The 109,671-nt window shown below is 71.5% G+C and carries 111 protein-coding genes and 1 pseudogene (2 of these 112 only partly in view); 61 read left to right on the top strand and 51 right to left on the bottom strand.

Annotation, left to right across the window (positions count from 1 at the left end; translation table 11 throughout):
- On the top strand, positions 1-335 hold the 3' portion of the coding sequence (locus AC07DO_RS32415) for a hypothetical protein (RefSeq protein WP_479064721.1). 226 nt of this gene lie to the left of the window's left edge; only the last 335 of its 561 coding nucleotides appear in the window; its start codon lies beyond the left edge, outside the window; it ends in the stop codon at positions 333-335.
- Between the two features lie 11 nt (positions 336-346).
- On the opposite strand, the gene AC07DO_RS32410 is transcribed toward AC07DO_RS32415, so the two are convergent.
- Positions 347-682: a DUF952 domain-containing protein gene (locus AC07DO_RS32410; RefSeq protein ID WP_479064719.1), complete on the bottom strand. Its 336-nt coding sequence runs from the start codon at positions 680-682 to the stop codon at positions 347-349.
- Between the two features lie 33 nt (positions 683-715).
- Positions 716-1,579, bottom strand: coding sequence for an ABC transporter substrate-binding protein (locus tag AC07DO_RS32405; protein ID WP_479064717.1), 864 nt, complete (start codon positions 1,577-1,579; stop codon positions 716-718).
- Positions 1,580-1,810: 231 nt separating this feature from the next.
- Here AC07DO_RS32405 and AC07DO_RS32400 point away from each other — a divergent pair, with 231 nt between their 5' ends.
- Together AC07DO_RS32400 and AC07DO_RS32395 are read left to right on the top strand one after the other, a co-directional pair.
- The gene (locus AC07DO_RS32400; RefSeq protein ID WP_479064715.1) at positions 1,811-2,473 is read left to right on the top strand and encodes an NADPH-dependent FMN reductase; all 663 of its coding nucleotides are present in this window, start codon (positions 1,811-1,813) and stop codon (positions 2,471-2,473) included.
- Positions 2,474-2,516: 43 nt separating this feature from the next.
- Entirely contained in the window at positions 2,517-3,431 is a 915-nt protein-coding gene (locus AC07DO_RS32395; protein ID WP_479064908.1) for an NADP-dependent oxidoreductase, read from the top strand.
- 83 nt (positions 3,432-3,514) lie between these two features.
- Here AC07DO_RS32395 and AC07DO_RS32390 read toward each other — a convergent pair whose 3' ends face one another.
- The 4 genes from AC07DO_RS32390 to AC07DO_RS32375 form a co-directional block, all read right to left on the bottom strand.
- The gene (locus AC07DO_RS32390; protein ID WP_479064713.1) at positions 3,515-3,661 is read right to left on the bottom strand and encodes a hypothetical protein; all 147 of its coding nucleotides are present in this window, start codon (positions 3,659-3,661) and stop codon (positions 3,515-3,517) included.
- Positions 3,662-3,747: 86 nt separating this feature from the next.
- A complete protein-coding gene (locus tag AC07DO_RS32385; protein WP_479064711.1) occupies positions 3,748-4,098 on the bottom strand; it encodes a hypothetical protein in 351 nt (116 codons plus the stop codon).
- Positions 4,099-4,146: 48 nt separating this feature from the next.
- A complete protein-coding gene (locus AC07DO_RS32380) occupies positions 4,147-4,959 on the bottom strand; it encodes a maleylpyruvate isomerase family mycothiol-dependent enzyme (protein WP_479064709.1) in 813 nt (270 codons plus the stop codon).
- Between the two features lie 122 nt (positions 4,960-5,081).
- Positions 5,082-7,055, bottom strand: a complete 1,974-nt coding sequence (locus tag AC07DO_RS32375; protein ID WP_479064906.1) for an ABC transporter ATP-binding protein — start codon at positions 7,053-7,055, stop codon at positions 5,082-5,084.
- A gap of 351 nt (positions 7,056-7,406) precedes the next feature.
- Here AC07DO_RS32375 and AC07DO_RS32370 point away from each other — a divergent pair, with 351 nt between their 5' ends.
- Positions 7,407-10,181 carry an AAA family ATPase gene (locus AC07DO_RS32370; protein WP_479064707.1) on the top strand — a complete coding sequence of 925 codons (2,775 nt, stop codon included), beginning with the start codon at positions 7,407-7,409 and terminating at the stop codon, positions 10,179-10,181.
- Positions 10,182-10,472: 291 nt separating this feature from the next.
- Here the strand turns inward: AC07DO_RS32370 and AC07DO_RS32365 are convergent, their stop codons facing one another.
- Positions 10,473-11,831 carry an ROK family protein gene (locus tag AC07DO_RS32365; protein ID WP_479064705.1) on the bottom strand — a complete coding sequence of 453 codons (1,359 nt, stop codon included), beginning with the start codon at positions 11,829-11,831 and terminating at the stop codon, positions 10,473-10,475.
- 183 nt (positions 11,832-12,014) lie between these two features.
- On the opposite strand from AC07DO_RS32365, the gene AC07DO_RS32360 reads away from it, so the two are divergent.
- The 4 genes from AC07DO_RS32360 to AC07DO_RS32345 are packed head-to-tail and all read left to right on the top strand — an operon-like array spanning position 12,015 to position 16,608.
- Entirely contained in the window at positions 12,015-13,337 is a 1,323-nt protein-coding gene (locus AC07DO_RS32360; RefSeq protein ID WP_479064703.1) for an ABC transporter substrate-binding protein, read from the top strand.
- A 10-nt stretch (positions 13,338-13,347) separates the two neighbouring features.
- On the top strand, positions 13,348-14,343 hold the full coding sequence (locus tag AC07DO_RS32355; RefSeq protein WP_479064702.1) for a carbohydrate ABC transporter permease: 996 nt from the start codon (positions 13,348-13,350) through the stop codon (positions 14,341-14,343).
- Between the two features lie 10 nt (positions 14,344-14,353).
- Positions 14,354-15,193, top strand: coding sequence for a carbohydrate ABC transporter permease (locus tag AC07DO_RS32350; RefSeq protein ID WP_479064904.1), 840 nt, complete (start codon positions 14,354-14,356; stop codon positions 15,191-15,193).
- A gap of 29 nt (positions 15,194-15,222) precedes the next feature.
- Complete coding sequence (locus AC07DO_RS32345; protein ID WP_479064700.1) at positions 15,223-16,608, top strand: GH1 family beta-glucosidase; 1,386 nt, start codon at positions 15,223-15,225, stop codon at positions 16,606-16,608.
- A gap of 30 nt (positions 16,609-16,638) precedes the next feature.
- On the opposite strand, the gene murJ is transcribed toward AC07DO_RS32345, so the two are convergent.
- Complete coding sequence (gene murJ / locus AC07DO_RS32340) at positions 16,639-18,240, bottom strand: murein biosynthesis integral membrane protein MurJ (RefSeq protein WP_479064698.1); 1,602 nt, start codon at positions 18,238-18,240, stop codon at positions 16,639-16,641.
- 248 nt (positions 18,241-18,488) lie between these two features.
- Here murJ and AC07DO_RS32335 point away from each other — a divergent pair, with 248 nt between their 5' ends.
- Positions 18,489-19,064, top strand: coding sequence for a hypothetical protein (locus AC07DO_RS32335; protein WP_479064696.1), 576 nt, complete (start codon positions 18,489-18,491; stop codon positions 19,062-19,064).
- On the top strand, positions 19,064-19,531 hold the full coding sequence (locus AC07DO_RS32330) for a hypothetical protein (RefSeq protein ID WP_479064694.1): 468 nt from the start codon (positions 19,064-19,066) through the stop codon (positions 19,529-19,531). The genes AC07DO_RS32335 and AC07DO_RS32330 overlap by 1 nt, the downstream gene beginning before the upstream one ends.
- Positions 19,532-19,566: 35 nt before the next feature.
- Here AC07DO_RS32330 and AC07DO_RS32325 read toward each other — a convergent pair.
- A pseudogene (locus tag AC07DO_RS32325) lies at positions 19,567-20,301 on the bottom strand (MFS transporter); the annotation flags it as partial.
- A 42-nt stretch (positions 20,302-20,343) separates the two neighbouring features.
- Here AC07DO_RS32325 and AC07DO_RS32320 point away from each other — a divergent pair.
- Positions 20,344-20,553 carry an HAD-IA family hydrolase gene (locus tag AC07DO_RS32320; protein WP_479064692.1) on the top strand — a complete coding sequence of 70 codons (210 nt, stop codon included), beginning with the start codon at positions 20,344-20,346 and terminating at the stop codon, positions 20,551-20,553.
- Here the strand turns inward: AC07DO_RS32320 and AC07DO_RS32315 are convergent.
- The gene (locus AC07DO_RS32315) at positions 20,543-21,151 is read right to left on the bottom strand and encodes a TetR/AcrR family transcriptional regulator (protein ID WP_479064690.1); all 609 of its coding nucleotides are present in this window, start codon (positions 21,149-21,151) and stop codon (positions 20,543-20,545) included. The genes AC07DO_RS32320 and AC07DO_RS32315 overlap by 11 nt on opposite strands.
- Before the next feature lie 108 nt (positions 21,152-21,259).
- Here AC07DO_RS32315 and AC07DO_RS32310 point away from each other — a divergent pair, with 108 nt between their 5' ends.
- The 3 genes from AC07DO_RS32310 to AC07DO_RS32300 are packed head-to-tail and all read left to right on the top strand — an operon-like array spanning position 21,260 to position 24,166.
- The gene (locus AC07DO_RS32310; RefSeq protein WP_479064688.1) at positions 21,260-22,759 is read left to right on the top strand and encodes a cytochrome P450; all 1,500 of its coding nucleotides are present in this window, start codon (positions 21,260-21,262) and stop codon (positions 22,757-22,759) included.
- Positions 22,760-22,814: 55 nt separating this feature from the next.
- A complete protein-coding gene (locus AC07DO_RS32305; RefSeq protein WP_479064686.1) occupies positions 22,815-23,153 on the top strand; it encodes a hypothetical protein in 339 nt (112 codons plus the stop codon).
- Positions 23,150-24,166 carry a glutathione S-transferase family protein gene (locus AC07DO_RS32300; RefSeq protein ID WP_479064684.1) on the top strand — a complete coding sequence of 339 codons (1,017 nt, stop codon included), beginning with the start codon at positions 23,150-23,152 and terminating at the stop codon, positions 24,164-24,166. Before AC07DO_RS32305 ends, AC07DO_RS32300 begins: the two co-directional genes overlap by 4 nt.
- Before the next feature lie 10 nt (positions 24,167-24,176).
- On the opposite strand, the gene AC07DO_RS32295 is transcribed toward AC07DO_RS32300, so the two are convergent.
- Genes AC07DO_RS32295 through AC07DO_RS32285 form a run of 3 tightly spaced genes read right to left on the bottom strand, consistent with a single transcriptional unit; the run spans position 24,177 to position 26,617 of the window.
- Positions 24,177-24,428 (bottom strand): hypothetical protein, encoded by a 252-nt coding sequence (locus AC07DO_RS32295; protein WP_479064682.1) that lies wholly within the window; start codon positions 24,426-24,428, stop codon positions 24,177-24,179.
- A gap of 39 nt (positions 24,429-24,467) precedes the next feature.
- On the bottom strand, positions 24,468-25,718 hold the full coding sequence (locus AC07DO_RS32290; RefSeq protein ID WP_479064680.1) for a glycosyltransferase: 1,251 nt from the start codon (positions 25,716-25,718) through the stop codon (positions 24,468-24,470).
- Positions 25,715-26,617, bottom strand: coding sequence for a MerR family transcriptional regulator (locus tag AC07DO_RS32285; protein ID WP_479064678.1), 903 nt, complete (start codon positions 26,615-26,617; stop codon positions 25,715-25,717). Before AC07DO_RS32285 ends, AC07DO_RS32290 begins: the two co-directional genes overlap by 4 nt.
- 191 nt (positions 26,618-26,808) lie before the next feature.
- Between AC07DO_RS32285 and rpmF the strand changes: the two genes are divergently transcribed.
- On the top strand, positions 26,809-26,979 hold the full coding sequence (rpmF, locus tag AC07DO_RS32280; RefSeq protein WP_479064676.1) for a 50S ribosomal protein L32: 171 nt from the start codon (positions 26,809-26,811) through the stop codon (positions 26,977-26,979).
- Between the two features lie 24 nt (positions 26,980-27,003).
- Here rpmF and AC07DO_RS32275 read toward each other — a convergent pair whose 3' ends face one another.
- Together AC07DO_RS32275 and AC07DO_RS32270 are read right to left on the bottom strand one after the other, a co-directional pair.
- The gene (locus tag AC07DO_RS32275; protein WP_479064674.1) at positions 27,004-27,237 is read right to left on the bottom strand and encodes a hypothetical protein; all 234 of its coding nucleotides are present in this window, start codon (positions 27,235-27,237) and stop codon (positions 27,004-27,006) included.
- 18 nt (positions 27,238-27,255) lie between these two features.
- Positions 27,256-27,936, bottom strand: coding sequence for a TNT domain-containing protein (locus AC07DO_RS32270; protein WP_479064902.1), 681 nt, complete (start codon positions 27,934-27,936; stop codon positions 27,256-27,258).
- A gap of 269 nt (positions 27,937-28,205) precedes the next feature.
- On the opposite strand from AC07DO_RS32270, the gene AC07DO_RS32265 reads away from it, so the two are divergent.
- On the top strand, positions 28,206-29,441 hold the full coding sequence (locus tag AC07DO_RS32265) for a lactonase family protein (protein WP_479064672.1): 1,236 nt from the start codon (positions 28,206-28,208) through the stop codon (positions 29,439-29,441).
- A gap of 21 nt (positions 29,442-29,462) precedes the next feature.
- Here the strand turns inward: AC07DO_RS32265 and AC07DO_RS32260 are convergent, their stop codons facing one another.
- Entirely contained in the window at positions 29,463-30,236 is a 774-nt protein-coding gene (locus AC07DO_RS32260) for an SDR family NAD(P)-dependent oxidoreductase (protein ID WP_479064670.1), read from the bottom strand.
- Between the two features lie 309 nt (positions 30,237-30,545).
- On the opposite strand from AC07DO_RS32260, the gene AC07DO_RS32255 reads away from it, so the two are divergent.
- Complete coding sequence (locus AC07DO_RS32255; protein ID WP_479064668.1) at positions 30,546-31,127, top strand: snapalysin family zinc-dependent metalloprotease; 582 nt, start codon at positions 30,546-30,548, stop codon at positions 31,125-31,127.
- Positions 31,128-31,212: 85 nt separating this feature from the next.
- Entirely contained in the window at positions 31,213-32,583 is a 1,371-nt protein-coding gene (locus AC07DO_RS32250; RefSeq protein WP_479064666.1) for a HEAT repeat domain-containing protein, read from the top strand.
- On the opposite strand, the gene AC07DO_RS32245 is transcribed toward AC07DO_RS32250, so the two are convergent.
- Positions 32,573-33,172 (bottom strand): isochorismatase family protein, encoded by a 600-nt coding sequence (locus AC07DO_RS32245; RefSeq protein WP_479064900.1) that lies wholly within the window; start codon positions 33,170-33,172, stop codon positions 32,573-32,575. The two genes, AC07DO_RS32250 and AC07DO_RS32245, sit on opposite strands and share 11 nt — an antisense overlap.
- 69 nt (positions 33,173-33,241) lie before the next feature.
- Between AC07DO_RS32245 and AC07DO_RS32240 the strand changes: the two genes are divergently transcribed.
- On the top strand, positions 33,242-33,529 hold the full coding sequence (locus AC07DO_RS32240; protein ID WP_479064664.1) for a DUF1232 domain-containing protein: 288 nt from the start codon (positions 33,242-33,244) through the stop codon (positions 33,527-33,529).
- Here AC07DO_RS32240 and AC07DO_RS32235 read toward each other — a convergent pair.
- From AC07DO_RS32235 to AC07DO_RS32225, 3 genes are all read right to left on the bottom strand, one after another.
- Complete coding sequence (locus AC07DO_RS32235; RefSeq protein WP_479064662.1) at positions 33,494-34,207, bottom strand: DUF2470 domain-containing protein; 714 nt, start codon at positions 34,205-34,207, stop codon at positions 33,494-33,496. The two genes, AC07DO_RS32240 and AC07DO_RS32235, sit on opposite strands and share 36 nt — an antisense overlap.
- Before the next feature lie 144 nt (positions 34,208-34,351).
- Positions 34,352-35,008 (bottom strand): MBL fold metallo-hydrolase, encoded by a 657-nt coding sequence (locus tag AC07DO_RS32230; RefSeq protein ID WP_479064660.1) that lies wholly within the window; start codon positions 35,006-35,008, stop codon positions 34,352-34,354.
- Complete coding sequence (locus AC07DO_RS32225) at positions 35,008-36,093, bottom strand: S-(hydroxymethyl)mycothiol dehydrogenase (protein ID WP_479064659.1); 1,086 nt, start codon at positions 36,091-36,093, stop codon at positions 35,008-35,010. The genes AC07DO_RS32230 and AC07DO_RS32225 overlap by 1 nt, the downstream gene beginning before the upstream one ends.
- 121 nt (positions 36,094-36,214) lie before the next feature.
- On the opposite strand from AC07DO_RS32225, the gene AC07DO_RS32220 reads away from it, so the two are divergent.
- Positions 36,215-37,063 (top strand): ABC transporter permease, encoded by an 849-nt coding sequence (locus AC07DO_RS32220; protein ID WP_479064657.1) that lies wholly within the window; start codon positions 36,215-36,217, stop codon positions 37,061-37,063.
- A 123-nt stretch (positions 37,064-37,186) separates the two neighbouring features.
- On the opposite strand, the gene AC07DO_RS32215 is transcribed toward AC07DO_RS32220, so the two are convergent.
- On the bottom strand, positions 37,187-37,390 hold the full coding sequence (locus AC07DO_RS32215) for a hypothetical protein (protein WP_479064655.1): 204 nt from the start codon (positions 37,388-37,390) through the stop codon (positions 37,187-37,189).
- A gap of 97 nt (positions 37,391-37,487) precedes the next feature.
- On the opposite strand from AC07DO_RS32215, the gene AC07DO_RS32210 reads away from it, so the two are divergent.
- The 3 genes from AC07DO_RS32210 (at position 37,488) to AC07DO_RS32200 (ending at position 40,521) form a co-directional block, all read left to right on the top strand.
- Positions 37,488-37,979, top strand: coding sequence for a glutathione peroxidase (locus AC07DO_RS32210; RefSeq protein ID WP_479064653.1), 492 nt, complete (start codon positions 37,488-37,490; stop codon positions 37,977-37,979).
- Positions 37,980-38,253: 274 nt separating this feature from the next.
- The gene (locus AC07DO_RS32205; protein ID WP_479064652.1) at positions 38,254-39,453 is read left to right on the top strand and encodes a D-alanyl-D-alanine carboxypeptidase family protein; all 1,200 of its coding nucleotides are present in this window, start codon (positions 38,254-38,256) and stop codon (positions 39,451-39,453) included.
- 54 nt (positions 39,454-39,507) lie between these two features.
- Positions 39,508-40,521: a Gfo/Idh/MocA family protein gene (locus AC07DO_RS32200; RefSeq protein ID WP_479064650.1), complete on the top strand. Its 1,014-nt coding sequence runs from the start codon at positions 39,508-39,510 to the stop codon at positions 40,519-40,521.
- Between the two features lie 64 nt (positions 40,522-40,585).
- Here AC07DO_RS32200 and ssgD read toward each other — a convergent pair whose 3' ends face one another.
- Positions 40,586-40,999, bottom strand: a complete 414-nt coding sequence (ssgD, locus tag AC07DO_RS32195) for a spore wall synthesis regulator SsgD (protein WP_479064648.1) — start codon at positions 40,997-40,999, stop codon at positions 40,586-40,588.
- 216 nt (positions 41,000-41,215) lie between these two features.
- Between ssgD and AC07DO_RS32190 the strand changes: the two genes are divergently transcribed.
- The 4 genes from AC07DO_RS32190 to AC07DO_RS32175 all read left to right on the top strand — a co-directional run bounded on the left by AC07DO_RS32190 (position 41,216) and on the right by AC07DO_RS32175 (position 46,352).
- Complete coding sequence (locus tag AC07DO_RS32190) at positions 41,216-42,838, top strand: sigma factor (RefSeq protein ID WP_479064645.1); 1,623 nt, start codon at positions 41,216-41,218, stop codon at positions 42,836-42,838.
- Positions 42,839-42,934: 96 nt separating this feature from the next.
- Entirely contained in the window at positions 42,935-44,488 is a 1,554-nt protein-coding gene (locus AC07DO_RS32185; protein ID WP_479064643.1) for an ATP-dependent DNA ligase, read from the top strand.
- Between the two features lie 120 nt (positions 44,489-44,608).
- On the top strand, positions 44,609-45,094 hold the full coding sequence (locus AC07DO_RS32180) for a cation:proton antiporter regulatory subunit (RefSeq protein WP_150175229.1): 486 nt from the start codon (positions 44,609-44,611) through the stop codon (positions 45,092-45,094).
- A 4-nt stretch (positions 45,095-45,098) separates the two neighbouring features.
- Positions 45,099-46,352: a cation:proton antiporter gene (locus AC07DO_RS32175; RefSeq protein ID WP_479064641.1), complete on the top strand. Its 1,254-nt coding sequence runs from the start codon at positions 45,099-45,101 to the stop codon at positions 46,350-46,352.
- Positions 46,353-46,461: 109 nt separating this feature from the next.
- On the opposite strand, the gene AC07DO_RS32170 is transcribed toward AC07DO_RS32175, so the two are convergent.
- Positions 46,462-47,307, bottom strand: a complete 846-nt coding sequence (locus AC07DO_RS32170) for an alpha/beta fold hydrolase (RefSeq protein WP_479064639.1) — start codon at positions 47,305-47,307, stop codon at positions 46,462-46,464.
- Positions 47,308-47,540: 233 nt separating this feature from the next.
- Here AC07DO_RS32170 and AC07DO_RS32165 point away from each other — a divergent pair, with 233 nt between their 5' ends.
- The 5 genes from AC07DO_RS32165 (at position 47,541) to AC07DO_RS32145 (ending at position 52,598) form a co-directional block, all read left to right on the top strand.
- The gene (locus AC07DO_RS32165; RefSeq protein ID WP_479064637.1) at positions 47,541-48,275 is read left to right on the top strand and encodes a hypothetical protein; all 735 of its coding nucleotides are present in this window, start codon (positions 47,541-47,543) and stop codon (positions 48,273-48,275) included.
- Between the two features lie 116 nt (positions 48,276-48,391).
- Entirely contained in the window at positions 48,392-48,985 is a 594-nt protein-coding gene (locus AC07DO_RS32160; RefSeq protein WP_479064636.1) for a sigma-70 family RNA polymerase sigma factor, read from the top strand.
- Between the two features lie 120 nt (positions 48,986-49,105).
- Positions 49,106-50,638, top strand: a complete 1,533-nt coding sequence (locus tag AC07DO_RS32155; protein WP_479064634.1) for an MFS transporter — start codon at positions 49,106-49,108, stop codon at positions 50,636-50,638.
- Between the two features lie 12 nt (positions 50,639-50,650).
- Complete coding sequence (locus AC07DO_RS32150; RefSeq protein ID WP_479064632.1) at positions 50,651-52,159, top strand: MFS transporter; 1,509 nt, start codon at positions 50,651-50,653, stop codon at positions 52,157-52,159.
- A gap of 187 nt (positions 52,160-52,346) precedes the next feature.
- On the top strand, positions 52,347-52,598 hold the full coding sequence (locus AC07DO_RS32145) for a hypothetical protein (RefSeq protein WP_479064630.1): 252 nt from the start codon (positions 52,347-52,349) through the stop codon (positions 52,596-52,598).
- Between the two features lie 69 nt (positions 52,599-52,667).
- On the opposite strand, the gene AC07DO_RS32140 is transcribed toward AC07DO_RS32145, so the two are convergent.
- Positions 52,668-53,141 carry a GNAT family N-acetyltransferase gene (locus AC07DO_RS32140; protein ID WP_479064628.1) on the bottom strand — a complete coding sequence of 158 codons (474 nt, stop codon included), beginning with the start codon at positions 53,139-53,141 and terminating at the stop codon, positions 52,668-52,670.
- A 283-nt stretch (positions 53,142-53,424) separates the two neighbouring features.
- Here AC07DO_RS32140 and hemC point away from each other — a divergent pair, with 283 nt between their 5' ends.
- Positions 53,425-54,360 (top strand): hydroxymethylbilane synthase, encoded by a 936-nt coding sequence (gene hemC / locus AC07DO_RS32135; protein ID WP_479064626.1) that lies wholly within the window; start codon positions 53,425-53,427, stop codon positions 54,358-54,360.
- A 41-nt stretch (positions 54,361-54,401) separates the two neighbouring features.
- Here hemC and AC07DO_RS32130 read toward each other — a convergent pair whose 3' ends face one another.
- On the bottom strand, positions 54,402-54,977 hold the full coding sequence (locus tag AC07DO_RS32130; protein ID WP_479064624.1) for a CGNR zinc finger domain-containing protein: 576 nt from the start codon (positions 54,975-54,977) through the stop codon (positions 54,402-54,404).
- A gap of 103 nt (positions 54,978-55,080) precedes the next feature.
- Between AC07DO_RS32130 and AC07DO_RS32125 the strand changes: the two genes are divergently transcribed.
- The gene (locus AC07DO_RS32125; protein WP_479064622.1) at positions 55,081-56,292 is read left to right on the top strand and encodes an epoxide hydrolase family protein; all 1,212 of its coding nucleotides are present in this window, start codon (positions 55,081-55,083) and stop codon (positions 56,290-56,292) included.
- Positions 56,293-56,326: 34 nt separating this feature from the next.
- On the opposite strand, the gene ku is transcribed toward AC07DO_RS32125, so the two are convergent.
- From ku to AC07DO_RS32110, 3 genes are all read right to left on the bottom strand, one after another.
- The gene (gene ku, locus AC07DO_RS32120) at positions 56,327-57,349 is read right to left on the bottom strand and encodes a non-homologous end joining protein Ku (protein WP_479064620.1); all 1,023 of its coding nucleotides are present in this window, start codon (positions 57,347-57,349) and stop codon (positions 56,327-56,329) included.
- 138 nt (positions 57,350-57,487) lie between these two features.
- On the bottom strand, positions 57,488-58,462 hold the full coding sequence (locus AC07DO_RS32115) for a hypothetical protein (RefSeq protein WP_479064618.1): 975 nt from the start codon (positions 58,460-58,462) through the stop codon (positions 57,488-57,490).
- 64 nt (positions 58,463-58,526) lie between these two features.
- On the bottom strand, positions 58,527-58,685 hold the full coding sequence (locus AC07DO_RS32110) for a hypothetical protein (protein ID WP_479064616.1): 159 nt from the start codon (positions 58,683-58,685) through the stop codon (positions 58,527-58,529).
- A gap of 675 nt (positions 58,686-59,360) precedes the next feature.
- On the opposite strand from AC07DO_RS32110, the gene AC07DO_RS32105 reads away from it, so the two are divergent.
- Positions 59,361-59,936, top strand: coding sequence for a hypothetical protein (locus AC07DO_RS32105; RefSeq protein ID WP_479064614.1), 576 nt, complete (start codon positions 59,361-59,363; stop codon positions 59,934-59,936).
- Between the two features lie 44 nt (positions 59,937-59,980).
- Here the strand turns inward: AC07DO_RS32105 and ligD are convergent, their stop codons facing one another.
- The 6 genes from ligD to AC07DO_RS32075 all read right to left on the bottom strand — a co-directional run bounded on the left by ligD (position 59,981) and on the right by AC07DO_RS32075 (position 64,961).
- The gene (ligD, locus tag AC07DO_RS32100; RefSeq protein WP_479064612.1) at positions 59,981-60,934 is read right to left on the bottom strand and encodes a non-homologous end-joining DNA ligase; all 954 of its coding nucleotides are present in this window, start codon (positions 60,932-60,934) and stop codon (positions 59,981-59,983) included.
- Entirely contained in the window at positions 60,931-61,980 is a 1,050-nt protein-coding gene (locus AC07DO_RS32095) for a serine hydrolase domain-containing protein (RefSeq protein ID WP_479064610.1), read from the bottom strand. The genes ligD and AC07DO_RS32095 overlap by 4 nt, the downstream gene beginning before the upstream one ends.
- Before the next feature lie 92 nt (positions 61,981-62,072).
- On the bottom strand, positions 62,073-62,999 hold the full coding sequence (locus AC07DO_RS32090) for a DUF6895 family protein (protein WP_479064608.1): 927 nt from the start codon (positions 62,997-62,999) through the stop codon (positions 62,073-62,075).
- Entirely contained in the window at positions 62,996-63,778 is a 783-nt protein-coding gene (locus AC07DO_RS32085; RefSeq protein WP_479064606.1) for a hypothetical protein, read from the bottom strand. The genes AC07DO_RS32090 and AC07DO_RS32085 overlap by 4 nt, the downstream gene beginning before the upstream one ends.
- Positions 63,775-63,957 (bottom strand): hypothetical protein, encoded by a 183-nt coding sequence (locus AC07DO_RS32080; protein WP_150175212.1) that lies wholly within the window; start codon positions 63,955-63,957, stop codon positions 63,775-63,777. The genes AC07DO_RS32085 and AC07DO_RS32080 overlap by 4 nt, the downstream gene beginning before the upstream one ends.
- Positions 63,958-64,088: 131 nt before the next feature.
- The gene (locus AC07DO_RS32075; RefSeq protein ID WP_479064604.1) at positions 64,089-64,961 is read right to left on the bottom strand and encodes a LysR family transcriptional regulator; all 873 of its coding nucleotides are present in this window, start codon (positions 64,959-64,961) and stop codon (positions 64,089-64,091) included.
- 167 nt (positions 64,962-65,128) lie between these two features.
- Between AC07DO_RS32075 and AC07DO_RS32070 the strand changes: the two genes are divergently transcribed.
- The gene (locus AC07DO_RS32070) at positions 65,129-65,518 is read left to right on the top strand and encodes a VOC family protein (RefSeq protein WP_479064603.1); all 390 of its coding nucleotides are present in this window, start codon (positions 65,129-65,131) and stop codon (positions 65,516-65,518) included.
- A gap of 12 nt (positions 65,519-65,530) precedes the next feature.
- On the opposite strand, the gene AC07DO_RS32065 is transcribed toward AC07DO_RS32070, so the two are convergent.
- From AC07DO_RS32065 to AC07DO_RS32055, 3 genes are all read right to left on the bottom strand, one after another.
- Complete coding sequence (locus AC07DO_RS32065) at positions 65,531-66,583, bottom strand: PI-PLC domain-containing protein (protein ID WP_479064601.1); 1,053 nt, start codon at positions 66,581-66,583, stop codon at positions 65,531-65,533.
- Between the two features lie 230 nt (positions 66,584-66,813).
- Positions 66,814-67,797, bottom strand: a complete 984-nt coding sequence (locus AC07DO_RS32060) for an SDR family NAD(P)-dependent oxidoreductase (RefSeq protein ID WP_479064599.1) — start codon at positions 67,795-67,797, stop codon at positions 66,814-66,816.
- Positions 67,798-67,801: 4 nt separating this feature from the next.
- Positions 67,802-68,401: a flavodoxin family protein gene (locus tag AC07DO_RS32055; protein WP_479064898.1), complete on the bottom strand. Its 600-nt coding sequence runs from the start codon at positions 68,399-68,401 to the stop codon at positions 67,802-67,804.
- 382 nt (positions 68,402-68,783) lie between these two features.
- On the opposite strand from AC07DO_RS32055, the gene AC07DO_RS32050 reads away from it, so the two are divergent.
- Positions 68,784-69,587 carry a VOC family protein gene (locus AC07DO_RS32050; protein ID WP_479064597.1) on the top strand — a complete coding sequence of 268 codons (804 nt, stop codon included), beginning with the start codon at positions 68,784-68,786 and terminating at the stop codon, positions 69,585-69,587.
- Here the strand turns inward: AC07DO_RS32050 and AC07DO_RS32045 are convergent.
- Positions 69,529-70,446, bottom strand: a complete 918-nt coding sequence (locus tag AC07DO_RS32045; protein WP_479064595.1) for a helix-turn-helix domain-containing protein — start codon at positions 70,444-70,446, stop codon at positions 69,529-69,531. The genes AC07DO_RS32050 and AC07DO_RS32045 overlap by 59 nt on opposite strands.
- Before the next feature lie 50 nt (positions 70,447-70,496).
- On the opposite strand from AC07DO_RS32045, the gene AC07DO_RS32040 reads away from it, so the two are divergent.
- On the top strand, positions 70,497-70,988 hold the full coding sequence (locus tag AC07DO_RS32040) for a DUF2000 family protein (RefSeq protein WP_479064594.1): 492 nt from the start codon (positions 70,497-70,499) through the stop codon (positions 70,986-70,988).
- A gap of 19 nt (positions 70,989-71,007) precedes the next feature.
- On the opposite strand, the gene AC07DO_RS32035 is transcribed toward AC07DO_RS32040, so the two are convergent.
- Positions 71,008-72,348, bottom strand: coding sequence for an APC family permease (locus AC07DO_RS32035; protein ID WP_479064592.1), 1,341 nt, complete (start codon positions 72,346-72,348; stop codon positions 71,008-71,010).
- A gap of 207 nt (positions 72,349-72,555) precedes the next feature.
- On the opposite strand from AC07DO_RS32035, the gene AC07DO_RS32030 reads away from it, so the two are divergent.
- Complete coding sequence (locus tag AC07DO_RS32030) at positions 72,556-72,990, top strand: ATP-binding protein (RefSeq protein ID WP_479064590.1); 435 nt, start codon at positions 72,556-72,558, stop codon at positions 72,988-72,990.
- 28 nt (positions 72,991-73,018) lie between these two features.
- On the opposite strand, the gene AC07DO_RS32025 is transcribed toward AC07DO_RS32030, so the two are convergent.
- Both AC07DO_RS32025 and AC07DO_RS32020 read right to left on the bottom strand, forming a co-directional pair.
- The gene (locus tag AC07DO_RS32025) at positions 73,019-74,221 is read right to left on the bottom strand and encodes a PP2C family protein-serine/threonine phosphatase (protein WP_479064588.1); all 1,203 of its coding nucleotides are present in this window, start codon (positions 74,219-74,221) and stop codon (positions 73,019-73,021) included.
- A complete protein-coding gene (locus AC07DO_RS32020) occupies positions 74,218-75,825 on the bottom strand; it encodes a sensor histidine kinase (RefSeq protein WP_479064586.1) in 1,608 nt (535 codons plus the stop codon). The genes AC07DO_RS32025 and AC07DO_RS32020 overlap by 4 nt, the downstream gene beginning before the upstream one ends.
- 108 nt (positions 75,826-75,933) lie before the next feature.
- Here AC07DO_RS32020 and AC07DO_RS32015 point away from each other — a divergent pair, with 108 nt between their 5' ends.
- The gene (locus tag AC07DO_RS32015) at positions 75,934-76,704 is read left to right on the top strand and encodes a response regulator (RefSeq protein WP_479064584.1); all 771 of its coding nucleotides are present in this window, start codon (positions 75,934-75,936) and stop codon (positions 76,702-76,704) included.
- A 4-nt stretch (positions 76,705-76,708) separates the two neighbouring features.
- Here the strand turns inward: AC07DO_RS32015 and AC07DO_RS32010 are convergent, their stop codons facing one another.
- Positions 76,709-77,356, bottom strand: a complete 648-nt coding sequence (locus AC07DO_RS32010) for a TetR/AcrR family transcriptional regulator (RefSeq protein WP_479064582.1) — start codon at positions 77,354-77,356, stop codon at positions 76,709-76,711.
- A 133-nt stretch (positions 77,357-77,489) separates the two neighbouring features.
- On the opposite strand from AC07DO_RS32010, the gene AC07DO_RS32005 reads away from it, so the two are divergent.
- From AC07DO_RS32005 to AC07DO_RS31995, 3 genes are all read left to right on the top strand, one after another.
- Entirely contained in the window at positions 77,490-78,119 is a 630-nt protein-coding gene (locus AC07DO_RS32005) for an MSMEG_1061 family FMN-dependent PPOX-type flavoprotein (protein WP_479064578.1), read from the top strand.
- Between the two features lie 53 nt (positions 78,120-78,172).
- A complete protein-coding gene (locus AC07DO_RS32000; RefSeq protein WP_479064576.1) occupies positions 78,173-79,081 on the top strand; it encodes a PDR/VanB family oxidoreductase in 909 nt (302 codons plus the stop codon).
- Positions 79,082-79,157: 76 nt separating this feature from the next.
- A complete protein-coding gene (locus tag AC07DO_RS31995) occupies positions 79,158-79,697 on the top strand; it encodes a hypothetical protein (protein WP_479064574.1) in 540 nt (179 codons plus the stop codon).
- Between the two features lie 147 nt (positions 79,698-79,844).
- Here AC07DO_RS31995 and AC07DO_RS31990 read toward each other — a convergent pair whose 3' ends face one another.
- A complete protein-coding gene (locus AC07DO_RS31990) occupies positions 79,845-81,476 on the bottom strand; it encodes an amidohydrolase (RefSeq protein ID WP_479064572.1) in 1,632 nt (543 codons plus the stop codon).
- Positions 81,477-81,521: 45 nt separating this feature from the next.
- Positions 81,522-82,349, bottom strand: a complete 828-nt coding sequence (locus tag AC07DO_RS31985) for a mycofactocin-coupled SDR family oxidoreductase (RefSeq protein WP_479064570.1) — start codon at positions 82,347-82,349, stop codon at positions 81,522-81,524.
- 221 nt (positions 82,350-82,570) lie between these two features.
- Between AC07DO_RS31985 and dapB the strand changes: the two genes are divergently transcribed.
- From dapB to AC07DO_RS31950, 7 genes are read left to right on the top strand one after another with little or no spacing between them, the layout of a single operon-like run.
- Positions 82,571-83,320, top strand: a complete 750-nt coding sequence (gene dapB / locus AC07DO_RS31980; RefSeq protein ID WP_479064569.1) for a 4-hydroxy-tetrahydrodipicolinate reductase — start codon at positions 82,571-82,573, stop codon at positions 83,318-83,320.
- 31 nt (positions 83,321-83,351) lie between these two features.
- A complete protein-coding gene (locus AC07DO_RS31975) occupies positions 83,352-84,533 on the top strand; it encodes an isopropylmalate synthase (RefSeq protein ID WP_479064567.1) in 1,182 nt (393 codons plus the stop codon).
- Entirely contained in the window at positions 84,527-84,712 is a 186-nt protein-coding gene (locus AC07DO_RS31970) for a lysine biosynthesis protein LysW (RefSeq protein WP_479064565.1), read from the top strand. Before AC07DO_RS31975 ends, AC07DO_RS31970 begins: the two co-directional genes overlap by 7 nt.
- Before the next feature lies 1 nt (position 84,713).
- Positions 84,714-85,562 carry an ATP-grasp domain-containing protein gene (locus AC07DO_RS31965; protein ID WP_479064563.1) on the top strand — a complete coding sequence of 283 codons (849 nt, stop codon included), beginning with the start codon at positions 84,714-84,716 and terminating at the stop codon, positions 85,560-85,562.
- Positions 85,559-86,614, top strand: a complete 1,056-nt coding sequence (gene argC, locus AC07DO_RS31960; protein WP_479064561.1) for an N-acetyl-gamma-glutamyl-phosphate reductase — start codon at positions 85,559-85,561, stop codon at positions 86,612-86,614. The genes AC07DO_RS31965 and argC overlap by 4 nt, the downstream gene beginning before the upstream one ends.
- On the top strand, positions 86,611-87,414 hold the full coding sequence (locus AC07DO_RS31955; protein ID WP_479064559.1) for an amino acid kinase family protein: 804 nt from the start codon (positions 86,611-86,613) through the stop codon (positions 87,412-87,414). The genes argC and AC07DO_RS31955 overlap by 4 nt, the downstream gene beginning before the upstream one ends.
- A gap of 13 nt (positions 87,415-87,427) precedes the next feature.
- Positions 87,428-87,991: a glutamine amidotransferase-related protein gene (locus AC07DO_RS31950; RefSeq protein ID WP_479064557.1), complete on the top strand. Its 564-nt coding sequence runs from the start codon at positions 87,428-87,430 to the stop codon at positions 87,989-87,991.
- On the opposite strand, the gene AC07DO_RS31945 is transcribed toward AC07DO_RS31950, so the two are convergent.
- Positions 87,972-88,961 (bottom strand): NAD-dependent epimerase/dehydratase family protein, encoded by a 990-nt coding sequence (locus AC07DO_RS31945; RefSeq protein WP_479064555.1) that lies wholly within the window; start codon positions 88,959-88,961, stop codon positions 87,972-87,974. The genes AC07DO_RS31950 and AC07DO_RS31945 overlap by 20 nt on opposite strands.
- A gap of 130 nt (positions 88,962-89,091) precedes the next feature.
- Between AC07DO_RS31945 and AC07DO_RS31940 the strand changes: the two genes are divergently transcribed.
- From AC07DO_RS31940 to AC07DO_RS31900, 9 genes are all read left to right on the top strand, one after another.
- Positions 89,092-89,823 carry a TetR/AcrR family transcriptional regulator gene (locus tag AC07DO_RS31940; protein WP_479064553.1) on the top strand — a complete coding sequence of 244 codons (732 nt, stop codon included), beginning with the start codon at positions 89,092-89,094 and terminating at the stop codon, positions 89,821-89,823.
- Positions 89,824-89,976: 153 nt separating this feature from the next.
- Positions 89,977-91,530, top strand: coding sequence for a hypothetical protein (locus tag AC07DO_RS31935; protein ID WP_479064552.1), 1,554 nt, complete (start codon positions 89,977-89,979; stop codon positions 91,528-91,530).
- A 249-nt stretch (positions 91,531-91,779) separates the two neighbouring features.
- Positions 91,780-92,979: a cytochrome P450 family protein gene (locus AC07DO_RS31930; protein ID WP_479064896.1), complete on the top strand. Its 1,200-nt coding sequence runs from the start codon at positions 91,780-91,782 to the stop codon at positions 92,977-92,979.
- A 230-nt stretch (positions 92,980-93,209) separates the two neighbouring features.
- A complete protein-coding gene (locus tag AC07DO_RS31925; protein ID WP_479064550.1) occupies positions 93,210-94,163 on the top strand; it encodes a phosphatidylglycerol lysyltransferase domain-containing protein in 954 nt (317 codons plus the stop codon).
- 115 nt (positions 94,164-94,278) lie between these two features.
- Complete coding sequence (locus tag AC07DO_RS31920; protein WP_479064548.1) at positions 94,279-95,082, top strand: polysaccharide deacetylase family protein; 804 nt, start codon at positions 94,279-94,281, stop codon at positions 95,080-95,082.
- Between the two features lie 316 nt (positions 95,083-95,398).
- Complete coding sequence (locus tag AC07DO_RS31915) at positions 95,399-96,253, top strand: universal stress protein (RefSeq protein WP_479064546.1); 855 nt, start codon at positions 95,399-95,401, stop codon at positions 96,251-96,253.
- 152 nt (positions 96,254-96,405) lie between these two features.
- Positions 96,406-96,897: a Gmad2 immunoglobulin-like domain-containing protein gene (locus tag AC07DO_RS31910; protein ID WP_479064544.1), complete on the top strand. Its 492-nt coding sequence runs from the start codon at positions 96,406-96,408 to the stop codon at positions 96,895-96,897.
- Between the two features lie 126 nt (positions 96,898-97,023).
- Positions 97,024-97,488: a Crp/Fnr family transcriptional regulator gene (locus AC07DO_RS31905; protein WP_479064543.1), complete on the top strand. Its 465-nt coding sequence runs from the start codon at positions 97,024-97,026 to the stop codon at positions 97,486-97,488.
- A gap of 153 nt (positions 97,489-97,641) precedes the next feature.
- Positions 97,642-98,343, top strand: coding sequence for a response regulator (locus tag AC07DO_RS31900; RefSeq protein WP_479064541.1), 702 nt, complete (start codon positions 97,642-97,644; stop codon positions 98,341-98,343).
- On the opposite strand, the gene AC07DO_RS31895 is transcribed toward AC07DO_RS31900, so the two are convergent.
- The 3 genes from AC07DO_RS31895 to AC07DO_RS31885 all read right to left on the bottom strand — a co-directional run bounded on the left by AC07DO_RS31895 (position 98,344) and on the right by AC07DO_RS31885 (position 101,409).
- The gene (locus tag AC07DO_RS31895) at positions 98,344-100,074 is read right to left on the bottom strand and encodes a sensor histidine kinase (RefSeq protein WP_479064539.1); all 1,731 of its coding nucleotides are present in this window, start codon (positions 100,072-100,074) and stop codon (positions 98,344-98,346) included. It lies immediately after the preceding gene.
- 94 nt (positions 100,075-100,168) lie between these two features.
- On the bottom strand, positions 100,169-101,026 hold the full coding sequence (locus AC07DO_RS31890) for a hypothetical protein (RefSeq protein WP_479064537.1): 858 nt from the start codon (positions 101,024-101,026) through the stop codon (positions 100,169-100,171).
- On the bottom strand, positions 101,023-101,409 hold the full coding sequence (locus AC07DO_RS31885; protein WP_479064535.1) for a hypothetical protein: 387 nt from the start codon (positions 101,407-101,409) through the stop codon (positions 101,023-101,025). Before AC07DO_RS31885 ends, AC07DO_RS31890 begins: the two co-directional genes overlap by 4 nt.
- 589 nt (positions 101,410-101,998) lie before the next feature.
- Here AC07DO_RS31885 and AC07DO_RS31880 point away from each other — a divergent pair.
- Complete coding sequence (locus AC07DO_RS31880; RefSeq protein WP_479064533.1) at positions 101,999-103,435, top strand: PP2C family protein-serine/threonine phosphatase; 1,437 nt, start codon at positions 101,999-102,001, stop codon at positions 103,433-103,435.
- Between the two features lie 37 nt (positions 103,436-103,472).
- On the opposite strand, the gene AC07DO_RS31875 is transcribed toward AC07DO_RS31880, so the two are convergent.
- On the bottom strand, positions 103,473-104,960 hold the full coding sequence (locus AC07DO_RS31875) for a DNA-binding protein NsdB (protein ID WP_479064531.1): 1,488 nt from the start codon (positions 104,958-104,960) through the stop codon (positions 103,473-103,475).
- 235 nt (positions 104,961-105,195) lie between these two features.
- On the opposite strand from AC07DO_RS31875, the gene AC07DO_RS31870 reads away from it, so the two are divergent.
- The gene (locus AC07DO_RS31870; RefSeq protein ID WP_479064529.1) at positions 105,196-106,383 is read left to right on the top strand and encodes an aminoglycoside phosphotransferase family protein; all 1,188 of its coding nucleotides are present in this window, start codon (positions 105,196-105,198) and stop codon (positions 106,381-106,383) included.
- Positions 106,384-106,444: 61 nt separating this feature from the next.
- On the opposite strand, the gene AC07DO_RS31865 is transcribed toward AC07DO_RS31870, so the two are convergent.
- Positions 106,445-109,585, bottom strand: a complete 3,141-nt coding sequence (locus AC07DO_RS31865; protein WP_479064527.1) for a ThuA domain-containing protein — start codon at positions 109,583-109,585, stop codon at positions 106,445-106,447.
- 67 nt (positions 109,586-109,652) lie between these two features.
- On the bottom strand, positions 109,653-109,671 hold the final stretch of the coding sequence (locus AC07DO_RS31860) for a sugar phosphate isomerase/epimerase family protein (protein WP_479064525.1). It continues 878 nt past the right edge of the window; 19 of the gene's 897 nt are visible here — the last part of the coding sequence; its start codon lies off the right edge, out of view; its stop codon occupies positions 109,653-109,655.

Raw genomic sequence — 109,671 nt, 5'->3', positions numbered from 1 at the left:
CGGCCGATGCCTCGGACGTGCACTACTACACGAGGGGCGGCACCGCCGAAGTCACCTTCGTGAGCGGTCAGATACCGGACTATCTGCACCGTGTCGGCATCCTCCCCCGGGGCGGGGCGCTGTTCGACGAGAAGTACGGCGAGAAGGGAGTCGCCGCCGACGAGATCGAGCTCCCCGAGGGCCTGTGCGGGTCACCGCTGCGCGGCCCGGTCTGGGAATTCCACCCCACCGGACCCGCGGACAACGGTGTCAATGTCACCGTCGAGACTTCTCCCATCGCCCGGGATATCCTGCGCGTCCCGGCACGCACCGTGGTTACCTTCGACCTCCCCTGAAGGGTCGGCCGTCACGCCGGAGCCGCACCCCACGGGGACACCTCGACCACCGCGTCGACGGGCAACGGCCCGTAGATGTGCGGGAATTCCTCCGCGCCGGGCCGCGGCGCCTCGAACCGCACCAGTGCGGTGAGACGTTCGCTGTCGATGCCGAGGACCACCAGCTCGTCGGGCCCGTCGTACTTCCCGTAGAGGAACTCGGCGACCTTCGGCAGCTGTTCGGGCAGCGAGCAGTGGATGAATCCCACGTCGCCCAGCGTCTTGCCGCGGGTCGACATCTCGTACGTCCCGGCTTCCCTCGCGGCGTCCCACAGGGCGCGCTCGGTGATGTGCAGCAGTCGTGTCATGGATCAACGGTACGCGGACCACGTTCACCCCGGTCAGGGCCGTACGGCCGCCAGCGCGTCGGCGACGGCGGTGTGGAAGCGGGTGTGCTCCCTGGCACTGGGGGGCATTTCGGGGTTCCAGGAGAGGGTGGGGATGTGCGGACCCAGTGCGTCCCCGAGGGCTGCCGCGTTGCCTCGTACGTCGGTGAGGACGAGGTCGGGTTCCAGTGCGGCCGCCTCGGCCCACGTCGTCGTGGACCAGTTCGCGCCCTGCCCCGGCGCGGGGTCCACGAGGCCGACGCCGAACCCGGCGAGGGCGGCGAGGTCGGGCCAGGCGTAGGGCCTCGCCAGGTGGACGGAGTCGGGTCCCGCCGGGGAGAGGGCGAGCACGCGTGAACGTACGGGGCCCGCGGCGGAGGCGGCCAACCGGCGCTCGGCGGCGGCGAGTTCGGCGGCCGCCTCCGGGTCAGGGGCGGCGCCCAGGCTGCGTGCGAGGTCGGTGAGGCGGTCCCTGATCCCGGTGAGGCTGCGGCCTCCGCCGACATCGAGCACGACGAGCGGGATCTGCTCCTCCAGGTGCTTGGCGGCCTCCGGGTCGATGCCGTAGACCTGGCCGCCGCCGTAGGTGAGCGCCACGACCAGGTCGGGCCTCGCGGCGAGGAGGGCGTCGAGGTCGAGTGCGGGGCCCGCGCCGAAGTAGGGGAGGCCGGCGAGGGGAAGGCTGCCCGTCTTGGCCGGGTCGGGCAGGGCCGGGTCGTCGTGCGCGGAGCCGAAGACGCCGACGGGCCGTATGCCGTGGTCGTGCAGGGCCGCGCCGGTCGGCACGTAGGCGACGAGCCGGGACGGGCGGTGTGCGGTCCTCACCAGGTGGTCCCTGTCGTCGGTGAACTCCCAGTCGTTGGCCGTGTGTTGTGCCATGATCTCCGACTCCTCCTGCCGTCCCGTGCCGTGGCCTGTCCCGCCGTGGCCGTCCCGCTGCTACCTGCCCGGGCGCACCCCGGCGTACACGGGTCGGCCCCCGCCCTCCGCCGGTGGGCCTAGGCCTCGCGCAGGTACCGATCCCGGTCGTGCGACAGATGCGGGGGTGGGGTGCGGGTTCGTAGCTTCGTCGGTGTCAGGCGCGAGCCAGCAACGAGCCGGGAGGCAACCATGAACACGCACGCCACGCAACGGACGGTCAGGGATGGTCTTGTCGGGGGCGGTCTCGCCGAAGGCGGTCCTGACGAAGGCGCTCTCGTCGAGGGCGGGGAGGCCCTCAAGCTGGCCGTCATCGTCGCGAGCACGCGGGAGGGCCGCTTCGCACCGACCGTCACCGCCTGGTTCCTGCGCCAGACCGCGCCCCGCCACGATCTGGACGTCGACGTGATCGATCTGGCCGAGGCGCGCCTGCCGGACGGGCTGTCCGGCAGGCCCGGCCCGCAGGTCGATGACGTCGCCGCCCGCATCGACGCGGCGGACGCGTTCGTCATCGTCACACCCGAGTACAACCACAGTTTCCCGGCGCCGCTGAAGACCGCGATCGACTGGCATTACGCGGAGTGGCGCGCCAAGCCGGTGGGCTTCGTCAGCTACGGCGGCCTGTCGGGCGGCCTGCGCGCCGTCGAACATCTGCGGCAGGTCTTCGCGGAGCTCCACGCGGTGACGGTGCGCGACACCGTGAGCTTCCACGGCGCGCGGAGCTGCTTCGACGGGTCCGGCGAGCCGATCGACCCGGCCGGCCCGGAGACCGCGGCCAAGACGATGCTCGACCAGCTCATGTGGTGGGGCCGCACCTTGCGCGACGGCAAGACGGTGCACCCGTACGCCGCCTGATGCCACGCCACGACGCATGCACGACAAGGGAGTTGCAGTGAAGATGTTGGCCGCCGCACTGACCGCCTACGGCCCGCCGGAGGTCCTGCGGCCGATGGAGCTCGACGCCCCGGAACCGGGCCCCGGTGAGGTCCGGGTGCGGGTCAGAGCCGCCGGGGTCCAGCCGTTCGACCTCGGGGTGCGGGAGGGCTGGGTGCCGCCGGGCACCGAACCGGGGTTCCCGGTCGTCCCCGGCAACGAGTTCGCGGGCGTCGTGGACCTGGTCGGCGGGGGTGTCGGCGACTTCGTACCGGGTGACGAGGTGTTCGGGTACTCCTTGCTCGGCGGATACGCCCAGTACGCGTCGGTGCCCGCCGAACAGCTGGTCCACAAACCGCCGACCATGCCGTGGCCGGTCGCAGGCGGCTTCTCCGGCAACGGCCAGGGCGCCCACCTCGCCCTTTCCCAGTTGCGCGTGCGCTCCGGGGACACCGTCCTGATCGGTGCGGCGGCCGGCGCGCTCGGCACGTTCGCCGTGCAGTTGGCGCGGGCCTGGGGCGCGACGACCGTGATCGGCACGGCCGGCGAGGTCAACCACGACCATCTGCGATCGCTCGGGGCGATCCCCGTGACGTACGGCGCGGGACTCGTCGACCGCATCCTCGCCGTCGCGCCGGACGGCGTGGACGCGGCGCTCGACGCGGCCGGGCCTGAGGGGCTGCGGGCCGCCGTGGCCGTGGCCAAGGACCGCGAGCGGGTCGTCACGATGGTCGCCATGGAAGAGGCGGCGCGCCTCGGGCTGCCCGACTGGGGCGGCAGCAGGTCCGCGGCCCGGCTGGCCGAACTCACCGCGCTGTACGAGAAGGGCGCGGTGGACGTGCACCTGCGTGCGACGTTCCCCCTGGAGCGGGCTGCGGAGGCGCACCGCCTCGTGGCCACGCGGCACGGCCGGGGCAAGGTGGTCCTCACAGTCGACTGATCGACTGACCGTCACCGCGCCGACGCGACACGGCACGTCCCGAAGCACCGTCTCATCGTCTCGAACGCAGCCGCGGCGCACGATCATTGGGCATGAGCGCACCGGTCGTGGTCGGCGAGGGCCGGCGTCACGGGCAGGTCGCTCCACCGCGGGAACTGGCCGGCGATCAGGCGTCGGACCAGGGCGGCGTCGATGCCGGCGCGCCCGTCGGGCGCAGGGGTGGAAGCCATCCGGGGATCATCACGCCGAGGCGGGCGCGCGGCAACGGAATTCCCACCGATGCGCTCCCCCTTCCCCCTCCCCCGGGCCTTCGCGCTCAGAGCCAGCGCTCCGCCGCCTCCACGCTGTCCCCGACGCCGCTGTTGAACGCGATGGCCGCCTGCGGCGCATGGCGCCGGACGAGGTTCACGATCCGCTCGAAGAGCGGGAGCAGTTGCTCCGTCTTGCGGATGCCCCCGCCGACGACCACCACGTCCCAGGGACGCTCGGACAGCGACGCCACGAGCGTGCCCTCCGCCGCCGCGCCGAACGACACCAGGGCGACGTCCGCATCGATGCCGCGCTCGCGGAACCGCGCCGACTCCGCGTCCAGCGCGGCGACGACGGCCTCGGCATCGGTGCCGGGCAGAGCTTCGGGGTCGTAACCCACCACGAGTACGGAGGACATGGCGGCCACCCTATCCGCGGTGATCATGGACCTGCTCGCTGCCCTGGGTCACCTTCGCAGCCAGTGCCCCGCGCCCCGCACCCAGTCGGCGAACAGGGCCTCGTCGCCGAGGACTTCGATGCCGTCGGCGGGCGTCGGGGCGCGGCGTTGGTAGAGGAGGAGCAGGAGGTCGGTGAGCGGGCCGCGCACGGCTGTCGTCGACTTCTTGTGGTCGTGGGAGATGGTGATCGGTGCGCCGGTGAGGTCGATCAGCCACTCCCCCGTCCCCTCGGGGGCGTCCGTTGCGTGGAAGTGCAGGGTGCGGTCGGGGCTCAGCAGCGACCGCAGCTCGGCCTCCGATGCGTAGGCCTGGGGCAGCGTGCTGAACTCCAGCCACTCTTCGAGGCCGTCGAGGGCGACGTCCGCGTCGAGGGTGTACGTTCCGCCGACCGCGGCGGTCGCGTCGAAGCGGTGGACGACCGTCTCGTACGTCATGCGGCGCGCCCAGAAGAGGGGCGTGCCGCCCGGCGCGACGGTCCACACCCGCACTTCGGGCCCCGCCTCGCGCAGCGTGTCCGCGAACCGCACGGCGCCTTCGGTGAGCCAGGCGGACAGCGCCGGGACGTCGTCGTCCGCTTCGGGTGTGACGAGGTTGACCTGCTCGTCCGGCACGGGTCCGGTGGCCCGGGTCCGGACGACCGTCTCGGCCCAGCGGTGCGCGCCGCCCACGTGGCGCAGCAGGTGGGCGAGGGTCCAGCCGGGGCATCCGGGCACGGGCGCGGTGGCGTCGGCCCCCGCGATGGTCGAGGTCAACTGGGCGGTCTGGTCGATGATTCGGTCGGCGTAGCGGTCGTGGACCGCGTGAAGGCTCGGACGCGTCATGGCGTCACGGTAGACCACGGCCCGCAGTGTGCTCGGCACGAACCAGGGGCTCGTGAGGACGGGTGCGGGGGCGAGGGCAGGGGACGGGGGTTTCGACTCCGGGGGAGGCTTCGCTCTGTCGGTCATGCGGACCGCGTCGAGGTCGGTGAGCTTTCCGGCATCGCCGGCCCCTCTGGCTCGGCTGGACCTTCTGGCATGGCTGGGCTTGAGGGCGTGGCCGAGCTCGCTGACGTTGCCGCGCTCGCCGACGTCGTCGCACCGCCCGGCGGCGCCGGACTCGCTGACGTCGCCGGAGCCTCCGGCGTCGCCGGGCCTGCCGTCGTTGCCAGGAACTGGGTCGCCGCCAGTTCCCCGTACAGCGGGTCCGCGGCCACGAGTTCCGTGTGCGTACCCACCGCGCGTACCTTCCCCGCGTCCATCACCACGATCCGGTCGGCCAGCGTCACGGTCGACAGGCGGTGGGCCACCACCAGGACCGTGACCTCGCGGGACACCTCGGCCACCACGTCCCTCAGCGCGAGTTCGTTGACCGCGTCCAGCTGCGAGGTCGCCTCGTCGAGGAGCAGGAGGCGTGGTTTGCGCAGCAGTGCCCTCGCGATCGCCACCCGCTGTCGCTCGCCGCCCGACAACTTGGAGCCCCGGTGGCCGACGACCGTGTCCAGGCCTTCGGGCAGCCGCTCGACGACCGCGTCGAGCCGTGCACGCACCAGGACCTCCCGGATCTCGGAGTCCGTGGCGTGCGGTGCCGCGAAGAGGAGGTTCTCGCGCAGGGTGCCCGCGAGTACGGGCGCGTCCTGCTCCACGTACCCGATCGTGGCCCGCAGTTCGGCGAGCGGCCACTCCCGTACGTCCTTGCCGTCGACCAGGACCCGGCCGCCCGTCACCTCGTAGAACCGCTCGATGAGGCCGAACACGGTCGTCTTGCCCGCGCCCGACGGCCCGACGAACGCCGTCATGCCCGGCCCCGGCACGTCGAAGGTCACGCCGTGGTGGACGTACGGGAGGTCTTCGCGGTATCGGAAGGTCACGTCGTCGAAGGCGACGGACGCGGCGGCGTCGGGTGGCGTCGGTGCGGTCCCCTGAACCCCGTCCACCGTCTCGCTCTCCGTCCGCTCCGTCTCCAGGCGTTCCGCCTGTACGATCCGCGCGATCGCCGCTGACCCCACCTGGTACTGCGACGCCGCCTCGACCAGGCGCGACACCGGATCGATCAGATAGAAGAGGAAGAGCAGGAACGCCACCAGCGTCGAGACGGAGATCGCACCCGACGCGACCCGCGCGCCACCGATCCCGAGCACCGCCAGGAACGACACCTGCACCGCGAGGCCGACCGAACTCCACGCCACCGACTGCCACTTCGCCGACCGCACGCCGTGCCGCCACGCCTCCTGCGCGGCCGCCTCCACCGCGGCCGACTCGCGCTGCTCGGCACCGGAGGCCTTCAGCGTACGGAAGGCGCCGAACGCCCGCTCCAGTGCCGTGGAGATCGTCCCCACCGCCTCCTGCGCACGCTGCGTCGCCCGCGCGATCTTCGGCATGACGAGCGAGACCGCGCCGCCGATGAGCACGATCACGCCGAGCGTGACGCCGAGCAGCACCGGGTCCATGAGCCCCATCATCACGATCGTCGCGACGAAGGTGAGTCCTCCGGAGGCCGCGGACACCACGGACTGGGTCGTCACGGCCCGCAGCAACGTGGTGTCCGAGGTGACCCGTGACATCAGATCACCGGGCTGGGTCCGCTCCACCTCCCCGAGACGCAGTCGCAGCAGCCGCCCTATGAGGGTGCGTCGGGCCGCGAGCACCACGGACTCGGCAGTGCGCTCCAGTACGTATGCTCCGACGGACTCGATCGCGGTGCCGAGCACCACCAGCGCGGTGAGGAGGATCAGGATCCCGGCGATGGAGTCGTCGCCGCCGAGCCGGTCCACGAGTGTCTTGGCCGCAAGGGGCTGGGCGAGCCCGGTCGCCGAGCCGATCAGCGTCAGGAAGGCGCCCAGCGCCACGGCTCCCCGGTGCGGGCGGAAGTGGCGGTACAGGGCCCGCCAGGTCTCCTTCGCGGGCAGTCGTTCCGGCTTCTCGGGGGTGGCGGCCACCGTCTCGGTGCCCGTGGGTGGCGTTGGCGTGGGTCTGGAGGTGGGAGCTGCGTCGGTCACGTCGGACAGGACGCAGCGAGGACTGATCCACCTGACTGACGTGCAGGTGTCACCGAACAGGGATGCGACGAGTCGCCGTCCCGCATGATTCGGGCCGCACGTCACTACCCGGGGCGCTGGAGGGGAGTTAGTCGGTCAGCCGCATGCGGTGCAGAGACGATTCTGCACAGGGACTCGCGGTGTGAGAGACGCGAGCGGGAGTAGGGGTCTGGCGTGCGATGGCAAGGGTGGGCGGGAGAACGAGAGCAGGGGTGGGTGCGGGGGCGCGGCGGTCGTGGGGAGGGCGCCGGAGTGCTGGTCGGGCGGGCCGAGGAGCTGAGCGCGCTCCGCAGGATGCTCGCCCGGGGCAGGCTCGTGACCGTCGTGGGCGGCGCGGGGATCGGCAAGAGCCTGCTCGCCGAGCACGCGGCCGCCGCGGTCGGGAGTTCGATGCCGGACGGTGTGGTGCGGGTGCGGTGGTGGGACGGCATTCCGGCGCGACGACGGTCGGTCGCGGAGAGGGTGGTGGACGCGATGGACGGCGGGAGGGAGGGGCCGGCGGAGGGCGTGGGCGTGTGCGGGCCGGGGTCCGGATCGGACGGGGTCGCGGTGCTCACGGATCGGCTGCGGTCGCGGCGGATGCTCGTGGTGCTGGACGACTTCGATCCGGTACGGGGTGAGTGCGTGCGTGTCGTACGGGCGCTCCTCGACGGAGCCCCTGACGTGCGGCTCCTGGCTGCGGGGCGTCACCCGCTGGGCCTGGGCGAGGAGGCGGTGCTGCGGCTCGGGCCGTTGGGGGGCGCGGTGCGGGGAGCTGTGCCCGCGTCCACGGAGCTCGCTGGGCACGTCGACGGCACGGGGCGCGACGGTCGCGTTGAGCGCGATGGGCACGCCGGGTATCCCGGGCGCACCGAGCACGCCGGGCACGCCGGGGGCCCCGGGCACAGCGAAGACGCCGAATACGCCGGGACCACCGAGCACCCCGGACACGCCGAGCACCACGGGCACACCGGACACGCCAGGAACACCGAGCACCACGGACACACCGAACGCCCCGAACACGCCGAGCACCACGAGCACACCGGACACGCCAGGAACACCGAGCACCACGGACACACCGAACGCCCCGAACACGCCGAGCACCACGAGCAGGCCGAACACGCCGGGACCATCGAGCACCACGGGCGCCCCGAACACCCCGGGAACACCGGACACAACGAGCACCCTGAACACAACGAGCACCCTGGAGACGTCGGGCACCCTAGCCACACTGAGCACACCGGCCACACCGGCCACACCGAGCACGCCAGGCGTGCCGAACACGCTGGGAACGTCAGACACTCCGAGCGCTCGGGGCACACCAGCCACTCCGAGCACTCCGAGCACGCTAGACATACCGAGCACGACGAGCACGACGCCCCCACCGGACACACCGACCGCACCGACTCCCCCCGCACCCCGGACACCGCCGGCCCCGCCGCCGCGCTCTTCCTGGCGCGGATGTGGGACGCCCGGCGCCGCGCGGGACACGACGTGCCTCCCCTCGGCGGCCGCACCGGCCCCCGCCACACACCCGGCGACCGCGTGGACGAGTTGCGGCTCGCGGACGACATCTGCCGACGGCTCGAAGGGATACCGCTGGCCATCGAGTTGGCGGCGGCGCAGGCCGTGCAGTACTCGCTGCCGCAGCTCGCCAGGATGCTGGAGTCCGCGCAGGGCTGGCTCGGCATGGCGGACGCGCCGCTGCGCAGGCACAGGTCGTTGCGCGCGGCCGTCGGAGCGGGGTACGCGCTGTGCGGCACGGCGGAACGGACGGTGTGGGCCCGGCTCAGCGTGTTCGCCGGGAGCTTCGACGAGGACGCGGCCGCGTACGTGTGCTCGGGCGGCGGTCTCGACGCCCAGGACGTACCGCCGGCGCTGGCCCGTCTCGTGCTCGCCTCGGTCCTCGAACCGGTCCGTGACCCCGGTGGCGTCCTCGCTCCGCGCTACCGGATGTCCGCCGCGGTCCGCGGGTTCGGCGCCGAGCGGCTGCAGTCCGCGGGGGAGACGGCCGCGGCGGTCAGCCGTCACCTTTACTGGTACGCCCACGTCGCCTCCACCGCCCACCATTTGTGGAGCTGCGGGCTGCACGAGCAGGCTGTCGCACTGGTCCGCGACGAGGAGGCCGACCTGCGCGCGGCCCTGGCCAGGGAGCCGAGCGCGACGGACCCGGCGTCGACGACGCTGGCGGTCGCCGTCGACCTGTGGTTCTGGTGGGCGGTCTGCGGTCACGCCGAGGAGGGTCTCGCGCTGCTGCGCCGTCTGCTGCCGCTCGTCCGGTCCGACACGCAGGTGTGCGGGCAGGCGTTGTGGCTGGCGGGCTGGCTCGCCGTGTGCGCCGGGTCCCCCGCTCCCGAGGCGGTCGAACTGCTCGGCCAGGCCTGGCGCGTGGCCGTGCTCGCCGGGGACGACGCCACTGTGGGGCGGGTCTCGCACGTGCTGGGCGCGTTGGCTCTCGCGGAGGGGCGGACCGAGCGGGCCATCGCCCATCTGCGGGCCGCCGCCGACACGATTCCCGTGCACGCCGAACACGGGCCGCCGGCGGCCGTCAGTTGGGCGCTGCTCGCGGTGGCGCAGGCCGGGGTCAGTCCGGCCGACGCCTGGCGCAGTGCCCGGCGCGCCTCGGCGGGGCCGCAGGTGCGCCACGATGTGTGGACCCGGTCGATGACGCAGTACGCGCAGGCTTTCGTCGACCATCTGCGCGGCCGCCGAAGCCGCGCGTGGCGCAGGGCGCACAAGGCGCTGGCCGGGGCGGTGGGGGTGGCGGGAGCGGCCGCGCCCTGCGGGCCGACGGCTGCCGGCGGGGTCACCGCAGCGGCGGGGAGTCCGGTGCCTGAGCGGGCCGTGCGGGCCGCGGGAGGTGCGGAGTCCGAGCGCACCGTGTCCGCCATGACCGGGGCACCCGACGCAGCGCTCATCCATCAGCTCATCGCGGACATGGAGTCGGGGAGGCCGCCCACGCGGTACGCGGCGGTGAACCAGACCGACGGCACCCCAACGTCAAGCGGCACACACCCACCCGACGCACCCACGCCGGACACCCTCTGAGAACCCAAGGCCACCGCACCCGACCCGCTCCGACGCGAAGCAGCGCACACCCATCCCCCGCCCCCGACCCGGCTCCCCAAACGCCTGAACGCACCGGACGTGCTCCGAGGAACCCGAGCCTCTGCACCCGACGGCGCCCCCGACGCCGAACGGCACACAGCCACCCGACGCAGCGCCCCCGAACCGACCTCCTGAACGGCCGCACCGGGCGCCCTGGGCGGCGTACTCCCAAACACCCCTCAAACACACCCTTCAAACGCACCCCCCAACGCAGCCCTCAGCCGCGCCCCCTCACCACACCCCCCGCCCCTCCAGAACCGCCTGCCAGTCCGGCACCCCCGGTGTCGCCGCCTCCGTGCGTGACGGGGTCGCGCGGCGGCCGCCTCGGGTGAAGAAGTCGGCGAGTGGGAGCGTCGCCGCGCCCACCGTGACCGCGTCGGGGCCGAGTTGGCCGAGGTCGACCGTGGCGCGGGCCGCCGGGTGGCGGAGTGCGTACGACTCGGCGTACCGGCGGATGGCGGGCAGCAGGTGCGGGCCCAGTTGGAGGCCGGCCCAGCCGCCGACGAGGACGCGTTCGGGGCCGAAGAGGTTGACGAGGTCGGAGATGCCCGCGCCGAGGTACTCGGCGGTCTCGTCGAGCACCGTCGCGGCGACGGGGTCGGGCGCTCCACCTTCCCGCGGATACGCCGCCGCGAGCAGCGCGCTCACCCCGGTCTCCTCGTCGGCGCCGGGCGGCAGTACACCGCCTGCCTCCTGCCAGCGCGCGAGGAGGGACTCGGCGCCCGCGTACGCCTCCAGGCAGCCGCGCGCCCCGCACCGGCAGCGGCGGCCGCGGACGTTCACCGTCAGGTGGCCCCACTCGGCGGGACCGCCGCGCGCGCCGCCGTGGATGACGCCGCCGGTGACGACGCACGCGCCCACTCCGGAGCCGATCAGCACGATCGCCGCGTCGCGTGCGCCCCGGCCGCCGCCGAACCACATCTCGGCCTGGCCGAGGGCACGGGCTCCGTTGTCGACGAAGTAGGCGGTGTCCGGGGGGAGTTGGATCGCGTCGCGCAGCATGTGTTCCAGTGGGACCGCGTCCCAGCCGATGGACTGACCGTGCACCACCGTGCCGCCCACGCCACCCGCGTCGTCACGGTCGACGATCCCGGGCACGCCCACCCCCACACCGATCAGACCCCCGAGCGGCACACCGGTCGTGGAAGCGGCCGCCCCGCCGGGTTCGATGCCCGCCTGCGCCGCCACCTCCGCCACGCCCTCCGCGATGTGGCGGACGACCGTGTCCACGTCGTGCCCCGAGTCCGTCAACGGACGCTCCGTGCGCGCCAGTTCCTTGAGCGCCAGGTCGAACGCCTCCACGCGGACCCGCGTCTCCCCCACGTCGACACCGATGAGACGGCCGCTCGAAGGGGCCACGCGCAGCAGCGTGCGCGGCCGGCCGCCGTCGGACTCGACGCTGCCCGCCTCCTCCAGGATGCCGTCGGCGGTGAGTTCGGCGACGACGTTGCTCACGGATCCCGAACTGAGTCCGGTCGCGGGCCCGAGCGCCTGGCGGCTCATCGGTCCGCCGAAATACAACCGTTGCAATACCGAGGCGCGGTTGCCCACGCGCAGGTCGCGCACCGTTCGACTGCTCCGCTCGGCCATGTGGCTCCTCTCCGATCCGCAACATACCGGTGCGCGACCCCTTGACGCGACTTTCTCTCAGGTTTTAACTCACGTCCTAAATTAAGTCGTGAATTCGTTCAGACGTCGAACTCGGCGCCTCCTCACGCCTGTGCTCCACAGTCCCCATTCCCGTTCATCCACCACGAAAGGGACGGATCCGCCATGCGCAGACTCCGAGCCTTGGCAGCTCTCGCCACCGTGACCGCTCTCTCCGGTGCCACCCTCACGGCCTGCGGCGGCGGCACGAGCACCGGCGGCGAGGGCAGCAACGCCTCGCCGAAGACGCTCACGTACTGGGCCTCCAACCAGGGCCCGAACATCGCGGCGGACAAGAAGATCCTCACGCCCGAGCTGAAGAAGTTCGAGCAGCAGACGGGGATCAAGGTCAAGCTGGAGGTCGTCCCCTGGTCCGACCTGCTCAACCGGATCCTCGCGGCGACCACGTCGGGGCAGGGCCCCGACGTCCTCAACATCGGCAACACCTGGTCGTCCTCGCTCCAGGCCACCGGCGCCCTGCTCCCCTGGGACGCGAAGAACTTCAAGGCGATCGGCGGCAGGGACCGCTTCGTCGACGCGGCGCTCGGCTCGACGGGCACCGAGGGCAAGGACCCGGCGGCGGTGCCGCTGTACTCACTGTCGTACGCCCTCTACTACAACAAGGCCATGTTCAAGGAGGCGGGCATCAGCAAGCCGCCGGCCACCTGGGACGACCTCGTAAGCGCCGGCAAGAAGCTCTCCAAGGGCGGCAAGTGGGCGCTGGGCGCCGAGGGTTCGAACCTGGTGAACAACATCCACCAGGCCTTCGCCCTCGGCAAGCAGCACGGCGCGGACTTCTTCGACGCGCAGGGCAGGCCGACCTTCACCTCGCCCGGTGCGGTGTCCGCCGTGAAGCAGTACGTCGACTTCATGGCCAAGGACAAGATCGTCGCGCCGGGCAACGCCGAGTACGCGCAGAACCAGTCGCTGCGGGACTTCGCGCAGGGCAAGACGGCGATGGTGCTGTGGCAGGCCGCGGCGACCACGTTCGAGGCGCAGGGCATGAAGCCCGACGACTGGGGCGTCGCCCCCGTGCCCGTGGCGTCCGGGAAGCCCGGCGCGGAGCGGCAGGTCAACTCGATGGTCGCGGGCATCAACCTCGCCGTCTTCAAGAACACCGACAACCTCGACGGCGCCCGCGAGTTCGTGAAGTTCATGACGAGCGACGCCGAACAGACCCGCCTCAACAAGGCGTACGGGTCGATCCCGCCGGTCACCGCCGCGCAGGAGGACGCCGCCTTCGACCGCGCCGACACCGCCGTGCTGCGCGACACGCTCCGCGAGAGCGCCGCGCCGCTGCCGCAGGTGCCCAACGAGTCGCAGTTCGAGACGTCGGTGGGCACGGCCGTCAAGAAGCTGTTCGCCGACGCGGCGGCGGGCAGGCCGGTCACCACGGAATCCGTGAAGTCCGAGCTGTCCAAGGCGCAGCAGCAGATGCCGAAGAGCTGAGAGCCGACCCGTGACCACCCTCACCACACCACCCCCCTCCAAGGAGCGGGCCGCACCGCCCGGCGGCAAGCGCCCCCCACGGCTTCGCCTGCCCGCCCGGCTGCGCCGCGTCTCGCTCCCCTACCTCCTGCTGCTCCCCGCACTGCTCCTCGAACTCGTCGTCCACCTCATACCGATGGGCGTCGGCATCGTGATGAGCTTCAAGGAGCTCACGCAGTTCTTCATCCGCGACTGGGGCGCCGCCCCCTGGACGGGCCTGGACAACTACAAGCTGTCGGTGGACTTCGACGCCCCGGTCGGCGAGGCGCTGCTGCACTCGTTCTACGTGACCGTCGCGTTCACCGTGCTGTCCGTGGGCCTGTGCTGGCTGATCGGCACCGTCGCCGCCGTCTTCATGCAGGAGCACTTCCGCGGCCGCGGTCTGCTGCGGGCCGTCTTCCTCATTCCGTACGCGCTGCCGGTGTACGCGGCCGTCATCACCTGGTCGTTCATGTTCCAGCGCGACACCGGTCTGATCAACCACGTGCTCCACGACCAGCTGGGGCTCACCGACGGCCGTCCGTTCTGGCTCATCGGCGACAACAGCTTCGTCGCGCTGCTTACCGTGTCGGTGTGGAAGGGCTGGCCGTTCGCCTTCCTCATCGTCATGGCAGGGTTGCAGAACATCCCCAAGGAGCAGTACGAGGCGGCGGCGATCGACGGCGCCGGGATGTGGCAGCAGGTGCGGCGCATCACGCTGCCGTCACTGCGGCCCGTGAACCAGGTCCTCGTCCTGGTGCTCTTCCTGTGGACGTTCAACGACTTCAACACGCCGTACGTACTGTTCGGCAAGTCGGCGCCCGAGGCCGCCGACCTCGTCTCCATCCACATCTACCAGTCGTCGTTCGTCACCTGGAACTTCGGCACCGGCTCCGCCATGTCGGTCCTGCTGCTGCTCTTCCTGCTCGTGGTGACGGCCGGCTATCTCCTGGTGACCTCGCGGGGAAGGAAGACCGCCGATGTCTAGCCGCTCACCGATGGCCGCGCCGCGCTCGTTCCTGTGGTCGCGGCGTATCTTCCTGACGCTCCTCGCCGGCTTCGTCCTGCTTCCCGTGTACGTGATGGTGAGCAGCTCCCTCAAGCCGTTGCAGGACGTGTCCGGTACGTTCCGCTGGATGCCCAGCGGGTTCACCGTGCGGCCGTACTTCGACATCTGGAAGACGGTGCCGCTGGCCGACTACTTCATGAACTCGCTGATCGTGGCGGGCGCGGCGACAGTGTGCTCGGTGGTCATCGCGGTGTTCGCCGCGTACGCGGTCAGCCGTTACCGTTTCCGCGGCAAGCGGGTGTTCACCGTGACCGTCCTGTCCACGCAGATGTTCCCCGGCATCCTCTTCCTGCTGCCGCTCTTCCTCATCTACGTCAACGTCGGCAACGCCACGGGCATCGCGCTGTTCGGTTCGCGCGCCGGGCTCATCCTCACCTACCTCACGTTCTCGCTGCCGTTCTCCATCTGGATGCTGATCGGGTACTTCGACTCGGTGCCGCGCGAGCTGGACGAGGCGGCGCTGGTCGACGGCTGCGGGCCGCTGCGGGCGCTGTTCCGGGTGGTGGTGCCCGCCGCGATCCCCGGCATCGTCGCCGTCGCCGTCTACGCCTTCATGACCGCGTGGGGAGAAGTGCTCTTCGCCTCGGTCATGACCAACGACACCACGCGCACCCTCGCCGTGGGCCTCCAGGGCTACGCCACGCAGAACGACGTGTACTGGAACCAGGTCATGGCCGCCTCCCTCGTCGTGAGCATCCCCGTCGTCGCGGGCTTCCTGCTCCTGCAGCGTTACCTCGTCGCCGGACTGACCGCCGGAGCCGTCAAGTGAGCCTGCCGCCCCTCCCCGAAAGGAACTCCGTGACCGACCCCTCCTCCCCGGCCGTCTCCTTCCCCGACCTCTCCGCGCTCCCCCGGGACTTCGCATGGGGCGTGGCCACGTCGGCGTACCAGATCGAGGGGGCCGTCGACGAGGACGGCCGGTCGCCCTCGATCTGGGACACGTTCGCCCGCACCCCGGGCGCGATCGACGGCGGCGACACGGGCGACGTGGCCTGCGACCACTACCACCGCTGGCCCGAGGACATCGCGCTGATGCGGGAGCTCGGCGTCGACTCCTACCGTTTCTCGCTCGCCTGGCCGCGCGTCGTGCCCGGTGGTGACGGTCCGGTCAACGCGGCGGGCCTCGACTTCTACGACCGGCTGGTCGACGCCCTCCTGGAAGCGGGCATCACCCCGAACGCGACCCTCTACCACTGGGACCTGCCGCAGGGGCTGCAGGACCGCGGGGGCTGGCCCGAGCGCGCGACCGCCGAGCACTTCGCCGCGTACGCCTCGGTGGCGGCCGAGCGGCTCGGCGACCGGGTGCCGCTCTGGGCGACGCTCAACGAGCCGTTGTGCTCCGCCTGGATCGGCCACCTGGAGGGCCGCATGGCGCCGGGCCTCACTGATCTGACGGCCGCCGTGCGCGCTTCCTACCACCTGCTGCTCGGGCACGGTCTCGCGGCGCAGGCGATCCGTGCGGCGGCGCCCCGCGCGGAGGTCGGCGTCGTCAACAACCTCTCGCCGGTGGAGGCCGTGTCGGACCGGCCGGAGGACGTCGCCGCCGCCCGGCGGGTCGACGGGCACACCAACCGCTGGTGGCTCGACCCGCTGCACGGACTCGGCTTCCCCGCCGACATGCGGGAGGTGTACGGCGTCGACCTGCCGGAGCGCGCGGGCGACCTCGCGACCATCGCGCAGCCGCTGGACTGGCTGGGCCTCAACTACTACTTCCCCGCCGTCGTCGCGGACGACCCCGAGGGCCCCGCGCCGTTCGCCCGGCAGGTGTACCGGCCCGATGTGCCGCACACCGGCATGGACTGGGAGATCGACGCGAACGGCATCGAGACTCTGCTGATGCGGCTGACGGAGGAGTACGGGGCGCGGCGGCTGTACGTCACCGAGAACGGTTCGGCGTACCCCGATGCCGTCCGCGCGGACGGCACGATCGACGACGTGGAGCGCACCCGCTATCTGGGGGAACACCTGGCGGCGTGTGCCCGCGCGGCCCGCAGGGGCGCCCCGCTGGCCGGGTACTACGCGTGGTCGCTCCTGGACAACTTCGAGTGGGCGTACGGCTACGACAAGCGCTTCGGGCTGGTCCACGTCGACTACGCGACGCAGCGCCGCACGGTGAAGGGCAGCGGCCGCCACTACGCGGACCTTGTCCGGACCCACCGCCACCGGACCGCGCGGGCCGCCTGACCACCCGCCCGGCGGGGATGCCGCCCGGTCTCAGCCGCGCAGGCCGGGCAGCATCCGCATCTCCTGTATCCGCAGCAGGCGCGCGAGGACGAGGTAGCCGACCGCCATCGTCAGGGCGCCGGCGGTCAGGGCCAGGGCCGTCGCGGTCGTACCGGCCGGGGTCACCTCGGATCCGGCGCGGGCGGCGGCCCAGCCGAGGACCCCGGCCAGGGCGGACGCGAGGATCAGCTTGCCGTACGTGCGGGCCAGTCGGCGGCCGTCCAGGTAGCCGCCGAGGCGGCGGCGCATCAGCCGCGCGGTGAGCAGCAGGCCCACGGCGTACGACAGCGTGTACGCGGCGGCCATCCCGGTGACCGCCCAGCGTGCGGGCAGCAGCAGATGGCAGGCGGTGGCGAGGCCGATGTTCACGCCCGCCACCCAGACCGCCATCCAGAACGGGGTGCGGGTGTCCTCGTAGGCGTAGAAGCCGCGGAGCAGGAGGTACTGCGCGGAGAACGGGATGAGGCCGAGGCCGAACGCCTGGAGCATGTGGCCGAGGGGCGCGGTGGCCGCGGCGTCGGACGCGCCGTGGGCGAAGAGCAGTTCCGCGGTCTGTGGCCCGAGGGCGAGGAAGAAGAAGCCCGCGGGCACGATCACCGTGCCGGTGACGCGCAGGGCGCGGGACAGTTCGCCGCGCAGGTCGGCGGTCCTGCCCTCGGCGGCGGCCTTGCTCATCCGGGGCAGCAGCGCGGTCACCAGGGAGACGGTGACGATGGACTGCGGCAGGAGCCAGATGGTCTGCGCGTAGGAGTACGCGGTGTATCCGACGCCGTCCTTCGGCAGGGTCCGGTCGGCGGCGTTGGCGTAGTTCGTGACGACGGTCAGCGCGACCTGGTTGGCGAGGACGAGCAGCAGCGTCCAGCGGGCGGCGCGGGCGCTCCTGCCGAGGCCGGTGCCGCGCCAGTCGAAGCGCGGTCTGAAGCGCAGGCCCGCGGCGCGCACGAACGGCACGAGCGCGAGGGCCTGCACGGCTATGCCGAGGGTGGTGCCGATGCCGAGGAGTCTGACCTGCTCGGCGGTGATGTCCCGGACATCGTCGGGCACGGTCATCAGGCCCAGGTAGGCACCGAACATGGTGACGAGCACGACGTTGTTGAGGACGGGGGTCCACATCATCGCGCCGAACTTCTCGCGGGCGTTCAGGACCTGTCCGAGGATCGCGAAGAGCCCGTAGAAGAAGATCTGGGGCAGCAGGAACCGGGCGAAGACGACGGTGAGCTCGAACGCCTCGTGGTTCTCGGCGGTGTCCCGCATGTACAGCCCGACGATCTGCGGGGCCGCCCATACCGCGAGGGCCGTGCCGACGCCGAGGACACAGACGACGAGGGTGATCAGGCGCTGCTCGAACGCCGTGCCGCCGTCGGGGTCGTTCGCGCGGGCGCGCACCAGCTGGGGCACCAGGACGGCGTTCAGGGCACCGCCGATGAGCAGGGTGTAGAGGCTGGTGGGGACGGTGTTGGCGGTGTTGTACGTACCGGCGAGGAGGCCGGTGCCGAGGGCTGCGCCCTGGAGGACCTGCCGGATCAGGCCGGTGGCGCGTGAGACCACGGTCCCGAAGGCCATGAGGAGCGAGGAGCGCGCGAGGGTCGCCACGTCAGCAGCACCTCGTGCGGGGCTCGGGGCGCGTGAACGGCTCGGCACGCGTGAAGGGCTCCGCGCGTAGGTGCGGCTCGGCGCGTATGACTTCAAGATCCATGCACTTGATCTTCGCACGGTCCTCCGACACCTCACGGTCACTCGAACGCGTCGCCGCCGCGCACGCGCGACCTCGCTTTACGCCCGTAACGTCCGATTCATCCCTGCCCGTACGTTCCCAGGCAAGAAGGCGAGACCACTCCCCCATGTCGACATCCGTGCCCGCCCGAACGGCACCGGCCCACCGCGGCGCTTCCCCGACCCGCTTCGTCGTCCTCTTCCTGCTGTCGCTGCTCACCGCGGCGAACGGCTTCCTCGTCGCCCCGGGGCAGGCTCACGCGGCCGCCCACGGGCCGGCCCTCGCCGCGCCGGCCGTCGTCGACGAGTCGTGCACCAGCAGCGATCCCGCCGTCTGCATGATCCGGGAGATGACTCCGGAGCAGCGCGCGCAGGCGCGCGAGACCCGGATCCGCTATCACCAGCTGCTCGACACCATGGAGCGCGTGGCCGACGAGATGCACGCCGCGGGCCGCTCGGACGAGGAGATCGCCCGCAGACTCGTGGACATGCGCAACGAAGCGAAGGACATCACGCGCGCGGGCATGTCGCCCGAGGCCGTGCAGGCCCTGGAGGCCCGCAACATGAAGAAGTACGGCAATCCGCTGGGCCCGACGGCGGACCAGCAGTACGCCAAGTACGGCAGCTGGAGCGCCGTCATCGCGGCCGCCACGCGGAGCAGCGCGGCCGTGGACCGGGAGCTCGGCCTGGAGCCGCGCGGCTGATGACGCGTCTGTCGGACTACGACCGGCACGGCCGGGTGTGGGACCTGGACCCCGCTTCGGGGCTCCTCTCCCCCGCATCCGGCGGCGGTTGCCACGGCTTCGTCCACCTTCCCGGAGAGGGCGAACACGCGGCGGCCGCGCTGTACGGCGCCGGGGCGGACGCGGGGACGCTGTGGCTGCAGTTCGGGGCGCGGCGCTGGGACTGCGCGTCGGTCTCGGTCCGGCAGGCCTCACTGCCGGACGGCACGCGGCACTTCACCGTGACCGGTGACGACGGTGGTACCGGCGAGGGTGCGGAGCTCGAACTCCCCTACTCCACGGCGTCTTCCGCCCCTTTCGACCCGACCTACGACTGGGTCGACGCGCTCGCCGACGACTTCTTCCTCTGGGCGGCGGACCGCCTTGCCACCGCCGAGTCCCGCCGCACGCTCCTGCGTCACTTCATGACGGGCTTCGCGGCGCCCTGAACCTGCCCTTGGTCCTGCCCCTGGTTGCGGTCCTCCCGGAGGATGCCTGCCGCGCAGGCCGCGACCACGCAGAACGCCACGGGCAGGAGGAAGGTCAGGTTGAGCGGCATGAAGTGGGTCAGCGGGCCGATGACCGCGGGGCCCGCGAGCATGCCGAGGTAGCCGAGCCCCGCGACACGGGAGACGTTGGCCCCGGCGGCCTCGTGGTCCGCGTGGCCCGCGGCGCTGAAGAGCTGGGGAATGCAGCCGGAGAGGCCCGCGCCGAACACGGTCCAGCCGATCAGGGCGAGCGGGATCCAGGGGGACAGCGCCGCCACCGTCAGGCCCGCCGCGGCGACGGCCGCGCCGTACCGGAGGATGGCCACCGGGCCGTACCGCGCGGCGACCCGGTCGGCGAGCAGGCGGCCGACGGTCATGGCCGTGGCGAAGGCGCCGTAGGCGAGGGCCGCGGTCGCGGCGGGCGCGTCGAGCGCGTCGCGCAGGTGCAGGACGCTCCAGTCGTTCGCCACGCCCTCGCAGAGCATCAGCATCAGGGCGAGGGCGGCGAGGACCCGGATCCGGCGCGGAGTCGCGCGCCGCGGGGCCGCGGGCGTATCCGATGCCTCCGGTGATTCCGGTGCCGTTACGTCCCGGGGTGCGGGGCGCAGCAGTGCGGCAGCGGACGCCGCCGCGGCCACGGCACCGAGCGCGGCCACCGCGCCGAGCGTCGCCGCCGGGCTCCAGCCCCAGCTGAGCGTGCGAGCGCCGACCAGCGCGGCGAGGACACCGCCGCCCACTACGAAGAGCGGCATTCCTGGCTCGAGCACTTCCAGGTGCGCGCCTTCTCCTGTCGCAGGGGCCACGCCAAGCCCGAACCCGGCGCCTACCGCTGGTGCCTGGACGCGCTCGGCACCGAGCCCGGACGCGTCCTCTTCGTGGACGACCGCGAGGAGAACATCCGCGCCGCCGAGGCCGTCGGCGTGCGCGGCCATCTCTTCACGACCCCCGCGCGGCTGCGCGAGGTGCTCCGCCTCAGCGCGTGATCGCGCCCAGCAGCGCCTTGGCACACAGGTCCCTGACCTGTTCCCGCGACAGGTCCGGCTCCTCCAGCCACTCCAGACAGACCGCCACCATGAACGCGAGCCATCCGCGCACGGCGAGGCGCAGCGCGGGCAGGTCCTGCGTCCTGTCCGAGGCCGCCGGGTCCGCGGCAAGGGCCGCGAGGATCTGCCGCTCCTGCGCGGCGAGACCGTTGCGGTAGACCTCGCGGACCAGCGGGTCGCCCGCCGCCTCGGCCCGGTGGAAGGCGCGGAAGCCCTGCGCGTGGCTCTCCACGTAGCCGAGGAACGCGTCGAGGCCTGTGCTGATCTGTTCGTGCACCGGCAGTCCGGGGACCGCCGCCGTCAGGCGCAGCATGCGCTCGCTCTCCCGGTGCACCACGGCGGCGAAGAAGTCCCGCTTGGTCGGGAAGTAGTGGTACAGGAGCCCCCGCGAGACACCGGCGATCTCGGCGACCCGCTCGATCCACACGTCGTCGTACGGCTTCTGCGCGAAGAGCCGCGCCCCGACCGAAAGCAGCTGCTCACGCCGCTCCTCGGTACTCAGTCTGCGGCGCGTGCGCTCCTGGGGATTCGCGGCCATGCAGGCACCTTACTTGACGCGAATTCAATAGGGGCACCAGACTGGGATCTCCTATTGAATCCACGTACAACAGGCCCAACGGGCCCGTCGGACAAGGGAGATGGGCACATGGCGCAGGTGACGCGGTCCGCGGCGGCGAACGGGCCTGACGGGCGGCGTGCCCCGGCCCTTCCCCCGAAGGGTTTCCGCAGCGCCGAGCTCGGCTGGCCCGAGCTGCACCGGATACCGCATCCGCCGCACCGGCTCCCGGTCGTCGGCGACATCCTGGGCGCCAACGTCCGCACACCGCTCCAGGATTCGATGAAGCTGGCGCGCCGGCTCGGGCCGATCTTCCGGCGCAAGGCCTTCGGCAAGGAGTTCGTCTTCGTGTGGGGCGCCGAGCTCGCCGCGGACATGGCCGACGAGTCGCGGTTCGCCAAGCACGTGGGTCTGGGCGTGGCCAACCTGCGGCCGGTCGCGGGCGACGGCCTCTTCACCGCGTACAACCACGAGCCCAACTGGCAGCTGGCGCACGACATCCTCGCCCCCGGGTTCAGCCGCGACGCGATGGCGGGCTACCACCCGCTGATGCTGGACGTCGCACGGCAGCTGACGGCGCGCTGGGACGAGCGGGAGGCGGTGGGCCGGGCGGTGGACGTGCCGGGCGACATGACCAAACTGACACTGGAGACGATCGCCCGCACCGGTTTCGGCCACGACTTCGGCTCCTTCGAACGGTCCGCGCCGCACCCGTTCGTGTCGGCGATGGTCGGCACGCTCTCCTATGCCCAGCGGCGCAACGTCGTGCCGCCGCTCCTGACCCCGCTCGTGCTGCGCGGCGCAGACCGGCGCAACGAAGCGGACATGGCGTACCTCAACCGCACGGTCGACGGGGTGATCGCGGCCCGCCGCGCGGAGAGCGGTGCGGGATCGAGCGGCAGTGGTGACCTGCTCGACCGCATGCTGCAGGTGGCCCACCCCGAGACCGGGGAGCGGCTCACTCCGGAGAACATCCGCCGTCAGGTCATCACCTTCCTGGTCGCCGGGCACGAGACGACATCCGGTGCGCTGTCGTTCGCGCTGCACTACTTGTCGCGCTCCCCGGAAGTGCTCGCCCGCGCGCGGGCCGAGGTCGACGAGGTCTGGGGCGCGGCGGGGGAGCCCGCGTACGAACAGGTGGCCAAGGCGCGCTATCTGCGCCGGGTGCTCGACGAGTCGCTCCGGCTCTGGCCGACCGCTCCGGGATTCGCCCGCGAGGCGCGCACGGACACCGTCCTCGGGGGCGAGCATCCGATGCGGCGCGGCGCGTGGGCGCTGGTCCTCGCGACGATGCTGCACCGCGATCCCGCCGCGTGGGGCGATGACGCCGAGGAGTTCGACCCCGACCGGTTCGCCCCTTCGGCCGTACGCGCCCGCCCCGCGCACGTCTTCAAGCCGTTCGGCACCGGCGCCCGGGCCTGTATTGGACGTCAGTTCGCGCTGCACGAGGCGACCTTGGTGCTCGGACTGCTGCTGCGCCGCTACGACCTGCACGCGGATCCGGGCTACCGGCTGCGCGTCGCCGAGCGTCTCACCCTGATGCCGGACGGCCTGACGCTGCGTCTGTCGCGCCGCGCCCGGGCCGCGTAGAGCGCCATTGTCAGACCCTTGCGCAAGAGTGGAGGTGGCATCCCCTGATGCCACCATGCCATCCAGCGCAGAGGAGTCGCTCGACATGACCGGCACGACGTCCGAGGAACTGCTCGCCGCCCAGGCCTGCTTGCGCCTGCTGCACACGGCGCGCGCCGCACTCTCCGACTCCGCGTCGGTCTCCCCCGTGGCCGCGGCGACGCTGCTCGCGGGGCCCATCGCCGAGGCCGACGAGGCGCTGCGCCGCGCGGGACTCGCGGGCAACGAGGCAGCGCTCATCGACCGGATCTACGACCTCGCGCCCCCTCCCCCGCGCTCCGCCGATCCGGCGCCGCCGTCCGGGGAGCGGTCGCAGATGTCCCACTCCTGCGCGCGAGAGGGGAGCCAGTCATGAGCGCGGACCAGGGCAACGCCTCGTACGGGCACAAGGAGTTCAAGCGCTCCAAGAGTCATTTCGCGGATCGCGTCACGGCGGACGGCAGGGACGGCTGGCCCGTGGAGGCGGGGCGGTATCGCCTCGTGGTGAGCCGGGCCTGCCCCTGGGCGGGGCGTTCCCTCATCGCGCGGCGTCTCCTCGGCTTGGAGGGCGCCGTCTCCCTGGCCGTCACCGATCCGATCCAGGACGACCGGAGCTGGCGGTTCACGCTGGATCCGGACGACCGCGACCCGGTGCTCGGCATCCGCTATCTGAGCGAGGCCTACGAGGCGCGGGAGAGCGGCTGTCCGGGTGGCGTCAGCGTTCCCGCGCTCGTCGACGTGCCGAGCGGCAAGCTGGTCACGAACGACTTCCAGCAGATCACGCTGGACTTCGCCACGGAGTGGACGGCGCTCCACCGCGAGGGGGCGCCGGACCTGTATCCCGAGCCGCTGCGCGACGAGATCGACACGGTGATGGACGGCATCTACCGCGACGTCAACAACGGGGTGTACCGCACCGGTTTCGCCCCGGACCAGGAGACCTACGAGTCCGCGTGCCGCGACGTCTTCCACCGTCTCGACCTGGCCTCCGAGCGCCTGTCGAACCGCCGCTACCTCGTCGGGGACACGATCACCGAGGCCGACATCCGCTTCTTCTGCACGCTGGTGCGGTTCGACGCCGTCTACCACGGCCACTTCAAGTGCAACGTACGGAAACTCTCCGAGGACCGGGTCCTGTGGGCGTACGCGCGGGATCTCTTCCAGACCCCGGGCTTCGGCGACACCATCGACTTCGACCACATCAAGCGGCACTACTACCAAGTGCACACCGGCATCAACCCGACCGCCATCGTGCCGCTCGGCCCGGACCTCTCGGGGTGGCTGACGCCGCATCACCGGGAGGAGCTGGGCGGCCGCCCCTTCGGTGACGGCACGGCGCCGGGGCCTGTGCCTCCTGGGGAGGAGGTTCCGGCGACGGGGCGCCCCTGAGGCTCCTCGGTCACGGCAGCGTCGGCTCCTTGTCGGGCTTCCAGGTGAACTTGTCACCGCCCACCCAGCGCACGGCGTCCGGGTCGTCGAGGTCGTGCACGGTGATGCCTGCCATGGCGGCCGCGTCGAGAACGTCCGTGACGGTCTTCGCCTTGCCCACCACCTCACCGTCGATCTCCACGATGCGGAACGGGGGGTGGCCGGGCTGGACCCCGAGGACCGTGATCCGGGGATGCGCCATGTACAGATAGCTTTCGGTCATGTCCGAAACTCTTCCATGACGCCCCCGGGGCCCGCCTCGTCAGACGGCCGCTCGGGCTAGAGGACCCTGGCGCGGGGGTCGCAGGGCCCGCTCGACCGCCGCCACCGCGTGCCCCGCGCCGTCCTCCGCCGCCATGAGCCGGGCGAGGCGTTCGGCGGCGCTCGCATGCGCACCTGCACGGACGGCACGCCCGAGCGCGTCGGCCAGGCCGGGAGCGCTGAGGTCCTTGAACGGCACGGGAGCGGTCGCCGCGCCCAGGGACGCGAGCCGGGCGGCCCAGAAGGGCTGGTCGGCCGTGACCGGCACGGGCACGGCGGGAACGCCCGCACGGAGCGCCGCCGCCGACGTGCCCGCCCCCGCGTGGTGCACCACGGCCGCCATCCTGGGAAACAGCAGAGCGTGCGGCACCTCACCGATCGTCAGGACGTCGTCGCCGGACGCCGCAAGGTCGGCCCGGCCCGCCTGCAGCACGCCGCGCAGCCCCGCCGTGCGCAACGCGGTCACCGCGATCTCGCTCAGCCGCTCCCCGTCGCCGCCCGCCATGCTGCCGAACCCGATGAACACCGGGGGCGGCCCCGCGCGCAGGAAGTCGTCGAGTTCCGGTGGCAGTCGGCGCGCCGGATCGTGGTACGGCCACCAGTTGCCGACGACGTCGAGCCCGGGACGCCAGTCCGCGGGCCGCGGCACGACGGCCGGGCTGAAGCCGTGCAGCACCGGCCACCGCGTCCGTTCCTGCCGGGCGCGGACCCGGCCCGGCGCGGCGGCGGGCAGCGAGAGGCGCGCGCGCAGATCGCGGACGACGTCGGCGTAGACGCGGTCGACCATGCGGAGGGAGAAGGCGCCGAGTGCGCGGTTCCCGAACCGGCCGAGCGACCGGGTGCCGCCCACGACCGGCGGGAACGCCCGGGTGGGATGCGTCGGTTGGAGATAGGCCCCTACCGCCGGCACGCCCATGGCCTCGGCCAGCTGCCAGCCGAGCGGCGCCGTGGTCGTGGAGAGCACGAGGAGGTCGGCGCCGCGCACGGCGGCGTCGACGAGACCGGCCCCGAGCCCTCGTACGAAGGTCGAGGCCGACCGCATGAGTTCCTTGCGGCCGTCGGCGCGCTGGCCGTTCGCCGGAGAGGCCGGCAGCTCGCGGAAGCGCAGGCCCGCGGCCTCGACGAGCGGCGCGAAGGAGCCGTGCGTGGCGAGCGCGACGTCGTACCCGGCGGCGCGGAGCCGGAAGCCGAGGCCGGTGTAGGGAGCGACATCGCCGTAGGAACCGGCCGCGGCGATCAGGACGCGTGTCATCGGAATCGGATTCCTTCGGATGCGGAGGCGTGGGAGGCACGGGAGGCGGTGGAGACCCCGAGGGCACCACCCTCGACCTCAGGTTTAGCGTGAGGGTTGGCCTCGTTCTCAGGTCGAGCCTGAGGTGGCCCGGTGCGACGCTCGGCGTTGCCCCGTACCGCCGTACGCAGATACGCGGCGAGCCCCGGCCGCTGCTGCGACGGCGGCACGACGAGCGCGAACGCGCGGGCGTCGGCGACGAAGTCGTCCGCGATGCGCCGATGCATGTCGAACGGGCACGGCGTGAACCAGCGGGCGATGTGCCGGCGGTGCGCCTCGGCCAGCTCCAGGGCCCGTTCGCCTTCCGCGGGCTCCCCGGCGTCGTAAGCGGCGAGCAGGTCGTCCCGCCACCGCGCGGCCTCGGCCATGAGGTCCGCCCAGTCCTCCTTGGTGTGTTCGGCGGCGCTCTTCATGGCCGCTCGATGCCCGGCGCTTCCCTCCCACTTCAACCCGGCCTCGGTGGCGTAGCTGAGGTCGAACGAGATCTCGCCGAACACCTCGAACCGCTCCCGGGGGTCGAGCGTCACCCCGGTCCGCTGCACCTCCATCGCCCGCTCCGCGACCTCGACCAGCCGTTCGAGCCGGTCGATCTCTTCACGCAACGCTTGGCGTCTGGCGCGCAGCCGGCCGAGGGCATCGGCCTGCGGATCGGCCAGGATCTCGGCGATCTCGTCGAGGGTGAACCCGAGCTCGCGGTAGAAGAGGATCTGCTGCAGCCGGGCCAGGTCGGTCTCGCCATAGAGGCGATAGCCGCCGACGCTGCGCCCGCCCGGCGTGAGGAGCCCGGCACGGTCGTAGTGGTGCAGGGTGCGGACGGTGACCCCGGCAAAGCCTGCGACCTGACCGACGGTGTAACTCATGGACCTCACCTTTCGTCGACGCTCAGCCTGAAGCCTGACGCGACGTGAGGGTCAACCCGGGCCCGGACCACGGCGCCCGCCCCCGCCCGCAAGGCAGCCCAATTGCTAATGGGATCCATTTTCATATAGCGTGCGAATGTCTGCCCGAAGCCCCGACCGTTCCACCCCCACCACCCCACCCGGAGGACCCCATGGCCGTACCCAAAAGGAAGATGTCCCGCAGCAACACCCGGCACCGCCGCGCCCAGTGGAAGGCCGCCACGGCGCAGCTCGTGCCCGTGACCGTCGACGGCGTGTCGCACATGGTGCCGCAGCGACTGGTCAGGGCGTACGAGCGGGGCTTGGTGCGCCCGGAGAGCTGACACCCCCAGGTGCCCCGCGCCGGGTCAGGTCAGCTGGCGCAGCAGATGCGTGCACGCCGCCGCCTCGTCCCCGTACCGGGCCAGAGGCTGGTGCACGCCCCTTTCGTACGTCCCGACCTCCCACTCCCCATCCCCGACCCTGCGCAGGTAGACGAAGTCGGGGGGTGTGGGGGACGGTTCGTGGACGCCGTCGATCCAGTAGTAGCCGTCGGCGACCCCGGCGGCATGCAGCGCCACCGCCGTCTCACGGGCGTCCACGAACCGTGCCCCCCTCCGCTAGTCGTTCGCGGGCTCGAGGTACCCGTGGTCCAGCAGCCACTTCACATTGAGCCGCTGTCCCTCGCCCGGGTCCAGGAAGGCCGGGTCAAGCTTGATCTGCTGCCCGCGGCCGGGCTGCTCGAACCAGGGCGCGATGCTTCCCTGCCAGACGTGGAACGGCTTGCTCACCTCGTAGACGCGGTAGTCGCAGGCGACGGCGGCGTCACGGGTGTTGAGGTTCTGCGGGGGCAGGGCACGCTTCGCGTACGGGTCGCCCGCGGGCGCGAGGTACCCGCCGAACTCGGAGCCGAAGCGGTCCAGCTCCTCGCCCTCCTCCAGGAGCTCGCGGTGCTTGTCGACCTGGCCGTTGACGGTGTCGAAGCCGTCGTTCGGCGGATACTTCCAGCTGCCGGTGTCCGCCGGGCCCTCCCAGTACTTCTTCAGGAAGGCCTTCGGCGACAGCTTGCCGGTCCGCTTCCAGCTCTTCAGGAGCGGGCCGACGGGCCGCTGCCACTTCTTGGGCAGCCAGGCGGGACCGAGGCGGGCGTCACCGTGGAACTTCCCCGTGCACGGCTCGTGCGCCGCGTCGGCGGTCACCGGCGGCGCGGGGGCGGCCGGGGCCGCGGCGCTCGCGGCAGGTGCGGCCGTCAAGGCGCCGGCGACGCCGAGCGCGGCAAGGACGGTACGGATCCGGATCACACGGCTGTGGTCCACTCGGCAACTCCCAGGGCATCTGTGTGCAGTCGACAGCAATCGCTCGCACAACGTATCGGAGCCGTGGCTCTCCGTCGGGCGCCGTGGTCAACTCGCCGTGATGTACGCCCCCGTTGGCCGATTCCGGGCGGCTTCCGCCGGCCTCCGCCCGGCGAGTCGCCGCGCCGACGTGTGCGGCTCTTGTCCGCTCGCTCCTCCACCGGGCACTGTGTGTGTCTGCCACATCCGTCACTACCGACGCACGAGGTGCAGGTATGAACAGCGGAGCAGAGCCGGGCACGGGTTCCGGGAGCGGCCCCGGGCGGCGGAGCTTCATCGGTGCGCTGGTCGGGGCGGCGACCGCCGGGGCGCTCGCCTCCACGTCCGCCTGCGGCTCGCCGGACCCGGCGAGCCGCGAGCGCTCCGACCTCACCCGCCGCGGTACCGCCTCCTCCGCGGCGCACCATCGGCGCCGCGAGGGCCGGCTGTTCCTGGGGACGTACACCTCGCAGGAAGGTGGCGGCGAGGGCATCGGCCTGGCGACGTACGACGACGTGACGGGCCGCGTCACCGGCAGCGGCACGCTCGACGGCGTCCCCGACCCCTCCTATCTGGCGCTCCATCCGTCGGGACGCACGCTCTACGCCGTCAACGAGCGGGAGAAGGGCGGCGTGACCGCCGTCGCGCTCTCCCCCGACGGCAAGCACGACGTCCTCGGCACACGCGACACCGGCGGCAACGGTCCTTGTCACCTCTCCGTGCATCCGAGCGGCCGCTGGCTGCTCAGCGCGAACTACGGCTCCGGCAGCGTGGCCGTGCACCCCATCGAGACGTCGGGGGCGCTGGGCCGGAGGACGGACCTGGTCACGCACTCCTCACCGCCGCCGGGCCCCGGCCAGCAGGGGCCCCACGCCCACCAGATCATCACGACCCCGGACGGCCGCCACGTCCTGGCCGTCGACCTCGGCAACGACACGCTCTACACGTACCGGCTCGACGAGAAGGCAGGCAGGCTCAGCCGCGTGTCGTACGCGAGCCTGCGGCCGGGCGCGGGCCCGCGCCACCTCACCTTCCACCCGTCGGGCCGCTTCGCGTACCTCGCCGACGAGCTGGACAACACGGTCGTCGTCTGCGCGTACGACCCCGCCACCGGCCGTCTCACACCCGGCGAGCCGCAGTCGACCGGCACGGGTGAGGGCACCAGTTATCCGGCCCAGATCGTGGTGACGCGCGAGGGCCGCTTCGCCTTCCTCGCCAACCGCGGGCACAACAGCATCACGCGGTACGCGATCGAAGGCGACGGTGCGCGGTTGCGGCTTCTCGACACGGTTCCCGTCGGCGGGGACTTTCCGCGGCAGCTCGCGTTCTCCCCGTCCCAGCGGCTGCTGTTCGCCGCGAATCAGAAGTCGAACTCGGTGAGCGTCTTCCGGGTCGACGGGGACAGCGGCGCACTCCGTCTCACGGGTAAGCCGTTCGCCTCGCCGATCGCGGTGTGCGCGCTGCCTCTCTGACGTCCCGGCGTCACCGGTGGCTCAGTTGGACGTCAGTCCGCCGTCCACGGCCAGGGCCGTCCCCGTGGAGAACGACGCGCGGTCGCTGCACAGCCACAGGGCCGCCTGGGCGATCTCGACCGGATCGGCCATGCGCTTCTGCATCTGGCGGGCGACGAAGGCCTGTTCCAGTTCCGGGTGTGCCTCGACCGCGTGGCTGATCATTTCCGTGCGCGTGGTGCCGACGACGAGCGTGTTGATGCGGATGTCGTGTGCGGCGTACTCGGCCGCGGCGGCCCGGGTCATGCCGAGCACCGCGTGTTTCGCGGCGACGTAGGGCACGGGCGCTCCGGTGGCCACCATGGCCGCCGTGCTGGCCGTGTTGACGATCGCGCCCCTGCCCGCTTCGAGCATGACCGGGATCTGCGCGCGCAGGCAGTTCCAGGTGCCGCGTACGTTGACGTCCATCGTCCGCTCGAAGACGTCCTGGTCGAGTTCGTGCAGCGGCAGCATCTGCGACCCGGCGTAGCCCGCGTTGTTGAAGGCCGCGTCCAGGGCGCCGAAGTGTTCGCGCGTCGCGTCGACGGCCCGCTGCACGTCGTCGGCGCTCGCGACGTCACCGGCGCTGACCGCCGCCCTGCCTCCCGAGTCGTTGATCTCCTGGGCGAGTTGCTTCAGTGTGTCCTCGCGGCGGGCCATCAGCAGGACAGCCGCCCCCTCGGCGGCGAAGAGCCGTGCGGCGGCCTCGCCGATCCCGCTCGAAGCCCCCGTGATCATGACGGCCTTGCCGGCCAGCATTCCATTCGTGTCGGTCATGCGGCGAGTAAAACCCGTACGGGACCGGACCACACCCCTCAAAGATCATGAGATGCCCCACAGTGGCCATCGCCGGGTCAAGGATGCGCACTGATACACCCTCACGCGGCATGGCTGGATTAGTACGGACCTTCCGCGGACCCGCGCCCAGAGCCCACACAGCCCGCACTTGACGATGTACCGTCACGCTCGAGCGCGTGTTGGTGGCACAGAGCGGAATACGACTGCCCGTCGGCCGGAGCCCGGCCGCACCCCCACCCCTCTCGATTCCCGCCGGAATCGAGTCTCCGCACACCCGAAGGGACAACCATGTTGCGCTTCAGACGGCTGGCCATAGCCATCGCGGCCACAGCGGCCGCCCTGACCACGGCACCGGCGGCGAACGCCGTGTCCACCCCGGACACCGTTGCGGCCAAGAGCACGATCGCCGTGGTGACACTCCGCTACGACGACAGCCAGGCAAGGGGCTGGGAGACGGCGATCGCCGCCGGAGTCGCCTCTTGGAACACCAACGTGGACAACGTCAAGCTGGCCAAGGCCCAGCCCGGCACCCGGGCCGAGATCCAGATCGTGGCCACCAGCGGCTGGCCGCAGGCGACGATCGGTCCGGTCCGGCCGGGCGGCCGCGGTCGCGTCGAATTGGGCAGCCAAGCGGTCACCCAGGGATACGACAAGACCCGCATCGCCGCCCATGAGATCGGACACAACCTGGGTCTGCCCGACACCAAGCCCGGCCCGTGCTCCCAGCTGATGTCGGGCTCCACCGGAGGCATCAGCTGCAAGAACGCGGTGCCGAACGCGGCTGAGCAGGCTCGCGTCGAGGGCTTCTACGCCAACGGCGCCGCATCACGCGTCCCGGCCGCCGGCCACCTGGTGGTGGACGCGCCCTAGCCGCGCGAAAACGCCCTGCGCACCGGTGCCCGGCCGTGACACCCTCGGCCGGGCATCGGCGGCGGGTGATACGGAGTACTGATTCATGGCAGAGAACGGCGGACTCGATGTGCGGCTTCTCGCGGCGGTGCGGGCCGGGGACGTCGAGCGCGTGCGGGGTCTGCTGGACGAAGGGGCGGATCCGGACGCGGTGGACGAGGACGGGCTGTCCGCGCTGTGCGTCGCGGTCGCCGCGTACGACACGCCGGTTGCCCAGGCCCTGGCGGAGGGCGGCGCCGCTCCGGACCGTGTGCTGCCCGACGGGACGACGCCTCTGTGGCGTGCGGTTGACGGTGGCTCACACGCGGTCTTCGAGGCCGTGCTCGGCCGGGAGAACCCGCTGCGGCTGCCGGAATCCCGTGGCGCGGCGCTCATCGCCCTGGCCGCGGACCGGTACCGGACGGGGGCCGCCGAGGTGTTGCGGCGCAGGACCGGTGCGGCGGGGCCCGTCAGCACGGTCCGGGTCGAGGACGACCTGTATGACTGGCTGTACGAGGTCTCGCTCGGCGGGCTCGTCGTGCGGGCCGGGCACGGCGCCATCCTGAGCACACTCGAAGCGGCCTGCCACATGGCGACGCCCGTCGACGAACTGATCGCTCGTGCCGTTCGGCAGCCGGACGAGGAGCACGTCGACTGGTCGGCCGTCTGCTGGGTCCTCGTCCGGCGCCGCGACGACGAGTCCTGGTCCGCCGTGGTCGCCCACCGTCACCACCCTGACCCGGCGCACCGCCGTTTCGTCGCCGACTATCTGCGGACGCGTTCGTTCTGCGACGTCGAGCATCCCCACTACGGGAAGAACGAGACCGAGGTCCTGGCGGCCTGGTCCGCCGAGGAGACGGACGGCGTCGTTCTCGCCAAGGTGTTGGGCGCGTTCGCGGAGTACGAGCATCCCGGCCTCGCGGCGGCAGGCCTCCGGCACGCCGGTCATCCGGATCCGCGCGTGCGACGCGAAGTGCCGTACGCGCTCCTGACGAACGGTGGTCCGCCTTCCCCGGCCGGCCGGGAGGCGCTGCTCGCCCTGGTCCGCGACCCGGACCCGGAAGTGCGGCTCCGGGCCTGCTCGGTGGGCGCAGGCGACGACGACCTCCGACCGGACGTCACCCGGGCACTGCTCCTCATGATCGAGGGCCCGGACCCCGCGGTGCGCGGCCGGGCGATCGAGATCCTGGCCGCGTCCCCGGACCGCGCGCCCGCCGTCTCGGACGCCCTGATGACGATGCTGGACGCCGACGACCGGCTCGTCCGTCTGGAGGCCGCGTGGGGGCTGGCCCGCCGCGACGATCCGCGCACCGAGGAGGCGTACGAGCGGGTGGGGCCCCTCGGCCCGGGGTTCGAGCACGATCATCGGGCCGGTGAACTCCTGCACTGGAAGTGGCGCAGGCGCGACGCGGAGGCCGCGGCCTCCGCTAGGGCTTGACGAAGACCACGTCCGCCGCCCGCGGCACCACCTCGACCTCGTCGCCGAGCGTCCACTCCGCGACGCGTGACACCGTCGCCGCGGGCACCACGTCGCTGATGCCCTCGGCGGCCGGGATGTCGTAGGTCGCGTGGGCGTCGTGCGGCAGGACGACACGGAAGCCGAGCTCCAGCGCGGTGCTTGCCGTCGCCCTGACGCACATCTCCGACATCACTCCGCAGACGGCGAGTTCCTTCACACCGGCGTCCCGCAGCAGCGATTCGAGCGGGTTCTCCTCGAAGCCGTCGTCGACGGTCTTGCGCAGGACGACCTCGCCCCGGTCCGTGTCGGCGGGCAGGTGTATCTCCCAACCGGGGGTGCCCGCCTCGTCGGAGGTGCCGGGCTCCCCGTCGTTCTGCAGCTGCACGACGACAGCGCCGCTCTCGCGCGCCCGGGCCAGCAGACCCCGCACGCGCTCCAGGAGGCGTTCCGCGTCGGGCACCGCGCCGTCGCCCGCGACGAACGCTGTCTGCATGTCGACAATGATCAGTGCCTGGACGGGCGCGACAGGTCCCGTGGGGGCGAGGGGCGGAGAGGGGTGCGTGGGCATCGGCTGTTTCGTCACCCCGCCATCATCCCTACGAGACGTGGGGCCTCAACTTGATTAACGTACGGGGGTATGAGCACGGACCTGACCGTCCTCCTCGTCGTCGCCGCCGTCCTGGCCGCCGCGACCCTCGCCGTCGCGGTCGCCCTGCTCGTACGTCTCGTCCGGACCCGCCGCGCCCTGCGCAGAGCCGGTCTGCCCGTCGAGCGGCAGTGGGTGTTCTGGGGCGCCGTCGCCTACCTCGTACTCCCCGCGGACCTGGTGCCCGACCCCGTCTATCTCGACGACATCGGGGTGCTGCTGCTGGCACTGCGGTCGTTGCGGTCAGCCTCCGACGGGCCGCCCGCGCCGCGTGGTTGAGAGGCGTGCCTTCATGAGGAGGGCGTGCATGCACTCCGTCACCTGGGTGACGTCCTCGACGAGCTGGTGGAACGGGAGGCGTACGTCGGCCTGGCCGCGGGCGCGTTCGAGACGCAGGGAGATCCCGTGCCGGTCGATGGCGAGCGGGCGGACCCGCACCACCCCTTGCAGGCTGTCCGGGCTGATGAGGCGGGTGAGCTGCTCGACGGCCTCCGGATGGGCGTCGGCAAGGTGCGTGAGCAGACGCGACTCCGCCTCGGCGAGCGGATCGGGCACGGTCAGGGCGAATTCGTCGAGCTCCACGCCCTGACGCTCCCCGGTGGAGTCGTGCAGCACGGCGCACGTCGGCTCGAAGACCAGGTGCTCGCCGTCGTACCCCAACGCTCCGGAGAGCCAGAGCCGTGCGCGGATCCGGTCCCTCAGCGGCACCGGCGAGACGTCGGCGAACTCGACCAGGGTGGACGGTTCGCCGCGTGGCGCGCAGATGACGGCGGCGGCGAGTGCGCTGTCCTCGGGCGGGGACAGCAGGATCCTGCCGTCCTCGGTCACGGTGTGCGCGCCCACGAGTTCGTCCCTGCCGATCTCCGTGGTCACCGCGCAGGACCACGCGGTGGCGAGCACCGAACGAGCGCGTGCCGCTGCCGTGGGCACGGTCGTGCTGCTGTGACGGACACCCATCCTCAACCTCCATTAGGTAAGCCTTGCCTAACTTATCGAAGATTGCTGAACAGGGCCAGTACGCGTCTTGGCCCCGCGCGGCGCACCACGCGGGGCCAAGAGACGTACGTACAAGAGACGTACGCGGAGGTGGGGAACCTGGGATCAGTGGCCCCGGGCGATCCACTCCTCCAGGTGCGGCGCCTCGGCGCCGACCGTGGTGCTGTCACCGTGCCCGGTACGCACCACCGTCGCGGGCGGCAGCGTCAGGAGCCGCTCCTTGATGGACTCCACGATCGTCGGGAAGTCGCTGAACGAACGGCCCGTGGCACCCGGCCCGCCCGCGAACAGCGTGTCGCCGGTGAAGACCGTGCCGAGGGCGGGCGCGTGCAGGCTGACCGCGCCGTGGCAGTGGCCCGGCGTGTGCAGCACCTTCAGGACCGCGCCCGCGACGGCCAGTTCCTGTCCGTCGGCGAGCTCACCGTCCGGTGCACGGTCGGGGTGCGTCTGCTTCCACAGCTCCGTGTCCGCCGGGTGCAGCAGAATCGGCGCGCCCGTGCGGGCCGCGAGGGCCGGGGCCGCGTCGATGTGGTCGTCGTGGGCGTGCGTGCAGATGATCGCGACCAGTCGCCGCTCCCCGACCGCGGCCGCGATGGCGTCCGCGTCGTGCGCGGCGTCGATGACGACGCACTCGTTGTCGTCGCCCACGATCCACACGTTGTTGTCGACGTCCCAGGTGCCGCCGTCCAGGGAGAACGTCCCCGACGTGACGAGGTGGTCGATGCGCACGCCGAACGCGTCGCTCTTGGCTCCGGCCGCCATCAGAACACCACCACCGAACGGAGGACGTCGCCGTGGTGCATGCGCTCGAAGGCCTTCTCCACGTCTTCCAGGGCGATGGTCTCCGTGACGAACGCGTCCAGGTCCAGACGGCCCTGCCGGTACAGGTCGATGAGCATCGGGAAGTCGCGGGAGGGCAGGCAGTCGCCGTACCAGCTCGACTTGAGGGCGCCGCCGCGTCCGAACACGTCGAGCAGCGGAAGCTCGATCTTCATCTCCGGGGTCGGAACGCCGACCAGGACGACCGTGCCGGCCAGGTCACGGGCGTAGAAGGCCTGCTCGTACGTCTCCGGGCGGCCGACCGCCTCGATGACGACGTCGGCTCCGTTGCCGTCGGTCAGCTCGCGGATCGCCTCGACGGGGTCGGCGGAGCGCGAGTTGACCGTGTGCGTGGCGCCGAGGCCCTTCGCCGTCGCCAGCTTCTTGTCGTCGATGTCCACCGCGATGATCCGCGCGGCCCCCGCGAGGCGGGCGCCCACGACCGCGGCGTTGCCGACGCCGCCGCAGCCGATGACCGCGACGGAGTCGCCGCGGCCCACGTTGCCGGTGTTGATGGCGGCGCCGATGCCCGCCATCACGCCGCAGCCGAGGAGTCCCGCCGCGGCGGGCGAGGCCTCCGGGTCGACCTTGGTGCACTGCCCGGCGGCGACGAGGGTCTTCTCCGCGAAGGCCCCGATGCCGAGGGCGGGCGACAGCTCGGTGCCGTCGGCCAGGGTCATCTTCTGCTTCGCGTTGTGCGTGTCGAAGCAGTACTGGGGGCGGCCGCGCCGACACGCACGGCACTGTCCGCACACCGCGCGCCAGTTCAGGATCACGAAGTCGCCGGCCTCGACCTCGGTGACGCCCTCGCCGACGGATTCGACGACGCCCGCGGCCTCGTGTCCGAGCAGGAACGGGAAGTCGTCGTTGATGCCGCCCTCGCGGTAGTGCAGGTCGGTGTGGCAGACCCCGCACGCCTGGATCTTCACGACGGCCTCTCCCGGCCCCGGATCCGGGACGATGATCGTCTCGATCCTCACCGGCTCGCCCTTCGCGCGCGCGATCACGCCCTGCACCTGCTGCGCCATGACTTCAGCCCTTCTCTGTCTGCACGTCTTACCTCCCACATCGTTACAGGTCGAGCGCTTCGACACAGCACTCCCTCCGCTCCTTTCCCAGACCACGGGCCCCGCGATCTAGGGTGTGGCCGTGCGCATCCTCGCCGCCCAGACCCTGCTGCCGGTCAACACGGCGCTCGCCGTCGCCCTGCTCGTGCTGCTCCTGGCCGCCGCGACGGCGGCGGCCGTCTTCCGGCTCACCCCCGACGGCTCGCGCGGCCGGGCGCGGGAGATCGCGGTCGCGGGTGTGCGCGCCACCGCGCAGCTGGCGGCCGCGTCCCTCGTCATCGCCTGGGTCGTGCACCACACGGCCGCCCTCTACGCCTTCCTCCTCCTCATGTTCGCCGTGGCCACCCGCACCGCGGGACGGCGCGTCACGCCGAACTCCACATGGTGGTGGGCGGCGCTGCCCGTCGCGGGCCCCGTCGTCCCGGTCGTCGCCGGACTGACCCTCGCGGGCCTGCTCCCGGTGCGGGGCGTCGCCATGATCCCGGTGACCGGCATCCTCATCGGCGGCGCGCTCACCGCCACGGTCCTCGCGGGCCGCCGCGCCCTGGACGAACTGCACACGCGGTACGGCGAGTTCGAGGCGGGCATCGCCCTCGGCCTGCCCGACCACGACGCACGCATCGAGGTGATCCGCCCCGCCGCGTCGGACGCGCTGCTGCCCGGCCTCGACCAGACCCGCACCGTGGGCCTGGTCACCCTGCCCGGCGCGTTCGTCGGCATGCTCCTGGGCGGCGCGTCCCCGGCGATGGCCGGAGCGGTACAGCTCTTCGTGCTCATCGCCCTGATGGCGGTCCAGACGATCGCGGTGGCGCTGACGGTCGAACTGGTCGCCCACGGCCGCCTGCACCGGACCGCTCCCACTCCCCCTGCTCCCTCTACCCTCTCCACCCCCTCTGCTCCCGCGCGAGGAACCTCGCCGCCGCCGCGGTGACCCGCCCCGCCCTGCGCGACGCGTCCGCGGCACGGTCCCGGTCGTCGGCTCCCCCGGCGGCCGCCTCGGGCTCCGCGCGCCGCCGCACGGCCCCGCGCCTGCCGATCCGGACGGTTCGGCGCGTCACGTACGCCACCCCCTTCGCTGGCCTTTCCGTAGCCCCTTCTCCAGCCCCTTCTTCAGTCCCTTCCTCAGGCAGACGAAGGCCGGGACCACGCTGTCCGCGTCGGCGTCGTGCAGCAGATGCCGCATCTCGGCCGCCTCACCGTCCCGGATGCGCCGTGCCCGTTCGTCCTTCGTCAGGTCCAGTTCTGCGACGGTCGCCACGTCTCCCCCTCAGGCGGTACCCGAATTCGTACTCGCTCAGGATTCGGAGCTCCGGGGGCCGGGGATTGGGCGGCAGCCGGAGCGTATGCTCCGGATCATGTCTGTCTACGAAGCGGTGGAAATCGAAAACCTGCGGGGCGGCCCCGCCGACCTGCGCCAGTACGAGGGCAAGGCCGTCCTCGTCGTCAACGTCGCCTCCAAGTGCGGGCTCACTCCGCAGTACGCGGGCCTGGAGCGCCTCCACGAGCAGTACGCGGCGCGCGGCTTCAGCGTGCTCGGCGTGCCCTGCAACCAGTTCATGGGCCAGGAGCCCGGCACCTCGGAGGAGATCGCCGAGTTCTGCTCGGCGACGTACGGGGTGACCTTCCCGATGACGGAGAAGGTCGACGTCAACGGCGAGAACCGGCATGCGCTCTACGCGCGGCTCGTCGACACGGCGGACGCGGAGGGGCACACGGGCGACATCCGCTGGAACTTCGAGAAGTTCCTCGTGGACCCGTCCGGCAACGTCGTGGCCCGCTTCTCGCCGCAGACCGAACCCGACGCTCCCGAGCTCGTCGCCGCCGTCGAGAAGCACCTGCCCGCCTGACAAGGCCTGCCGTCCGCCGACTGCGGTCCGCCCCGTCGGCGGCTTCCCGGCGACTCGTGAGGGGGCCGGCCGCCCGGCGTCGAAGCACGGCTTCCGCCCGACGGCTCGGCCCCGCCGCGACCCAGCATCCCTGCCGCGCAAGCGAAGTGACGGGACGACACCTCCCGGACCGGTGGAGGGCCGTCCCCTCGCACCACCTCCGCCCGGAGCAGCGATACCTCCTACCGGGCCAAGCCGATCTGCGGACTCCGGGCAGCGCTCATACGGTGGCTGAATGGTCATCAGGTACCTTCCGCGCCCCTCCTCCGTCCGCACCGCGGCCCTCGCCCTCGGTGCTCTGGTCCTCCTGTCCTCACCGGCCGCCGCAACCGAGGCCCCGGCCGAACCCGCGCCACCGCGGCCCGTCCCCGCGTACTCGTCGGCCCTCCTCGACCGGCCGGGCACCCAGGTCCGGCCCGACCCCGGCGCCCCCGCCGTACCCGGCAACGTGTCCGCGCTCGCGTGGGTGGTGGCCGACGCCCATACGGGCGAGGTGCTCGGCGCGCGGAACGCGCACCGCAGGCTGCCGCCCGCCTCGACGCTCAAGTCGCTCTTCGCCCTGGCGACGCTCCCCCGGCTCGACGCCGCCACGCGGCACGTCGTCGCGCCGCACGAGCTCGACCAGGTCGGCGAGGGCAGCAGCATGGTGGGTGTCGCGGAGGGGCGCGCCTACCGGGTCGCCGACCTGTGGCGGGGCGTGTTCCTCAGTTCGGGGAACGACGCCGTGCACGTCCTCTCGGGGCTCAACGGCGGTCTGGAGAAGACGGTTCAGGAGATGCGCGCCAAGGCCCGCGAGCTGGGCGCACGCGACACCCACGTGGTGTCGCCGGACGGCTACGACGCCGCGGGACAGGTCTCGTCGGCGTACGACCTGGCGGTCTTCGGCAGGGCCGGGCTCGCCGACCCGGAGTTCGCCCGGTACTGCTCGACCCGTGTCGCCCAGTTTCCGGCGGGCGGCTGGTCGTACCCCATCCAGAACACCAACCGGCTGCTGACCGGCGCCGACGGCGTGGCGGCCTACCCGGGGCTGCTCGGCGTCAAGAACGGCTACACCAGCCATGCGGGCTCCACCCTCATCAGCGCGGCCCAGCGCGGCGGGCGCACGCTCGTCGTGACGGTGATGAACCCACAGGCGGGCGGCGGGCGGGCCGTGTACGAGGAGGCGAGGTCGTTGCTCGACTGGGGGTTCGCGGCGGCCGGGAAGGTACGGCCGGTGGGCTCGCTGGTGCCGCCGGAGGAGAGCCGTCCGGCGCCCAGCCCGGCGCACGCGGGTGGGCAGGCCGCCCTGGCCGTGCAGCCCGGCGACTCCGAATGGCCCGCGGTACTGCTGGTCGCCGCGGGCTCGGCCGTCCTGCTCGCGGGCTGCGTCATGGCTGTCCGGCGGCGGAGGGCTACGGTGGCCCGACGCAAGGACGCGCGACGCGTCATCGAGTGAGGCGTGCACCCGGTCGGGGGCGACCGGGAGGCAGGGTTACGGGGAGGTCGTCCGGTGAGTGATCTGCTGGGGGTCGCCGTGCTCGGGGCGGGCCACATGGGCGCCGACCACGTGCGGCGGATCGGCGGGACGGTGGGCGGGGCCCGCGTGGTGGCGGTCGCGGACCCCGACACGGCGCGGGCCGAGGCGGTGGTGGCGGGGCGCCCCGGGGTGTCCGTCCACCGGGAGGCGCAGGACGCGCTGCGTGTGCCCGCGGTGGAGGCGGTCCTGGTGGCCTCGCCGGAGGCGGCGCACGAGGAGGCCCTGCTGGCGGCCTGCGCGCGGGGCCTCCCGGTCCTCTGCGAGAAGCCGCTGACCCCGGATTCGGTCTCGGCCCTCCGGGTCGTGGAGGCGGAGGCGCGTCTCGGGCGCAGGCTGATCCAGGTGGGGTTCATGCGCCGGTACGACACGGAGTACGCGGCGCTGAAAGCGCTCCTCGACTCCGGGGACCTGGGACGCCCCCTGATGCTGCACTGCCGGCACCGGAACGTGTCCTCGCCCGCTCATTTCACGTCGTCGATGCTGATCAGCAGCTCCGTCTCCCACGAGATCGACGCGACGCGGTGGCTGCTGGGGCAGGAGATCACCGCGGTGACGGTGGTGCGGCCTACGCCGTCTGCGGGCGCCCCGCGGGGTCTGCTCGACCCGCAGCTGGTGCTCTTCGAGACGTCCGGGGGCGCGGTCGTCGACGTGGAGATCTTCGTCAACAGCGGATTCGGCTACGAAGTGCGGTGCGAGGCGGTCTGCGAGCGGGGCAGCGCCCAGATCGGGGACGCGCACTCGATGGTCGTCAGGACGCCCGGCCGGGCGTACGAGGACGTGGCGCAGGACTACCTGGTGCGGTTCGCCGACGCGTATGACCGGGAGGTACGGGCATGGGTGGCCGCCGTCCGGGCAGGCAGGGTCACGGGGCCGAGCGCGTGGGACGGCTACGCGACGGCGGCCGTCGCGGAGGCGGGTGTCGCCGCGCTGCGGACCGGTGCGCGCGTGGGCGTGGAGATGGCCGAGCGGCCCGCGCTGTACGGCTGACCTGTCGCCGCCGCCTCCCCGTTACGTCTCTCCTTCAGACCCCTGCGGTCCGGTCGCTGCTGCCTCAGACACCGCCGAGCAGGCGCGAGAGTCCCTGGTCGAGGTCGAGACTCCCCTCCTCGGCGCCCGCGGGCACCACGGCGTACGACCGCACCAGGAACCGGCGCAGCACGGCCCTGTCGAACTGCACCAGGGCCAGACCCTGGTGCGCGTGGAACTCGAGGACCGTCCGGGCCCGCCCGCACGGCCAGATGTGCACGTCACCGCTGCCCGCCGGCGCACCCATCCCCTCCTCGAGGAGCTGCCGGGCGAAGATCCACGTGACCTCCGCGCCGTCGAGCGACGCCTGCGAGGGAAAGACCATCTGGATGGCGAGGGGATCCTCCGCCGAGTAGCGCAGAACGACGGGCAGAGCGCGTTCGCGACCCTCAGGGGTGATGAGACGGGCACGTGCGGGCTGTTCGAGGGTGACGGCCATGAGCGGGGCTCCACTTCTGGTTCTGCTGCTGCGCTCGATATGCGGTTGCGGGGGATTCCTGTGCCCTTATGACCCCGTAGGGAGGGGCGCTATTACGCCAATCTGTCGAGATATCCATGTGACCTGCGCCACTCGCCTCTCCTTAATCAGACATTTGTGACCTAGGGTTTCGAACTCATCCGAACCCCCGCAGTGGGAACGAGAGAGTGTCCTGCCATGACTGACGTCCCTGCCGACGTCCCCTCGGGCATATCCGCGGAGCCTGCCGGCACGCCCGCCCGGGTGCCCACCACAGACGAGTACACGCGTGTCTTCGCGAAACATCACCCCCGCCTGTTGGCCTACGCGCGCTCGCTCACCGGCGACGCCTGGCTCGCCGACGATCTTGTCGCGGAGGCGCACTTCCGGGTGTGGCGGCGGCTGTCCGCCGGGCACGAGATCGAGAACGTACCCGCGTACCTGATGACGACCGTGCGCCACCTGGCGACGGCGGTCGGCCGGGGCGCGGCAGGCCGGGAAACACCGCGCGATCCGCAGGCACCGGAGTCCCTCCCGTCGACGGGTGCGGAGGGCTTCCCCTTCGGCGGTAGCGCCGCGGAACCGGATCCCGCCGTGCGGGTCTCCGTCATCGACCTCCTGACCCGCGTCCTCGGGCAGCTGCCCGAGCGGTGGGTGCAGGCGCTGTGGCTGGCGGAGGCGGAGGGCCAGCCCTTGGAAGCGATCGGCCGACGCATAGGCGCCGGACGCGGGGCGACGGCCGTACTGCTGCACCGGGCCCGCGAAGGCATGCGCCAGGCGTTCCTCCGGGCGCACCCCGGGACTCCCGAGAGCCCCGCGTGCGAGGGCCACTGGGACCGCATGCCCGCTCACATCCGGGGGGAGGCGTCACCGCGCCAGTCGGAACGGCTCCTGTCCCACCTGGCCGGATGCGCGGACTGCCGCGTCCGGCTCGCCCTGCTGAGCCGCGCGAACGACCGGCTCCCGGCCCTTACGGGCCCTGCCCTGCTGATCTTCGTCCTCGGCGGTTCGGGCAAGTTCCTCGTTCCGTTGGCGGCGGGGGCCGGGGCCGGATCCGGCGCGGGGGCCGGGTCGGCGGGGCATGGCGGCGGGGCGCTGCGGCACGGGGTGCGGCACGTCCTCACCGGCGGCGGGAAGCTGTCGGTCGCGGCATCCGGGGTGATCGGAGTGACCGTGGCGGGGGTCGCGGTCGCGGCAGGCCTGGCCCTTGCCGGTGGGGCGGATCAACCGACCGCTCCGGAGCAGCGGGCAGCGACGGCGGAGACCGCCCTGCCGCAACGGCCGGCACCGCCGTGGCAGGCACCGCCGGAGGGGACGGACCAGGAGGCCTCGGGCGGCGAGGGTGACTCAGGCGGCTCGCACGGCTCGAACAACACGGGCAGCTCACACGACTCGAACACCTCGCACGATGCGGGCGGTGGCTCGCATGCCTCGCACGGTTCGGGTGGCACGGACGACTCGCGCGACGAGCAGGAGGCGCGGGACGCGTCCTCGCCTCCCCGTACGCCGGCCGACCAGCCGCCGGCCCCGGACCGGCCCCACATCCCCGAGCGGCCCACGCCCGTCCGACCCGCACCGGAGGGCGAAACGACCCCCGCCACGCAGAGGCCGGCCACTCCCCCAGCGACGACGCCCCGCCCCACGCCCCCACCACCCACACCCACACCGACGGAGCCGTCCCCGCCGCCCCCGACCGAACCCCCGCCAACGGACCCCGCCCCGGTCGACCCGACACCGACACCCGTCGACCCGACCCCGCCCCCCGAACCCCCCGTCTGCGAGCCCTGGATCGGCCCGATCCACATCTGTCACAGGCCGTGATCCGCCGCGGTCGACCGTCCCGCGGCCGGGACTAGCGCACCGGCATCACCCCTGCCCGCCCGTGCGCCCCGCCCGCCCCCGATGCAGGATGGCCTCATGCTGCTCGCCCGGCTCGCTCATGTGTCCAAGGAAGTGGCCGCCACCTCGGCGCGGTCCCGGAAGATCGCGCTGCTCGCCGAGTTGTTCCGGGCCGCTGAGCCGGACGACGTGCCGATCGCCATTCCCTATCTCTCGGGGCGGTTGCCTCAGGGGCGGCTCGGGATCGGGTGGAGCACGCTCAAGCACGCGGTGCCGCCCGCCGACGAGCCGACGCTGACGGTGCGTGGTGTGGACGAGGCACTCACCGCGATCGGCGCGGTGGCCGGTGCCGGGTCGCAGGGGGAACGCAAGCGGCTGGTGGGTGAGTTGATGGGGGCGGCCACCGAGGACGAACAGCGGTTCCTGATCGGGCTGCTGACCGGTGAGGTCCGGCAGGGCGCTCTGGACGCGGTGGCGGTCGAGGGGCTCGCCGTGGCCACGGAGATTCCGGCGGACGCGGTACGGCGGGCCGTGATGCTCGCCGGGTCCGTGAGCCCCGTCGCCCAGGCCCTGCTCACGGACGGCGCGGAGGCGTTGGACGAGTTCCGGCTGACCGTGGGGCGCCCCGTCCTGCCGATGCTCGCCCACAGCGCCGGCACGGTCGCGGAGGGCGTCGAGAAGCTGGGGGCGTGTGCGGTCGAGGAGAAGCTGGACGGCATCCGCGTGCAGGTGCACCGGGACGGTGACGACGTACGTATCTACACCCGCACCCTCGACGACATCACCGACCGTCTCCCCGAGCTGACCGCCGCCGCGCTCGGCCTCGACGGCTCGCACTTCATCCTGGACGGCGAGGTCATCGCGTTGGACGCGGACGGGCGGCCCCGGCCGTTCCAGGAGATCGCGGGACGCGTCGGTTCCCGGATCGACGTGTCGGCGGCGGCCGCGGAGCTCCCGCTCTCTCCCGTCTTCTTCGACGCCCTGTCCGTGGCGGGGCGGGATCTGCTCGATCTGCCGTTCACCGAGCGCCACGCCGAACTGGCGGCGCTGGTGCCCGAGCCCATGCGGGTGCGGCGCACGCTCGTCACCGACCCGGGTGACGAGCGGCAGCGCGGCGAGGCCCAGGAGTTCTTCGAAGCGACACTGGGGCGCGGACACGAGGGGGTCGTACTGAAGGGTCTCGACGCGTCCTACAGCGCGGGCCGCCGCGGCGCGTCCTGGCTGAAGGTCAAGCCCGTGCACACCCTGGACCTGGTGGTGCTCGCCGCCGAATGGGGGCACGGCCGCCGTACCGGCAAGCTGTCCAATCTGCATCTGGGCGCGCGGCGGCCCGACGGCACGTTCGCCATGCTGGGCAAGACCTTCAAGGGCATGACGGACGCCATGCTCGCCTGGCAGACCGAGCACTTGAAGGGACTTGCGGTCGAAGAGAACGGCTACGTGGTGAAGGTGCGCCCCGAACTGGTCGTGGAGATCGCCTACGACGGACTCCAGAAGTCCACGCGCTACCCGGCGGGCGTCACGCTCCGGTTCGCCAGGGTCCTGCGCTACCGCGAGGACAAGTCTCCGGACGAGGCGGACACCGTGGAGACGGTGCTGCGGAGCGGTCCCGGCGGGGCACAGCGAGGGTGACGAGCGCCGCCGCGCTCTGCTGCCTCATCGCCTGACCCCTCAGGGTGGATTTTGCCAATCCTTGGCCCCGATAGGGTGACAGGCCGGGGGAGATCCATCCATTACGCAAGGGGAGAAGCTGTGCCCGCCTCACGACTCAGCCGTACGCCGCTTCCTGGCATCGGCATCCGGTACGACCTCACGACCCGAGAACAGCAGCGCCTCTCGGTGATCGCGCACCGGGACGGCGCACGGACGCTGAGCGCCTACCGGTCCGACGACCCGGACGAGTGCGCGCTGTCGACGCGGCTGAGTTCCGGTGAGGCCGACGCGCTCATCGACGCCCTCATGCCCTCGCACCACAGCCCGACCCTGCTGCACACCACGGACCTGGGCCTGGTCGCCGAGCGCGTCCTGCTCTCGGCGACCTCGCACTGGAACGGACGGCTCCTCGGCGAGACCCGGATGCGGACCGAGACGGGTGTGTCGATCGTGGCCGTGCTGCGGAGGGCCGACGCCATTCCGTCGCCCGCCCCCGACTTCCGCCTCGCGGGCGGGGACACCCTGATCGTCATCGGGACGCGCGAAGGCGTCGAGACCGCCGCGACGATACTCGGGCGGGAGTGACCGTATGCATTCCGCTGTCTTTCTGATCGAATTCGGCGCGATCATCCTCGCCCTCGGCCTGCTCGGCCGGTTCGCGGGTCGCTTCCGGTTCTCGCCGATCCCGCTGTACCTGCTCGCCGGACTCGCGTTCGGCGAGGGCGGCCTGCTGCCGCTGGGCGCCAGCGAGGAGTTCGTCGCCATCGGCGCCGAGATCGGCGTCATTTTGCTGCTGCTGATGCTCGGCCTCGAGTACACGGCCAACGACCTCGTCAGCAACCTCAAGACGCAGTACCCGGCCGGTCTGGTCGACTGCACCCTCAACGCGCTGCCCGGCGCCATCGCCGCGCTGCTCATGGGCTGGGGCCCGGTCGCTGCCGTGGTGCTCGCCGGTGTCACCTGGATCTCGTCGTCCGGTGTCATCGCCAAGGTCCTCGGCGACCTCGGCCGGCTCGGCAACCGCGAGACGCCCGTCATCCTCAGCGTCCTGGTCCTCGAGGACCTGGCGATGGCCGTCTATCTGCCCATCATCACCGCCCTGTTGGCGGGCGTCGGTCTCGCGGCCGGCAGTCTCACGCTCGCCATCGCGCTGGGCGCCGCCGGAATCGTCCTCTTCATCGCGGTGCGCTACGGACGGCTCATCTCGCGGTTCGTCTCCAGCGACGACCCGGAGAAGCTGCTCCTGGTGGTGCTTGGTCTGACCATCCTCGTCGCGGGGATCGCGCAGCAGCTCCAGGTGTCCGCGGCCGTCGGCGCGTTCCTGGTCGGCATCGCGCTGTCCGGTGAGGTCGCCGAGGGCGCACACTCGCTGCTCGCGCCGCTGCGTGATCTGTTCGCCGCCGTCTTCTTCGTCTTCTTCGGGCTGCATACCGACCCGTCGAGCATCCCGCCGGTGCTGTTGCCCGCGCTCGCGCTCGCCGTCGTCACCGCTCTGACGAAGATCGCAACCGGCTACTGGGCGGCCCGCCGCGCGGGCGTCTCGGTCAAGGGCCGCTGGCGGGCGGGCGGTGCGCTGGTGGCGCGCGGCGAGTTCTCCATCGTCATCGCGGGGCTCGCGGTCGCGGCGGGCATCGAGCCTTCGCTCGGGCCGCTGGCCACGGCGTACGTCCTGATCCTCGTGATCGTCGGGCCGCTGACCGCCCGTTACACGCAGCCCATCGCGGGTTACGTGGGCGGCGTGCTGGCGCGACGTCGTACGTCGGCCGCCGGGGCCGCGCAGGTGCCCGCTCCCCGGGACGCGGTCGAGGCCCTGGACGGGCAGGACGCCGACGACCGGTCCTAGGACCGGCGCACAGGCTCTGTCGTTGTCGCGCCGGGTGGCACGCGGGAGGCGGTACTCCCCCCGTGCCGCCCGGGCCGACAACCGGAACAAGAACCCACGCGCGGACCGACTAGCCGACGCATCTGGGCCGGAAGGCCGCGTCGGCCGGCCCCTCGCGGTCCAGCGCGTTCAGCACCCACTGGGCCACGACCGGATCCTTCGTCGCCTGGTCGTGCAGGAACGGGTCCAGGGGGCAGCGGTCCTGGAGGACCACGTTCGTGACGTACTCCTTGGGGCCGGTCAGCAGGGCACTGGTGTACGGAATCACCACCTCGTCGTACCGCGTGGTGACGACCGTGTAGTCGGGCCCTGCCGGTGTCTCGGTCCCTTCGTTGAGCTTCGCGAGCAGCTCGGAGCCCGCCATCTGGTCGAGGCAGGCCGGGCAGGCGATGTCGCCGAGGGGCTTGGCGAGGGGGTTGGACGTGCCGTGGTTGGACGGCACGATGCCGATCAGGTCGTCGACCTTGTCCGCGCCGTCGAGGAACGTGACGTAGTAGCGGGGCATCATGCCGCCCTGGCTGTGACCGACCAGGTCGACCTTCGCCGCCCCCGTGGCGGCGCGGACGGCCTCGACGAAGTCCTTGAGCTCCGCGGCCGACCGCGGGACCGCGGCGGTGGCCGCCTTTCCGTAGTTGAACGCGAAGACGCAGTAGCCCGCTCTCTTCAGCCTGGGCGACAGCGTGGCCCAGTTCTCCGCCATCAGTTTGAACGTGCCATTGACCAGGACGACGGGCTGCGGGTGCGCCGCGTCCGGCTTGCAGGACCAGTCGTTGGCGCCGCGGGGCGGGATGTCCAGGACCGAGGCCGGCGCGGAGGCGGGGACGGAGGATGCGTGGGCCGGGGCGGCGAGGCCCACGCATCCGAGGACGAGGGCGGCCGCGGCGGTCAGGGACCGTACGGCGAGACGCAGGTGCATGAGCATTCCCAACGGTGAAAGGGGGGAGCTGGCAACGAACAGCGTTCGGCAATGCCGACCACTGATCGAGATCATTTTCGATACGCGCACGCCGCGTCAAGGGTGTTACCGACCGGTACGTATTCTTCGTGCTCGGAATGAAATCTTCCGATCACCGGGCGGCATACGGGCAGTTCGGGCACTTGGTGGACTCCCCTCCCATGAGCACGCCCCGGCCTGGCACGATGCTCTCCATGACCACTGGGCCGGTGTTCCGCCTCGCACGAGCCGCGATGTTCGCGGCCGTGTGCGTGGTGGCCACGGCCCTCGGTCACGCGGTCATGTCCGGTGCCGTGCTGCCCTGGTGGGCCGTGGGGTACGCGTTCGCCGCCACGCTCGCCGCCGCGTGGTGGCTGACGGGGCGCGAACGCGGGGCGGCCGCGGTCATCGGCGCCACGGTCGCGGCGCAGCTGTGTCTGCACGAACTGTTCGGCCTGGCACAGCGGATGGCCGGTCCGCCGGTCGGGGGCGGGGCGTCGGCCGTCACCCGTGCCCACCCGGACGACGGCATGAACCACATGAACCACCCGATGCCGATGAACGCGTCACCGTCCGTCGGCGGTGCGCCCGGAGCCGACTCGTCCGCTCCCCTCCCGACGCACTCCGCCATGCCCGACGACGGCCTCTCCCACTGGGTCATGTCGGTCTTCGGGCACAGCGGCTTCGGCATGTTCCTCGCCCACGTCGTCGCGGCGCTGATCTGCGCCCTGTGGCTGTGGCGCGGTGAGGCCGCCGTCTTCCGTACGGGACGTGCGCTCGCCGCGGCCGTGTTCGTGCCGCTGCGGTTCGTTCTCGCGGTCGTCGTCACGTCCCTTCCGCCGACGCCGCCGCACGTCGCCACGTGCGTGCCCGTGCCGCGGCTGCGCGGGGTCCTTCTCCAGCACGTCGTATCGCGCAGAGGTCCACCGGTCCTTCCGGTCAGTTCCTGAAACCGCCCGCGCCCCTCGGTGCCGGGCGGATCTTCGGCGTCCGCCCGTACTCCCATGAGGCGAACAGGACACGCGACGCCGCTTTCCGAACTCCCTTCACCGAAGGACCTTTTGCGATGACACCTGCCCTTTTGCGGTCCCGGCCCGGCAGCGACCCGACCCGCGACGAGCTGACCACGCAGTGGGCGCTCGCGGCCCGCGACGGCGACGCCCAGGCGTTCGAGCAGTTCGTGCGGGCCACGCGCCGCGACGTCTGGCGCTTCGTCGCCCACCTCAGCGGTGACCTGCACGGCGCCGACGACCTCACGCAGGAGACGTACCTCCGTGCCCTGACCGCACTGCCGGGCTTCGCCGCGCGGTCGAGCGCCCGCACCTGGCTTCTCGCCATCGCGCGCCGGGTGGTCGCCGACCGCTTCCGTTCGGCGGCGGCCCGGCCCCGGATCGCCGACACCGGAGACTGGCAGGCGGCCGCGGAGCGCGCCCAGCCATACGGCCTGCCGGGCTTCGACGAGGGCGTGGCCCTGCTCGACCTCCTGGAGACCCTCGACGCACCGCGCCGCGAGGCGTTCGTCCTCACCCAGATCGCCGGGCTCCCCTACGCGGACGCGGCGGACGCCGTCGGCTGTCCGATCGGCACGGTGCGTTCGCGCGTGGCGCGGGCCAGGGAACGGGTGAGCGAGCTGCTGCTCGCTGCGGACCACGCCGCATAGCGGTCCGTACCGCGACCGAGGCACTCCCCCACAGCGACCGGGGCCTCCTTGATGAGGCCCCGGTCGCGGCCCCCGAGCAGGGCGTTTAGCGTGGTGCGGGGGTGTCTGGAGGTCGTCGCCATGGACCGTGAAGCCATGCCGGTGCCGGAACCCGCTCCGGCGTCCGATCCCGCGCGCGAGGCCGGCGCGTCCGTGCCGCACACGGGAGGCGGGCGGCACGAGCATCGCTGGCTGATCCTCGCGGTGGTCGGCATCGCCCAGCTCATGGTGGTGCTCGACGCGACGATCGTGAACATCGCGCTGCCCTCCGCCCAGAAGGATCTGGGCTTCTCCGACGGCAATCGCCAATGGATCGTCACCGCGTACGCGCTCGCCTTCGGCTCCCTGCTGCTGCTCGGCGGACGCATCGCCGACCTGGTGGGCCGCAAGGTCGTCTTCCTCGCCGGTCTCGCCGGCTTCGCCGTGGCGTCCGCGATCGGCGGCGCGGCGACGAGCTTCTCGATGCTGGTGGCCGCCCGCGCGCTGCAGGGCGTGTTCGGCGCGCTGCTCGCGCCCGCGGCCCTGTCGCTGCTCACGACCACGTTCACCGATCCACGGGAGCGCGCCAAGGCGTTCGGCATCTACGGCGCGATCGCGGGCGCGGGCGGCGCGGTGGGGCTGCTGCTCGGCGGCGTACTCACGGAGTATCTGAACTGGCGCTGGTGCCTGTACGTGAACCTCGCGTTCGCCCTGGTCGCCATGGTCGGCGGCGCGCGACTGCTGCACGCGGGCGCTCCCCCGGACCGGCCCAAGCTCGACGTGCCCGGCACGCTGCTGGTGTCGGCGGGACTCTTCTGCATCGTGTACGGCTTCTCCAACGCCGAGACACACGCCTGGAGTGACGTGTTGACCTGGGGATTCCTCGTCGTCGGCGCGGTACTCCTGGTGCTGTTCGCGTGGTGGCAGACACGGGCCGCGCATCCGCTGCTGCCGTTGCGGGTCGCCCTCGACAGGGACCGCGGGGCGTCGTTCCTCGCGATGTTCATCTCGGGCGCCGGCATGTTCGGCGTGTTCCTGTTCCTCACGTATTACTTGCAGCAGATCCTGCGGTACACGCCCGTCAAGACCGGCCTCGCCTTCCTGCCCATGGTGGCGGTGATGGTGGTGGCTTCCGTGGTGACCACCAACAACCTGGTGCCGCGGGTGGGCGCGAAGCCGATCGTGCCGCTGGGCATGGGTCTCTCCGCGGCCGGCATGGCCTGGCTCACCGCCCTCGACGTGACCAGCGGTTACGCCGCGCACGTCCTGCCGCCGCTGCTGGTCGCCGGGCTCGGTCTCGGCCTGATCTTCGCGCCGGCGATGAGCATGGCGACGGCCGGTGTCGCGGCCCACGACGCGGGCGTGGCCTCCGCGATGGTCAACACCAGTCAGCAGGTGGGCGGTTCGATCGGCACGGCGCTGCTGAACACGCTCGCCACCACGGCTGCCTCGAACTACCTGGTGGGCAGGGAGCCGAGCCCGGAGGTGCGGGCGCAGGCGGCGATGCAGTCGTACTCGACGGCGTACTGGTGGTCGGCCCTCTTCTTCGCGATCGGCCTGGTCGTTACGGTGATCCTGTACCGCAGAGGGGCGCCGGTGACGACGGAGACGGGCGACGGCGCGGTCCACATGTAGGGCGGTGGCACGATGGGTTCGGGCACGGACCGGGCCGCGGGTGGGGTCGCCCTCGCCTCGGCCCGCGGCCGCTGGGTGCTGCTGTGCGCGGTGCTCGCGTCGGGCATGGCGCTGCTGGACGGCACGGTCGTCAACGTAGCCCTGCCGACGCTCGGCAAGGACCTCGACGCGTCCCTCTCGGCCCTGCAGTGGGTCGTCAACGCCTACATGCTCACCCTCTCCGCGCTGCTGCTCCTCGGCGGGGCGCTCGGCGACCGCATCGGGCGGCGGCGCACGCTCGTCATCGGCGTGGTGTGGTTCGCGGCGGCCTCCGCGCTGTGCGGGCTCGCACAGGATGCCGGGACGCTCATCGCGGCCCGCGCGCTCCAGGGCGTCGGCGGGGCGTTGCTGACACCCGGTTCGCTGGCGCTGGTCCGTGCCTCGTACCGGCCGGACGACCAGGCCCGCGCGGTGGGCGCGTGGTCGGGGCTCGGTGGGGTGGCCGGGGCGGTCGGGCCGTTCCTGGGCGGCTGGCTCATCGACGGGCCCGGCTGGCGGTGGATCTTCCTGATCAATGTGCCGCTGGCCGCGCTGGTCCTGTTCGCGGCGCGGCACGTGCCGGAGAGCCGCGACGAGACGGCGGCCCAGCAGCCGTTCGACGTGCCCGGCGCGTGGCTGGCCGCGCTGTTCCTCGCGGGCGTCAGCTTCGCGCTGATCGGCGCGTCCGGGGACACGTCGGCGGCCGGAGTGATCCTGCCGGGCGTGCTGGGTCTCGCGGCCGGCGCGGTCTTCGTCATGGTCGAACACCGCAGGCGGAACCCGATGCTCCCGCTCGATCTGTTCCGCTCCCGCCTGTTCACCGCGGCGAACGTGATGACGCTCTGCCTGTACGCGGCCATCGGCGGCATCCTGTTCATGCTGCCGGTGCAGTTGCAGACGACGCTCGGCTACGACGCGCTGCAAGCGGGTACGGCGACGCTGCCGATCACCGTCCTGATGCTGCTCCTGTCCGCGTCCGCGGGCGACCTCGCACGGCGCCTCGGCCCGCGGCTGCCGCTCGTCGCGGGGCCGTTGGTGGCGGCCGCGGGGGTACTGCTGATGCTGCGGGTACGGCCCGGCGCGGAGTACGTCACCGACGTCCTGCCCGCGGTGGTCGTCCTCGGCCTCGGCATGAGCCTCTTCGTGGCACCGCTCACGGCGACCGTGCTGGCCTCCGTCGACGCGAGCCGCGCGGGGCTCGCCAGCGGTGTCAACAACACGGCGGCGCGCATCGCCCAGCTGCTCGTCGTCGCGGGGCTGCCGCTCGTGGTCGGCCTGTCCGGGACGGCGTACGCGGACCCGGACGCGCTGAACGCTTCCTTCGGCAAGGCGGCGGTGGGCTGCGCCGCGCTGTTCGTCCTGGCGGCGGCCGCGGCCGCGCTGTTCGTCCGGCCGGGCCGGACGGCGGCCTGGCACGGCGAACACGGCAGCGAGCCGCAGTGCAGGACCTGCTGCGGGGTCGAGGCGCCGCCGCTGGAGCCCGGACGTCGTACCGGCGAGTGACGCCGTCCGCACCCCGGATCCCCTCGCACAGCGGTGTCGCGCATACCGCGGGAATTGCACGTCCCCCGCGTGCCACCGCGGCCGATGGAGACGGACATCAACTCCTGGTTGAGCAGCCTCAACTCACGGGTTGACGCAAGCCGATGCGCCGCCCCGCAGCTTCTGACGTGCGCCGAAGGGGGAACCCATGCGTAACAGCATCATGGCGAGGACGCTCGTGAGCGTCAGCGCCGTCGCCGCGATCGCCGCGGGCAGCCTGGCGGGGGCGAGCGCGAGCTTCGCCGCACCCGCGTCCGACGCGAAGCCGGCGGTGAGCACCAAGGCCGTGAAGACCTGGCAGTGCTGGCTGAAGAAGAAGGGGTTCAACCCCGGCACGATCGACGGGGACGCCGGCACGAAGACCAAGGCCGCGTTCTGGCAGTTCAACGCCACCTGCTGATCCAGGCCCGAGGGTGCGGTGGCGTGTCCTGGGCGGCACGCCATCGCAGCCCCGCGGGTGGGACGCGATTTACCGCGAAGTCTCCCTTACGAACAGCGTCACCGACACGCTCGCCTCGAAGCCGTTGCTCCGCATCAGCGCCGCCGACGCGGTGTTGCGGGACTCGACGTCGGTGACGACGGCGCTCGCGCCCGCCTCCGTGAGCGTCGCGCAGCAGGCCTTCACGAGGCGGCTCGCGATGCCCTGCCCCTGGTACTCGGGGGCGCTGGCGATCCACTCCAGGTTGCCCCAGTCGGTGCGCTGGTCGAAGCCCATCGAGCCGAGGACGTAGCCGGCGAGGTCGTCACCGGCGAGCGCGACCCAGCAGGCGGACGCCTCGCCGTCCGCGTGCCGGGCGATGGCGGAGAGGGACCATGAGGTGTAGGGCTTCACCGATGTGTCGTAGACGCGGCGGCCCAGCGCGAGCACGTCGGCCAGATGGGTGGCCCGCATCGGTTCGAGGACGATCTCTGTCTCGCGCTCCGGCGCGGCGGGGCTGGTCATGGGGCCTCCCAGGGGCGGTGCGGCGCCGGGGCCGCGGCTGCGTGCGTCTTCACGCTATGAGGCGGCAGGGGCTCGCGCATGCCCCGAGGGCCGCGCGAGTGGCGGCCGGGGACCGCGAGTGGTTGTCGGGTCCGACTCGCGGTCGACGGACGAAACGCCGACCTCGCCGCGCCGGACCGGTGCGCGAGCCGCCCCCGCCGAGCCAACTCGCTTGTTCCTACGACCTTTTGATCAGTTGGACGCGTGTCCGAGGCACCCCTCCGGAGCCCTTATCGTGGACGGCATGTCCGTTCCTGAGCTCATCCGCATCGTCTCCCGCTCCTCCCCCATGGCCCTCGCCCAGGTGGAGCGCGTACGCACCGAACTCGCCGAACTGCACCCCGGTATCCGCACCGAGGTCGTGCCGGTCACCACCTCGGGGGACCGCTGGATGGGCGATCTCGCGGCGCTCGGCGGCAAGGGAGCGTTCACCAAGGAGGTCGACGCGGCGCTGCTCGCCGGTGAGGCGGATCTCGCGGTGCACTGCGTCAAGGACGTCCCCGCGGACCGGCCGCTTCCCGCCGGCACCACGTTCGCCGCCTTCCTCAAGCGGGACGACATCAGGGACGCGCTCATCCACCCGGACGGCCTCACCCTCGACGAGCTGCCCGCCGGCACCCGCATCGGCACGTCGTCGGTCCGCCGGGTGGCGCAACTCGCCGCCTCGCACCCGGAGTTGCAGTGCGTGCCGATGCGTGGAAACGTCGGCCGCCGCCTGCAGAAGCTCGCGGCCGGTGACGCCGACGCACTGCTGCTCGCCCAGTCGGGCCTCGACCGCGTCGGCCGCCCCGAGCTGGCCTGCGAGATCCTGTCGGTGGAGACGATGTGCCCGCCGATCGGTGCGGGCATCCTCGCCCTGCAGTGCCGCGAGGACGACACCGCGACCATCGACGCCGTGTCGGACCTGGGCGACAGGGACGCCTGGCGGGAGGCGACCGCGGAGCGCATGTTCCTGCACGTCCTGCAGGGGCACTGCAATTCGCCGATCGCCGGGTACGCCCGTTCGGAGCGGGGCGGCGACCTGTCGCTGCGCGCCTGCGTGTTCACGCCCGACGGCAAGACGGTGCTGAACGCCCATGAGTGGGCGGGCCCGCTCGACCCCGCGACGCTCGGCACGTCCGTCGCCGTGGCGCTGCTCCGGCAGGGAGCACGCGACCTGATCGACGGCATCGCCCACTGAGGCGACGCCATCCCGGGCGCGAGGACGCTCCGAGGTGGCGATCACGGCGCCGACGCGGCGTCTTTCCGCTGGTTGGCGTTGAAGCGCGCCTTCTTCTGGCGGTTCCCGCACGTGTTCATGTCGCACCATTTGCGGGTGCGGCTCTGACTGGTGTCGAAGAAGGCGGCCCGGCACGTGGGTGACGCGCACAAGGCCAGTTTTCCGTCGCGTTCGCCCGCGATGACGCCGATCGCGTCGGCGGCGATCACGCTGAGGGCGTCTTCCACGCGGGGTGCCGAGCCGAGCCGCCACCGCCGCTCGCCCTCGGCCGTCAGGACAGCCGCGGCCCGACCCTGGACACTGCGGTCATTGATGACCTGGACGGCGGCCGCGGGGAGAGCGTCCTGGAGCGCGGCCGCCGTCGCGGCGGCATGGATCGACTCCCTCAGCTCCCGGGCGAGGTCGAGCTGGGCAGGGGTGCAGGAGTCCACGGCGAGACCGCTCACCGCCAGCCAGTCGACGAGCCGGTGCGGCACGGGAATGCGTTCCACGGGATCTCCCTGACGCTCCGTCAGGGTCGCCGTGAAGCTGGTGGCCAGCACCTTGCCGAGACGGAAGCCGGGGAACTCAGCATGCATGGAACCACCTTAGCCGGTTGCGGCATGGCTCGGTGTACTGCTAGAACCGGCTTAGCCGGTTCGCGATGGTTCATTGCCGGTTCCACGACGGCCAGGAGGTCTCATGTCCCGTCCCACCAGCGACGGTGTACGAGCAGATGTACCAACGGATGCACGAGCGGACGTACAAGCATGTGAAGCCCGCGCGAGCGACGCCGACCTCGACGACCTGCGCGCGCGACTGGCCGCGGCGCGGCTCCCGGAGGCCGAGACGGTCCATGGCGCCGCGCCCGGCCCGGGCCGGTGGGATCAGGGCGTACCGCTCGCCGACCTCATCGAAGTCGTCGACTATTGGCGCACCGAGTACAACTGGCGGGCCTTCGAAGAGCGCCTCGACCGGATCGGCCAGTTCCGCACGACCATTGACGGCCTGGGCATCCACTTCCTGCACCGCCGGTCCGCGCGCGCGGATGCCACTCCCCTGCTCCTGACGCACGGCTGGCCAGGCAGCGTCGCCGAGTTCGTCGATGTGGTGGACGGGCTGGCGGATCCGGACGACGCGGACGCGCCGGCCTTCCACGTCGTGGCCCCTTCGCTCCCGGGCTTCGGCTACAGCGACAAACCGGCCACCACCGGGTGGGGGACCGAGAAGATCGCGGCCGCCTGGGTGGAGCTGATGGGGAGGCTCGGCTACGACAGGTTCGCGGCCCACGGCGGCGACTGGGGCGGCAACATCACCACGGTTCTCGGCGGCAGGTTCCCGGCGCACGTTCTCGGCATCCACACGTTGTTCGCGGAGGCGCCCCCCGGCTTGACGACGGACGGACTGACGGCGACCGAGCGCGCGTGGACCGAGGAAACCCACGACTTCTGGCACCACCGCGCGGCGTACGCGAAACAGCAGGCGACCCGGCCGCAGACCATCGGCTACGCGCTCGTCGACTCACCGGTCGCGCTTCTCGCCTGGATCCTCGACAAGTTCGCCGAGTGGACGGACACCGAGGACAGCCCGTTCGAGACGCTTTCCATGGACAGGGTTCTCGACGACGTCACCCTGTACTGGCTGACGCGGAGCGGCGCGTCGGCGGCCCGCATCTACTACGAGAGCCACAACTCCCTCGATCCCGAACTTCGGGTCGACGTCCCGTCCGCCATCACCATGTACCCCCGCGACATAGAGAAGTCGCCGCGTCCCTGGGCGCAGGAGCGGTACCGACAGATCGTCCGGTGGAACGCGCCCGAACGCGGGGGGCATTTCCCGTCGATGGAAATGCCCGAGTATTTCGTCGAGGACCTGCGAGCGGGCCTCGCGGCCGTGCTGGCCGCGAGGAGGTGACCGCGGTCGTCGTCGGCAGCCCATGACCGCGCGATCAAGCCGCGCTCTTCTTGCCCCTGCGCCGCCCCGCACGGGACAGCGCGTCGATGAGGTCGTCCCTGCTCATCTTGGAGCGGCCCTCGATGTTCTGGTCCGTGGCGCGTTGGTAGAGCTCGCTCTTGCTCAGCTCTTGCAACGCGGCCTTGCTCACCGCGTCGCTGTTGGCCCCCTGACCGCGCTTGGCTCCCTCGCCGCCCCCACCGGCCTTGCTTCCCTTACTGCCCTTACTTCCCTTGCCGCCCCGGGCGCGGTCGAGGCTGCCCTGCAGGACTTCCATCAGGTCGACGACGTTGGTGGCCTCGGGTGCCTCCTCGGCGGCCGTGATCTCCTGACCCTCCGCCTTCGCGCGCACCAGCTCCCGCACCTTCTCCTGATAGGTGTCGTGGTACTTGGCCGGTTCCCAGGGCGCGTCCAGCGCGTCGATCAGCTGGATCGCCATGTCCCGTTCCTTGCCCTTCCCGGCCCGGCCCGAGGGCACTTCGGGGAGCTCCTGAGCCGGGTCGCGGACCTCGTCCGCCCAGTGCAGGGTCTGCAGCACGAGTACCTTCTCGTCGGCCCGCAGAGCGGTCAGGTACTGCTTGCCGCGCATCACGAACGTCGCGATGCCCGCCTTGCCGACCTCCGCGAGCGCCTCCCTCAGCAGCCCGTACACCTTGGTGTGGTCCTTGCCGCGGGGAGCGATGTAGTAGGTGCGGTCGAAGTAGACCGGGTCGATCGCGTCCAGGTCGACGAAGTCGCTGATGTCGATGGTCTGGGACCGGCCGGGGGCGACCTCGTCCAGCTCTTCGGGTTCGATGACGACGTACTCGCCCTCGGTCGCCTCGTACCCCTTGACGATGTCCTCGGTCCGCACTTCCTTGCCGGTGCGTTCGTTGACGCGCCGGTTGCGGATCCGGTCGGACGTGCCGCGCTGGAGCTGGTGGAAGTGGACGGTGTGGTTCTCGACGGCGGTGTACAGACCCACCGGCACGCTGACCAGCCCGAAGGTGATCACGCCGGTCCAGATCGCGCGTGCCATGTACGCCCACTCCCGTCGTCATGCCCTACTGGCCCTCGCTGACCACGCTGGCACTCCCGGGCGCGGGGCGCGCGCTGAGGGCGGCCGAGCGGCGGAGACCGCGTGCGCGGCCGGGAGACGCGGAAGCAAGTGGGGGCACTAGTCGAGTTCTTCGCGGAGACGTTCCGACTTCTCCGCGGCCTCTTGCGCCGCTTGTTCGGCCTCCGTCGTCGCGGTCGCGGCCGCGCGGCTCCGCTTCTCGGCCTCTTTCTGCTCCCGCTCGGAGTTCTTCCGCTCCCGTTGGGCCCGCCGGAGTTCCTCACGTGCCCGCTCCAGCGCGTCCTCCGCGTCCGACACCTGCTGCCGGGTCCGGTCGTGCCGGTCGCGCGCCTGCTGGAGCACGGTGTCGGCCTCTTCTTGTTCGGCACGTGTCTCGTCGAGTCGCCGATCCGCCGCTTCGGCCGCCTCGCGGGCCTCTCGGGCGCGCTTCTCCTGCTTCTGGCGGCGGCGCTCGGCGAGTTCGTCCTTGTGTTCCTCGCGTTCCTTCTTTGGCTCCGAGCGTTCCCGCGGCGCGCGTTTCGCCGTGGGGGCCGCAGCCCGCGCCTTCGGCGCCGAGTCCGCGCCTGACGGGAAGTCGGAGGGCGGGGTGAGCGTGCTCTCCAGGCGGCCGGCCGACCATTGGTCCGCCGCGTTCTCGTCCGCGAGCACCGCGCGCAGGGTGGACGCGACGTCCTGCTGCGCCGCGTCCGACAGCCGGTGGCCGGCGTCCATGGCGAGCGTGACGGCCTGCCGGGAGAGGGCGGAGACGACGCTGGTGCGCTGTTTGGACAGTTCCTTGATCTCCGCGGCGTCCAGAGTCCGGTACGCCGCGCGCAGTTCACGCCCGAGCTCCAGGAACCTGCGGCTCTCCGCCGGCTGGGAGTGCAGCAGCAGGTTCGCCGCCCACGCCGCGAGCGTGGGGCGACGGGCGGCACGGATCCGACGGGCGTCCTCCGCGCGTCCGTCCGTCCTGGCCCGGGCGGCCAGCTCCTCGCGGCGGGAGACGAACCGGGGCGGCGGCGTGGCGTAGAGCTCGTCAAGAACACTCTCCACGTCGCGTTCCTCGTCGCCACCCCGTCCACTCTTGCGCCGCATCAGCTACAGCGTCCCCCGGTCGCGGCCACCCCGCACGTCGAGCGGGCAACCCGGACGGACCGTCTCAGAGGTCGAAGCCGAGGGCGCGCAGACGTTCCCACGTCGGGTTGGGCTCGGTCCTGGTTCCGGTGCGCCGGAGATTCCCGACGCGGTGCCCGGGGGCGCAGCCCGTGCACGTGAGGGAGTAGCCGTCCGAGCCCCACTGGGCGTTCTCGAGCACCATCTCGCCGCCGCAGGCCCCGCACGGCTCGTAGGGGCCGTCGGGCGCCCCGTGACTTCCTCACGGGGCAGGCCGATGGCGAAGTGCTCGCTGATCGCCTGATAGACGATCTCGTACTGTCGGTCGTGGGCGTCCCGCGTCTCCTCGTCCAGGTCGAGCAGGTCCGGCTCCGCGGCACGGTCGTGGGAATGCCCGTCGAACCAGCTCCACACGTACGTCTCGTCGTGCATGTGGATGATGTTGGCCGGGTCCATTCCGGTGTCGGTGATCTCGATGGTCCGGATGCCCTGCGAGGGGTAACCGCCGTCGGTGCCATAGGGTTGTCCGAGCCGTTCACCTCCATGGCGGCGCACGGCAGCAGACAGAACGACCAGCCGTTCCCGGCGTCGCCGATCCGCCCGATGTACGGGTCGTTGTACTGGAGCGAGGGCCAGGTCCGCTCGATGGTCGCCGGGTCGAGGACCGGTGAGTCCTCGGGCGCGCCGAGGCGTATCGCCAGCTCCGTGGGGCTCACGCCCTCGTCCACGCCAGTCCGTCGCTGTGTTCGATCACAGGGCCGACGAGAGGCCACCTCTCCCGCACCGGGCGGAGTGACCATGCGGCAGACCGTGACCCCGTCGGCCGACTACTGTACGGGCACGGCCTGTTGCCCTCCGTGGCGACTCGAGGAGGAACCCTGTGTCATCGCCCTGCGACCCCGAACACGCTCCCGTCGGCGACGTGGGAACGGCGCTCATGATGATCGACTCGCGGCTCAAGACCATTCACGCCGGCAAGACCGAGGTCGACCCGGAACAGCAGGAGATGGTCAGGCAGTTCGCGGCGTCGCTGGGTCCGAGAGGGGCCGACGACCTGCTCAACGGCGCCTGCACGCTCATCTATATGTTCATGTCGTGGCTGCGGAAGGCACATGAGGACCACGGCAAGGACGTCATCGAGTACGTGGTGCCCACGCTCGTGGCGACGATGCGCATGATGCCCAAGAGCATTCCGGCCGAGGCGATCCCGACCATGGCCGGCCTGGTCATCGCCGCGGGCACCGGTCTGAGCCCCAACCTCTGGCGTCAGCAGTACGGGGACTGGACCGAGGCCGAGATGAACCCTCTGGAAGCCACGGCCTTCCTCCTCGCGGAGCACATCAACCGCATCACCGACGACCCTGACTTCGCCACCCGCATGGTCGCCGAGACCCTGGCCGGCGCGGACGAGGCGGCCGGCGTGAACGACGCGTACGACGAGTACGACGAAGACTGAGACGGGAGGGCCGGGGTCCGCGTCGCCCGACAGTCTCCGGCGCGTCACACCTCGGGCGCCAGGTCCGGACGCAGCCGGTGCCACACCGGGTGACGCAGGAGGCCGGCCCGCGTGCGGGTGGTGTACCGGATCTCGGCGACCAGCCTCGGCAGTACCCACCTGGCGCCGGGCGCCGTCGGCGCGGGAGTGAAGGGGCACTCGTCGACGGCGGCGACGTCCAACAGGCGGGCGATGTCGGCTCGTTCACGTTCGTTCCACCCTGTGCCCACGCTTCCCCGGTAGACCAGCACCCCGTCCACGTACTCGCCCACAAGCACCGCGCCCGGCAGCCCGCCGAGCCGGCCCTGCCCCGGCATCCAGCCGCCGATGACGACATCCGCCGTGTGCACGTTCCTGACCTTGATCCAGGCCGGGGAGCGCCTGCCGGGCTCGTACACGGAGTCGAGCCGCTTCAGTACGAGCCCCTCCAGGCCCTGCGACCGGGCGAGTTCCAGTGCCTGGTGGCAGTGCCCGGTCACCGCCGTCGGGACCGACCAGTCCGGGCCCGGTTCGACGAGCCCCTTCAGGGTGTCGCGGCGCCGGGTGTACGGCAGTTGGGTCAGGAGTCGGCCGTCCACGTGGAGGACGTCGAAGAGGATCAGGTGTGCGCGTGCCCGAGCGGCCAGGCGGGCCGCCTTCGCCGGGGAGCCGGACAGGCCCATCCGCGGCTGGAGGCGTTCGAAGCTGGAACGGCCCGCCTCGTCGAGTACGACGATCTCCCCGTCCAGCACGACCGGTGCATCGCCCAACACTGTTGCCAGGCCCCGGAGTTCCGGGTACGCGGCGGTGATGTCCGCGCCCGAGCGGGAGCGGACGACGAGGGTGCGGTCACCGGGCAGGTACACCAGCGCCCGCTGTCCGTCGTGCTTGGTCTCGGTGCTCCACAGGTGCTCATCGGCCGGGGGCGGCAGTGTCCCCGGGGTGGCCAGCATGGGGGCGATGCGCGGCAGGGCGGTCATGAGCGAGGGCCCTCGCCCGGGCCGTCCTGCTCCGACGGCTGGGCGAGAGCCCACAGTTCGAGGTAGGCACGCTGGATGAACGCGCCGGTCAGCGTGGGGCCGGTGTTGGCCAGGGCGACCAGGGCCACGTCGGCCTGTGGGCTGAAGCCCGCGAAGGCGGTGAAGCCGCGGGTGCCTCCGGAGTGGTGGTAGAGGTCGCGGTCGGGGCGGGGTCTGATGTTCCAGACGAGGGCGATGCGTCTGTCGCCGCGGGGCAGGGCGATGCGGGGGCGGGTGACGTCGGCGAGGGCGGTACGCAGCGTGCGGGGGACGGTGGCGGGCGCCGTGGCAGGGTCGCGGAGGGCGTCGAGCGTGGTCAGGAGGTCGCGTGCGGTCGACCGGACCATTCCCGCCGCGGGCAGGGCGGACATCTGCCAGGTGGGGCGGGCTCTGCCGTGCCAGTAGCCGGTGGCCTGCGGCTGGTCGGTGCTGCAGTTGGTGCGGGTGAGGCCGAGCGGTCGCAGGACGCGGTCGGCGAGCAGCGGGGCGAAGTCTCCCCCGCCGGCGGCGCGGGTCAGCAGTTCGCCGAGGAGGCCGACGCCGAAGTTGGAGTAGCGCACGCGGGTGCCGGGGGCGGGCTGGGGCCGGGTGCGGGCCAGGGCGCGGTGCAGGGACGTGGCGGAGTAGCCCGCGTACGGGTTGCTGAACCAGGTGGGTGCGGCCGTGCGCAGGAAGCCCGGTGGCAGTCGGGGCAGGCCGGAGGTGTGGGTGGCCAGGTGGAGGAGGGTGAGGGGCGCGCCGCGCGAGCGGGGGGCGGCGGCGCGGGGCAGGAAGCGGGTGATGGGGTCGTCGTACGCGACCTCGCCGCGGGCCGCCATCTCGGCCAGGAGGAGCGCGGTGAACGTCTTGGTGAGGGAGCCGATCTCGAACCGGGTGTCGGGGCCTGCGGGTGCTCCGCCGTCGCGTGCGGTGGCGCCCGAGGCCATCAGGGCTTGGTCGGGGCCCCGTCGTACGGCGAGGGCCACCGCGCTCGCGCCGGGAGCGGTGGCGCGCAGGGCGTCGACCATGCGTGCCGCCCAGGCTGGCGCCGCCGGTGCCGCCCCCGTGCCGCTGCGGTCCGCGATCCACGCTCCGCTTCCGCGTCCGCCGCTCGGGCTCCTCACCCGTGCGTCCCGCCCAGCGTCCGCGACACCGCGAGCGTCCCGGCGACAGCGGCGACCACGGCGGTGTGCTGCTGGTCGGTGAACCGCTGCTCGGGGTCGTCGTCGACGGGCTCCCCGTCGCGCGGCATCAGCCCGTCCGGGTGCTGGACCGCGGCGAACCGCTCCCAGTCCGCGGGCTCGCAGTAGGGCTCCTCCAGACAGCAGCCCACGATCAGCAGTTCGCCCACCAGGTCCCACTGCTCGATCTCGGCCCAGATGTCGATCCAGACCGGTAGCCAGGTGGTCACGTACGCGGCCAGGCCGGCGGGCAGACCGGAGGGCGTGCCGCCCCAGTCGGTGAGGTGGAAGACCGTGTGGGTGAGGCAGTAGCCGGTCATCCAGTCGATGAGCCAGGGCTCCGGTGTCGCGCCGAGCCAGGTGGCGCGGGTCAACGTGCCCCAGTCGTACGCGCGTTCCCCGCGGTCGAGGCCGACGATGCGGGCCGCGTTGGCCACTGCGAGCCGCCGGTTGGGGAGGTATTCGGAACTGCGGACGGAGCGCAGCGCACTGGTGTGGCCGAGCAGCCGCTCCAGGGGTTCGTGGCGCAGGCCGCCGCGCACGAACGGTGCGTACGTCTCGAGCGGGTCGGTCATCATCGGATAGCGCAGCAGCCGTTCGTACAGCATGTCGCCCTGGCCGAACTGCTCCCAGCAGAAGTCGAGGAGCTCGCTCGCCATGCGCTGCTCGGTACTGCCTGCGACCGACTCGCGCAGCACGAGGGAGGCGGCGGCGGCGCTCTCCCCGAGGGGTTTGTAGACGCTGTTGGGGTCGCCGAGGTCGGCGGAGGTGTCGGACGGTAGCGCGCCGCGCTCGCGGTGTGCGTGGAGCCAGGCGAGGGCCTGCGAGCCCACCTGGTGGGCGGTGCGCGTCACGGGCGCCGTCATACGTCCTCCAGTCCGAGCAGTTGCCGGGCGATCGCGACGTCGAGGGCGAGCCGCGGTCCGGCGCCGTACAGACCGAGGTGTTCGACGAGCGGTGCCGGGTCGAGAGGCAGGGGCACGCCTTCGGTGTGCAGCAGGACGAGCCAGCGCGCGATGCGGGCGGCGGTGGGGAAGTCGCGGCGGAGCATGGCGCGGGTGGCGCCGCGGGCGAGAGCCAGCGGCGCGGCTCCGGTGCGGGCGGCGGAGTGGACCGGTCCTTCGAGGCCGGGGAGGGCGAGCGGTGAGAGCTGGCCCATGCGGACGGACCAGCGCTGCCACTCGGTGTCGGCGGATCCGTCGGACGAGTGCGACGGATCCCCGAGGACCGGGGCGCCCACGGGCTGCGGTGCGAGAGGCGTGCCGCCGGGCTGCTCGTCGGCCCCCTCGGTGAACCGCGCGAGCAGGGTCGACGTGGCCCAGTCGCGCCAGGCGACGAGCCACGGTTCGACGGCGCCCTCGGGCGGTGGGAGGGGGGTGCCCACCGCGGGCGGGAACACCGCGAAGGACTGGGTGACGGCGGCGGCGTCCTGGGGGTGGAAGACCGCGCCGCTCAGCAGGTGGGGGGCGAAGCCGTCGGCTCCGACGACGCGGATGGCGGCCAGCGCCGCTTTGGGGTCGTCCGCGCGTTCGACGTGCTCTGCGAGCACGGCGGTGCCCCCGACGCCGCGCAGGGCGTCGAGGGCACGGAGGGCCAGGTCAGCCGCTGACGCGGCGTACGCGGTCTGCGACTGATCGGGACTCACTTGCCTTTCGGCTCCTTCGGCTGCTTCGGCGAGAGAAGGATCAGCGCGAGGAGGGTGCCTTCCGCGCGCGGCGAGTAGATCGGCGCGTCGCTCAGAATCGCCTCTGGCTCCACCATGGCCGTACTGAGCGCCTCGGTGTCCGTCGGAGTGAAAAGAAGCGGTGTGTGCTGAGCAAGCATCAGTGCCTCCTCATAGATACGTCGTCACCGAGTCCAGTGACGCCCACCCTCGGACCAGTCTAAGGCCATTGGTCCTATATGTCTGTTTCGCGAACCAAGGCGATCGCCAGAGGGCGCAACGCCCCGCCCGGCTAGGGCAGTTCGTCCAGCAGGGCCAGGAAGGCGGCGGCCGGAGGTGACGGGGCGAAGCGGCTCCAGACGAGGCGCTCCACGCGTACCGGCCCATTGGTGACCGGTACGCACCGCACACCGTGCAGCTCCGCGGCAAAGGGCGCGGGCAGCAGGGCGACACCCAGACCATGGCGGACCATCCGGGACATGAGCTCGACGCCGGACACCTCGAAGGCGACCTCGCGCGGCACCCCCGCGGCGGCGAACGCGTCGTCCGACTGGGAGCGCGCGGCGCTGCCCTCGGCGAAGTCCACGAACGTCTCGTCGGCGAGGCGGCCGAGGTCGACCTCCTCCTCGGCGGCCAGCGGGTGGTCCGGCGCGACCACGGCGACGTGCTGCCCGTGGGCCAGTTCACGGTCCCGTACCCCCTGGGGCCGGAAACCGGGCTGCACGCCGAGAAACGCCGCGTCGACGGCGCCCTCGCGCACCTGCTCCACGAGCCGCTCGCTGGAGCCGGCCCGCAACGTTATCCGTACCTGCGGGTAGCGCACTCGGTAGTCCCGCAGCACCGCGGGGAGATCGACGGCCGCCACCGTGGGGATGGACCCCACGGTCAGCTTGCCCCGCACCTCACCGGTCGCCGCGGCCACCTCGGCGCGGGCCCGCTCGGCCGCTTCCAGGGCCTGGCGTGCGGCGGGCAGGAACGCCTCTCCCGCGCCGGTCAGCCACACCTTGCGACTGGTCCGCTCGAACAGCCGGGCACCCAGCTCCTTCTCGAGGCGCGCCACTTGGTGGCTGAGCGCGGACTGGACGACGTGGCATTTCGCCGCCGCGCGCGTGAAGCTCGCGGTCTCCGCCACCGCGACGACGTACCGCATCTGCTGAAGGTCCATCGATCCATCGTGAAACACGATGGATCGGATGACAAACATGCGTTGGACCGATGGATCATCGGTCGGAGATCCTGGAGTCAGCCCGGAGAGCACCTTCTCCACTCCTGGAGAAGTACCTTCTCCGCTTCTGAAAAGCCCCTTCTCCCCTTCGACCCACGGAGTCAGCCATGCGCGTCATCGCCTTCGACCACCTCGTCCTGAACGTCGCCGACATCGAGCGCTCCCTGGCCTTCTACACGGGCCCGCTGGGGCTCGACCCGGTGCGGGTTGACGAGTGGCGGGCCGGCCAGGTCCCCTTCCCCTCCGTGCGGGTGAGCCCCACCACGATCATCGACCTCATCGAGGGGCCCGACGGCGAACCGGCGGGCTCCAACGTCGACCACATCTGCCTGGTCGTCGAGCCCCTGGACTGGCAGGAGGTCATCGACTCCGGGGAGTTCACCGTGGTGGACGGCCCCGGCAAGCGCTTCGGCGCCCGGGGCACCGCGCTCTCCCTCTACGTCAAGGACCCGGACGGCAACACGGTGGAGCTGCGCTGGTACCCGCAGGACTCCTGAAGGGACTCGTTCTCAGTTGCCGAAGGGGACGTCGTCCGTAGTGGCCATGCGGCGGGTCTCGCCGTGGGACCGGACGAACTCGTGGATGTGGGCGAGTGCCTGCTTCGCGTCCGACTCGTCCTTGCCGCAGCCGCGGCTGCCGGAGACGCCGTCGGGGTAGCAGGAGGCCCGGTGGCCGTAGATCAGGCCGTCGGCGTTGCCGCCGGACTCGTCCAGCAGACGGTTGGTGGCGTCGCCGTCACCGGCCGCCGTCGTCCAGCCGAAGACACGCGCCAGTTCGCCGCGGTCCCGCGCCTCCGAACCGAGGCGGAGCTGCTTGGTCACGTTCTCAAGGACGGTCGGCAGGTTGAGGTTGAACAGGCCCTTGTCCATCACCCGTTGATTGTGGGCGATGGCCCCGCCGAACTCGCCGTACTGCCGCCGGACGTCCTCGGAGTCGCCGCTGATGTCCACGCCTTCGAGGTCGGTGAGGCCGCCGCTGACGTCCTTCCAGCCGGTCCCGCCCGCCGTGCCGTAGAAGCCGTACAGGACCCGCACCCCCGCGCTCTCCAGCTTGGTGCGGGCCAGGTCGCGCAGCGCGGCGACCGAACAGTGCCGCCACTTCGTGTCGCCGCTGTCGCAGTAGTCGGGGTTCTTGATGTCCAGCCAGACGAACCCGATGCTCTTGCCCGCGCGGCGCTGCTCCGCGATCCGGTCGAACATGTCCGACACGGTGTCGCCGGAACTCGTGGGGGACCCGTCGTGATCGGCCCACCAGCCCTTCTTCCAGGCGGTGGTGTCGATCTCCATCGCGTTGGCCCCGTGGCCGAGTGCCTTGTCGACGCCGTCGACGGTCAGCACCCGGTGCGCGATCGCCCAGACCGGCCGCTTGTCCTGCGCCCCGGACTGCGACCTGGCCTGCGACTTGGTCCGCGCCTCGGCCTGCGGCGCCTTGCCGGACCCGGCATCCGTCGGGCCGGAGGCGGCGCCTGCCTGCGGGGCGGCCAGGCCCATGACCAAGGCGCCGCTCGCGGCGGCGAACGTCGCCGCCCGGGCGGTCGAGCGGGTACGGGCTCCACGTATCACGGTTGTTTCTCCGTCCGTTCCTGTGCTGCGCTCCGTCCGGGCGCGGCACAGGAAGATGCCGTACCTCGGGAAAGAGCGTGCCGGACACGTGTGTCCGCATCCGGCCTCAGCTGCCGCACCTGCCCACACCGTCACATGCGAAACATATGCGCTGGTCGGAGAGTTGGCGCGGCCACCGGACGCGGCCACCAGTACAGGGGACGCGGCTACCGGCACACGGGGTGCGCGGCTCAGCCGTGACGTTGGTTGTAGGAGTGCGTCACCTTGTCGTTCATGGCGCTGCCCCACGCCCGCACCCGCGCCGCGACGGGGTGGGCCGGAGGCGCGGTGTCCTTGCCCTCCGCCAGCGGCTCACGCCTGCCGGTGCCGTTGGGCAACGCCCTGGCCGCCAGCAAACTGACGCGCGTGGTCAGGCCCGGCGCCACGCCGTGCGCGAGGTCCGCGACCCGTGCCATGGGAGTCAGCACGAGCCTGACCCGCCGCCGCAGCACGGCACGGGTGATCCGGGCGGCCGCGCGCTGCGCGTTCATGGAGACGAGCGGGGCCCCGGCGAGCGCGGAGAACCAGGTGTACTCGGCGGTGCGGTCGCCGCCGAACTGCGCGTGCAGGTGGGAGCCCGTCCTCATGAGGCCGGGATAGACGGCTGTCACGCTCACGCCGTCCGCCGCCGCCTCGGCATGCAGCCCCTCGGCGAGCACACCTGCCGCCGCCTTGGCGCAGGCGTACGGCAGCAGGTGCGGCACTCCCAGCAGGCCGCCCACGGACGAGATGATGCCGAGACGTCCGCCGTGAGGGCTTCTCCTCAGGTACGGGAGGGCTTCCAGGGCCGCGTGCAGGGTTCCCTTGAACATGGTGTCCATGGCGCCCTGGAACTCCTCGGCGCCGATCGACTCCACCGGGGCGACCTGGATGACGCCCGCGTTGGCGATGACGACGTCGAGTCCGCCGCGCCGCTCGTACATGCCGCGCATCAGGGACCGCACCTCGTCCTGGTCCCTGACGTCGCAGACCACGACGTCGACCACGGCCCGCGGATGGCGTCGCAGCAGCTTGCTCCGGGCCTGCTCCAGTTCCTCGCGGTCGCGGGCCGCCAAGGTGACGGCGCAGCCGCGGGCGGCGAGCTGGTCGGCGATCAGCAGGCCCAGGCCGCGTGAGCCGCCCGTGACGCAGGCCGAGAGTCCGGCCGGCTCCTTCTCGGAGAGGAGAGTGGGCATGCCGTCAGCCGGCCGGGTACGGGCTGTCGTTGAGCAGCTTGGCGAGGTGCACCGCGTTGACGGCGAGGCTGTGCGTGGTGTCCGCGACCTCCTCGGGGGTCTCGTCCAGGTCCTTGTAGTCGGTGCCGTGCTGGGCCTCCCCGACCCAGTAGGTGACGGCGTTGGGCGCCAGGGAGAAGCCGATGTCGTTCAGCCCCTGGAACACGTCGGCGCTGACCTTGTGGGCTCCGTCCTCGTTGCCGACGACTGCCACCGCGGCGACCTTGCCGTAGACGAGGGGCCGCCCCTGGTCGTCGGTTTCCGACGACTCGGCGTTGAGCCGTTCGAGTACGAGCTGGCAGATGCTGGAGGGGTGCCCGAGCCAGATGGGGGTGGCGATCAGAAGGATGTCGGCCTGGAGGACCTTCTCCCGCAGGCTCGGCCAATCGTCGTCGTCCCCCATGTCGATGCCCACACCGGGGAGCACGTTGTGGTCGGCCACACGGACCGTCTCGGTCGTGACGTCGAGCTTTTCGAGCTCGCGCATCACCTGGTCCGAGAGCAACTGGCTGCTGGAGGGCGTGGGGGACGAGTTCAGAGTGCAGACCAACGACAGGGCGCGCATCGCGATTCTTTCTACGAGGTGGTGGACATCGAGCACGTGTTCTCTCCCAGGCTGCGCACACTGTCGTGCATGCCGCCACGGGACCGCCTCGGGGCGGCGGTTTCCCCGGGTACCCACGGCCTCTCGCCGTCACACACCGCCACGTCCGGCCGGGCCGTTCTCCGTGTCGGTGGCAGGGCAGTCGGAGTCCATGAATCACGATGGGGTGGTTCAAGCCGCTTCTGCGCGATGCAACGCCCCATCGGGGTGATCTTCCTGGCGGGCGTCGCGTGGATGCTGGTCCAGCAGGTCTGACCCGGCACAGCGCGACGCGGGGCCCGACCGTGGGGATGATGAAGCCGAAGGGACATACCAGCTCGGTCGACCTCAGAACGGTACAAAGATGAACAGCTTTGAGACACCTGCCGACGTCCGTGTCGGCAGTGGCTCGGTGGCAGGCGCGCCCTGCTGGGTCAGTCTGACCACCCGCGATCTGCTCGCCGCGCAGGAGTTCTACCACGCCGTGCTGGGGTGGGACTGGCACATCGGCAAGCTGGGCGACCAGTACAGGTTCGCGAGCGTGGACGGGCTTCCGGTGGCAGGTGTCTCCGTCGTGGAGGCCCTGGGACAGGCGGCGGTCGCGTGGACGCCCTTCTTCGCCACTGCCGACGCCAACGAGACGGTGGCCCGCAGCCAGGAGCGCGGTGGGACGACCGCCGTGGGGCCCATCTCGTTCCCGCCGGGACGGGCGGCGCTCCTGGCCGACCGCGACGGCGCGGCCTTCGGCGTCTGGGAGGGCCAGCTCGTGAACAACTGGGAGCAGTGGCGCCGCGCGGCCCCCGTCTTCGTGGAGCTCTACACCCGCAACGCTTTCGACGCGGCCATCTTCTACGCGGAAGTCCTCGACTGGGCGTCGGACGCGGGCTGCTGCGAGGTCCACTACGAGGACGAGAAGGTCGTGCTGCGCAATCAGGGCGACGTGGTCGCCCGCATCCACTCGGGCGCCGTGGAGTCCGCGCCCGATCCCGGGATCCGGCCGCACTGGCAGGTCCACTTCACGGTCGCCGACGTGGCGGCGTGCGCCGAGGCGGCGCGGGCGCACGGCGGGACGGTCATCCAGGGCGGAGCCGGGTCGGCGGAGACCGTCCTCAGCGATCCCGACGGGGCGCGCTTCGTCGTCGCCGAGGCCGCACGGCCAACTGGGTGACGGGTTCCGGGTCGGATTCCGGGTCGGATTCCGGGTCGGTTTTCGTGACAGATCCTGAGACAGGTTGCCCTTTTCCGGCGTAGCGGCCGGGAGGAATGCCCACGATCCTTTTGAAGTGCCGGTTCAGATGGGCCTGGTCGTAGAAGCCGACCTCGGTCGCCACCACCGCCGGCGGCCTGCCGTCGAGGAGGAGCCGCCGGGCACGCTCGACCTTGCGCGCCATCAGGTACTGGTGCGGGGCGATGCCGAAGGCCGCGCTGAACGCGCGCACCAGGTGGGTGGGGTGCGCCTGCACTTCCCGCGCGGCCTCGTCCAGCGTCACGCCGTCCAGTACGCGCGCGTCGAGCAGCTCCCGCAGGCTGTGCGCCACTCCCCTGCCCGGCCCCGGTCCTGGCATACGGACGCGGGGCCGCAGGTGCCCGCGGAGCCGCTCGCCGACGATGGCCAGGCGGCTCTCCGCCTCCAGCTCGTCGCCGGGCCGCCCCAGAGCCCCGTGCAGCTGGCCGATACGTCGGCGCAGCAGCGGATCGGTGATGTCGGGGTCGTCCACGGCGGGGCCGATGAGGGTCTCGTCGAGCAGGGGCGCGTCGAGGTAGACCACGCGCTTGCGGAAGCCGTGCGCCGTGGCGGGGGAACCGTTGTGCGGCACCTGCGGCGGCAGCAGGGACACGGTGTCCCCCGGGGTGCCGCGCTCGCGCCGGTCCAGGTCGTAGCGGACCGCGCCGTCGTCGACGATCAACAGCGTCCATACGTCGTGGACGTGCATCGGGTACGCGTGCTCGGTGAAGTGGGCGTGGAAGACCTCCACGACGCCCGGGACCTGCGGGCGCCACGCGGAGACCTGCTGCGACGACGGCACGCTAAGAACGTACAAGACGTGCACACGCCTCCGTCGACAGCCTGGAACGCATGACGAACACCGGCACACAGACCGACACCACGACCCGCCGCCCGACCAACCCCACGACCGACGCCACGCAGAGCGCACCCGTCCGTTTCGACACGAAGATCGCCGTGGTGCTGCGCGAGGACCTGGAGACCTGGCAGCGACTGAACGTCACCGCGTTCCTGGTCAGCGGCCTCGGCACCCGTAACCCGGAGGTGGTCGGCGAGCCGTACGAGGACGCCGACGGCACCCCGTACCTGCCGATGTTCCGCCAGCCGGTCATGGTCTTCGAGGGGACGAAGGAAATGGTGACGGCGGCGCACCGCCGCGCCCTGAGCCGTGACCTGCCCCGGTCGGTCTTCACCTCCGACCTCTTCGCCACCGGCCACGACCGGGACAACCGCGCGGCGGTGCGGGCCGTGCCCGCGGACCAGCTGGATCTGGTGGGCATGGCCGTGTACGGCCCCCGCAACGCGGTCGACAAGGTGCTGAAGGGCGCCCGCATGCACGGCTGAGACCGCTGAGACCCGCGCGCTACGCCTGCTTCCGCGACCGGCGGCGCAAGGTTGCGCAGGTGGCGAGGACGCATCCGACGGCGAGCACGATCAGCCCCCGCAGCCACACCTCCCCTTCGACCTGTGTCGCGAGGACCACGCAGGACAGGGCGCCGAGCACGGGCACGACGGCGGGGGCCCGGAAGTGATCGCGGTCGGATCGTCCGTCGGCCGGTTGCTTGCGCCGCAGGACCAGTGCGGCCGTGTTCACGATGAAGAAGACGACCAGGAGCAGGAGCACCAGCGTGGAGGCGAGCGTGGCGACGTTGCCGGTCAGGGCGAGGAGCAGGGAGAGCGCCGTCGTGGCGGCGATCGCGGCCCACGGGGTGCGGCGTCCGGGCAGGACACGGGTCAGGGCGCGGGGCAGCAGGCCGTCGCGTGCCATGCCGAAGGTGAGGCGGGACGTCATGATGCCGGTGAGCAGCGCGCCGTTGGCCACCGCGACCAGGGCCACGACGCTGAACACGCGTGGTGGTACGCCGCCGGCCTCCTTGACGACTTCGAGCAGCGGCCCGCTGCTGTCCACCAGGGTCCGCGTGGGCACGGCCGCCGCGGCGACGCAGCCGACCAGGACGTACACCAGTCCGGCGGTGATCAGCGCGCCGAACAGGGCGCGGGGGTAGGAGCGGCGCGGGTCGCGGGTCTCCTCCGCCACGTTGACGGACGTCTCGAAGCCGACGAAGGAGTAGTACGCGAGGACGGCGCCGCTCAGCACGGCGGCGGTGGGCCCGCTCCCTGCCGTACCGACGTCGGCGAGACGGCCGACGTCCCCGTCTCCGCGGGCCAGGACCCACACACCGAGACCGATGACGAGGACGAGCCCGCCGACCTCGATGACGGTGGCGACGGCGTTGGCCCTGGTGGACTCGCTGATGCCGCGCAGGTTGAGCAGCGCGAGGGCACCCAGGAACACGACCGCGACCAGAACGAGGGGCAGGGAGACGAACTCCGCCAGATAGTCCCCCGCGAACCCGCGCGCCAGCGCCCCCACCGAGACCACACCGGCGGCGAGCATGCAGAAACCGGCGAGGAACCCGACGAACGGCCCGTAGGCGAGGGTGGCGTAGTGCGAGGCACCACCGGCCCGCGGGAAGCGTGTGGCCAGCTCCGCGTAGGACGCGGCGGTCAGCAGGGCGAGCACCAGAGCCACGGCGAGCGGCAGCCACACCGCGGGCCCGGACTCCGCGGCGACCTGCCCCACGAGCACGTAGACCCCTGCGCCCAGGACATCGCCGAGGATGAAGAAGTACAGGAGCGTGGTGGTGAGCGTCCGCCGGAGCGGGGTTCCGGGCTCCGGCGAAGTGTCTGGCGTGTCGTTCATGGCCCAACGTGTGCCCGCTGAACAGCCGAAACACCCACGGTGCCACCATTCGGCCGTGCTCCGACGAGCACCACGGTCGAACGGCCGGACGCGGGCCCGGCAAAATCCGGTCGCATCGGGGCTGATGCTCAGGATTTTTCTGGGTAGACGGACGTTGTGAAACAGGAGTGTTTGGTGGGCAATGCGGACCGCGGCCGGACGGCAGGTATGAGCGACCAGCGATCGTCGGTGGGCGAGTTCCTCTCGGTGTCCGCGGCCTTCGAGGAGAGCGGGGAGATCGGCGCCGCCCGTGATATGGCCCGCAGGTTCCTGACGGACGTGCAGGCCGTGCACGGGCTGCCGGTCTCCGTCGGAGCGATGGGCACGGTGCAGCTGGTGGTCAGCGAGCTGGTGACCAACGCCCGTAAGTACGCGCCCGGGCCGTCACTGCTGACCCTGGACGTGCGGTCCGGCGCCGTCGAGGTCAGCGTGTGGGACAGCAGCACCGCGCTGCCCGCGATCCTGCCGCCCGACCCGAGCCGCATCGGGCAGCACGGCCTGGAGATCGTCATGGCCCTCTGCCGGAGCTTCACGGTGCACCGGGAGCCCGTCGGCAAGCGCATCACCGCGGTGGTCGAGCTGGCGGAGAACTCCCCGCTCTGACCCCCAGGACCCGGTAACCGGTACCCGGCTACTCCCGGCCGCCGGATGTGCTGGAACTCCCCCAGTCCAGCCGCAGCACCGCGAGGTCGTCGGAGTGCCGGCCGTCGTTCAGCGCGTGCGTCTTCTCGATGAGGCGGTCGACGTGCTCGGCCGGGTCCGTCGTCGGCAGGCCCCCGATGAGCGCGAGCAGCCCGTTGACGCCGAGCCGTTCACCCGTGGTTCCGTTGTGTCCCTCGGTGAGTCCGTCGGTGTAGAGGGTCAGGGCGCCGGAGGCCGGGAGCGGGACGACCGTGGAGGGCCACCTGCGCATGCCGGGGACGACGCCGAGGGCGATGCCGTGCGCGGCCGCCAGCTCCTGGGTGCCCGCCGCGGTGGTGAGCAGGGGTTCGTGGTGTCCCGCCAGGTGGAGCGTGGCGGTGGCGGCGCCCTGGTCGAGGGTGAGGAGCGTGCACGTGGCGAACAGGTGCTGGCTGCCGCGTTCGGCGATCAGGATGCGCTCCATCAGGTGCAGCAGGTCGTTGCCGCGATGCCCGCCGAGCACGAGGGAGCGCCAGGCGATGCGCAGGAAGACACCCAGCGCGGCGGCGTCGGGTCCGTGTCCGCTGACGTCGCCCACGACGGCGTGCAGCAGCCCGTCGTCTCCCTCCACGACGTCGAGGAAGTCCCCGCCGAGCAGCGCCCACGCGGCGCCGGGCAGATAGCGCGTGGTGACTCGGACCGTGGAGGTGTCGAGAATGGGCTGGGGCAGCAGGCCGCGCTCCAGGCGGGCGTTCTCCTCCGCCCGCAACCGGGCGGCCTGGGCTTCGGCGTTCGTACGTTCGGTCTTGCTGCGGTAGACGGCGTACCGCACCGTCCGGTGCAGCAGCTCCCCGTCGACCTTCCCCTTGACCAGGTAGTCCTGGGCCCCGGCGGCCATCGCGTTCGCGCCCGCCTGGGCCTCGGCGAGCCCGGTCAGGACGATGACCGCGGTGTGCGGTGCCAGGCGCCGGACCGCGGTGACGGCGTCGATGCCCGAGACGTCGGGCAGGTGCAGGTCGAGCAGGACACAGTCGATGGGGCCGCCGGACAGCGCGGTGCGCGCCTCCGCCAGTGTCGTACGCGTGGTCAGCTCGAACCGCAGTCCCGTGTCGTGGAGGAGCTCCTCGACGAGCAGGGCGTCGCCCTGGTCGTCCTCGATCAGCAGGATGCGGTACATCTGCTCGTCAGGGACGGCTGAGACGATTGAGGTCATGGTGCGTGCTCCGCGCCGGCGCGGGTGGCTTCCGGCAGGGTGGATGGGCCGATGGCTTCCGGAGGCTCGGGTGCCAGGGTGAAGGTGAGACGAGCGCCGTCGGCGTACTCGGGGTCCACTCCGATGGTGCCGCCGTGGAATTCGACGATCTTCTTGCACATCGCGAGGCCGATGCCGCTGCCGCTGTAGGCGTCCTTGGTGTGCAGGCGCTGGAAGATGACGAAGACCTTGTCGGCGTAGTCCGGTTCGATGCCGATGCCGTTGTCGGTGACGGTGAAGCGCCACAGTTCGCCCTCCCGCTCCGCGGTCACGCGGATCTCGGGCGGTGTTCCCGGCCTGCGGAACTTGACGGCGTTGCCGATGAGGTTCTGCCAGAGCATGCCCATCTGGGTGGGGTCGGCGATCAGCGTCGGCAGCGGATCGTGGGTGATCGTCGCGTCGGCCTCCTCGATGGCGACGCTCAGCGTGGACAGGGTGCGGGCCAGCACCGTGTCGAGGTCGACGCTCTGTTGGGCGTTGTGCAGCCGCCCCACCCGGGAGAAGTCGAGCAGGTCGTTGATGAGGACCTGCATGCGGTTCGCCCCGTCGACCGCGAAGTCGATGTACTGGTCCGCCCTGGCGTCGAGCTGTCCCTCGTAACGCCGCTGGAGGAGCTGGGTGAAGCTGGAGACCTTGCGCAGCGGCTCCTGGAGGTCGTGGGAGGCCACGTACGCGAACTGCTCCAGTTCCGCGTTCGAGCGCTGCAGCTCCGCGGCCTGCGCGTCGAGGCGCAGGCGCGCCTCCTCGCTGAAGGCGAGTTCCCGTACGAGACGTCGGCGCATGAAGTCGATCTCGCCGCTGAGCCGGCGCAGGTCGGCGGGGCCCGTCGGGGTGATGGCGTGGTCGAACTCGCCGCCGGCGATGGTCCGGGCCTCCGCGCCGAGTTGCTCCAGTGGTCGGTTGATGCCGCGGCGCAACCCTTCGAAAATGAGAGCGGTGAGAAGGAGGATCAGCGCCCCGATGGAGATGAACACCCAGTTCCGCAGGGTGGCCGTGGCCATCAGGTCGTCCCTCGCCCGGGCCCGCTCGGCACGCAGCCGCTCCTGCTGGCCGTTCAGCGCGTCCCGCACCCGGTCGAAGGTCTCCTTGCCTTCCGCGGCCCGTTCGGTGGCCAGGGACGAGGGTGCGCCAGGCGGCGCCGCGGCGACCGGCCGGGCGAACCTCTCCTGCCAGCGCGCGACGGCCTCCTGCACGGCCGACAGGTCCTTCCTGCCCTCGGAGTCGTCCTCCAGCAGGTCGGAGAGGCGGGCCGCGTTCGCCTTCTGTTCGTCGAGGCCGCGTCGGTAGGGGGCGATGAACTCCGGCGTGCCGGTGAGCCCGTACCCCCGGATCCCGGTCTCCTGGTCGAGGATGGCCGTTTCCAGGCGGATCGAGGTGGTCAGCGCGGGCGAACGGACATCGACCAGGTCTTTGCTGATGGTGGCGGTGCGCGAAAGGACCCACGCTCCCGTGGCCCCGAGCAGTGCCAGGATCGCCAGGGACAAGGCCACCCCGACACGGAGCCATCTCCGTGTCGTCCACGTGGAGAGCGCTCCCACGCGCGGCCGCCCTTCTTCGCCGGTCATCCTGTGGACTCCTTGTTGCGACAGCCGCGTTGAGGATGCGGCCCGCATACTCTAGAGGCTGACAACACTTGTTGTCGCCAGCAGTCGCGGAGACCTAGAGTGCCTGACATGCGAGGCAAGAATTTCGAGTTGCGAGCCACTCCGCAGGAGACGGCCGCCATCGCCGACTCGGCGGTCGGCGCCGTCGCGCAACGCCTCGCCCGGCAACTCCTTGACGGACCCGAGCACCCGGGGTCGGACGACCCGGCGCAGCCGCTGCGCCTGCTCCATGTGCTGGACCAGCTCCAGCAGGCCACCGAGCGGCTCCAGCGGGAGGCCGCCGGAGCCGCCGCCGAGGCGGGCGCCGGCTATCCGCAGATCGGCGCCGCGTGCGGCATGACCCGCCAAGGCGCACGGCGTCGCTGGCCGGGGCTCTTTCACCACTCCCCCGAGAAACGCACGGAGCGTTCAATGATGACGACCCCCGCCCGCCCCTTCGACGTCCTGCTCGTCGAAGACGACATCGCCGACGCGATGCTCATCGAGGAGGCACTCTCCGAGCGCGGGGCCCGCAACCTGGTTCAGGTCACCGACGGAGTCGCCGCCCTGGAGCACCTGCGCACCCCGGGCACCCCGCGGCCCGACCTCATCGTCCTCGACCTGAACATGCCGCGCATGAACGGCCGGGACCTCCTCAAGGTCCTCAAGGCGGACGCGGACCTGCAGACCATCCCCGTGGTCGTCCTCACCACGTCGACCGCCCCGGAGGACGTGACCGGCGCGTACAGCAGCCACGCCAACGCCTACGTGACGAAGCCCGTCAACCTGGAAGAGTTCGAGACGGCCGTGCAGAGCATCGACGCCTTCTACCTCGACACCGCCACCCGGCCCCGCCCCTGACCGACTACGGACCCGACGCGGCCGGACCGCCCGTCAGGTAGCGGGTGAGCATCGTGACGAGCTCGTCCTCGAACCGCGCCCGGTCGACGTCGCCCGGCCCTGCCATCACCTTGTGCACCACCATCTCCACCGTGGAGACGACCAGGCGGGCCGCGACGTCGACATCCGCGACCCGCACCTGCGGGTGGTTGCGCAGCAGCCTGTGGGCGTAGGCGATGCTGCGCATCTCGTTCTGTGCCACGCGCTCCAGCAACTCGGGGGCGCGTGGCCCCTGTTCCATCATCACGCGGAGCAACTGCGGGTCGTCGCGGTGGCTCTCGATGACGTTTCCGACGTAGGCGCGCACGATGCTCTCGACGGACCGCGTCCGCAGTGCGTCCTGGTCCGGCTGGGCCGCCTCGATGGCGGCCATCCCCGCGTCGAGATGCCGGATCAGCAGCTCGACCAGGATGGCGTCCTTGTTCGGGTAGTACTGATACAGCGATCCGATGGAGACCCGGGCCCGCTCCGCGATCCGGTTGGTGGTCCCCGCCGCGTACCCGTACTCGGCGAAAACGTGAGCAGCGGCGTCGAGGATGCGCTGCCGGGTCAGCTCCGCCCGGATCTGACGGGGCTGTTTACGTGGCTGTAGTCCACGTCGGTCGGACGACATGACACCTCCTGCGAGGGCCCGTGAATGCGAGTAGCGCGGGACCTGAGTAATTGCTCACAATACTGGCATGAGCTGCGGCGATGCGGGGCTGTCCCCCGCGGTCGCACACCGTCGTCCGCCTGAGGAAGCCACCATGACGCATGCCCCCGCACGTCCCCGACGGATCTCTCCGGAACAGGTGCTCGCACGGCTCGGGGAACCCGATGCCATGATCAAGGAGAAGGTGAAGGACCGGATCGATGACTATGTACGCCACTTCATAGCCCACTCACCGTTCCTGACCATGGCCACCGCGGACGCGGCCGGACGTGCCGACTGCTCGCCGCGCGGCGACCACCCGGGCTTCGCGAAGGTCCTCGACGAGCGCACCCTCGCCCTCCCCGACCGCCCCGGCAACAAGATCGCGGACTCCTTCCGCAACCTCGCGGAGAACGACGGCGTCGGGTTGTGCTTCTTCGTCCCCGGCGTGCGCGAGGTGCTGCGCGTCAACGGCAGCGGCTACGTCACCGACGAACCCGATGTGCTGGCCCGGATGCGCATCGAGGCCAAGCGGCCGGACCTGGCGATCGTCGTCGAGGTGGCCGAAGTGTACTTCCACTGCGGACGGGCGCTGCTCCGCTCCCGGCTGTGGGATCCGGCGAGCCGGGCACTCGCCGAGGGCCTGCCGTCGATGGGTGAGATGGCGGCCGCGCAGTTCGGTGTCGACGTGGACCCGAAGCTCCTGGAGGCGTCCTTGGAGGACGCCTACCGCAAGCTCTACTGACCGCGCCGGCCGCCCTCGCGTACATCCGCCCTCACAGACAACAGGAACCACCGATGCAACAGACCGTCGTCGAGCACATGGACCGGGTCACCGAAGACGTCGTCGCCCTCACCCTGCGCGCCACCGCGGGCGACCTCGCCCCCTGGGACCCCGGCGCCCACATCGACCTGTCCCTGCCCAACTGGCTCGACCGGCAGTATTCGTTGTGCGGGGACCCCGCCGAACGGGACGCCTACCGCGTCGCCGTCCGGTACGACCCGCTCAGCCGGGGCGGCTCGGAGTACGTCCACCGCTTCCTGCGCCGGGGCCGCGCCCTCGGGGTGTCCCTCCCCCGCAACCACTTCCCGCTCGTCCCCGCCCCGCGCTACCTCTTCCTCGCCGGCGGCATCGGCATCACGCCGCTGCTCCCCATGCTGCGTGCGGCAGCGGCCGCCGGGGTCCCCGCGACGCTGGTGTACGTGGGTCCTTCGCTGGACAGCATGCCCTTCGCCGACGAACTGTGCCGCTCGTACGGGGACCGGGTGCGGATCGTGGAGACCGGGCGGCACGGCAGGCCGGACCTCCACGCCCTCGCGGCCACGCTGCCGGCCGACACGCTGGTCTACTGCTGCGGGCCCGCGACGATGCTGGCGGCGGCCGAAGCGGCGTTCCCCGCGGAGCGGCTGCGCGCCGAGCGCTTCCAGCCGGTGGAGCGGACCTTCGGGCCCGACACGGCGTTCGAGGCGGTCTGCGCCCGGTCCGGGGAGACCGTCGCCGTACCGGCCGACGAGTCGCTGCTCGACGCCCTCGCCCACGCGGGGCGCCCCCTGCCCGCAGGCTGCCGCGAAGGCGTCTGCGGCAGCTGCGAAGTCACCGTCCTGGACGGCACACCCGAGCACCGCGACGACATCGGCGCGCCCGAGGGCCGCATGTTCGCCTGCGTGTCCCGCGCCGTGTCGCCCCGCCTCGTCCTCGATCTCTGAGGACGAGACGCGCGGGGCGGGCCGGCGGGCGTACGTTGCCCAGGAGCCGGGGAGGGAGATCGAGGGCCGATGGCCGATGGACAGTGACAAGCGCTTCACCATGACCCTCGACACCCTCGCTCCGGCGGCCGTCGACGACGGGCGGGCGGAGTGGGCGGCGTGGCTGCTCGGGCTGGGCGACCAGGTGTGGCGGAGGGTCGGCGTGCCCCGGCTGGGCGCCCCCGACATGGTCGAGCCGCACCGGACCTGTGAACGGCGGACCCGCGACGCGTTGCCCCCGTCGGCGTACGAGCACCACCACCGGGCCGACTTGTCGCTGGACACCCTTGACGGCCGAAGTCCCGGTGCAGTTGCGACAGCCCCATCTCCTCGCGTGACCCGCGAACAGGGCGATCGTTGGCAAATCATGAACAATACGACACGTGTACTGGCCGCTGTCGCTCTCTCCGGCGCCGCCGCTCTGTCCTTCTCCGGTGTGGTCCAGGCCCAGGCACCCGACCAGCAGAACCCGCTGCCGGTGGGCGACGTGACGAAGGACGTGCTCGGCGTCTTCAACGACAGCGTCGCCCCCGCCCTCGACAAGCAGGCGGACGACCTGCTCCACCGCGGCAAGTAGCCTTCCGCCTCTCCTTCCGCTCTGTCCTCTGGCATCGGCCCGCGCGGTGACGGCGCCCCGCAGTACAAGTCCGGTTCCGGCACCATCTACGGCGACGCGGGCAACCACTGGGACGTCCTGTACTGCAACCGCGGCGGCAGCTGAGCCCTACGCGACCTGTTCCCCTTCGACGAACGTCATCCGGACCTCGGTGGCGTGGACCTGTGTGACCGGTACTTCGAAGGGGTTCCGGTCGACGACGATGACGTCGGCGAGCATGCCGGGCTCGATGCGTCCGACGCGGTGCGCCATGCCTTCCTGGCGGGCGGAGTTGACCGTGAACAGCTCGAAGGCCTCCTCCAGGCCGATGGCCTGTGACGCGCCGAAGCGGTCGGCGCTTCCCCCGGGTTCCTGCCGGGTCACGAGCGTCTCCATGGCCGCCCACGGGCTCACCGACGGCACGACGCACCAGTCCGAACCCGCTACGACCAGTGCGCCGGCGTCGAGCATCTCGCGGACCGGCCAGGCACGTTCGACGGCTTCCCGGCCGACGGCGGCCGCGATGTCGGAGCAGATCGGCGACGGCCGCCACAGGTAGGGCGAGACCTCGAAGGTGGCGCCGATCCGTGTCGCGCGCTCGATGTCCGGCTTCGACACGAACGTGCAGTGGCCCACGTTGTGCATGCAGGGGCTGTGGCCGTTGGCCGTGCGGGCGGCCTCGATGGCGTCGAGGGCCGCCCTGACCGCCGCGTCGCCGGCCGCGTGGAACTTGACCGTGATGCCCATCCGGTCGAACCGGGTCACCGCCTGGCCGAGCACGGCGGGCGCGACCACGAGCATTCCGTGCCGGCCCGCGTCGTCGCCCCGCCCCGCCACGGTGTCTTCGTACGGTTCGAGCATGGCGGCCGTGTGGCTGTCGGTCGGTACGCCGTCGAGGAAGATCTTCACGCAGTCGGGCGTGAGGTGGGCGCCGGCGTAGAGGTTGCGGTGCGCGATCACGTCCTCGCACGTCGGGTCGTACGGCGACCACACGAGGCTGAGGCGTACGCGCTGCCGGACGGCGCCCCGCGCGGCGAGACGGGTATAGGCGCGCAGTTCGGCCCGCGGCCCCGCGGTGAAGCCGACCGCGGCCTCGGTGAACGACGTGATGCCGTGGGAGAGCATCTCGCCGAGCGCCCACTCCAGGGCTGCCTCGACCTCGTCGTCGTCCGGTTTGGGGGCCGAGGCGGCGAGCAGATCGGCGGCCGTCTCGCGCTGTATGCCGCTGGGATGTCCTGCCGTGTCCCGTTCGAAGATGCCGCCCGCGGGGTCGGGTGTGCCGGGGCCGACGCCGGCGATCCGGAGCGCCGCGCTGTTCGCCCACGAGCTGTGTCCGCTGGTGTCCTCCAGGAGGACCGGGTGGCCGGGTGAGACGGCGTCGAGCATCGTCCGGTCCGGGGTGCCGCCGAGGGCGTACGCGTCCCACTGGCCGCCCAGGACCCACGCGCCGGGGGCGGCACGGGAGACGTGCTCCGCCACGATGCGGAGGGTGGCTGCGAGGTCGGAGCCCTGCGGGATCTTGCAGCGGCGTTCACGGACGCCCGCGTAGATCGGGTGCACGTGCAGGTCGTGCAGGCCGGGCAGCACGGTGCCACCGGCCAGGTCCCGCACCCGCGTCTCCGGGCCGCGGCGGCGCAGAACGTCCGCGCGGGTGCCGACCGTCTCGATGACACCGGCGCGCACGGCGAGCCCCTCGGCCCAGCCGGACGGCGTCTTCACGTCCCCGCCCACGAGGATCAGATCCGCGTACTGCTCGGTCATGGCGCCCCACCTCCGGCTCAGCGGCGGTTGATGAATACCTCCGGCTCAGCGGCGGTTGATGAATCCGGCGTCGACGGGCAGCGTGACGCCGGTGACGTAGCGGGCTTCGTCCGAGGCGAGCCACAGGACCGCGTTCGCCACGTCGTCCGGTTCGATGGTGTCCACGGGCAGCGCGTTCGGGGACCCTCCGGACAGGATCGGGTCCTGGGCGACGAACTCGACCATGGCCGGGTCGGCGACCATGCGGGTGGCCACGCCGGTGGGGTGCACGGAGTTCACCCTGATGCTGTGCGGGGCGAGGTTGTTGGCGTACGTCCGCATCAACCCGACCACACCGTGCTTGGAAGCGGCGTAGCCGAGGCCGCCGTTGCTGGCCCCGCCGATGCCGACCAGCCCGGCGGTGGAGCTGACGATGACGATCGCGCCGCCCCGGTCCGCGTCGATCATCGAAGGGACGGCCACCTCGATGGTGTGGAAGGTGCCGGTGAGGTTGATGTCAATGGCGTCGTGCCACGCCTGGACCCGGTCGTCCACCAGAAGCGGCGCGATTCCGGCGTTGGCGACGACGACGTCGATCCGCCCGAACTCGGCGAGCCCGGCGTCGTACGCCTCCTGGAGGGCGGCCCGGTCGCGTACGTCCGCCTGCCGGGCGACGACTCGGCGCCCCGACTCCCGCACCTCGTCGACCGCTTCGGCCAGCTCTTCCGGTGTCGACTGCGGGTAGGGCACGGTGTCGACCGGTCGGCAGATGTCCACGACGACCAGGTCGGCGCCCTCCTCCGCCATCCGCTGGACGCAACCGCGGCCCAGGCCGCCGGCCGCGCCGGTCACGAAGGCCACCTTGCCCTCAAGACGCCCCGTTCCGTGGGTCATGTTCGTGGTGTACCGCGCGGCCGTCGGCCTGGCCAGGGGGAGGGCGGTCGGCAGTCGGGGGTCGGGTGTCGGGAGGGGAGAGAGTGCTGCCTTTGCGCCATTGTCAGTGCTGCGCCTCGGGTTCCCGGGTGATCTCAGCCGGGGTTGGGCAGCTCTCTTCGTGTTCGGTTCTGCTTCCTGCTGCCGATGGGCGCCACCGGTCCACTGACGCGAGGAGAGCGATGAGTGCCATCCGTGTGGGAGTGATCGGCGCCGCGGGCCGTATGGGTCGTGAAGTGGTCCGGGCCGTCGAATCGGCCGACGATCTCGACCTGGTCGCCTCGCTCGGCCGGACCGACCCGCTGGAGAGCCTCACCCGGGCAGGGGTTCAGGTCGGCGTCGAGTTGACCCACCCGGACTCTGTCATGGACCACCTGGAGTTCTGCGTTCGCCACGGCATTCACAGCGTGGTCGGCACGACCGGCTGGACCGACGAGCGGCTTGACACGTTGCGGGGCTGGCTCGCCGCATCGCCGGAGACGGGCGTGCTGGTCGGCCCGCTGTCCATCGGCGCCATGCTGACCCTGCGTTTCGCCGAGTTCGCGGCCGCCTGGTTCGAGTCCGTCGAGATCGTCGAGATGCACCATCCCGACAAGGCCGACGCACCGAGCGGCGCCGCCGCCCGCACCGCTCGGCACATCGCCGAAGTCCGGCGCAGGTCGGGCAGAGCCGTGCAGCCGGACGCCACGACGACCGCTCTGGCGGGTGCGCGCGGCGCGGACGTCGAGGGAGTCCCGGTCCACGCCGTGCGTGCGCGTGGGCTCGTGGCCCACCAGGAGATCATCTTCGGAGGTACGGGCGAAACGCTCACCCTTCGGCACGACTCCACGGACCGCGCCTGCTTCACACCCGGCTTCCTGCTCGGGATACGTCGAGTCGGTTCGGCTCCCGGACTGACCGTGGGTCTGGAGTCCTTCCTGGACCTGCCGTGAGCGGGCCTGTCCCGCAGAGGGAGGGAAGCACATGGCACCAGAGCATCCGGGCACCGCGCCGGAGCCACCTCGCATATCCGACGCGACCCTGCGGGACTCGGCTCACATGGCAGGGGTGGAGTTCGGCCCGGAGGACGCCGCGTCCATCGCCGACCTGCTGGTCAGAACCGGTGTCCACCTGGTCGAGGCAGGCATGGTCTCGGGCCCGCGGGCCAAGGACGCGGATCTGATCCTCGCCACCCACGAGAGCGTGGGCCCCGAGCGCGCCATGACACTCGTCGTCGTACGCGACCGCCGGCAGGTCACCGAGGCGCTCAAGGAGGCACAGCGGCTCGGCGTGCGGCACGTCATGTGTTCCCTCCCCACCTCGGAACGGCATGCGGAGCTGAAGCTCGGCTCGAGCAGCCTCACGTACCTCAAGGCGCTCGCCCGTTCGGCGATTCACCAGGCCAAGGACCTCGGCTTCCACGTCACCTTCAGCGGGGAGGACGGCGCACGCACCCCCGTCGACCGGCTCGTCCCCTACGTCACCGCCGGATTCCGGGCCGGGGCCGACCGCTTCCGGCTCGCCGAGACCGTCGCCTGCCTCTCGCCCTGGCAGATGGAGGAGACGATCGCGCGGCTCGTGGCCATCGACGGCTCCGAGATCGAGGTCCACTCGCACAACATGCTGGGCATGGCGGTGGCCAACTCCCTGGCGGCCGTCCGGGCCGGTGCCCGGTGGGTCTCCGCGACCGTCGGCGGGATCGGCGAGCGCGGCGGCAACACCCCGCTGGCGGAACTGCTCACCGCGCTCCGTGTCCTGCACGCGGACACCCGGTTCGACCTGACCCACCTCACCGAGCTGACCCGCCGCACGCTGAAGAGCTCCGGCCTCGGCGAGGCCTTCCAGCCCGGGCCGACCACCCGTCATTCGTACGCCTACGAGCTGGCCGGCCAGCTCCGGCACCCGGAGGCCTACGAAACACTGCCCGCCGAACTCGTCGGCAACGAACGCCGATTGCGTGTCCGTAGCCGTCTCACCCGTGCCGTGGCCGCGTGGGCCCTCGCCGACCTGGCGGACGACCTGGACATCGACGCGTTCACCGCATGGCTCGTCCTGCGGCAGGAACGGAACAACGGCCCGCTGCTCGACCGCGAGGCCGTGCGCGCGGCCGCTGCGACCTTCGCTTCCTCCTGCGTCCCATCGAGCATCGGAGAGTCCCCATGGTGACCCCCACACTCGCCGGCACCTGTCCCGAGTGCGAGACGGACCTGACCGTTCCGATGATGCTCACGGGCGAAACCCTCGCCTGCCCCGAGTGCATGCTCACGCTCCGCGTCGAAGCGGTCTCCCACGGCCGCATGACGCTGCACATGGTCGAGACGCAACTGCGCGACTGGGGCCAGTGACATGAAGAGGCGCGTCGGCGTCGTCGCGGACCGCATCGGCTGGGAGGAGCGCCGGCTGATCGTCGCGGGCACCGCGTTCGGCCTGGACCTGGAATGGGTCAACGACGAGTCGATGTGCCTCGGGCAGCCGGACGCCCCGTCGCCTGCCCGCTACGACGCGATGCTGGTGCGCAGCCGCAGCTACACCCGCGGTGGGCTCATCGCCACGCTCACCGAGGCCGGCGGCGTGCGCACGCTGAACTCCGCGCCCACCATCAGCACCTGCCAGAACAAGGCTGCTCTGCGCACCGTGCTGCGTGCGGCCGGCGTCCCCGTCCCCGACTTCCGACTCGTGCTCTCCCGGCGGGATTTCGAGCGCAGTCTGCAAGAACTGCCGCTCCCGCTGGTCCTCAAACCCGTGTTCGGCGGCATGGGGAAGCGGGTCACCCTGCTACGGCACGCGGACACCGCTTCGTCTGTGTACGACTACGTCGAGGACCTCGGGCACGCCTTCGAGCAGGCGTGCCTGGTGGAGCCGTATCTGGGCGGCACATCGGTGCGCTGCCTGATCGTGGGCGACGAGCTGCTGGGAGCCGTGGAATTCACCGGTGACGCCGCCGACTGGCGGACCAACGCGGCGTCCGGCAACCTGACCCGCCCCCTCCCCGCCGACAGGGAACTGCGCGAGACCCTCGACGCCGTGGTGGCCGTGCTCGGGCCGGGAATCCACGGGGTCGATCTCTTCCGCACCCCGCACGGCTACGTGGTCAACGAGGTCAACCACGCCCCGGGGTTCCGGGCAGTGGCCCTGGCGACCGAGGCGGACATCCCCTCGGCCGTCGCACGCCACGTACGGGAGGTCCTCACATGATCCGTGCGGGCGTCATCGGCGCCTCCGGGTTCGTCGGAGGCGAACTCATCAGACTGCTCAGCCTGCATCCCGAGCTGGAACCGGTCTTCCTCGGCGGGTCCTCCAGCATCGGCAGGCGGGCCGGTGAACTCCACCCGGGCCTGCGGATGAGCCCCGACCTCGTCGTCCGCCCCGTCACCGAGGACATCGCCGACCGGCTCGACGTGGTCTTCCTCGCCACGCCCGCGCCGGTCTCCGCGCGACTCGTCACCATGCTCGCCGATCGGATTCCGCTCGTCGTCGACCTCAGCGGCGCCTTCCGCATTCGCACGCGGCAACTCCACGACCGCTGGTACCCGGACGTGCGGCGCGGCCCCGGCCTCCTGGACCGCTTCGTGTACGGAGTACCGGAACTGATCGGTGAGCAGTTGACGGATGCCGCGCTCGTCTCCCTCCCCGGCTGCTACGCGACGGCGATCACCCTGGCCCTGGCACCCCTCGCCCTCGGCATGCGTCTGCCGATGACGAGGGTGGTCGTGGATGCCAAGGGCGGCTCCAGCGGCAGCGGTCTGCACCTGCGGGCCTCGGGCCTGCACCCGCTGCGCAGCGGCGCCATCGCGCCGTACGCCCCGACCGGGCACCGTCACGCGGCGGAGGTCACCGACTTCTTCCGGCGGACCCGGCCCGGTTCCATCGGCTCCCTGAGCATGTCGGCGTACGGCGTGGCCACCGTGCGCGGACTGCTCGCGAGCCTCTACGTGTTCACCGACCAGAGGGTCGAACAGCGCGAACTGCACCGGGCCTACCTGCGCTTCTACAAGGGGCACCCGTTCATCCGCCCGCGGTCCCACACCGAGACACGTATCCCGGTCCCTGATCCACATGCGGTACTGGGCTCCAACTTCTGCGACATCACCGCACTCGTCGACGAGGAAGGCGACCGCATCGTCGTCCTCGCCGCGCTCGACAACCTCGTCAAGGGCGCCGCGGGTCAGGCGGTGCAAGCCGCGAACCGGAGGTTCGGGCTCGCCGAGGAGACGGGGCTGACGATGCAGCCGGTGATGCCCGCGTGAGCGCGCCGCCGCACAGGGCACCGGCCCTCGTCGTCAAGATCGGCGGCAGTTGCCTCGCCCTCCTCGACGAACACTGGTGGGACGACCTTGCGCGACAGGGGCGGGAACGGCCTCTGATCCTCGTCCACGGCTGGTCGCGCCCGTTGCGGCAGTTCGCTCCCCGGCACCGCGAACCGTCCGCGGTTCTGCGCGATCGGTACGGCAATCAGAGCCGCTGGACCACTCCCGAGGTCCTCGCCGACATCAAGGTCGTCAGTTCCACGCTGAGCGAGGAGATCCTGCACCGACTGACAGGTCGCGGCCTCACCGCGGAGTGGCTGCTCGGCAGCGACGATCTGATCGGCGCGGGTCCGGGAGAGCACTTGTGGTGGCAGGGCAAGCGCCTCGTCGAGCTGAGGAATCTGGTCGGCCCGCCGACGCGCGTCAACGCCGTGCGGCTCGGTCGCACAGAGCCGGGTCATGTCTCTCTGGTGACACCGCTGGCACGCGACCCGGAAGGGCAAGAGGTCAACACGGACGCCGACCGGGCCGCGGCGGCCCTTGCCGGAGCTGTGGGCGCCGCCGACCTCGCCCTGGTCACCGACGTGCCTCACCTGCTCATCGGTGGTGAGCCGGTCCGGCGCCTCACCGCGCAGAGCGCGATCGGACGTGACGGCAGGGAGGTCACCGGCGGCATGCGCAAGAAGCTACGAGCCGCCTGCGAAGCCCTGGCTCTCGGCGTGGACCGGGTCGTCATCGGCGACGCGACCGTCACGGAGCTGCTCACCGACCGGACGGGAACGGTCGTCGGACGAGTCTGAGGAGGCCCACGACGTGTCACGTCCACTCGTCCTGGTCGTCGACAACGGAACGCTCTCGCTCCCTCAACTATGCCGACGTCTGGAGGAGTTGGGGTCGGCCACGGCCATCGTGGAAACACGCCGCGTCACGCCCCGGCTGGCATCCCGCTACCGGGCGGTGGTGCTGAGCGGCACGAAGGTACGGGCCCATGAGCGCGCGCACTACGCGCCCCTCGTCGATCTCGTCCAGAACGCCGACGTCCCCGTGCTGGGCATCTGCGGCGGCATGCACGTCATCGCCGTCGCCGCGGGCGGCCGTCTCTCGCCCGGGCCTCAGAGGGTCGGTCGCAGTGAAGTACGGGTCGACGCTCAGGAACCGCTCTTCGCCCATGTGCAACCGGTCGTGACCCTTTTCCAGCGCCACACCCTGTACCTGCGCGAGGCGCCGCCGGGCTTCCGCACCATCGGCCGGTCCGCGCAGGCGTCCGTGGAGTTCCTCAGGTCGGACGACGGCAGGCTCATCGGGTCCCAGGCCCACCTGGAGTACCGGGCCCACGGGCGGGAGATCCTGCGGGGCTTCATGCAGCTGTACCGGTAGTGCCGTTCCGGTGCGGCCAGCGTTGCGTGGCGAGGAAGTCGCTGTACCAGGCGATGGTGTCGTCGAGCGTGCAGTCGAGAGCGACGGGCTTGAGGCCGAACGTCTCCTGGATCGCTGACGAATCCATGACCTGCGGTTCGGTGTGCTGGTAGAACAGCTCGGCGTAGGAGTCCATGAAGACCTGGTCGAACGGGCCGAAGGGCACGGGCTCCGGTTCGATGGCCAGGGCCAGCGGCTGCCCGACCTTCTCCTCGATGAGCTGGAAGACCTCCCGGGTGGTGAGGGCGGGCGCGGTGGGCAGGTGCCAGACGCGGCCGTCGCCGTCCGGGTGCTCACCGAGGGTGGCGAGGCCCGCGGCCACGTTGCGGATGTCGGTGTAGCTGTGCGGCAGGTCGATGTCGCCGAGGCCGTACACCTCGGTGCCGGTCAGGGCGCCGGGGAAGACGGCGCCGCCGAGGGTGGAGTTGAGGACGTGGGGGCCGACGAAGTCGGCAGAGCGGCCCAGGACGACGCGGGCGCGGCCCTCCCGGTGTGCGGCCAGGTACTTCTCGTCCAGCGCGGCACGCATCCTGCCCTTCGCACCGGCCGCCTGCCACGCGGTGTCCTCGGTCATCACCCGACCGTGGGTCTCGCCATACGGATAGAGGGTGTCGAGCACGACCAGGCGGGCGCCCTCGGCCTCGACCGCGCCGAGCACCGCGTCCTGGATGCCGGGCATGACGTCGACTTGGAGGTGGTAGGCCACGTTGACGCAGTGGTAGACGACGGCGGCGCCCTTGATCGCGGCCCGGGCGCCGTCGACGGTGCCCACGTCGCCCTTCACCCGGGTGACGCCCTTGGGAGCACGGCCGCCGCCGGAACGGTCGACGAGGCGGACCTCGTGCCCGCGGCGGGCCAGCTCGTCGGCCAGCGTTGCACCTGCCGGGCCGGCCCCCAGGACTATGTGCAGGTCAGATGAGGTGACGGACATGATCCACATCCATTCGGAAGCTTCGGGAACCACTCATTTCTGTTACACACTATAACTATCGCGATAGTGCGGTGCAATGAAGCGTCGCGAACGCGACAGGCTGTAACATCCGTTCTCGGAGGTAGGCCGCATGACATCGAGCTCGACACCGAATCCGACATCCCGGACCCGCACCCCACGGGAGCGGTACCGCGATCAGACGCGTGCGGAGATCAAGCAGATCGCCGTGGGCCAGCTCGCCGCCGGGGGTACGGAGGCCGTGGCGCTGCTGCGCATCGCCAAGGAGATCGGCATGTCCGGGCCGGCCCTCTACCGCTACTTCGCCAGCCGCGACGACCTGCTCACCGAACTGGTCGTCGACGCCTACCAGGCGGTCGCGGCCGAAATCCGGGCCGTCGACATCTCGGCCGACGGGCGAACGGCACTGTACGCGCTGGCAACGGCCTTCCGTGCCTGGGCCGTGGCACAGCCACACCTCTACCTGCTCATCCAAGGCACCCCGGTCCCGGGCTTTCGCGCGCCGGACGAGACCGTGGCGCATGCCCGCGCCGTCCTGGGTCCGTTCCTGCCCGTTTTCGCAAAAGGACGGCCGTCGGGCTCCGTCGAACCGCTCGTGGACGAGTTCAGCCGCTGGCTGCGGGACGACACGGCGGTGGCGGCGTGGGTGCGGCAGTGGACCGGACTGTCGTCCGAAGAGTCCGCGGCGGCCGTCGCGTTGACCGGCGCCCTCACCGCCTGGCCCGCACTGCACGGCACCGTGAGCCTTGAAGCGGCCGGCCAGTTCACCGGCATGGGCCACCGGCCGGCGACACTGCTCACCGCACAGGTCGACATGCTGGCCGACTCGTTCCAACTGGCGTAAGAGCCCGTTCCCCCACCCCGTCCTCCGCCGCGCGGAGCACCGAGTTTTACGTATCCCCCGCTCGCGAGGTCCCGCCCCGACCCGGGCTGCGCTATGCAGGAACAGGCCCCACGAGGGCACAGCCGGTGCGCCGTGGCGGGCCAGGGGGGCATCATGGACGGTTCCGTACGCCGTCGGGAGCCACGGGTACCCGAGACCGACCCCACGGTGGGGGTCACTGTGCAGGCCGACCGGCAGGGAGAGCCGAGGCACCGGCTGGTCGCGATCGGGGATTCCCTGACGCAGGGGTTCCAGAGCCTGGCGATCTTCAACACCGGACTGTCGTATCCGGCGATCGTCGCCCACGAGCTGGGGTGCGCCGAGCGGTTCCGATATCCCCTCTACGACGGGATGGGCGGGCTGCCCTTCAACATCGAGCTGCTCCTGCGTGACCTCGAAGCCTCTTACGGGCGGACCGTGGACCTGTGGGAGACGCCGTTCGCGCTGATCCGGGCCCGGGGTCTCATGGACCGGGTGGAGGACTACTGGGAGCGGGGGCCCGGCCTGGCGGTGCCGTCCACGACGGCCGTCATGCACAATCTCGCGGTCTTCGGATGGGACTTGAGGGACGCGCTCTCGAAATCGGCGGCCGAGTGCGAGGACCGGATCGAGGCGCCCGAGGACGACCTGATCAAGCAGCTCGTCAAGAACGCGTGCGAGCGCGCCGCCCTCCGGGTGCTGCCCACGCAGCCCGCGGCGGCGAAGTCGCTGACCCAACTGGGCGCCGCGGCCCGGCTCGGGGAGGACACCGACGGGACCGGTTCGGAGCACGGGATCGAGACCCTGGTCGTCTTCCTCGGTGCGAACAACGCGCTGAAGGCCGTGACCGAACTCAACGTCGTCTGGAGCGAGGACGGGTACGACGACCTGTCCCGCAAAGGAGACTTCACCGTCTGGCAGCCCCAGCACTTCGCGGCCGAACTGCGGCAGGTGGCCGCCGAGATCGCCGGGATCAGGGCGCGGCACGTCATATGGTGCACGGTCCCGCACGTCACCGTCGCGCCGATAGCGCGCGGCGTCGACGACAAGGTCGCGAGGGGTTCGCGGTACTACCCGTATTACACCCGCCCGTGGATCAGCAACGACGACTTCGACCCCCGCCGGGACCCGAAGATCACAGCTGACGAGGCGCGGCAGGTCGACGAGGCCATCGACGACTACAACGACGCGATCACGGCGGCAGTCCGCGACGGCCGACGTTCGGGCAAGGACTGGTACCTGCTGGAGACCTGCGGGTTGCTGGACCGCCTCGCGTCCCGCCGGTACGCCGAGGACGAGGCGGCTCAGCCATCGTGGTGGCGGCCGTACGCCCTGCCGCCGGCCCTGGCAGGACTGACGCCGCCCCCGAACTCCCACTTCCTCGCCGGTGCGGCGGAACGGCGTACCGACGGCGGTCTGTTCTCGCTCGACGGGGTCCACCCGACGACGGTCGGATACGGCATCCTCGCCCAGGAAGTGATCAATGTGATGCGGCTGGCCGGCGTCCGGTTCTTCCGTCCCGACGGAGAGACCCTCCGCGAGGACCCGGTGCACGTCGACTTCGAGCGTCTCATCCGGAACGACACGCTGGTCAGCCGTCCGCCGGGGAACCTGGACTCGACGCTGCGCGTCATCGGCTGGGCCGACGAGGCACTGGACCTGTTCCGGCGCGTCTTGACCGCCTTCTAAAAGGGTCTCAGGGTGGAGCGGGTCCCGGAGTGTGGGGCGACCTCAAGGCTGAGCGGGCCTCAAGGCTGAGCGGCCCAGGGCCGGTGGGCCTCAAAGCTGAGCGGGCCTCATGGTTGAGCCACGATCCGGACGGACGACGCACCTTCAGATCCACTCCACGCACTCCCCTCCCCCCTTTGGAGAGCCCCGTTGGACACCCCACCGCCGAGCAACGTCCCCTCCCCGCAGCGGCCCGTACCGGCGCACCGCATGGACCCGTCCGGCGGCTGCCCGCACGCGGCCAACGCCCGGCTGCTGGGCCGGGGCGCCGTCGCTCCCGTGGTCCTGCCCGGCGAGGTGGCAGGCATGGTGGTGCTCGGGCACGACGCGCTCCGGGAGTTCCTCTCCCACCCCGATGTCGCCAAGAACGCGCTGCACTTCACCGCCCTGAGGTCGGGCGGGATACCGGACGGCTGGCCGCTCAAGACCTTCGCCACGGTGCAGGGCATGACCACGGCGGACGGTGCCGACCACCGGCGCCTGCGGTCGCTGGTGAGCCGGGCGTTCACCGCGCGCCGCGTGGCGGAACTCGGTCCGCGCATCGCCGCGTTGACGTCCCGACTGCTCGACGAACTCGACCGGGCGGCTGCCGACGGCGACGGAACCGTGGACCTGCGCGCACACTTCGCGCTGCCGCTGCCGATGGGCGTCATCTGCGAACTGCTCGGCGTCGATGCCGTGCACCACGACCGCCTGCACCACCTCTCCAACCACATCGTCTCCACGGACATCGGCCCCGAACAGGCCCTGGCCGCCAACCGGGAGATGGTGGACGTGCTGGGTGACATCGTGGCCGTCCGCACGGAGCACCCCCGCGACGACCTCACGTCCGCGCTGATCGCCGCCCGCGAGGAGAACGGCGACCGGCTCGGCCCGCACGAGCTGCTCGGCACCCTGATGCTCATGATCATCGCCGGGCACGAGACGACGCTGAACCTGATCACGAATGCGGTACGCGCCCTGTGCACGCACCGCGACCAGCTCGACCTGGTCACGTCGGGCCGGGCGAGCTGGGCGGACGTGGTCGAGGAGACGCTGCGGTGGGACAGCCCCGTCAGCTACTTCCCGTTCCGCTACCCGACCCGGGACCTGACGCTGGACGGCACCGTCATCCCCCGGGGCACCCCCGTGCTCGCCGGGTACTCCGCCGCGGGCCGCGACCCGAAAGCCCACGGCCCCGACGCCGACCGGTTCGCCCTCACCCGCACCGCCCGCCACCTCTCCCTCGGCCACGGCGCGCACTACTGCCTGGGCGCCCCACTGGCCCGCCTGGAGGCCACCGTCGCCCTCGAGCAGCTCTTCGCCCGCTTTCCCCGGCTGGACCTCGCCGTACCGGACGCCGAACTGCCGCGCCACGCCTCGTTCGTGGGCAACAGCGTGCGGCGGCTGCCCGTTCGGCTGCGCGGCTGAGTCCGCCGGTCGACTCCGTGCCGTAGCCGCCCCGCGGTGGCGCTTTCCACGACCCGCGCCCGTTGGAATATGACGCACGCATGTCACTCAACCGGGCTAGGCCCGCATGACGGGCCCGTGGAGGCGATGGGTAACTGGAACGGGGCCGCCACACGTGACGAGGCGAGGTTCCCCTGATGAGTACTGCGAGTACTGCTGATGTCAGTCCTATCGAGCCTGCGGATCAAGCCGTGTACCGCGCGTTCTTCCAGGCGGACCGGGGAACCGAGACCTACGGGAACAGCTGGAGCTATGTCACGCAGGCGTGCCGCGGTCTGGGACGCGGTTACAAGTACTTCGACGGCCGCACACTGGTCAGCATCGGTCTGCACCGCGGGCATTACGTACTTGTCCGCCCGGTGGGAGAAGCCGTTGTCCCCGTGGTCAGGACTCTGGTGGCGTGGCTGGCCGAACGGTCCGGACGCCCCGTCTACACCAAGCACACGGCGCTCGCCGACGCCGGATCACTGCTGCAGCACGCGGGTTTCGTACCGATGACGCAATACCCCTGGGCGGCCGAAGCACCCCAGGACGACGCCTCGTTCCCCGAAGTCGTCGTCGAGCTACGGGAACTCACCGGGGACGCCCTCATGGCGCCGGCGAACAGCAAACTGCGCAGGAGATGCAACCGGTTCCGCAACGATGCCCGAGGAGGGACGATCAGCGTGCGCGCCTGTCGCGGATTGCCTCCGGCGGACTGGGTCGACGCCGTACGGGCCGTGGTCACGCAATGGGCAGCCGAACGGCGTGTACCCGCCGACGCGTACGTGAACATGCTGGCGCACCCCGCCGAAGACGCTCATCCCTATGTGTTGACCCTGGACGGGAAAGCGCGCGGCTTCTACCTCTTCGAACCCATCGGTGAGGGGACCGTGGGATGTTACGCGAATCTCTGTGTCTGCGGAGACAGGCCCGGGCTCACCGAGACGGGGCTGTACGCGACACTCGAGGACCTGCAGGAACGCGGTGTGCAGCGCGTGAACCTGGGAGGTTCCGAGCAGCTTTCTCTGCACCGGTACAAGCTCAAGTTCGGCGGCGAACGCCCTCCGGTGACGGCGAACCTGGCAACGCTGCCGACGGAGGCTCCCGGACGGGCGCCCCTCACCGGGGCCGGCGCCGCCGCAGCGGAGCAGACCCCGTGGTGAACGGCGTGGTCGGCTCCCTGCGCCGGGCCGCCCGCCCGTGACACGGCCCGCTGCCCGGTGCGTCGCGTGGCCGCGGCGTACCGCTGCCGGTGACTGGCTGAACGGCGCGTCTGCCGTGGTCATCCTGACCATCGACGTGGAAGCCGAGGCCCCGATCCTCGCCCACGGCGACCGCTACCTGCACCACCTGGGCACCATGTCCCACCAGGCCTACGGGCCCCGCGTAGGCGTACCGCGCCTCCTGGACCTGCTCAACGTCTACCGCCTGCCGGCGACCTTCTTCATCCCCGGCACCACCGCCGTGCGCTGGCCCGGCGTCGTGGAGTCCGTCGCCGCGGCAGGACACGAGATCGCCCTGCACGGCTTCACTCACCGCTCACCGGTTCACCTCACGCCCACCGAACAGCGCCGGGAACTCGAACTCGGCCTGGACACCCTCACGAGCTTCGGCCTCGCCCCGGCCGGATACCGCGCCCCGAACTGGCAGATGACCCGCCACACCCTCGACCTCCTGGGCGAGTTCGGGCTGCGCTACGACTCCTCCCTGATGGATGACGACCGCCCGTACGCCATGCGGGCCAACGGAGTGACCCTGGCCGAACTGCCGGTGCACTGGCTCCTGGACGACTGGGAGCAGTACGCGTACCTGCCCGAGCCCGACATCGGCCACCTCATCGAAACGCCGTCCAAGGTCCTCGACCTGTGGACCGCGGAACTGGCCGCCATGCGCCGGCACGGCTGTCTCTGCGTCCTGACCGTCCACCCCTTCCTCATCGGGCGTCCCTCCCGCCTCCGCGCCCTGGAGCAGTTCATCCAATTCGCGCTGCGCCACGACGACGTCCGCTTCGCACGAGCCGACCAGGTAGCCGGCCTGGTCCTGGCTGGAACGCCTTCGGCCCGCGGGCGGGCCATCTCGTAGGTGGCCAGGCCCGAAACGGCGCTGGCGCTCGCTGGGCCCCGGGGCCTCGGCCTCGCACATCAGCAGGTCCGTCTCGGAGATCGCCGAACGTCCCGCAACGGGGCCGGTTCGCCCCTCCCCCGCCGGCTTCGCCGGTGCGATGGTCCGAGGGCGAGCCCTACGGGGGGCATGTCGCAAGGCGGCGCGGTCAGCGATGTCCGCCCACCCCTAGGTCACGGTCTGCACCATGCGGCCCGTCCAGTGGCTTTCGTCCCCCACGGCTGACCGCCCGCCCGGCCGACTCCTCTCCACCCGACGCACCGCGAGGGTAGGCATCATGACCGACCGACAACTCATCACCGCAGGCATCGACGGCTCGGCCGAAAGTCTGGCCGCCGCCGGGTGGGCCGCACACGAGGCGCTGCTCCGCGGCCTGCCGCTGCACCTCGTCCACGCCTTCGACGAGCCGTCGGAGCGAACCCGTCTGCCTGAGGTCGAAGTCCCCTTCCACCGCGAGAGCGGTGCGCTCGACCGCGCCGTACTCCGGCTCTCCTCCGCACACCCCGCTCTTGGGATCCTCGACGAACAAGTCACCGCGCCACCGGTCGAGGCTCTGGTGCGAGCAGCGGAGTCCTCCAGCCTGCTCGTGCTGGGCTCGCGCGGTTTCGGCGCGTTCGCCGGTGCTCTCGTCGGCTCGGTCGCCCTGGCCGTCACGGCCCGGGCCTCCTGTCCCGTAACCCTGGTGCGCGTCGGCAAGGACGCCGAAGGCAGCGGCCCGGGCGCACCCGCCGGCCCGCTCGGGCCGGTGGTGCTCGGCCTCGATCCGGGGCGCCCCTGTGACGAAGTGATCGAGTTCGCCTTCCTCACGGCCGCCCTCCACGGCGTGCCGCTGCACGTCGTCCACACGTGGGCGGTTCCCTTGGTGCCCAGTGCCTCCGCGACGGACCCCGCGGCACCGAAGTCACGTCTGCTCGCGGCCACGCTCACTCCGTGGAGGAGGAAGTATCCCGGGGCACACGTCTCGGAGCGGCTCGAGCACGGTCTGGCACGCCACCACCTCGTCAAGGCGGCCGCGGACGCGGGACTGCTGGTGGTCGGCCGCCGCGCCTCGGCCGGAGAACACCTCGGCCCGACGGTGCACGCGGCCATCCACCACGCCAAGTGCCCGGTCGCCGTCGTGCCGCACACCTGACGGCACCCGTCAACACGTCGAATCCGGGCGCCGGGTGCCGTGGCTCCGACCGGAGGCGCTGACGCTGTCCGAAAGGTGGGCTTGTGCACCGTCGTGCCAGGAGTTGAGTGGACAGGAACAGCAGCGCACCGCCTCGTGGTCAGGAGAGTTCGATGACGAACCGCATCGACCAGCCTCGCAAACTCGACCTGGTGGGGAACCCGATCCACCTGGGCGGCATCGGCACCGGATACGAGGCCACGCTCAACTACCGCGTGGGGGACGGCCACGACGAGGTGACGGGGCACTTCCAGGTGGGCGGAGGCACCGGTGAGCACGGCCAGTTCCACGTCGCCGTCGACGTCGCGCGCGCGGCGTTCAAGTCCGACCAGCTCCTGGTCCAGGTCTTCGAGGTCAGTCCCAAGGACGGCAGCGAGGTACACGTCGTCACCCTCCCGGTCATCTACGGCCCGCGCATCAAACCCGGCTACTACGGCTACCGGGAGCACAAGGTCGTCAGGGGCGACACGCTCTCCGCGCTGGCGAAGACCTACTACGGGGACGCTTCCCACTTCACGTACATCGTGCGCGCCAACCCCGACCAGATCACCAACCCGGACAAGATCACGCCCGGACAGGTGCTGCGCATCCCCATCGGTTCCTGAACCGTCCGCCCGGGGAGGCCGGGGGGCCGAGTGGACCGGTCCGGGGCCAAGTGGCCCCTGGTCCCGCAGCAGCCACGGGAGCACGCTACAAGTGACCGACCCGCTCCCACGCTCTGGAGGTACGTCATGAGCGCGCCCCCCTCGCACAGCATGCTGCGGGCACTGCCCACTGAGCACCGGCAGCGGCTGATGCGGTTTGCCGTCGAGGTGTCCATCCCGCAGGGAACGCGGCTCTTCGAGGAAGGCGGGCGCGCCGACCGGTTCTGGATCATCCGCACCGGCTCGATCGCTCTCGACATGCACGTGCCCGGCCGTAGGGCAGCAGTCATCGAGACCCTCGGCCACAATCAACTCCTCGGCTGGTCGTGGTTGTTCACTCCGCATTCCTGGCACCTGGGTGCCGAGGCGTTGACGCCGGTCCGGGCGTACGAGTTCGATGCGGCCACGGTTCTGGCGGCGTGCCAGGACGATCCGGAACTGAGCGTGACGGTCACCCGGTGGGTGGGCGACGTCGTGGCCCACCGGCTGCGTTCGGCCCGTACCCGGCTGCTGGACCTGTACGCCCCGTACGGCAGCGGCGGCGCCCGCTGAGCCGAGTTCGAGCGAGTGGCCCGGTCGGCCCTGGTGCGCAAGTCCCGGGCGGGCGATGATCGTTGTCAGGGGCAGCCCGGACAGCGGCCGCCAGGAGAACGAGGACTCGTCGTGATGGAGCGAGCGAGGCCTCGTCGTGATTGAGGGATCGCCGTGATTGAGGGACGCATCTTTACGGAGCAGGAACCGATCAGAGTCTTCCTGCTGGACGATCACGAGGTCGTACGACGCGGCCTGTGCGACCTGCTGGACGCGGAGCCGGACATCTCGGTGGTCGGGGACGCCGAGAACGTCGAGCACGCACTCGTCCGCGGTCCGGCCCTGCGACCGCACGTGGCCGTCCTGGACGTACGCCTCCCGGACGGCGACGGGATCACGGTCTGCCGGGAGCTGCGCAGCCATATGCCCGGTCTCGCCGTGCTGATGCTGACGTCGTTCGACGACGAGGACGCCCTGCTCGACGCGATCATGGCCGGAGCCAGTGGCTACGTACTCAAACAGATCAAGGGAGCCGACCTGGTGTCGGCCGTGCGTACCGTCGCCTCCGGCCAGTCCATGCTCGACCCGGAGACGACGGCCCGGCTCATGCGCTCCCTGCGCGCGGACCCCGCCGGCACACCGTCGGCGGCTCCGGAGCTGGCGCGCCTGTCGCCGCGGGAGCGGGACGTCCTCGCGCTGATCGGCGAGGGGCTCACCAACCGAGAGATCGGCAAGAGCCTCTACCTCTCCGAGAAGACCGTGAAGAACCACATCTCACGGCTGCTGTCGAAACTGGGCGTACAGCGCCGGGTCCAGGCCGCGGTCCTGGTCTCCCAACTCGAACGCCCCGCGTCCGTCGAGCGCCGTCCCGGCTGACTACCGCTTCGAGCGTGCCGGCACCCGCCAGACCAACCGCGTGCCACCGCCCTCGGGTCGTTCCCCGAGGGTGAGCGTGCCGCCGAGCGCCGAGGCGCGCTCCTCCAGGTTCTTCAGACCGCTGCGGGCGACACCGACGGGCAGACCGCGGCCGTCATCCGTCACCGTGACCGCCAACTCACCTTCAACACAGCGCAGATGAACATCCACGGACCGCGCTCCGGAGTGCCGGGCCACGTTGCTGAGCGCTTCGCCCACCACGGCGAGGGCATGGTCGGCGACCTCATGGTCGACATCGGTCTCGACGAGGCCCTCGATGCGCAGGGCGGGAGCGAAGCCGAGCAGGTTCACCGAGGCGTGCACGGCACTCGAGACCCGTTCTCGCAGGCCGCGGGCGCCCGTGGTCCCGGCGGTGTGCGACCGGAGGCCGAAGATGGTCGACCTGATGATTTTGATGGTGTCGTCGAGGTCGTCGACGGTCCGCGACAGTCGCGCGACCGCTTCGGGGTGGTCGACGAAGCGCTGGGTGCTCTGCAGGGTCATGCCGGCGGCGAAGAGCCGCTGGATCGCCAGGTCGTGCAGGTCGCGCGCGATGCGGTCACGGTCCTGGAGCAGGGCGATCTGTTCGGCGTCGCGGCGCCGTTCGGCGAGCTCGAGCGCCAGCGCCGCCTGGCCGGCAAAGCCGAGCAGGGGCCCGGTGTCCGCGTCGACGAACTGTGCGCGGCCCGCCAGACGCCCCAGCAGGAGCACACCATGTCCTTTGCCGCCCGAGCCCAGCGGCACCGCGACGACCGGACCGAGCCCCGTCCAGGGCGGCTCCCCCGCTCCGATGCGGACGTCGTTCGCGATGTCCGCGCTCACCACGGGTTCCGCGGCGGAGAGCGCGGCACCGACGAATTCGTCCTGCGCGGACAGCACGAGACCGGTGCGCGGCTCCGCGTCCACGCCGACCGCGAACATCGGCTGCAATGCGGCTGCCCCGGGCACGTACTCCGCGATCATGCCCACGTCCGCTGCGGCGATCACCCGCGCCTGCTCGACGATCAGCCCCAGTACGTCGGCGCTCGGCGCCCCGGACATCAGGGTGTTGGTCACCTCGGAGCTGGCACGCAGCCAGCGTTCCCGGAGTCTGGCCTCCTCGTAGAGCCGCGCGTTCTCGATCGCCACTCCGGCGGCCACGGCGAGCGTGGAGAGCACCGCCTCGTCCTCCGCGTCGAACTCGTCCGCTCCGCGCTTCTCGGTGAGGTACAGGTTTCCGAACACCGTGTCGCGCACCCGGATGGGGACGCCGAGAAAGGAGTGCATCGGCGGGTGGTGGTCCGGGAAGCCGTACGAAGCCGGATGCTCCGCGAGTTCGCGGAGCCGCAGTGGTTCCGGATGCCTGATCAGCTCGCCGAGGATGCCGTGGCCGCTGGGGAGCGCACCGATCCGCGCACGTCTCTCCTCGTCGATGCCGACGGTCAGGAACTCGGACAGCCGCCGATCGCCCGCGATCACCCCGAGAGCCCCGTACTCGGCGTCCACCAGCACCACGGCGGCCTCGACGATACGCCGCAACACCTGCGGAAGATCCAGCTCCCGCCCGACCGACAGGACCGCCTCCAGCAGGCTGCGGACCCGGTCCTGCATGCCCCGAGCGGCGTCGATCCGTACCTGCAGCTCGTCCAGCAGTTCGTCCAACCGCAGCCTGGGCAACTGCTGACCGGAGGCCCCCCGATCCTCGCCCCTCATTACTTCCTCCGACCGGTTCAGGCAGACAAGAGCCAGCAGACGAACACCCCGCGTTCGTCACCCTAGTCAACCGATCGGGCACGGACGCAGGCAGCTACTCGGAGCGGTCGTACGTCGTCCTGTTGCCGCTCCCGCCGCCCCCGCCGCTCCCGCCGCTGACGACGCGCCGCAGCCTGTCCTTGGTCACCAAGGTCAGTTCCGAGGGACTGCCGGCCTCGCACATCGAGGCCGGTTTCGCCACGATCGGCGTCGATCCGCTCAGCCGGACGGCGCCGGGCGTGACGGAGTCGAGCCGCGCTGCGAAGACGCAGCGATAGTCGCTCCCGTTGTCCGTCGGCCCGACCGCCGTCAGGGTCATGACCGTCTCGTCCACGAAGCCCTGTCGGATCACCATCTTCCGTGTGTGGCGGCCTGCTGCGGTCTCGAGCTCCCCCTTCCAGGTCCCGAGGTACTCGCTCGGGATCACGCCCGTCTGCGTGATCGTCGCGGTCACCTGGGGTGCCTGACCCGCCGGGCCCTCTCCGGTCATACGAGTGCCCTCGAAATAGAAATACGCCCCGGACACGGTGGCCCCTACGGCGGCCGCCGTGACCATGGCGAGTCCAAAGCGCGGTATGCGTGGCCCGGCCGCCCGGCCGCGTTCGCGGTCCGGGCGTCGGCCACCGTCCCGGCGCCCCTCGGGCACGCCGAGAGCCACCGGGGCGAACGTCACCAACGGAAGTCGCTCCGACTGTGGGCTCTCACCAGCACGCCCGGCACCCGTGTCCTGCGCGAGTCTCTGCGCCGTCACTGCCGGACGCAGGCGGTCGGCACGGACACCGATGACCGCGGCCGCGGCCCTGCGCGCCAGCGTGAGGCGCCGCACAGGAGGCAGAGCGGGAGCGCGGTCGGCGCGGCGGCCGATTCCGATGGTGGCCGCGGCGGCACGACGGAGCAGCGTGGGCCGGGTCATTCGACGCCCCTCGGGCCCGCGGTCGGCCGCCGAGGGGCGGCCGGCCCGTTCGGCGGCCCGGTCGCCGGTGGCTCGGGCTCCTGCGCCTGGAAGCCCCGCAACGCCTGGGGGCTGCCTATGACGACCTCCGCCAGCCTGGTGTGCTTCAGCTGGACGAGGATCAACGGCGCCGACGCTCCGACCGCGAAGGTGGCGAAGCCCCCACTGACCTGGCCCGAGGCCGCCATGAGTGCCGCTACTCCGGCTCCCATCACGATGTGCACCACGGCTGCGACGCTCTCGCCCGCGACGTCGTAGAACGCGCTGAACGCGGGCGGTGCTTCTTCGGTCCCGGGCTGCTCGGCGAGCCGGAACTCCTGCCGCCTCAGAAGCCATTCGGACATGCAGTCGTATGCGTGCACGATTCCGCGTACCGCTCCGCCTGCCGCGCCGAGCAGCAATAAACCCGCAGTGTCCACGTATCCCTCGCCTATGCAGAGAGACTCAGACGGTCAATACAAAAGGCTACGGACAGCGACATCGCACGAGAAGAGGAACACTCGAACCAGAAGCCCTGCGCACCCATCGCATTCCCGAGGGGTCAAATCGCGCCGTTCTGACACCCTCAACGGACCTGTGTCGTACGGGAGTTCGCGTCCAAGACGGCGCGGGACCGTCGACAGGCGCGCGGCACGGAGCCGCCACGGCCCACGCGGGCACCACACGTGCCCACTCACCCCTGGCTCCCCACCGGAGTCCCACATTCCGCGACGCACCTCTACACCGTCTTCACTCTTTCCCTCTAGACTTCCGCACCCGGGTACGCGTATCCGCAGGACATAGGCATATGCCAGAAGCACCACCGCATCGTGTGTTGCCAAATCCCTTACGGCCCACCCCCTGCTGTGCGAAAGTCGTTAGCGGTCCACCACCCGTCAAGTTGGTCGCACCGCACCTTCAACGGAGTCGCACCGCACCTCAACGGAGCACCTCATGCCGTCCCATGTCTTTGCGGACCACGCAGCCGCCCAGCCGCCCGAGCGCGGCACGGTCGATGCGCTGATCTCGCAGACGCGCCGGCTCCGCGTCGACGTCGACGCCGTGCGGCGCGACGCCGTGGCGGACCGCGGGGACCCGGCGGGACGCTGGCAGCGAGCCCTGTGCGACCTGGCGGTCCTTCAGCTCAACGACCTCGACGACCATCTGGCCCAGCTGCGGGACGGCCCGCCGCGGACAGGCGAGGAGCCCGCGGCGCCGGTCGTCCCCGAGTCCACCGAGCCGGGCCGGGGCTCACTCCTCAGCCGGGTGGGCAGCGCCGAGTGGAACCTGCTCACCGACGAGGTGACCTGGTCCGCCGAGCTCTACGACATCCTCGGCCGCGACCCCGCCGCTCCCCCGCTCTCCCTCGACGAGTTCCCCTGCCTCGTGCACCCCGACGACCAGCCCCAGCTGACGTCGATGGTCACGGACTGCCTCATCGACGGAAAACCCATCGACGACGAGTTCCGCATCCTGCGCTCCGACGGCCGCGAACGCCAAGTGCACATGATGGGTGAACCCGTGCTGGCCACCGACGGATCCACCGCCTCCATGTGGGCGGTCCTGCGGGACGTCAGCGAACTGCGCCGCAGCCAGCGCGTCGTGCGCGAGAGCCGCGACTCGCTCCAGCGCCACCACGACATCGCGCAGACCGAGCACCGCCTCGCCGTCGCCCTGCAAGAAGCGGTCCTGCCGCCGGGGCGCGGCTCCCTGCGGCTGCCGAACGGCGGACCGGGACGGCTCGACCTCGCCGCCCAGTACCTCCCCTCCGCGACCAGCGCGCTCATCGGCGGAGACTGGTACGACGCGATGGAACTGCCCGACGGTGAATCCCTGCTGAGCGTCGGCGACCTCACCGGGCACGGCGTCGCCGTCACCTCCGGCATGGCGATGCTGCTCGGCGCGCTGCGCGGCATGGCGGTCGCCGGAGCGCAGCCCGGCCATCTCGCGGAACCCGGCCGGATCATGGGCTGGCTGAACCAGTTGCTGGATGCCACGGTCCAGCCCGCCCTCGGCAGCGCCGTCTGCTGCCGCTTCGATCCCACCACGCACCTACTCACCTGGGCACAGGCCGGGCACCCCGCCCCGCTGCTGTTCCGCGACGGGGCAGGGCGCGCGCTCACGCCACCGCACGGCGTGCTCCTCGGCGCGACCTCCGGCGCGGCGTACGAGCAGGCCGACGAGCAACTGCGGCCCGGAGACCTGTTGCTGCTGCACACCGACGGTCTGGTGCCGCGGCGCGACAGGGACACGGCGACGGGCCTGCTGCTCTCCCTCGCGTCCCGTTTCGCCGGGGCGCGCACGGCACAGGACTGCGTACGGACCGTCGTCGAGGAAATCGGCGAGGCACCTCGTGAGGACGACGCCTGCCTGTTGGTCGCGCGAGTCTGACCTTCCGGCCGCGCGATGTCTCATCCGCTCCGGTGAGCTACGCCCTGGCTGTCCTCCCCCTGGCACCCTTCGGCAGTGCGAACTTGATCTCCTCTCGGAGGTCCTGGATCTTCGGGTAGCCCGCGTACTGCGCGGTCAGCCGGTACATCTCGCGCAGCCGGTCCCAGGTGCGGTGCGAGGAGTTCGCCCGCATCGACACCAGCGCCAACCGCGCGTACCTGTCGGCCTGTTCGGGGTCATCGGCGATGAAGCAGGCCGACGCGAGTGAGATGTAGTCGAAGATCTGCGAACGGTCGCGGTTCTTGGCCCGCAGCTCGATCGCCTCCTTCGCGTGCCGCTGCGCGGCGTTGGCCGCGGATGCCTCATGATCGGCGAGGGTGCGGTAGGCCAGGGCCTGCATGCCGTGCAGATCCGCCTCGTCGAACATCTGCATCCAGCTCGGCGGCGGCACATCCCCCTTGTCGGACACGAAGAGGTCCTCGGCGAGACCGAGCGTGCGCCGCATCGCCTGGCCGCGCCCCATGGACGCGTGCGCCCAGGCCTCGATGGTGTACAGCATCGCCCGGGTGCGGGGCAGCGCCTCCTCGCCCGCCCCCGACTGGGCGAGCTTCATCAGGTCCAGGGCGTCGTCCGGTTTGCCGAGGTGCACCATCTGGCGCGCGGCCCGCGACAGTGCTTCACCGGCGCGCGGCCGGTCGCCGCCCTCGCGTGCGGCGTGCGCGGCGATGACGAAGTACTTCTGCGCCGTGGGCTCGAGGCCGACGTCGTGCGACATCCATCCCGCGAGCACGGCGAGGTTGGCGGCGACGCCCCACAGGCGCCGCTGGAGGTGATCGGGGTGCCGGTAGGCGAGCATGCCGCCCACCTCATTGAGCTGACCCACCACGGCCTTGCGCTGCAACCCGCCTCCCCGGGCCGCGTCCCAGGCGCGGAACACTTCGACGGAGCGCTCCAGTTCCTCGATCTCCTGGGACCCGATGGGAGCGGCCTCGTAGCGGTCGAGCCCCGCGGGGTCGACGTGCAAGGGGTCTCCGGTACGGGGGGCGTCGGCCTTGAGGGCCGGATCGGTGTGCAGCCAGTCGTGCATGGCGCTGCTGAGTGCGGAGCCTGCGGCAAGCGCAGCGCCCGCGCCCACCAAGCCGCGTCGGTTGAGCATGAGGTCCATTCCCGTGAATTCGGTGAGGACCGCGGCCGTCCGCTCGGGCGCCCACGGCACGCCGTCGGGGTGCTCCACACTCCCGTCGCCACGCCGCTTCCCTGCGCGCCCGTGCCGGACCAGACCCAGATCCTCAGTGGTCACGACACGGCCGAGACGCTCGGTGAACAGAACAGCCAGCACCCGCGGCACCGGATCGCGCGGGATCTCTCCCATGTCGATCCACCGCCGCACCCGCGAGGTGTCGGTGGCCAGCTGGGGGTGGCCCATGGCCGCCGCCTGCCGGTTCACCAGTCTCGCGAGCTCCCCCTTCGACCAGCCGGCCAGGCCGAACAGGTCCGACAGGCGGGTGTTGGGTTGTCCGTTCACGTCAAGCCCCCAGGTTCTCGGCTGAGTTGACAGTAACCCTCTGTCAGTTGCTGAGCGACTATTCGCCAGGGTTCGCCAGGGTGCGCCACATGGTGTGCCAGGGGACGGCGGGTGTCAGGTAGGAGTGCGCCACCCCGACCCGGTCGCCGCAAGGCACTCCCCAGGGTGCACCCGAAAGTGATCGGGCCGGGAGGCGCACGCAACTCGCAGGCACACGAAGGGATCTGTATCGCCCATGTACGCAGCATCGTCCTCCGTGTCCGCCCCGCCCCGGCCGCTGCACCCGCGCCCTCCGGTCCACCGGAGCCGCGAGGTGACCCCGTCGTCGGGGAACGGCCCCTATCTGGAGCCTGTGCGCCCCGCGGGCGCACCGCTGGGCGCCGGCCGCACGCCCCGCATGCCGGGGGCCGGCACGCAAACGCTCAGCGGGAGACTCGACTTGTCCGGCCCCCAGGGGGCGCAACTGCGCACCGCGATCGCTTCGGTGCACCGCATCTGCCCCGAGTTCAATCCGGTGCAGGTGCTCCGCAGAAGCGGTCGCACCGTGCTGCTCGTCGGCACGGCGGGACGCAGCACCGCGGTCGCCAAGTGTCTGCTGGACCACTCGCCCGGCTGGGCGGAGCGGATCAGGCACGAAATAGCGGTATACCGCTCGTTCGTCCGGCACCGCCCGCCGGTCCGGGCGCCGCGGCTCATCGCGGCCGATCCGGACGACTGCACGCTGGTGATCGAGCGGATGCCCGGACGGGTGGCGGCCCTGCACCGGCACCCCATCGAGTCCCCGCCGCGTCCGGACATCCGGGCGGCGCTCGGCTCCATCTGCCGCCTCAACCAGTGGCGGCCGCCGTCCGAGATGTTCGGCAAGCCGATGGACTACGGCAAGCGCGTCACCCGCTTCCACGAGCTGGGCCTGCTGACGGACCGCGACATGGGCGACCTGCAGAAGCTGCTGCACGGCATCGCGCACTCCGTCGCACATCAGGGGAACGGTCACCAGTCGATGTGGCAGTTCTGCCACGGTGACGCCCTGCTGTCGAACATCCTCCTCTCTCCTCCGGGGCCGGTCCTCGTCGACTGGGAGCACGCCGGCTGGTATCTGCCGGGGTACGACCTGGCGACCCTGTGGTCGGTGCTCGGTGACGCCCCGGTGGCCCGGCGCGAGATCAGTCAGCTGGCGCAGGCCTCGGGTCCGGCGGCGCGCGACGCGTTCCTGGTGAACCTGATGCTGGTCCTGACCCGGGAGATCCGTACGTACGAAACGGCCGTGCAGCGTTCGATGCACGACGCGGCCCCGGCGGCACCGGGCCCGGCCCACCCCGGTGCTGCGCCGTCCGGCGAGGAACAGCGGCTGCTGCTGAGGCGGCTGCACGACGACTGCCAGCTGGCCCGCAGGGCCGTGCGTGCGGCGGTCGGCACTCGCTGACGGGGAGACAGGTCCGCGGTGCGCTTTGGACAGGGGCGCACCGCGGACCTTTCGTATGCGGTTATGGCACCGAGAACTGCACCGCGTCCACGTCGAAGGAATTGTCCTGGGGCGACTTGAAGACCAGGTACAGCTTGTGCGTGCCGGTCAGGGAGTCGACCGGGACGGCGGGTGTCGACCGGTAGGTGTCCCAGCCTCCCGTGTCGGGGACGGGTGTCGTGGCGAGCAGCTTGCCGTCGGGTGCGTCGGCGCGCAGCTCGATGGAGCCGACGCCGTACGGCGAGGACAGCTTGTACGCGACCTTGCCGACGCCCTCCACGCTCATCGGGTGGAACGCGACCCAGTCGCCGTTGCTGATGTCACCGATGCGCTTGCCGTTCTCGGCTCCTTCCCGCGAGACGATGCGCGTCCCCGACTGGTCGTCGCGGTACTCGGCCTGCTTGTGCCTGGGCTGCAGCACCGAACGGCCGTACCCGGTCAGAGCGCTGACGCCGTCGCCGCCCTTGTCCGTGTACTTCGCGTTGAGGACGTACGTGAGGTCGGCGCCCTCGGGGTGACCGCCGAGGTCACCGGTGTCGACGGTCCCCTCGCAGCCGGGGATGTCGGTGGTGGGGTGCTCGTGGTCGTCGTGGCCGAGTGCCGGGTTGACCGTCACCTTCGAGCAGTCGACGGTGCCGTCCTCGGGGTCGGTCACGGTGACCTTGTAGGGGATCTTGTCGCCGAAGCCGATGAGCTTGCCGTCGACCGGCGTCTCGATCGTCACCTTGGGCGCGGTGTTGCCGGCGGTGACGGGGACGTTCGCGTAGCCGGACTTGCCTGTGGAGTCGGTGACCTTGAGCTGTGCGTTGAAGTCGCCCTTGGCGGTGTAGGTGTGGGAGGGGTTGGCGTCCGTCGAGTCGTAGGTGCCGTCGCCGTCGAAGTCCCAGGCGTGGCTGAGGGAGTCACCGTCGGGGTCGGAGCTGCCCGCGCTGGAGAAGTCGACCTTCAGCGGAACGGGGCCGTCGGTGGCGGACGCCTTGGCCTTGGCGAGCGGGATGCGCTGCCCCTGGGCGTAGTCGATGCGGTAGAGCCCGGAGTCGTTGTTGCCGCCGCCGAACTCGCTGCCCCACTCCAGGACGTACAGCGATCCGTCGGGACCGAAGGTCATGTCCATGGGCTTGGCGAACTTGGCCGACTTGAGGAAGTCGTTGATCTTCAGGAGCTTGCCGTCCTTGTCGAGCCGGATCTCCTTCACCGAGTCGCGCGCCCACTCGTAGAAGAAGTTCGCGCCGTCGAAGTAGGCGGGGAACTTCGTCGTGGAGGGGTTCTTCGCGTCGTAGTGGTAGACGGGGCCGCTCATGGGTGCCGAGCCGCCGGAGCCCATTTCGGGGAACTCCTTGGAGGTGCCGTACCCGTACCAGACCTCGGGCTGCTGGAGGGCGGGCAGGTCCTTGAGGCCCGTGTTGTTGGGTGACGGGTTGACCGGCTTGGCGCAGTCGAACTTGGTGCCCGCCTTCTGGGTGTCGGGGTCGTAGGGCGCGTAGGCCTGGTTGTTGCCGTGGCAGAAGGGCCAGCCGAAGTTGCCCGCCTTCTTGATGACGTTGTACTCGACCAGGCCCTCGGGGCCGCGTTCGGTGGTGGGGGCGCCGCGGTCGGGGCCGTAGTCGGAGGCGTGCACGTATCCCGTCTTCGGGTCGACGGTGAAGCGGAACGGGTTGCGGAAGCCCATGGCGTAGATCTCGGGGCGGGTCTTGGCCGTGCCCTGCTTGAAGAGGTTGCCCCGGGGGATGGTGTAGCCGCCCTTGTCCTTGGGCTTGATGCGCAGGATCTTGCCGCGCAGGTCGTTGGTGTTGCCGGCGGTACGGGCAGCGTCCAGCATCTGCTTGCCGGGGCGCCAGTCGAGTGGGGCGTAGCCCTGCCAGGCGGGGTCGAGGTTGGGCGGGGTGTCGTCGCCGACGCCGAGGTAGAGGGTGCGGTCGGGCCCGAACTCGACGGCGCCACCGGTGTGGCCGGGTTCGGGGAAGGTGCGGTCGCGGTAGGCGGGGACGTCGAGGAGCTTCTTCTCGCCGGCGAGGTCGAGGGTGTTGTTCCTCTTGACCGTGAAGCGAGAGAGGCGGTTGACGTCGTCGGTGGCCTTGGCGGGCGCGTAGTAGAGGTAGATCCAGCGGTTGGTGGCGAACTTGGGGTCGAGCTCCATGCCGACCAGGCCGTCCTCGCCGCCCGTGTACACGTCGAGCTTGCCCGCGGTGCTCGTGGCGTGGGTCTTCGGGTCGAAGATCTTCACCTCGCCGCTGCGCTGGACGTAGAAGACCTTGCCGTCCTTGGCGACGTCGAGCTCCATGGGGTCGGCGGTGTTGTCGTCGAGGGCGGTCTTCTCGTAGCCGGACCAGACGGTGCCGCCGCAGTCACCGGGCTTGTCGCCCGCGGCCCACTGGATGCCGCCGAGCACGTGCTCGCGGAAGGCGGGTTCGCTGTAGGAGGCCTTGTCGTGGCCCATGGCGGTGGCCCACACCTTGCCGCCCTCGGCGTTGCGGCACCAGGAGATGGGGTGGTCGGCGCCCATCGCGGAGCCGCCCGGGTCGTACGTGGTCTCGTCGGCGGTGACCAGGACGTGGACGTCGCCGCGGGGGTTCTTGTCGAAGTTGTACCACTCCTCGGGCCGCTCCCAGCGCTCCGGGAGTCCCTTGGTGGAGGGGTGGGCGCGGTCGGCGACCTTGGCGGTGCCCTTGAGGACGCCCGGGGAGTGGGCGGGCATGTGGGCGCCCGCGTTGATGAGCTCGTCCCACCAGGGGAAGGAGTCCTCGACGCCCATGTCGAGGGTGTTGTGCAGGGCGACGACGCCCTTGCCGCTCTTCACGTACTTCTTCATGGCGTCGCGCTGGGCTTCGGTGTCCCAGACCATGCCGGAGTTCTGCAGCATGATGATGACGTCGAAGTCCTTGAGCTTCGCGTCGTCGAAGACGGTGGCGTCGTCGGTCTGGACGACCTCGAAGTTCTCCGCCGCCGCCTGCTCCTTGACCATCCGGACGCCGGCGGGGATGGAGTCGTGGACGTATCCGACGGCCTTGGTGAAGAGCAGGGCGCGGAAGGCGGGGGCCTTGTCGGCGGCCGTGGCTCCGGTGCCGGGCAGGAAGGCCACGGTGAGGAGCAGGGCGGCGGTCAGGGCGACGACCGCTCTTCGCAGGCCCCTGAGGCCGTGTGTGTCACGAGCATGACAGCTCATGAGGGGGTCCTCTCTGTGTGGACGGGACGGGGATGCCGGATGCCGGATGCCGGAAGACTCGGAGGGTTCAGAGGGCCGCGAGGGTG

Source organism: Streptomyces sp. NPDC045678 (assembly GCF_056432085.1).
Note: the sequence above shows the minus strand (reverse complement) of the source record. Positions and strands in the feature narration are given on the sequence as shown.

What these genes read in the sequence shown, in the direction of transcription:
- AC07DO_RS32410 (WP_479064719.1), bottom strand. Translation starts at nt 682, where the DNA reads ATGACACGACTGCTGCACATCACCGAGCGCGCCCTGTGGGACGCCGCG.
- AC07DO_RS32405 (WP_479064717.1), bottom strand. Translation starts at nt 1,579, where the DNA reads ATGGCACAACACACGGCCAACGACTGGGAGTTCACCGACGACAGGGAC.
- AC07DO_RS32400 (WP_479064715.1), top strand. Translation starts at nt 1,811, where the DNA reads ATGAACACGCACGCCACGCAACGGACGGTCAGGGATGGTCTTGTCGGG.
- AC07DO_RS32395 (WP_479064908.1), top strand. Translation starts at nt 2,517, where the DNA reads ATGTTGGCCGCCGCACTGACCGCCTACGGCCCGCCGGAGGTCCTGCGG.
- AC07DO_RS32390 (WP_479064713.1), bottom strand. Translation starts at nt 3,661, where the DNA reads ATGGCTTCCACCCCTGCGCCCGACGGGCGCGCCGGCATCGACGCCGCC.
- AC07DO_RS32385 (WP_479064711.1), bottom strand. Translation starts at nt 4,098, where the DNA reads ATGTCCTCCGTACTCGTGGTGGGTTACGACCCCGAAGCTCTGCCCGGC.
- AC07DO_RS32380 (WP_479064709.1), bottom strand. Translation starts at nt 4,959, where the DNA reads ATGACGCGTCCGAGCCTTCACGCGGTCCACGACCGCTACGCCGACCGA.
- AC07DO_RS32365 (WP_479064705.1), bottom strand. Translation starts at nt 11,831, where the DNA reads ATGGCCGAGCGGAGCAGTCGAACGGTGCGCGACCTGCGCGTGGGCAAC.
- AC07DO_RS32360 (WP_479064703.1), top strand. Translation starts at nt 12,015, where the DNA reads ATGCGCAGACTCCGAGCCTTGGCAGCTCTCGCCACCGTGACCGCTCTC.
- AC07DO_RS32350 (WP_479064904.1), top strand. Translation starts at nt 14,354, where the DNA reads ATGGCCGCGCCGCGCTCGTTCCTGTGGTCGCGGCGTATCTTCCTGACG.
- AC07DO_RS32335 (WP_479064696.1), top strand. Translation starts at nt 18,489, where the DNA reads ATGTCGACATCCGTGCCCGCCCGAACGGCACCGGCCCACCGCGGCGCT.
- AC07DO_RS32330 (WP_479064694.1), top strand. Translation starts at nt 19,064, where the DNA reads ATGACGCGTCTGTCGGACTACGACCGGCACGGCCGGGTGTGGGACCTG.
- AC07DO_RS32315 (WP_479064690.1), bottom strand. Translation starts at nt 21,151, where the DNA reads ATGGCCGCGAATCCCCAGGAGCGCACGCGCCGCAGACTGAGTACCGAG.
- AC07DO_RS32310 (WP_479064688.1), top strand. Translation starts at nt 21,260, where the DNA reads ATGGCGCAGGTGACGCGGTCCGCGGCGGCGAACGGGCCTGACGGGCGG.
- AC07DO_RS32305 (WP_479064686.1), top strand. Translation starts at nt 22,815, where the DNA reads ATGCCATCCAGCGCAGAGGAGTCGCTCGACATGACCGGCACGACGTCC.
- AC07DO_RS32300 (WP_479064684.1), top strand. Translation starts at nt 23,150, where the DNA reads ATGAGCGCGGACCAGGGCAACGCCTCGTACGGGCACAAGGAGTTCAAG.
- AC07DO_RS32295 (WP_479064682.1), bottom strand. Translation starts at nt 24,428, where the DNA reads ATGACCGAAAGCTATCTGTACATGGCGCATCCCCGGATCACGGTCCTC.
- AC07DO_RS32290 (WP_479064680.1), bottom strand. Translation starts at nt 25,718, where the DNA reads ATGACACGCGTCCTGATCGCCGCGGCCGGTTCCTACGGCGATGTCGCT.
- AC07DO_RS32285 (WP_479064678.1), bottom strand. Translation starts at nt 26,617, where the DNA reads ATGAGTTACACCGTCGGTCAGGTCGCAGGCTTTGCCGGGGTCACCGTC.
- rpmF (WP_479064676.1), top strand. Translation starts at nt 26,809, where the DNA reads ATGGCCGTACCCAAAAGGAAGATGTCCCGCAGCAACACCCGGCACCGC.
- AC07DO_RS32265 (WP_479064672.1), top strand. Translation starts at nt 28,206, where the DNA reads ATGAACAGCGGAGCAGAGCCGGGCACGGGTTCCGGGAGCGGCCCCGGG.
- AC07DO_RS32260 (WP_479064670.1), bottom strand. Translation starts at nt 30,236, where the DNA reads ATGACCGACACGAATGGAATGCTGGCCGGCAAGGCCGTCATGATCACG.
- AC07DO_RS32255 (WP_479064668.1), top strand. Translation starts at nt 30,546, where the DNA reads ATGTTGCGCTTCAGACGGCTGGCCATAGCCATCGCGGCCACAGCGGCC.
- AC07DO_RS32250 (WP_479064666.1), top strand. Translation starts at nt 31,213, where the DNA reads ATGGCAGAGAACGGCGGACTCGATGTGCGGCTTCTCGCGGCGGTGCGG.
- AC07DO_RS32245 (WP_479064900.1), bottom strand. Translation starts at nt 33,172, where the DNA reads ATGCCCACGCACCCCTCTCCGCCCCTCGCCCCCACGGGACCTGTCGCG.
- AC07DO_RS32240 (WP_479064664.1), top strand. Translation starts at nt 33,242, where the DNA reads ATGAGCACGGACCTGACCGTCCTCCTCGTCGTCGCCGCCGTCCTGGCC.
- AC07DO_RS32235 (WP_479064662.1), bottom strand. Translation starts at nt 34,207, where the DNA reads ATGGGTGTCCGTCACAGCAGCACGACCGTGCCCACGGCAGCGGCACGC.
- AC07DO_RS32230 (WP_479064660.1), bottom strand. Translation starts at nt 35,008, where the DNA reads ATGGCGGCCGGAGCCAAGAGCGACGCGTTCGGCGTGCGCATCGACCAC.
- AC07DO_RS32225 (WP_479064659.1), bottom strand. Translation starts at nt 36,093, where the DNA reads ATGGCGCAGCAGGTGCAGGGCGTGATCGCGCGCGCGAAGGGCGAGCCG.
- AC07DO_RS32210 (WP_479064653.1), top strand. Translation starts at nt 37,488, where the DNA reads ATGTCTGTCTACGAAGCGGTGGAAATCGAAAACCTGCGGGGCGGCCCC.
- AC07DO_RS32205 (WP_479064652.1), top strand. Translation starts at nt 38,254, where the DNA reads ATGGTCATCAGGTACCTTCCGCGCCCCTCCTCCGTCCGCACCGCGGCC.
- ssgD (WP_479064648.1), bottom strand. Translation starts at nt 40,999, where the DNA reads ATGGCCGTCACCCTCGAACAGCCCGCACGTGCCCGTCTCATCACCCCT.
- AC07DO_RS32190 (WP_479064645.1), top strand. Translation starts at nt 41,216, where the DNA reads ATGACTGACGTCCCTGCCGACGTCCCCTCGGGCATATCCGCGGAGCCT.
- AC07DO_RS32185 (WP_479064643.1), top strand. Translation starts at nt 42,935, where the DNA reads ATGCTGCTCGCCCGGCTCGCTCATGTGTCCAAGGAAGTGGCCGCCACC.
- AC07DO_RS32175 (WP_479064641.1), top strand. Translation starts at nt 45,099, where the DNA reads ATGCATTCCGCTGTCTTTCTGATCGAATTCGGCGCGATCATCCTCGCC.
- AC07DO_RS32170 (WP_479064639.1), bottom strand. Translation starts at nt 47,307, where the DNA reads ATGCACCTGCGTCTCGCCGTACGGTCCCTGACCGCCGCGGCCGCCCTC.
- AC07DO_RS32165 (WP_479064637.1), top strand. Translation starts at nt 47,541, where the DNA reads ATGACCACTGGGCCGGTGTTCCGCCTCGCACGAGCCGCGATGTTCGCG.
- AC07DO_RS32160 (WP_479064636.1), top strand. Translation starts at nt 48,392, where the DNA reads ATGACACCTGCCCTTTTGCGGTCCCGGCCCGGCAGCGACCCGACCCGC.
- AC07DO_RS32155 (WP_479064634.1), top strand. Translation starts at nt 49,106, where the DNA reads ATGGACCGTGAAGCCATGCCGGTGCCGGAACCCGCTCCGGCGTCCGAT.
- AC07DO_RS32150 (WP_479064632.1), top strand. Translation starts at nt 50,651, where the DNA reads ATGGGTTCGGGCACGGACCGGGCCGCGGGTGGGGTCGCCCTCGCCTCG.
- AC07DO_RS32145 (WP_479064630.1), top strand. Translation starts at nt 52,347, where the DNA reads ATGCGTAACAGCATCATGGCGAGGACGCTCGTGAGCGTCAGCGCCGTC.
- AC07DO_RS32140 (WP_479064628.1), bottom strand. Translation starts at nt 53,141, where the DNA reads ATGACCAGCCCCGCCGCGCCGGAGCGCGAGACAGAGATCGTCCTCGAA.
- hemC (WP_479064626.1), top strand. Translation starts at nt 53,425, where the DNA reads ATGTCCGTTCCTGAGCTCATCCGCATCGTCTCCCGCTCCTCCCCCATG.
- AC07DO_RS32130 (WP_479064624.1), bottom strand. Translation starts at nt 54,977, where the DNA reads ATGCATGCTGAGTTCCCCGGCTTCCGTCTCGGCAAGGTGCTGGCCACC.
- AC07DO_RS32125 (WP_479064622.1), top strand. Translation starts at nt 55,081, where the DNA reads ATGTCCCGTCCCACCAGCGACGGTGTACGAGCAGATGTACCAACGGAT.
- ku (WP_479064620.1), bottom strand. Translation starts at nt 57,349, where the DNA reads ATGGCACGCGCGATCTGGACCGGCGTGATCACCTTCGGGCTGGTCAGC.
- AC07DO_RS32115 (WP_479064618.1), bottom strand. Translation starts at nt 58,462, where the DNA reads ATGCGGCGCAAGAGTGGACGGGGTGGCGACGAGGAACGCGACGTGGAG.
- AC07DO_RS32110 (WP_479064616.1), bottom strand. Translation starts at nt 58,685, where the DNA reads ATGGTGCTCGAGAACGCCCAGTGGGGCTCGGACGGCTACTCCCTCACG.
- ligD (WP_479064612.1), bottom strand. Translation starts at nt 60,934, where the DNA reads ATGACCGCCCTGCCGCGCATCGCCCCCATGCTGGCCACCCCGGGGACA.
- AC07DO_RS32095 (WP_479064610.1), bottom strand. Translation starts at nt 61,980, where the DNA reads ATGGTCGACGCCCTGCGCGCCACCGCTCCCGGCGCGAGCGCGGTGGCC.
- AC07DO_RS32090 (WP_479064608.1), bottom strand. Translation starts at nt 62,999, where the DNA reads ATGACGGCGCCCGTGACGCGCACCGCCCACCAGGTGGGCTCGCAGGCC.
- AC07DO_RS32080 (WP_150175212.1), bottom strand. Translation starts at nt 63,957, where the DNA reads ATGCTTGCTCAGCACACACCGCTTCTTTTCACTCCGACGGACACCGAG.
- AC07DO_RS32075 (WP_479064604.1), bottom strand. Translation starts at nt 64,961, where the DNA reads ATGGACCTTCAGCAGATGCGGTACGTCGTCGCGGTGGCGGAGACCGCG.
- AC07DO_RS32070 (WP_479064603.1), top strand. Translation starts at nt 65,129, where the DNA reads ATGCGCGTCATCGCCTTCGACCACCTCGTCCTGAACGTCGCCGACATC.
- AC07DO_RS32060 (WP_479064599.1), bottom strand. Translation starts at nt 67,797, where the DNA reads ATGCCCACTCTCCTCTCCGAGAAGGAGCCGGCCGGACTCTCGGCCTGC.
- AC07DO_RS32055 (WP_479064898.1), bottom strand. Translation starts at nt 68,401, where the DNA reads ATGCGCGCCCTGTCGTTGGTCTGCACTCTGAACTCGTCCCCCACGCCC.
- AC07DO_RS32050 (WP_479064597.1), top strand. Translation starts at nt 68,784, where the DNA reads ATGAACAGCTTTGAGACACCTGCCGACGTCCGTGTCGGCAGTGGCTCG.
- AC07DO_RS32040 (WP_479064594.1), top strand. Translation starts at nt 70,497, where the DNA reads ATGACGAACACCGGCACACAGACCGACACCACGACCCGCCGCCCGACC.
- AC07DO_RS32035 (WP_479064592.1), bottom strand. Translation starts at nt 72,348, where the DNA reads ATGAACGACACGCCAGACACTTCGCCGGAGCCCGGAACCCCGCTCCGG.
- AC07DO_RS32030 (WP_479064590.1), top strand. Translation starts at nt 72,556, where the DNA reads ATGAGCGACCAGCGATCGTCGGTGGGCGAGTTCCTCTCGGTGTCCGCG.
- AC07DO_RS32025 (WP_479064588.1), bottom strand. Translation starts at nt 74,221, where the DNA reads ATGACCTCAATCGTCTCAGCCGTCCCTGACGAGCAGATGTACCGCATC.
- AC07DO_RS32020 (WP_479064586.1), bottom strand. Translation starts at nt 75,825, where the DNA reads ATGACCGGCGAAGAAGGGCGGCCGCGCGTGGGAGCGCTCTCCACGTGG.
- AC07DO_RS32015 (WP_479064584.1), top strand. Translation starts at nt 75,934, where the DNA reads ATGCGAGGCAAGAATTTCGAGTTGCGAGCCACTCCGCAGGAGACGGCC.
- AC07DO_RS32010 (WP_479064582.1), bottom strand. Translation starts at nt 77,356, where the DNA reads ATGTCGTCCGACCGACGTGGACTACAGCCACGTAAACAGCCCCGTCAG.
- AC07DO_RS32005 (WP_479064578.1), top strand. Translation starts at nt 77,490, where the DNA reads ATGACGCATGCCCCCGCACGTCCCCGACGGATCTCTCCGGAACAGGTG.
- AC07DO_RS32000 (WP_479064576.1), top strand. Translation starts at nt 78,173, where the DNA reads ATGCAACAGACCGTCGTCGAGCACATGGACCGGGTCACCGAAGACGTC.
- AC07DO_RS31995 (WP_479064574.1), top strand. Translation starts at nt 79,158, where the DNA reads ATGGACAGTGACAAGCGCTTCACCATGACCCTCGACACCCTCGCTCCG.
- AC07DO_RS31990 (WP_479064572.1), bottom strand. Translation starts at nt 81,476, where the DNA reads ATGACCGAGCAGTACGCGGATCTGATCCTCGTGGGCGGGGACGTGAAG.
- AC07DO_RS31985 (WP_479064570.1), bottom strand. Translation starts at nt 82,349, where the DNA reads ATGACCCACGGAACGGGGCGTCTTGAGGGCAAGGTGGCCTTCGTGACC.
- dapB (WP_479064569.1), top strand. Translation starts at nt 82,571, where the DNA reads ATGAGTGCCATCCGTGTGGGAGTGATCGGCGCCGCGGGCCGTATGGGT.
- AC07DO_RS31975 (WP_479064567.1), top strand. Translation starts at nt 83,352, where the DNA reads ATGGCACCAGAGCATCCGGGCACCGCGCCGGAGCCACCTCGCATATCC.
- AC07DO_RS31970 (WP_479064565.1), top strand. Translation starts at nt 84,527, where the DNA reads ATGGTGACCCCCACACTCGCCGGCACCTGTCCCGAGTGCGAGACGGAC.
- AC07DO_RS31965 (WP_479064563.1), top strand. Translation starts at nt 84,714, where the DNA reads ATGAAGAGGCGCGTCGGCGTCGTCGCGGACCGCATCGGCTGGGAGGAG.
- argC (WP_479064561.1), top strand. Translation starts at nt 85,559, where the DNA reads ATGATCCGTGCGGGCGTCATCGGCGCCTCCGGGTTCGTCGGAGGCGAA.
- AC07DO_RS31945 (WP_479064555.1), bottom strand. Translation starts at nt 88,961, where the DNA reads ATGTCCGTCACCTCATCTGACCTGCACATAGTCCTGGGGGCCGGCCCG.
- AC07DO_RS31940 (WP_479064553.1), top strand. Translation starts at nt 89,092, where the DNA reads ATGACATCGAGCTCGACACCGAATCCGACATCCCGGACCCGCACCCCA.
- AC07DO_RS31935 (WP_479064552.1), top strand. Translation starts at nt 89,977, where the DNA reads ATGGACGGTTCCGTACGCCGTCGGGAGCCACGGGTACCCGAGACCGAC.
- AC07DO_RS31930 (WP_479064896.1), top strand. Translation starts at nt 91,780, where the DNA reads ATGGACCCGTCCGGCGGCTGCCCGCACGCGGCCAACGCCCGGCTGCTG.
- AC07DO_RS31915 (WP_479064546.1), top strand. Translation starts at nt 95,399, where the DNA reads ATGACCGACCGACAACTCATCACCGCAGGCATCGACGGCTCGGCCGAA.
- AC07DO_RS31910 (WP_479064544.1), top strand. Translation starts at nt 96,406, where the DNA reads ATGACGAACCGCATCGACCAGCCTCGCAAACTCGACCTGGTGGGGAAC.
- AC07DO_RS31905 (WP_479064543.1), top strand. Translation starts at nt 97,024, where the DNA reads ATGAGCGCGCCCCCCTCGCACAGCATGCTGCGGGCACTGCCCACTGAG.
- AC07DO_RS31895 (WP_479064539.1), bottom strand. Translation starts at nt 100,074, where the DNA reads ATGAGGGGCGAGGATCGGGGGGCCTCCGGTCAGCAGTTGCCCAGGCTG.
- AC07DO_RS31890 (WP_479064537.1), bottom strand. Translation starts at nt 101,026, where the DNA reads ATGACCCGGCCCACGCTGCTCCGTCGTGCCGCCGCGGCCACCATCGGA.
- AC07DO_RS31885 (WP_479064535.1), bottom strand. Translation starts at nt 101,409, where the DNA reads ATGTCCGAATGGCTTCTGAGGCGGCAGGAGTTCCGGCTCGCCGAGCAG.
- AC07DO_RS31880 (WP_479064533.1), top strand. Translation starts at nt 101,999, where the DNA reads ATGCCGTCCCATGTCTTTGCGGACCACGCAGCCGCCCAGCCGCCCGAG.
- AC07DO_RS31870 (WP_479064529.1), top strand. Translation starts at nt 105,196, where the DNA reads ATGTACGCAGCATCGTCCTCCGTGTCCGCCCCGCCCCGGCCGCTGCAC.
- AC07DO_RS31865 (WP_479064527.1), bottom strand. Translation starts at nt 109,585, where the DNA reads ATGAGCTGTCATGCTCGTGACACACACGGCCTCAGGGGCCTGCGAAGA.